Genomic DNA, 96,640 nt, shown 5'->3' with positions numbered 1-96,640 from the left:
TTGGCCGCCCCAGTTGGCCGCCCCAGTTGGCCGCCCCAGTTGGCCGCCCCAGTTGGCCGCCCCAGTTGGCCGCCCCGGTTGGCCGCCTCCAGCCGGGCTCGGTTGGGCCGCCTCCGGCCAGCTCAGTTGACTGCCTCCGGCCGCCTGAGTTGACTGCCCCGGCTCAGTTGGCGCGGATCGCCCGGATCGACTGGCGCAGCGAGGACATGGTGGCGAGCACCGCCGTCGGCTCGTACCCGCAGTGCGCCATGCAGTTGGCGCAGCGGGCGTCCCGCCCCCGGCCGTACGACGACCAGTCGGTGGTCTCGATCAACTCCCGGTACGTCTGCGCGTAGCCGTCGCCGAGCAGATAGCAGGGGCGCTGCCAGCCGAAGAGCGAGTACGACGGGATGGCCCAGGCGGTGCAGGAGAAGTCGACCTTGCCCTCCAGGAAGTCCAGGAAGAGCGGCGAGTGGTTCAGCCGCCACTTCTTCCGGCGCCCCTCGCCGAACGCCTTCTTGAACATCGCCCGGGTCTCCGCCACGCCGAGGAAGTGCTCCTGGTCCGGCGCCTTGTCGTAGGCGTACGCCGGGGAGAGCATCATCTGGTCGACGCCCAGGTCGTCGTTGAGGTAGTCGAGCACCTCGATCACGGTCTGCGGGGTGTCGGTGGAGAAGAAGGTGGTGTTGCTGGTGACCCGGAAGCCGCGCCGCTTCGCCTCCCGCACCGCCTCGACCGCCTCGTCGAAGACGCCCTCCTTGCAGACCGAGGCGTCGTGCCGCTCCCGCAACCCGTCGATGTGCACGGCGAAGGAGAAATAGCGGGACGGGGTGAACTTGTCCAGCTTCTTGCGCAGCAGCGCCGCGTTGGTGCAGAGGAAGACGTACTTGCGGCGCTTGACGAGTTCGTTGACGAGCCGGTCGATCTCCGGGTGCATCAGCGGCTCGCCACCGGCGATCGAGACCATCGGCGCCCCGCACTCCTCCATCGCGGCGAGCGCCTGCTCCACCGGCATCCGGCGCTTCAGCACGTCCGCCGGGTGCTGGATCTTGCCGCAGCCGGCGCAGGCGAGGTTGCAGGCGAAGAGCGGCTCCAACTCGACCAGTAGTGGAAAGTGGGTGCGGCGGCGGAGCTTCTGCTCCATCAGGTAGCGGCCGATCCGCATGCTCTGGCGCAGTGGCATGCCCATGGTCAGCACCCCGTTCCGGTCGGCCGGTCGATCGGCGCGCGGCGGTACCGCACGACGCTTCGCGAACTGGTCCCCGTCATGGCGTTCGGATCTCCTTGGGAAGGGTGAAATGCACGTCCTCGGTCCGGGTGGTGTGCTCCCGTACCGCGTCGGCGCCGAGCCCGGCCAGGGCCGCCACGGTCTGGTCGACCAGCCAGGGCGGCGCCGAGGCACCGGCGGTCACGCCGATCGTCCGTACCCCGGCGAGCCAGCGGAGGTCGACCTGCTCGACGTCGTCGACCAGATATGCCGGGGTGCCCCCGCGTTCGGTCACCTCGACCAGGCGCCGGGAGTTCGAGGAGTTGGCCGAGCCGAGTACCAGCACCACGTCGGCGACGGCGGCCACCTCGCGCAACGCCGCCTGCCGGTTGGTGGTGGCATAGCAGATGTCGTCCGAGGCCGGTCCGGTCAGCGCGGGAAACCGCCGCCGGAGTACGTCGAGGACCCCGGCCACCTCGTCCACGGCCAGGGTGGTCTGCACCAGGTACGACACCCGGTCCGGGTCGGCGACCTCGATCCGTTCCGCGTCCCGCACCGACTCCACCAGGGCGATCCGGCCGGGCGCCTCGCCGAGGGTACCCTCGGTCTCCTCGTGCCCGGCGTGCCCGATCAGCAGCACCGTGTTGCCCCGGCCGACGAACCGGCGGGCCTCGCTGTGCACCTTGGTCACCAGTGGGCAGGTCGCGTCGATCACCGGCAGCCCCCGGTCAGCGGCGGTCTGCCGGACGGCCGGCGCCACCCCGTGCGCGGAGAAGACCGTCGTCGCGCCGTCCGGGATCTCGGTCAGCTCGTCGACGAAGACCGCGCCCCGGCGTTGCAGGTCGGCGATGACGTGCAGGTTGTGCACGATCTGCTTGCGGACGTAGACCGGTGGGCCGTGCCGGTCCAGCGCCTGCTCCACCACGCTGATCGCCCGTTCCACCCCGGCGCAGAACGACCGGGGCGCGGCCAGCACCACCTGCCGGGCGGTGGTCGCCGCCGCCCACTCGGACAGGGCCGGGCCGAGCTGCGGCAGTACCCGCAGCGCGGCGACCACCCGGCCGAGGGTCGCCGGCCGGTACAGCGGATGCGGTGGCACGTCGGCGACTACCCGTACGCAGGCGATCGGGCGGCCGGCGGCACCGGCCAGCAGCGCCGCCGACTCGGTGTCCACCGCGATCGCGCCGGTCGCGGCGAGCCGGGTCCGGTCCGCGCCGTCGACGATCCGCCGGCTGGTCACCACCGGTCCGAGGTGGACGGTCAGGCCGCGCCGACGCAGCGCCGACGCGATCATCGGGGCGGCCGGACAGGGTACCGGGGCACCGCCGACCACGCCGGCCCGGCGTACCTCGGTGGCCACCACCACGTCCCCGGTACGCAGCGTCGGCACCAGGCCGCCGGCGATCCCGGCCACCGCCAGCGCGGCGGTGTCGCGGTAGCCGGCGGCGACCCGGGTGGCCCGGGCCGGCCCTCGACCGGTACGCCGCAGCGGTGCGCCCGGTGGCAGGCCGCGCCGCAGCGCGAGGGCCTCCGCCCGCATCGGTGCGAACAGCACCCAGTTCGCGCCGCTCAACTGGGCTCTCCGGGATCGCGCGGCAGCCGACCGGACTCCTCCGGATCGCGCAGTAGCCGACCGAGGGCGCTGACCGGGAACACCAGCCGGTAGAGGTGGTAGTTGATGTAGAAGTCCCCGGGGAAACCCGTGCCGGTGTACTGCGGCTCGTCCCAGCCCCCGTCCGGCCGCTGGGTCTTCACCAGCCAGGCCACCCCGCGCCGGATCGACGCCGAGTCGGCGGAGCGGGCGGCGTGCAGGGCCAGCAGCGCCCACGCGGTCTGCGAGGCGGTCGAGTCGCCCTGCCCGCGCCAGGCCGGATCGCGGTAGGAGCGCATGTCCTCGCCCCAGCCGCCGTCGGCGTTCTGTCGCCGGTGCAGCCAGCAGACCGCCCGGGTGAGGGCCGGATCGTCCCGGCGTACCCCGGCGGCGATCAGCGCCGGCACCACCGCGCCGGTCCCGTAGACGTGGTTGGCGCCCCACCGGCCGAACCAGGAACCGTCCGCCTCCTGGTGGCGCAGCAGCCAGGACACGCCCCGGCGGACCGGGATCGAGCCGGCCAGCCCCTCCGCGCAGAGCGCCTCCACCACATGCGCGGTGACGTCCGCGGTGGGCGGGTCGATCACCTCTCCGAAGTCGCAGAACGGCAGGTCACGGGTGATCGCCCGGGTGTTGTCGGCGTCGAATGCGGCCCAGCCGCCGTCGGCGGACTGCATCCCGCACAGCCACCGGACCCCGCGCTCCATCGCCGGGCGCAGCGCCGGAGGCGCACCGGTACGCCGCAGCGCCAGCAGCACCTCGGCGGTGTCGTCGGTGTCCGGGTAGCCGTCGTTGTCGAACTCGAACGCCCAGCCGCCCGGCGCGACCCGGGGCCGGCGGACCGACCAGTCGCCGGGGACCTTTATCTCCTCGGCCAGCAGCCAGTCGGCGGCGGTGGTCAGCGCCGGATCGTCGGCCGGCACCCCGGCATCGGCGAGCGCGACCATCGTCAGCGCGGTATCCCAGACCGGGGACTGGCACGCCTCCAGCCGGCGTACCGGGCCGTCCGGGGTCTCCTCCCGGACGGTGAACCGCTCCAGCCCGGCCAGCCCGCTGCGCAGCACCGGATGGGAGAGCGGATAGCCGAGCAGGTGCAGCGCGATCAGCGAGTAGACCCAGGGTGGCTGGATGCCGCCCCACGAGCCGTCGGCCTCCTGCCGGGCGATGATCCACTCCGCCGCCCGGCGCAGCGCGTTGCGGCGTACCGGGCCGACGGGGTGGCGCTCGTAGCCGCGCAGCGCCCCGTCGAGGCGCTGCATCCAGCGCGCCTTGCGGCTCGGCGTCGCCGACTCCGGCGCCAGCCCGGTACGCAGTTCGCCAAGCGAGAACCCGAGCGGGCGTACCGGGCGCAGCGAGCGGACGATCGACAGCGGCACGATGGTCTGCCGGGCCCAGCAGGCGAAGTCGTAGACGTTGAGCGGAAACCACGACGGCAGCAGGACCACCTCGGGCGGGATCGCCGGCAGCCGCTGCCACGGCCACTCGCCGAACAGCGCCAGCCAGAGTCGGGTGAAGACCCGGCTCCGCTCGATCCCACCGTTGGCGAGGACGAACTCCCGCGCCCGGCACATGTGCTCGGCATCCGTCGGGTCACCGGCCAGCCGCAGCGCCGCGTACGCCTCGATGGTGGTGGAGAGGTCGCCCGGCCCGCCGTGGAAGGTCGCCCAGGCGCCGTCCGCGCCCTGCTTCGACCGGATCCACCGGGCCGTCGGCGCGGTCTCCAGCTCGGTACGGATGCCCAGGAACTCCCGCAGCAGCAGGTCCTCGGCCTCCATCGTCACGTTCGTCTCCAGCTCGCCCTGCCACCAGCCGCCCGGCTGCTGCCGGGACAACAGCAGGTCCCGGGCCCGGTCCAGCGCCGCCTCGGCGCCGAGCCCCAGCCCGTCGCCACCGCTCTCGGCAGGACCCCGTCCCCCGGTGAGCGTGGCGTCGACCCTGGAGCCGGTCGGGCTGCCGTCGCTGGTGGAGAGCGTCGCGCCCATCAGTGATCCCGTCCCGTCATGAAGTGCGCGATCGCCACCAGGTCGGCGTGCACGTCGGAGCGTTCTCCGGCCGCGCCGGGCTCGCCCAACTGGTCCAGCTCGGCCAGCGCCTCGGTGAGCAGCCGGTCGGCCTGCTTCTCGGTCCAGTCCCGGGCACCGGTCTCCTCGATCAGCGTGGCGGCCAGGCTCAGGTCGGCGTCGGGGAGGTCGCCCGGCCGGGCGTACAGCTCGGCGAGTTGGGCACCGGCCGGACCGCCCGAGGTGAGGGCCCGGACCACCGGAACCGACTTCTTCCGGGCCCGCAGGTCGGACAGGACCGGCTTGCCGGTGACCGCCGGTTCGCCCCAGATGCCGAGCAGGTCGTCGACGAGTTGAAAGGCGAGGCCGAGGCGCTCGCCGTACCGGGCCAGGCCGTCGACCAGCGCCGACGGGGCGCCGCAGAGCACCGCGCCGAGCGTCGCGGAACAGCAGAGCAGCGCCGCCGTCTTGTCCCGGGCCATCGCCAGGCACTCGTCGAGGCTGACGTCGGCCCGGGACTCGAACGCCACGTCGGCCGCCTGCCCGGCGATCAGCCGGCGGATCGCGGTGTGCATCGTGGCCAGACCCCGGCGTACGTCCAGGGCGGAGTCCTCCGTCAGTACCTCGTCGGCGAGGCCGAGCAGGGCGTCCCCGGCCAGGATCGCCGGCCCGACACCGAACGCCGCCCAGGCCGTCGGCCGGTGCCGCCGCTCCAGGTCACCGTCGATCACGTCGTCGTGCAGCAGCGAGAAGTTGTGCACCAGCTCCACCGCGACGGCCGCCGGCAGACCCCGGCGTACCGGCTGGCCGGCGGCCTGGGCGGAGAGCAGTGCCAACGCCGGCCGCAGCCCCTTGCCGCCCCGGCCGGCGGGCTCGCCGGAGGTGTCCCAGTAGCCGAGCTGGTAGCCGGCGACCAGTCGGGTACGCTCGTCGATCCGTTCCAGCGCCGCCCGGATCTCGGGCTGGACGAGTTCGTCCACCTGGGCGAGGACGCTGGGCAGCATCACGGTCATGTCATCTCCTCGCTGCACTCGCCGTCGCCACGACCCTGACGACTGAGTTCTCTGGTGCCCTCGCTCCGCGCGGTCATGTCTTCCGCTCCCCGCTCGGCTCGTCGTAGCCATGACCTCGACGGCTGGGCCTGTCGGTCTCCCCCGCTCCGCCCGGTCATGCCGGCGCCTCCGTGGCGGTCGACGTCGACCCGAGGTGGGCGAGGAGCACGTCGGCGGCGCGGTGGCCGCTGCGTACCGCGCCCTCCATCGTGTCCGGCCACCCGGTGTCGGTCCACGCGCCGGCCAGGGCCAGCCCGGGGGCCCGGGTCTGGGCCGGTGGCCGGGCGCTGCGGGAACCCGGCCCCTGCCGGAACGTCGCCCGGGGTTCCCGAGTCACGAACGCGTCCCGGACCCGGGCCTGCCGAGCCGCCGGGAAGACTTCCGCCAGCGCGTCCAGGTAGGTCCGGACCAGCTCGCTCGCCCGGACGCTCAGCACCTGCTCGGCGGCGGAGATCGAGACCACCAGGTACTGGCCGGAGCCGCCGGACGGGGTCCGGTCGAAGACCCACTGCACCGGAGTGTCCAGCCCGGCGGCGAACTCCAGTTCGGTGACCCGCTGCTGGTAGTGCACGTGCACGTTGACGATCGGCGCGGCACCCAGCCTGGCCCAGCGCGCCCGGTCGGGAGCGGCCTCGACCGGTACCAGCCGGGCGGCCTGCGGATGCGGCACCGCCAACACCACCGCGTCGGCGGTCAGCTCGATCCCCTCGCCGGAGACCTGGAACCGGCCCCGGTCGGCGCGGATCCGCTGGACCCGTACGCCGGTACGGACCGTCGCACCGTGCTGCCGGAGGAGGGTGGCCGCCGGGGCACCGTGCAGTTCGGAGAGCGGCGCGGTCGGCCGGCCGATGTCGGCGGCGTCGGCCCGGTCGAGCAGTCCGGTCCGGAAGACCCGGGCGGCCAGCGCCAGCGAGGCTCGTTCCGGCGGGGCGTTCAGGGCGGCGGTGCAGATCAGCTCCCAGAGCCGTGTCACGGTCGGCGCGTCCTGCCCGTGCGCGGCCAGCCAGGCGCCGAAGCTGACCCGGTCGGCGGCCGGGTCGTCCGGCTCGACCCGGCGCAGCGCGGCTGCGGCCCGTACCGCCGCCAGCCGCTGGCCGACCCGCAGTGGGCGGTAGCCGAGCAGGGCCGGCAGCAGGTGGGCCGGGGCCGGCAGCCGACGGTTCCGGGCCAGTACGTGCGGCGGCCCACCCACCCGCAGGATCGGCACCGCGAACCCGTCCTGCACGGGTGCCCGGTCGGCGCTGCCGAGCCGCGTGAGCAGGTCGCGGTACTGCTGGTAGCAGCGGAGGAAGACGTGCTGCCCGGTGTCCACGGTAAGTTCGCCGCGCCGGAACGAGTAGGTGGCGCCGCCGAGCGCCGGACGCGCCTCCAGCAGGGTCACCCGGTGCCCGGCGTCGAGCAGCCGCACCGCCGAGGTAATGCCGGCCAGTCCACCGCCGACCACGCAGACTCCTCCGTCGGTCACGGTGCGCTCCGGGTCATCGCCCGCGCCGCGACGTACGCCTTCTCCCAGCCGGGCAGCGAGACCCGGCGCCGGGTCACCGCCAACGGGTCGGCCACGATCCGGGCCAGCAGCCGGTGGTAGATCCCGGCCATCGCCGCCACGCAGGCAGCGCTGCGCCGGTCCAGCAGCGGCAACAGTCGCAACCCGGTCTGGTAGTAGCGTTCGGCCCGGTGCGCCTGCCAGCGGACCAGCGCGGCGAGCCGGTCCGGCGGGTCGGTGAGCGCGCCGTCCGGGCCGAGTTCCAGGGTGCAGCCGAACCGCTCCAGGTCGCGGCGGGGCAGGTAGACCCGGCCGGCGGCCCGGTCCTCCACGATGTCCCGCAGGATGTTGGTCAGTTGCAGGGCGATGCCCAGGGTGTCGGCGAGTTCGGCCGCGGCCGGCCGGTCCACCGAGGGCCGGAGGACGAAGACGCCGAGCGAGAGCCGGCCGATCGACCCGGCGACGCAGCGGCAGTAGCCGACCAGCTCCTCGAACGTCTCGTAGCGGGCGCCCCGGACGTCCGCCACGCAGCCGTCGACCAGTTCGTCGAAGGCGGCCACCGGGATCGGCAGCCGGGCCGCGGCGTCGGCCAGCGCGACCAGTACCGGATCTTTGCCGGCCTCCGGCAGCCGGTGCAGCGCCGCCCGGATCTGGTCGAGCCGGGCCAGCTTCGTCGCGGTGGGCAGGTCGCCGTCGCCGATGTCGTCGATGCGCCGGGCGACGGCGTACACCGCGCAGAGCGCGTCGCGGCGGTCGGGGCGGAGCAGCCGGATCCCGTACGAGAAGTTGCGCGCCTGGCTGCGGGTCACCCGGGCGCACTCCCGGTAGGCGCGCTCCAGCCCGGCGTCGGCGGTCATCCGCGTACCCCGCTCGGGCGCAGGGCGGCCCGGGGCGGCCAGTACGACCGCAGCCAGGCGGCGGCGATCCGGGCCCGGGTCGGCTTGGGCGGCCCGGGCAGCGGGTCGTGGTCGGCCCGGGCCAGTGCGCCGAGCGCGGCCCGGCCACCGGCGACGTATCCACCGACCGCCAGCCGGGCCCAGCCGTGCAGGTCGCCGACGAGCGGCGCACCACCGTCGAGCAGGTTGGCGGCGCGCTGCGCCTGGCGCCGGACCACGGTACGCAGCCGATCGCCGGCCCGGGGCGCGTCGAGGTCCTCCTCGGCGACTCCGGCCGCCACCAACTCCTCGGTCGGCAGGTAGATCCGGCCCCGGCGCCGGTCCTCGGCAACGTCCTGGAGATGCTCGACCACCTGCAAGGCGGTGCAGATCCGGTCGGAGAGCCGGATCCGGTCCGGCGAGGCGGCGCCGAAGACGTGCAGTACCAGCTCGCCGACCGGGTCGGCGGAGAGGTGGCAGTAGTCGACCAGGGCGCCGAAGGTCGGGTAGCGGGTCACCACCTGGTCGCGCCGGTTCGCCTCGATCAGCCGGAGCAGCGGGTCGATCGGGAGCCGGCAGTCGACCACGGTGGGCGCGAGTCTGACCAGTACCGGGTGCCGGGGCAGCCGGCCGTGGTAGAGGGCGCGTACCTCGCGGTCGAACCGGTCCAGCCGGGCGAGCCGGATGGCCGGTGTCTCGTCCCGGCCGGTCTCGTCCGGCTCGTCGCCGAGGTCGTCGACGTAGCGGGCGTACCAGTAGAGGGCGAGCAGGTGCCGGCGGATCCGTGCCGGCAGGACGCGGAGCGCGACCGGGAAGTTCTCGCCGGCCAGTACGGTGTCCGGCTGCCGGCGCCCACCCGGCCGATCCGCGGACGGATGGTCGGGAGCGTCGTCGGTCAGATGAAGCACACTGCCGCCTCTCGCGAGGTCCAGCCGGCTCAGCGGGGCCGCGCCAGACCGCCGCGCCGGATTGGTTGTAACCCACCGCTCGCGCTAAGTAATCTTCACCGAGAGTACCCAAATTCCCACGCTCGGCGGTGCGGCCTGCCGAATTCCTCTCGGCGTGTTCGGCGGCCCGTCGCGGCGTACCCCCGGCGGCCGGAACGGCCCGGTGGATCGACGGTCGCGGGGCGGCGTGTCAGCTTGACCGGGTACGCCGGGCCAGCCAGATGCCGATGCTCATCGCCGCCACCGCGAGCAGGCCGAGAAAGAGCCGGGGCCCCTCCAGGGACAGTTGCTCCTCGAAGGCGAAGACCCCGATCAGCACGCTGGTGAACGGGTCGAGCAGCGCGATCGCGGTCAACGGGGCGGCGATCGGGCCGCCCTGGAAGGCGTTCTGGTTCAGCGTCAGCGCGGTACCGCCGACCAGGATGAGGACGTAGAGGTGCCAGTCCGTGAAGACCTCGGCCGGGTGGTCCGGCAGCTTCTCGGTCACGCTCTTCACCAGGGCGGCGGCCATCGCGTACAGCAGTCCGGTGGCGATGCCCAGCATCAGGCCCCGGGTCGCGTCCTGGGTCCGCCAGGCCACCAGCAGGCAGATGGTGACCAGCGCGCCGATCGCGGCTCCGACGAGGATCCAGGCCCACGCCTTCGGCTCCGCCACCCCGCCGCGCGGGTTCGCGGCGAGCAGGAAACCGGTCAGCCCGACGACCCCGACCACCACCACCAGCATGTCCCGGCGGTGCGGCCGGCGCCGCTCGATCGCCGCCTCCAGTGGAATCGCCATGAAGAGCCCGCTGACCAGGAGCGGTTCGACCAGGGCAAGCGCGCCGACGCGCAGCGCCAGCGCCTGTAGGAAGGTGCCGACCGCGTCCGGCAGCCAGCCGAGCAGCCACAGCCGGCGGTGCAGCAGCCGGATCAGCAGCCGCGGGTCGATGGTCCGGGTCGGCCGTTCCTGTTTGGCGGCGTGCTGCTCCATTACCGAACTCACCGCGAAGCAGGCGGCCGAGGCGAGTCCGAGCAGGATGGCGAGGCCGTTCACCGGGTCGTACCTCCGGATCGGGCCCGCCGGACCGCTCCGCTGCCGGGCCGTCCGGGTACCGCCCCCGCGACGGATCGGGCGGCACGATGTGTGGACCGCACCTCAGCCTTGCCGGTCCGGATGGTTCGCCGGGTGGGTGCCGTCGGTCCGTGGCTGGTCGGCACCGATCCGCAACCTCGCCACGCCGGCCCGCAGCCCCACCCAGCGGGTCAGCGTCCGGCGGGACGGCGCCGCGGCCACCCCGGCCGGGACCTCGGCCGCTACCTCCGGATCGGCCGGCGCCGCACCCTCGACCAGGCCGGGGGCGTCGAGCGGCTCGTCGACCAGGGCCGGGGCGGCGGCCGGACCCGCCGCGTCGAACGCCGGTGCCCGCCCCTCGGTCGCCGGTCCGGCCAGGGCACCGCCCCGGGCGACGTCGGCGACCACCGTGGCGGGATCGGTCTCGAAGAGGGCCAGCCCGGCGGCCCGCTGCCGCTCGCCGGCCGTACCGTCGGCGAGCCGGACCAGGGTCGGGCCCAGGTCGCCGGCCCGGCGTACCCAGGTCGCCACCCCGGCCCGGGCCATGGTGGCCGCGTTCGCCCGGCCGTGCCCCGGGATCGGCCGGTAGGTGGCCACCGGCAGGCCGCAGGCCATCGCCTCCAGCGCGGTCAGCCCACCGGCGTTCTCCACCAGCACGTCGGCGGCGCGCAGCAGCTCCGGCATGTCGTCGACCCAGCCGAAGACGTATCCGGTACGTCGCCGTTCCAGCCGGCGGAACAGCGCCTCGTTCCGACCGCAGACCACCACCGGGACCGCCGCCCCGGTACGCGCGATCTCAGCCGCCGTCCGCGCCACCGCGCCGACCCCCCAGGAGCCGGCGACCAGCAGCGCGAGCCGAGCGTCGACGGGCAGACCGAGGCGCTCCCGGACACGGCGCTTCTCCGCCGCCGAGCCCGGACGGAAACCGGCCGAGACCAGCCGCCCGGCCACCCGTACCTCGCCGGCACCGAGCGCCCGGGCCTCGGTACGGGTGGTGCGGTGCGCGGCGCAGTGCACGTCGATGCCGGGCGACACCCAGATCGGGTTCACCGCGAAGTCGGTCAGATAGGTGATCACCGGTACGGCGAGCCGCCCCTCCCGGCGCAGCGGCCCGATGATCTGGCTGACCACCGGGTACGTCGACACCACCGCCCGGGTGTCCGGGGGCAGCATCCGGAGCACCCGGGGCCACACCGGCCGGAGCAGCGCCCGGGTGATCGGCGCGGCCCGGCTGAAGTTGCCGCCGATCGCGAAGAGCAGCCCGTAGATCCACGGCAGGCGGCTCAGCATTCCGTGGTAGGTGCCGCGCAGCAGCCGGCCCAGTCCCCACGGGAAGATGTCGGCCAGGTCCACGCAGTCCGCCAGCAGGCCGCGTTCACGCAGCCGGCTGGCCAGTTCCCGGCTCGCGCCGTCGTGCCCGGCTCCCGCGCTGGCGTAGATGATCATTACGCGCGGACGCCGCTCACCGACGCCGCTGGCGGGCGGCTCGGACGCCTCCTTGCGGTTCGCGTCGTGCCGCCCGGATCTGAACGTCATCCGGCCATCTACCCGCAGGAGGTGCGAAGAATCCTCGGAACACCACACCGGCTTCCGGAGGGCGGGACCGGGCCCTTTCCGAGGCCGCTTCCCCGCGAAGGCCCCGACTTCTCCCCGAACGCCCCGGCCCGGACACCTGCGGAGGACGTAGACTCCGGGTACCCCGCGACAGCCGGCCGACGCGCGGCTCCGCGCCGCTGGCCGGAGCCCCGGCCCACCGGGAGGTCGCCATGCGGGTCCTGATCGTCACCGCCGGCTCCCTCGGTGACGTGGCGCCCTACACCGGCCTCGGTGCCCGGTTACGGGCCGCCGGCCACCGGGTGGCGGTCGCCGCCCCGGTCCCGTACGCCGACCTGGTCACCGGGGCCGGCCTGGAGTACCGGCCGATCGGCGGGGACCTGTCGGCGATCCGGGCCGCCACCGCCGGGCAGCACCGGTCCTGGACCGTGCCGGGCGCCCCCGGGCTGGTCGACTTCGTCCGGCTCGGCGGCCGGTTCGTCGGCGACCTCGGCACCGGCATCGCGACGGCGGCCGGGGCGGACACCGACGTACTGCTGCTGTCCAGCACCACCGCGCCGCTGGGGTACTCGGTAGCGCAGTACCACGGCATCCCGAGCCTCGGCGTCTTCCTCCAGCCGACCGCTCCCACCAGCGCGTTTCCGCCGATCGTGCTCGGCCTGCGCTCGCTCGGCGGCTGGGGCAACCGACTCGCCGGGCGGCTCGGCCGGCGACTCGCCCACCGGGTGTACGCCGACGCCTCCCGGCGGCTGCGCGGACAACTCGGCCTGCCGCCGGTCGGACTCGCCCGGCTGGAGCACCGGGCCGACGCCGACGGGTGGGCGGTGCTGCACGGGTTCAGCCCGGCCGTGCTGCCCCGGCCACCGGACTGGCCCGCCGGGCTGGACGTGGTCGGCTACTGGTGGCCGCTGGCCCACCCCGGCTGGCGCCCGCCGGCCGAACTGGTCGACTTCCTCGCCGCCGGCCCACCCCCGGTCTACGTCGGCTTCGGCAGCCTGGCCGACAGCGGGGACGGACTGCACAGCCTGGTCACCGGTGCGCTGCGCCGGGCCGGCGTACGCGGCGTGATCCAGGGGCTGACCGGCACCGGGCCGGGACCCGATGACGACCTGATCGCCGTCGGGGACGTACCGCACGACTGGCTCTTTCCCCGGATGGCCGCGCTGGTCCACCACGCCGGTTCCGGCACCACGGCAGCGGGACTCCGGGCCGGGGTGCCGGCGGTGCCGGTGCCGATCCTCGCCGACCAGCCGTTCTGGGCCGCCCGGCTGGCCGCGCTCGGGGTCGGCCCGGCGGTGCTGCCGTTCCGTCGGCTCGACGAGGCCGGGCTGGCCGCCGCGATCCGGGCCGCGGCGACCGAGCCGATCCTCCGGCGCCGGGCCCAGGCCCTCGCCGACCGGCTGGCCGCCGAGGACGGTGCCGGCGCGGTGGTGGCCGCGGTCGACCGGCTGGCCCGTTGACCGGTCGACCGCGGCCTGCTCAACCCCGGCCCACCCCGGATCGCCCGGGTGGCCGGTCCGCGCTGGTCAGAGCTTCTCGTAGCAGGGCCGGTCCAGGGTGTACGCCTGGGCGGTCGGGCCGGCGGTCAACGGCCGCACCTGGGTCACCCCGGTCGGGGCGGCCCGGTCCGGCCGGTACACCGCGGTGACCCGGACCGCGCCGTCGTTCGGGCCGGCGGCGTAGTTGCCGGCACCGGCCGGCAGCATGCCCTCGTAGTCGACCGAGGTCAGCGACTTGACCGCGGCCAGCAGCCCGGCCCGGGTCAGGTCGCCGTCGGCCACCGCCTTGGTCAGCGCGGCCTTCATCGGATACGACCACACCCAGCCGGCGGTGTACCCGTCGTTCGGGGTGATCTGGCCCAGCGCCGCGCGCAACGCCTGGTGCCCGGGAGTGTCGGTGCCCCACGCGCCCCATGGCGCGGTCTGCTCGTAGCGGGCCAGCAGGGCGGGGGCGGCGGCGCTCTGCAACAGCGCCGGATTCCAGGTCGGGCTGGTCCCGATGAACCGACCGGTGAAGCCCCGGGCCGCCGCCTGGCCCACGATCGCCGCCGCGTCGGCCGGTCCCATGGTCAGGATCACCAGGTCGGGTCGGCCGGAGAGGATCGCCTGGATGGCGCCGGCCTGCTTGTCCGCCCCGGTGTCCGTCTTCACCGCGTTGAAGTCCAGCCCGAGGCTCTGCGCGCCGAGCTTGGCGCCGGCCGCCGCGTCGTCGCCGTAGTCACCGGCCAGGTGTACGGCCAGCACCGACTTCACCCCGTGCGCCTCCCGGGCGTAGTCCAGCGCGTTCATCGACTCCAGGCAGTAGTTGGCGCCGGACTCGACGATCACGTCCTCGAAGGCGTACGCCGAGGTCCAGGCGGCCGGGGCCGCGACCACGCTGCCGGCCTTCATGTCGGCCAGGATGGCGGCGGTGGTCGGTGAGCCGAGGGTCTGGGCCAGGGCCAGCACGTGCGGCTTCATCTCCTGGTACACCTGGTTGTGCGTCTGCGGGTTGTATTTGTTGTCCCGGATCCAGCGGGTCACGTCGACCTCGTAGTCGCCGATCCCGCCAGCGGTGTTCACCCGCTTCCAGAACGCCTTCTGGGCGTCGGTGATCGGCACCGCCAACGCCCGGAACGGTCCCTCGGTCAGGTCCGAGATGATGCCGAGATAGATGCAGCCCTTGTTCCGGTCCACCGCCTCCGGGCACGGCTCGGCGGTGACCCCGACGTCGGTCTTCACCCCGGACGCGTCGGTCTCGGTGTCCCCGCCGCGACAGGCGGCGAGCGCGGCGCAGAGCAGCAGGGCGGCGGTCGCGGCGGCGACCCGGCGCGGTCCGGAGCCGGACGGTCTGTTCCTTCCCATGGCTACCTCACAGGTCGGTGAAAGCAGGAGCGGATCAGTAGGAGAACGGCCAGGCTTTCCAGTAGTTGCGGACCCGTACCCAGAGCCCGAACAGGCCCCGGGGCTCGAAGATGAGGAAGACGACGAGAAGTACGCCGTAGAGGATCGTCTCCACCTGGAAGACGTTCGGCACCTCGTTCGGCTGGGCGCTGAGGAACGGCACCCACGCCTGTAGTTCCCGGGTGAACCGGGGCAGCAGGGTGATGAAGAACGCCCCGGCGATCGCGCCGGAGATGGTGCCCGCACCGCCGATCAGCACCATCGCGATGTACTGCACCGAAAGCAGCAGGCTGAACGAGCCCGGGTCGAAGAACCCGGTGACGGTGTAGAGCAGCGCCCCCGCACAGCCGGCGTACGCCGACGAGACGGCGAAGGCGATCGTCTTGTAGCGGGCCAGGTTCACCCCGATCACCCCGGCCGCGATGTCCCGGTCCCGGATCGCGGTGAACGCCCGCCCCACCTTCGACCGGGCCAGGTTGGCGGCGGCCAGCGCGAAGCCGAGCAGGAGCAGCAGCATCAGCCAGTAGAGCTTCTGGTCCCGGGTGCCGAACGGGCCGGTGGCGGCGATCGGCTGACCGAAGAACTCCAGGGTGGCCGCCGGTCGGCCGACCCCGGCGCCGCCGGTCAGCGCCGACCACTCGCTGAACACGTGCTGCCCGATGAAGACCAGGCCGAGGGTGACGATCGCCAGGTAGAGCCCGCGCAGCCGGGTGGCGAGCGGGGCGACGAGCACCCCGGCCAGCCCGGCGACCAGGCCGGCGGCGGGCAGCCAGACCGCGATGTTGGTGACCCCGAACCCGATCACCCGGCCGTCCGGATCGCCGCTGATCGCCGCCGCCGTGTAGGCGCCGACGGCGAGGAAGAACGCGTGCCCCAGCGAGACCTGGCCGGCGTACCCGGTGACCAGGCCCAGCCCGATCGCCCCGATCGCCGCCACGCAGCAGAGCGCCAGCAGTTGCAGCACCTCGTCGGTGAGCAGGAAGGGCAGCGCGAGCGCGCCGACCAGCAGCCCGGCCACCGCCACCCGCTTCGCCCGGGTGTCGAAGAGGGCCAGTTCGCTGGCGTACGAGGTGTGCAGTTCCGGCCGCCCGCGCAGCCGGGTACGCCGTCCCGGGATCGTCATACCCGTTCCACCTCCCGGGTGCCGAACAGCCCGTACGGGCGGACCAGCAGGACCAGCAGCATCAGCACGTACGGGCTGATCACCGAGACGTTGCCGCCGAGCCAGGGCGCGTGCTGCTGGTAGCTGGCGGTGAGTTCCTGGATCGTCCCGACGGCCAGCCCGCCGACCACCGCACCGGGCAGCGAGTCGAGTCCACCGAGGATGATCACCGGCAGGGCGGTCAGCGCGATCAGCCAGAGCGCCGCGTCGACGCTGGCTCCGGCGGCGGCGAAGGTACCGGCCACCGCCGCCAGGCCACCGGCCAGCCACCAGGAGAGGGCGAAGACCGCGCCGACCGAGACACCCTGGGCCAGCGCCGCCTCCTGGTCGTAGGCGGCGGCCCGCATCGCCAGGCCCATCCGGGTGTAGCGGAAGAAGGCGAAGAGCCCGACGATCAGCACGGTGGTGGCGAGCAGCGCGGCGAGGTGCCGCTGTTGCAGGTCGATCCCGGTGCCGGGGACCGTGACGGTACGCAGGCCCCACGGGTCGCCGACGTGCCGGACGTCCAGCCCGATGAACCCGTTGACCACCACCCGGACGGCGACGTCGACCCCGAGGGTGATGATGGCGACCGCGAACGCCGGCCGGCCGACCATCGGCCGCACCGCCACCCGTTCCACCCCGAGCGCCAGCCCGGCGGTGAGTACGGCGGCCACCGGCACCGCGCCCCAGAAGCCGACCGGCCCGGCCAGGTAGGTGACCAGTACCGCGCCGGCAAGCATGAAGGCGGGCTGGGCGAAGCTGATCACCCGGGTCGCCTTGTAGATGATGACGAAACCGAGGGCGAGCAGGGCGTAGACGCTGCCGGTGCCCAGGCCACGCAGCAGGCTCTCGGCGAACTCGGTCATCCCGCCTCCCCCGGCCCGGTCCCGCTCCGGTCGCTCCCGTCCCGGCCGCTCCCGTCCGAGTCGGTGTTCGCGGGGCGGCGGGCGTACAGCTCGTCGATCAGGTCGGCGAAGCGTGCGGCGACGGCGGCCCGGCGTACCTTCTGGGTGGCGGTCAGCTCGCCGTCGTCGTGGTCGAGTTCCTTGGGCAGCAGCGTGAACCGCCGGATCTGCTCGACCGGGGCCCGCCCGGCGTTCACCGCCGCGACCAGCCCCTCGACCAGGGTCCGGACCTCGGGTTTGCCGGCCAGGTCCCGATAGGTGGTGTACGGCAGCCCCCGGCGCTGCGCCCACTCCCCCACGGTCTCCAGCTCGATCCCGACCAGCGCGGTCAGGTACGGCCGGCGGTCGCCGACCAGGATCGCCTCCTTGACGTACGGCGACGCCTTCAGCGCGTTCTCGATCTCGGAGGGGCCGATGTTCTTGCCACCCGCCGTGATCATGATGTCCCTGGCCCGGTCGGTGATCCGCACGTGGGTACCGTCGACCCACTCGCCGACGTCCCCGGTCCGCAACCAGCCGTCGGCGTCGAACGCCGCCGCGGTTGCCGCCGGATCCCGGTAGTAGCCGGCGAAGACACCCCCGTGCCGGGTCAGGATCTCCCCGGTCTCCTCGTCGATCCGCAGCTCGACGCCGGGGTGCGGCTCGCCGACGGTGCCGAGCCGGACCCGGCCCGGCCGGTTTCCGGTGGCCACCGCCGTGTTCTCGGTCATCCCGTACACCTCGTGCATCCGGATGCCGATGCCCATGAAGAAGCGCAGCACGTCCGGGGCGATCGGGGCGGCACCGGAGGCGGCGTACCGGACCCGACGCATCCCGATCCGCACCCGCAGCGCGCGGTAGCAGAACAGCCAGCCGGCCGCGTACGCCAGTCGGGTGCCGGCGGTGTGCCGGCCACCGCTCCGGACCAGTGTGCCGGCGATCCGGTCGGCGACCCCGAGCCACAGCCGGGCGTTCCAGCGCTTGACCGGGGAGGCGTTGGCCAGCCGGATGGTCACCCCGGCAAGGATCTTCTCCCAGATCCGGGGTACTCCGAACAGGATCGTCGGCTGCACCTCCCGCAGGTTCGCCTGCACGGTGTCGATCGACTCGGCGAACGCCACCTGCACCCCGGCACCGGCGTTGAACCAGGTGGTGAAGATCCGTTCCGCGACATGACAGAGCGGCAGGTACGACAGCAGCACGTCGTACGGCCCCGGCGGTGGATCGGTGAACCCGCCACCGTCGACCAGTACCCGGATCGCGAAGTCCACGTTGGCGACGGTCAGCATCGCGCCCTTGGCCGGGCCGGTGGTCCCGGAGGTGTAGATCAGCGTGGCGATGTCCTCGGCGGTCGCCGCCGCCATCCGCGCGGCGACCGCCCCCGGCTCGGCCGCCCGGTGCTCGGCGCCGATCGCCAGCAGTTCGTCCCAGCCGAGCAGGGCGGGGTGCCGGTAGCGGTGCCGGATGCCGCGCGGTTCGAGATAGACGATCCGCTCAAGCTCCGGGCACGTGTCGAGCACCTCCAGCGCCTTGTCGACCTGCTCCTGGTCCTCGGCGATCAGCACCCGGGCGCCGGAGTGCGACAGCAGGTAGCCGACCTCCGGCGCCGGGTTGGTCGGATAGAGCCCGACCGTCATCGCCCGCACCGCCACGGCCGCCACGTCGGTGAAGAGCCACTCCCGACGGTTCTCCGCGTGGATCGCCACCCGGTCGCCGGGCTGTACGCCGAGCGCCAGCAGCCCGTGCGCCACGGTCTGCACGGTGTCCCAGTAGCCCGCCCAGGTCACCTCCTGCCAGATGCCCCGATCCTTCTCCCGCATCGCCACCGCGTCCGGGGTGCCGAGGGCACGGTCGCGGACCCGTACCGCGATGGTGCTGGCCGGGACGGCCCTGGCCGGCGGGCCGGCAGCGGTGCTGGCGGCGGTGGACGCGGCTGCGGTGCTGGCGGTCGCGGCAGCGGCGAGGTCGGCCGGGTCGCCGGCCGGCGCGGTGTCGGCCACGGGTTCGCTCATCGCGGGTCCTCCCGTCGCGGGTCGTCGCCCGGTCGCGGCGGATCGCCCCGACCATCCGGGCCAGCCCGACCAGGCGGCTCGGAGGCGCTGCCGCCGAGGTAGGCCCGCACGACGTCCGGGTGGTGCGGGATCTCGGCCGGGCTGCCGGTCGCGACGACCTGGCCGAAGTCGACCACCAGTACCCGGTCGGCCAGGTCCATCACCAGACCCATGTCGTGCTCGACCAGTACGATCGGGATGTCCAGCTCGTCGCGGATGTCGAGGACGAACCGGGCCATGTCCTCGGTCTCCTCCAGGTTCATCCCGGCGACCGGCTCGTCCAGCAGCAGCAGTTTGGGCTCCATCGCCAGCGCCCGGCCCAGCTCGACCCGCTTCTGCACCCCGTACGGCAGCAGGCCGACCGGCATCCGCCGCCACCGTTCCAGTTCGAGGAAGTCCACGATCTCCTCGACCGCGGCCCGGTTGGCGATCTCGGCCCGTCGGGCCCGGCCCAGCCAGCCGATCGCGGCGAGCGGGCCGTAGCCGATGTGGTGGTGCCGGCCGAGCAGCAGGTTGTCCAGCACGGTGAGGTTGCCGAAGAGTTCGACGTTCTGGAAGGTCCGGGCCATGCCCAGCGCCGCGATGGTGTGCGGCCGGCGGCCGACCAGGTCCACGCCGTCGAAGACGACCCGACCGGTCTGCGGCCGGTAGACCCCGGAGAGGACGTTGAAGATCGAGGTCTTGCCCGAGCCGTTCGGCCCGATGATGGCGAAGAGTTCGTGCCGGCCGACCGTGAAGGTCACCCCGTCGATGGCCCGTACGCCCGCGAAGTGCAGCCGGACGTCCTCGAACCGCAGGATCGGGTCGTCCTCGCCCCGGCCCGCCGCCCGCTCGGCTCCCGCCACGGCCGTCACGACAACCACCGCTTGCGCCGCCGGTAGTGCTTGACCTCCCGGAACGACCGCCGACCGGCACCCGCCGCGGCACCAAGACCGAGATAGAACTCCCGGATGTCGTCGTCGGCCAACAACTGTTCGGCCGGCTTGTCCAGCACCACCTGGCCGGTCTCCAGTACGTAGCCGTGGGTGGCCAGCGAGAGCGCCATCGTGGCGTTCTGCTCGACCAGCAGTACTCCGGCACCGGTGGAGTTGATCGCCACGATCAGCTCGCGTACCTGGTCGACCAGCCGGGGGGCCAGGCCGAGGCTGGGCTCGTCGAGCAGCAGGTAGCGGGGCTGCGCCATCAGCGCCCGGCCCATCGCGAGCATCTGCTGCTCGCCGCCGGAGAGATAGCCGGCGGTGTCCCGGCGCCGCCGGGCCAGCACCGGGAAGAGTCCGAAGACGTGCGCCAGCCGGGCCGGGATCTGCCGGTACGCCGTGTGGCCGCCGAGCCGCAGGTTCTCCTCCACGGTCAACTCGGCGAAGATCCGGCGTCCCTCCATCACCTGGCAGACGCCCCGACGCACCACGGCGGCCGGGCGGAGCCGGTGGATCGGTTCCCCGTCGAGCGTGACCGTGCCCTTGGTGACCGCGCCGTCGTGTACGTCTAGCAGGCCACTGATCGCCCGCAGCAGAGTGGTCTTGCCGGCGCCGTTCGCGCCGAGCAGCGCGACGATCCCGCCGGGCGGTACGGCGAGGCTCACCCCGCGCAGCACCAGCATCACGTCGTCGTAGACGACCTCGAGATTGCGCACCTGAAGCATCCGGGAACCCCGGCTCTCGATTGTGGCGCGGCTCACAAAGTTACCGGACATTAACCACGGCGCAACGTTCCGTCAAGAGCATCGGTGCTAAGAGTGCCGATTCCGCCACATCGATGGAGGCTGGGCGTACCGGTCACCATCCCTTGTGGACTCGCGGGCCGTTGCTTCCGGGTATCTCTCGGGCTGGCGATCTCCGGACGTCGGGTCGTGTCCGAGGTGGCGCGGCGCGGCAGCTCGGCGTACATCCAAACGACCGCGCAGGAAGGGCGGGCGTGGGCCCGGATGGGTGACCAGCGGGAGACGCGACGGACGCTCGGCCGGCTGTCCCGGCTGGTGTCGCCGCTGCCGGTGCCGGACCGGCCCGAGCACCACTACCGGTACGACCCGGCGAAGGCGCTCTCGTACACCGCGACGACGCTCCCGTGCGCCGGCGACCCGGCTGCCGAGGACTACGCCCGGGCGGCGGTCGCGGACCTGAACGGGACCACTCGGCCACGGCGTACCGCGTCGGCTCAACTGGATCTCGGCCTGGCCCTGGTCGCCGCCGGGAAACCGGACGAGGCCAGCGTCACGGCCCAGGCGGCGATCATCTCCGGTCAGTGCCAGTGCCGCCCGAGCTGGGCCCGGATCTCGCCGCCGGGATAGAGCGAGCTGTGCACGTTCACGTACGCGGCACCGGCCCGTACGGCCGCGACCAGCTCGCCGAACTGCCCCGGCGCGACTCCCTGTGCGGTCGGGCCGATCACGTCGACCGGTCGGATCGTCCCGCTGACCGTGGCCGGCGCGGCCGGGCAGGACTGGGTGCCCGCCGGTCCGTTGCCGAGGTTGGTGCAGAGGAAGGTGCTGATCCCGCCGCTCTGGGCCCGGCCGCCGAGGTGGATGTGCGCCTGGGTGACGTTCCCCTCCAGCCCCTGGTAGCTGAGCCGGTAGGTCAGCTCCTGCCCCTCCTCGTTGACGGTGAGGCTGAACCCGCCGTCGCCGCTGGTCGAGATCGCCAACGGATCCTCCTGGTGGCCGGTCAGCCGTTCCCGTACGACGCCCCAGCGCTCCCGGTCGTCGTCGTTGCGGTCGGCGTTCCCGTACGCGATCCGGACCGTTCCCGCCCCGGCGGCCAGCAGGGCGACCACGGAGGCCACCGCGCCATACCATCGTCGGATCATCATCGTCGCGCCTCCCCAGTCCGCTCCGGCCAATGCCCGTCACCCGGTTCAACGGGGCGGACACCAGCCGGGGAACGACAACCAGGTGACGGATCGTGGACAGAGAGTAGTTGACGACAGAGTGGTCTGCCCGTCCGCGCCGCATGGTGTCGATCGACATCATGCGGCGCGGACGAACTGGTCAGACTCCCAGCGAGCGGAGTTGGGGTAGCCCGGACAGGGCTGCGGGTCGGCTGGTGTTGCGGGTGGCGGCGTACTCTGCCTCGGCGCGCACGGGTTCGGCCGGGGCGGTGACCCAACCGGACTGGCCCCAGTCGCCGTTGTAGGCGGTGCACTCCCACCACTTCTCGCGCGGGGAGCCCGGTTCCTTGTTGCCCTTCTTCACGCAGTTCGTCGGGGTGAGCTTGGCGACGACCGCCTCGTAGCTGCGGATCTGGTCCTGGATCACCAGGTTGATGCCGTTGGTGAGGCCGGCACGACCGCGCGCGGCGATCACGATGGCGAACAGCGCGGGCAGGACGTGGCCGATGTTGTCGACCGCCTGTGGGGTCTGGACGGCGTTGACGTACGCGGTCGCCAGCGTCGCGCAGCCCGTCGCGTTCTGCGCCCAGAGCTGCCGCACCGTGTTCGACATGTTCTCGATGTCGGTGAACTCGATGGTGTGCTGGCGGGCGCAGGCCTGCACGTCGGCTGCGGCGATCGCGTCGGTGTGCGCGATGATGTCGTTCTTCGCGGCCTCGACGGCGGCGACGATCTGCTGGACGGCCGCCTTCAGCGAGGCGTCCTCGGAGCCGCCGCCGTTCAGCAGGTGCCCGGCGACCGCGACCACGAGGCTGACCCAGTCGAACGCCATCGCCTGCACCCCTTCGGTGCGCGGCGCGGCCTGGGCCGGTGCGGTACTGGGGACCACCGTGATCGCGACGGCCAGGCCGGCGGCGATCAGGCAGTTGCGCAGTTGTTTCCTCACGTTTCCTCCTACTGTCCCTGTCCGGCGAGGATGCGTTTGGCCGCCGCCCAGCTCGAGTTCCTGGCGGCTTCGAGCTTGAGGTTCTCCAGGTTGACCGGCCCGCTGCGCCAGGTGTCGCCGACCTTGTGGTCGACGGCGACGGCCGTCTCGCCGTTGGCCGCCACGCACTCGTGTCGGACGTAGATCCGGCCCGGGATGGGTTCGGGGTCGCTGACGCGGGTGCACGTCGGTTCCAGGTCGGCCACGATCCGCTGGTTGAGTGCGCGGTACGCGGCCTCGATCTCGCCGAGCCCGCCGGTCCACTTGATGTCGACGCGCACGGCTATGGCGACCGGGTAGAGCGTCTGCGCGCCGAGGCCGATCTGGTCCTTGGCCTTCCGCCCGACCACCCGGTACTTGTAGTTCGCGTTCGCCGCGAAGCCGCCGACCCGCATGGCGAACACTTCCGCCGTGACCTCGTTGTCCCGCATGTTGTGGTAATCGAACACGTCGGCCCGGACCTGGCTGGCGTGCCCGAGCACCTCGGCCGCCTCGAGGCCGTCGGCGTGATCCTTCACCTCGTTCTCCAGGCCGGTGAGTGCGCCGGTGATGACCCGGATGAACTCGACGATCTGGTCCGGCGTCGCGCTGCCCGACCGGTAGATGTTGAAGGCGATCAGTGCCGCGTCCACGATCGGGCTGCTGAGGCCGCCGTCTGCGTTGGCCCGGGCCGGTTGTGCGGTCCCGGTCAGCAGCATCGCGAGCGCGACGGCCGACGCCGCGATGCCATGTATACGTCTCCTCCACATGGCAGAGAGTTTCTCGGCACCGGACGTTGCCCGTCTTCGTGAACCGTGCGTAAGTCCGCGGTGACGTTTGTCAGTCCGCGTAGTGCCGCACGGCGAGCGTCCGCGCTACCGTCGCGCTCAGCAGCCGGACACCGACGGTCGAGCCGGGATCGATGCCGGTGACCTCGCGTACCCGGCGCAGCCGATAGTCCAGCGTGCGCGGGTGGATGTGCAGCGCGGCGGCGGCGCCCGTCCGGTTCATGTCGCTGGCATAGTAGGCACGCAGCGTCGCCACCAGGTCCGGGCCGGTGGCCAGCGCCTTCGCGTAGCTGCGCAGCCACCCGTCGACCGCCGGCGTGCGTGCCACCGCCATCTCCACGAAGAGGTCCGCGATCTCCGGCAGCCGCTCCGGACGATCCTGTGGCGGCGCCACCCGGCTCGCCTCGCGGGCCCAGGCCAGCGTCTCGGCCAGTCCGCCCACCACACCCTCGGCCGTGCCTATCCCGCAGGGCTGCCCGATCAGCGCCGTCGCGTGGCGTACCCACTGAAGGGTCTTCGCTCTGGCGGCGTTGCCGGGCGTGAGCACGGCGACCTCGTCGGCGGCGAGCCAGGTCACCGGAATCCGGTCCGGTGCGAGCGCGGCGACCACCTCGGACTGCGTCTCCGGCGTCGCCGGCCGCGCCATTTTCAAGATCGAGATATGGTACCGCCCGGCGAGGCGCAGGTCGGCGACGAACGGCTCCACCGGCTCGTCCGCGAGCAGGGCCCGGGCCAGGATCTCCAGCCGGGTCGACAACACCCGGGCGGTACCCACGCCACGGGTGTAACCGCGCAGGTAGGCGCTTCGAGCCCGGACGCCCTGGGTGCCGAGCCAGCCGACCATCCGCAGCAGGTCGGTGACGTCCTCGGGGCGGGCCAGATCGTGCACCTCGCGCACCATCATCGCGGTGTGCAGGCCCAGCACCTGCTGCTGGGACGGCACCGACAGGCCCACCTCGGCCCGCTGGCGGCCGACCGCCGCGATGGCGGCCAGGTCCTGCTCCTTCAGCGGCAGCTCGACCGCGGCGAGATCGAGCGACCGGCGCCGGATGAGTACCGCGAAGTCGTACATCCCGATCTGGCCGTCGACGCCGGGCGCCATCGCCTGGTATTCACTGACCTCGTTGGTGTACGTCTCGACCGCGTGCCGCGCGTTGACCTCGACCCGCTCCCGCAGGGCGTTGAACAGTGCACTCATCGATGCGGTTCCTCTCCGTCGCGGATGCTTCGGAGCAGTGGCGGTTGCGGATGGGTCGCGCTACGTCATCGACCGTAACAGACCCCTCACGCTATCCGACCGTCCACGGACCGCCCTGGCGGTGTCAGTCCCGCAGCCGGGCGAGGTGCCGCATCTTGTTCATCGCGTCCAGCGCGGCGACCTTGTACGCCTCGGCCAGCGTCGGATAGTTGAAGACCGCGTCGACCAGGTAGTCGACGGTACCCTGGCAGCCCATCACGGCCTGTCCGATGTGCACGAGTTCGGTGGCCCCGGTGCCGAAGATGTGCACCCCGAGCAGCCGACCGGTGTCCGGGGCGACCAACAGCTTCAGCATGCCGTAGGAGTCGCCGCTGATCGCGCCCCGGGCGAGTTCCCGGTAGCGGGAGATGCCGACCTCGAACGGCACCTTGTCCCGGGTGAGTTCGTCCTCGGTACGGCCGATGAAGCTGATCTCCGGGATCGTGTAGATGCCGATCGGCTGCGCCTCCGACAGGGCCCGCACCGGTTCGGCGCAGGCGTGGTGCGCCGCCACCCGGCCCTGCTCCATCGAGGTGGAGGCGAGGGCGGGAAAGCCGATCACGTCACCGACCGCGTAGATGTGCGGCACCGAGGTCCGGAACTCCGCGTCGACCTCGATCCGGCCCCGGGCGTCGGCGGCCAGGCCGGCGTTCTCCAGGTCGAGTTCGCTGCCCAGCCCCTGCCGGCCGGCGGAATACATCACGGTGTCGGCGGCGATCCGCTTGCCGCTCTCCAGCACCGCGATGGCACCCCGGGCGTGCCGCTCCACCGCCGCCACCGCCTCGCTGAACCGGAAGGTCACCGCCAGGTCCCGGAGGTGGTATTTCAGCGCCTCCACGATCTCCAGGTCGCAGAATTCGAGCATCCGGTCCCGCCGCTCGACCACGGTGACCTTGGTGCCCAGCGCGGCGAACATCGAGGCGTACTCGATGCCGATCACCCCGGCACCGACCACGACCATGGAGTTCGGCACCCGTTCCAGGTTGATGATGCCGTCCGAGTCGATGATCGTACGCTCGTCGAAGTCCACACTGGCCGGTCGCGCCGGCCGGGTACCCACGGCGATGATGATCTTGTCCGCGGTCACCTTCGACTCGTGCCCGACCGGATCGGTCACGGTGACGGTGTGCGGGTCGGTGAACCGGGCGTTACCGGTGATCAGCCGTACCCGGTTGCGCGCCAACTGGCTGCGCACCACGTCGATCTCCCGGCCGATGACGTGCTGGGTCCGCGCCGTCAGGTCGGCGACGGTGATGTCGTCCTTGAGCCGGTAGCTCTGGCCGTACACCTCCCGCTGGCTCAGCCCGGTCAGATAGAGCACCGCCTCGCGCAGCGTCTTCGACGGGACCGTACCGGTGTTGATGCACACCCCGCCGACCATGTGCTGCCGTTCCACCACCGCCACCCGGCTGCCGAGCTTGGCCGCCGCGATCGCGGCCTTCTGCCCGCCCGGCCCCGAACCCACCACGAGCACGTCGAAGTCATGCACCCCTACAGTCTGGCAGGCGGGTGATCGGACCGCGCCGGGCCGATCGGCCGGTTACCGGGCGCGGTCACCGGTTCACCGCCACCCGTCCATCAACCCGCGCAGGTTCTGCCGCCACGCCTCGGCGAAACCGGGCTCGCCGCGCCCGTGCGCCCAGACCACGATGAAGACCGCGGTCAGCGCCCCGCAGGCGTGCAGCACCGCCCGGTCGGCGTCGTCGAGGGTACGACCGTAGCCGGCCAGGAACGCGTCCCCGAGGTCCGGCCGGTCCCGCCACGGGCCGAAGTAGAGCCGGTTCAGGTCGTTGACCCAGACCTCCGGCCCGGCCCACTCGAAGTCGATGACGTGCACCCGCCCCTCGACGCCGTGTCCGTCCTCCCGGTCGACCAGCCAGTTGCGCGGGCTGTAGTCGAGATGGCACGGCACCCGGGCCGGCGCCGGAACGCCGGAGAGGTTCCGCAGCTCGGCCCGGACGAAGTCGAGTTCCCGGGGTTCGAGCAGCCGGCTCGCCCGGACCGAGAGCCGGTCCAGTTCGTCGAGCTTCTCGGCGACCAGATCGGTCCAGGGCGACAGCGTCTCGGTGTCGTGCAGCCGGCGCAGCAGTATCCCCGCCTCGCGCTGCACCTCCGGATCCGTCGCGTACGACAGACCGGCCTCGCCCGGCACCGCCGACAGCACCAGCGCGAGCCGTTCGTCGTCGTACGCCCGCAGCCTCGGTGCGCGCCCGCCGAGCCCCGGCACCCAACGCCGGTACGCCGACAGCTCCCGCCGGTAGCGCTCCGGGTCGCCGTGTCCCTTCACGAACCAGACGGCCCCGTCGTCGTCCCGCAGCTCCAGCACGCCCGCGACACCGTGCCCCCAGGACCGGTCCGCGACCACCTGCCCCGAGCCGAGCACCTGCCGCGCGTACCCGGTCAGCTCGGCACGCATGGTCACTTCCTCTCGGTCGGCGAGCCGGGGTTGAGCAACCGCAGCCCGCCCGGCGCCTCGCTGTGCCACGGAAGGTGGGAGTGGCCGAAGACCAGCAGGTCGCAGTCGGCGAACCGGGCGGCGGACGGAACCACCCTATCCACGCGCCTGCCGTGGTTCTCGCCGGGCCCGACATCCTCCTTTGTTGGCACCCTAAACTATTGACAAGCACCATTCAGCGATGTGAATCTCTCTCCAGGGACACCGCCGCCGGAGCCGGGTGGATGGTGCGGGAGCGCCGGGCAAGCCTCCCGCGTACTCACTCGTGCAATCGACGTCTGGGGATCCCATGTCTTCACTCGCCCAACCCCTGCACCCGGCCCGGCGCCGCGCCCCGATGGTCCTGCGGATCCTCGCGGTCGCGGCGACCGCGGTCGTCCTCCTCGCCAGCGCCCTCGCGGTCTCCCGGGACACCGCGAGCGGGCACGGCTCGACGATCAACCCCGCCTCCCGTAACTACGGCTGCTGGAAGCGCTGGGGCAACGACTTCCAGAACCCGGCGATGGCCACCCAGGACCCGATGTGCTGGCAGGCCTGGCAGGCCGACCCGAACGCCATGTGGAACTGGAACGGCCTCTACCGGGAGGGCGTGAACGGCAACCACCAGGCCGCCGTGCCGAGCGGCCAACTGTGCAGTGCCGGCGAGACCGGCGGCGTCCGGTACGCCGCGCTGGACAACCCGGGCAACTGGCAGGCCGCCAACGTCGGCACCAACTTCAACGTCACCATCCACGACCAGGCGCTGCACGGGGCGGACTACTTCCTGATCTACGTCACCCGGCAGGGCTTCAACCCGCTCACCCAACGGCTCGGCTGGAGCAACCTCGAACTGCTCCGGGAAACCGGCCGGTACGCGCCGGGCGCGGGCACCCGGGAGCCCGGCGACCCGGTGCTGAACGGCGTCTCCAACACGATCCCGATCAGCGCGCCGGGGCGGACCGGCCGGCACATCGTCTTCGTGATCTGGAAGGCCAGCCACGCCGACCAGAACTACTACTGGTGCAGCGACGTCAACTTCGGCGGCAGCGGCAACCCGCAGCCGACCGCCACGCCGACCCGTACCCCCACCCCGACGCCGACCCGCACCACCCCGCCGCCGACGACCACGCCGACCCGTACCCCGCCGCCCGGCGGCTCGGGTAGCTGCTCGGCGACGTACACCGTCACCGGTAGCTGGTCGGGTGGCTTCCAGGCGGACGTACGGGTCACCGCCGGAAGCGCCGCGATCAGCGGCTGGACGGTGACCTGGACATTCGCCAACGGGCAACAGGTCAGCAACTCCTGGGGCGCGACGATCACCAGCAGCGGATCCAGCGTCACCGCCCGGAACACCGACTACAACGGCAGTCTCGGCGCCGGGGCCAGCACCACCTTCGGCTTCCTCGCGTCACAGACCGGCAGCAACGCCGTACCGTCGCTGAGCTGCGCCGCCGCCTGACAGCCGGACGCGGCCCCTTCCCAGCGTCACCGGGTGGCAGGAAGGGGCCGCGTCCGACCTAGAGACCGCCGGGGTGACCAATCCGTGGCAGCCGTCCGACCGGCCAGCCGCACTGTCAGATCAGTCCGGCGTCGTGGGCGAGCATCGCGACCTGGGTACGGTTGCCCAGGTCGAGCTTGGTCAGGATGTGCGTGAGGTGTGCCTTGACGGTGGCCACGCTCATCGCGAGACTCGACGCGATCTCCGCGTTGGTCCGCCCCTGCGCGACCGCCAGCGCGACCTCACGTTCCCGGGGACTCAACGTCGCCAGCGCCGACCGGGCCCGCTCGTAGGCGTCGGCGCCGGTGGTGATCCGTTCCATCAACCGCCGGGTCACCGCTGGCGACAGGATCGGTTCGCCGGCGGCCACCTTCCGGATCGCGTCGACGATGCGCTCCGGCGGGGTGTCCTTGAGCAGGAAGCCGCTCGCCCCGGCCCGCAGCGCGCGTACGACGTGGTCGTCGGTGTCGAAGGTGGTCAGCATGATGACCTCGGGCGGGTTGTGCCGGGCCCGCAACCGGCGGGTCGCCAGGATGCCGTTGACCCGGGGCATCCGGATGTCCATCAGCGCCACGTCGACCCCGTGCCGGTCGACGGCCCCGGGCACCTCGTCACCGTCGGCGAGCGTGCCGACCACGCTGATCCCGGGTGCCCCGTCGAGCATCATCGTGAGGGCGGTCCGGACCAGCGGATCGTCGTCGACGACGATCACCCGCACCACGGGTGGGTTCAGGTCCGCCACGGCAGCTCCGCCCGGAGATGGAACTCGCCGGCCACGTTCACCGCGTGGTCGAGCCGCCCGCCGGCCAGGCTCACCCGTTCGGTGAGCCCGACCAGTCCGATCCCGGCCCCGGGCAGTTCGGGCAACTGGTACGAGAGCGGGTTGCGGACGTCGACGACCAGCGTACCGCCGGGGGAGCCGGCGAGGTGTACCCGTACCGGCTGGCCCGCCGCGTGCTTCCGCGCGTTGGTGAGGGCCTCCTGCACCACCCGGTACGCCGTCCGCCCGGTCACCGGAGCCACCGCCGCCTCCGCCAGGTTCGGGTCGGTCCGGTCCTCGAACGACACGGTGAGGCCGGCCTCCCGAGCCTCCCCGACCAGGCGCGGCACGTCCCGCAGCTCGGGCCCGGGCGGGCTGTCCGGATCGGCGCCGGCCGGCTCCTGCCGGAGTACCGTGACCACCTCGCGGAGTTCGTCGAGGGCCTGGTGCACGCCGCCCCGGATGACCCCGGCCGCCGCCGCGAGCCGCTCCGGCGACGAGTCGGGGCGGTACTCCAACGCACCCGCGTAGACGGCGAGCAGGGACAGCCGGTGGGCCAGTACGTCGTGCATCTCCTGGGCGATCCGGGTCCGCTCGGCGATCCGGGCCTCGGTGACCCGGCGGCCCTGCTCGGCCTCGGCCCGCCGGGCGCGTTCGCGCAGCGACATCACCAGCGCCTGCCGGGCCCGCGCCCAGGTACCCCAGCCGAGCAGTGCCGCGTAGGCGGCGGCCATCAGCAGCAGCCACCAGCCGTACGACAGGCCGGTCAACGGTCGCCACCGGCCCTGCAGGGCGTGCCCGGCGAGCCCGGCGACCGCCACCGCGACGGCGGTGGGGAACGGGCGCTGCCGGGCCGCGTTGATGGCGGCGAAGGTGGCCGCCGGGGTCGCCACCGGGGACACCGCCGCCAGGGCGGCCAGCGCGAGCCCACCGGCGACCGGCCAGGTGACCGCCACCGGCACGAGAGTGCAGGCGACCACGGCCGCCGCGATGTCGAGCCGGAGCCAGGGCGCCGGTCCCGAAGTGACCGTGGTCCAGACCACCGACCCGACGAGCAGGCTGATGGCGATCGTGGAGCCGAGCATGACCAGCCGGGGTGGCCGCGGCACCGGCCGTCGTCCCTCGTCACCCGCCCCGCTCACCCCCATGCGGCCAGGCTAGAGCGGGGTGGGGATCTCGACCACCGACCAAAGTCGTAGGCCGGGAGACGGCCGGACCGATGTCGGCCCGGCGGCCCGTCCGCAAACTCGACGGCATGACAGAGACCCGTACGAACGTCAGGACCGAGCACACCGCGAACCCGGGCGCCAGCCGCGCCCGCCGTGCCCGTCGGCTCGGGGTGGTGGGCGCGGCCGTCGTCGTCACCGAGGCCGCCTTCTTCGTACTGCGCGACGGCGCCGGCATCGACCTCGCGGCCCGCAACGGCGGCACGGTCACCCAGGTCGGCCCGGTCGCCGTCGCGGTCACCGCAGTGCTCGCCGCGCTGGCCGCTTGGGGCCTGCTGGCCCTGCTGGAACGGTTCACCACCCGGGCGCGACTGATCTGGACCGTCGTCGCGGTCGGCGCCTTCGGGATCTCGTTGCTCGGGCCGGCCGGCGGCGTCGACCCGGCCGCGCGGCTCGGGCTCGCCGTCCTGCATCTGGTGCCGGCGGTCGTGCTGGTCGTCGGACTGCCCTGGGCGGCCCGGACGGCGGCCCGGACGGCGGCCCGATGATGCTGCGGCTCCCGCTCAGTTACTGGCCGAGGGAGTTGCCGCAGGACAGGTGCTGCCGGCGTAGCGGAAGAGGGAGTCGGAGACGTCGTTCCGGATCGACTGGCGCCGGGTCAGTGAGTACGTGCCGACCACTGGTTCCGCGGCCAGCGGATCCGGCCGGACCGGGCAGGCGTCGAGGCGGTCGAGCAGCCACACCCGTTCGCCGCTCGGGCCGGTGCCGGTACTGAACGACAGGGTCAGCGCCGTGGTTCCGACGTACCGGGGCGGCGGGGACGGCTCGAGGCCGGGCCGGGTCAGGCAGGCCGGCGTCGTGTCGACCACCCGGGCCGTGACGACGACGTGCCCGTCCGGCGCCTCGGTCGCCCGTACCGACCGGGGTTGCGGGACGACCTCGATCCGCTGCCAGTCGTCCCAGAAGTTCCCGGTCGGGCGAGGGTCCGCCGGTGGCGGAGTGCCGCTCGGCAGGAGCACCTCGCACCGCCGGGCGTTGCGGTGCAGCTCGTCGAGGCCGGTGCGGTAGGCGTCGTCGCGGTGCAGCGCGTCGAGGTACGGCGTGACGTCACTGGGAATCCGCGCGTCCAGCAACGTGAAGAGCCGGTCCAGATAGGCGTCCAGGAGTTCCGGTCCCGGATCGACCTCGTCCGCCGGTATCGACAGCAGGTGACGCAGGCCCGCCGGACAGGTGCTGGCGAGCGACGGGGTGTTCATGACGAGCGCGGCGGCCTGGACGGGGTCGTCGCAGACCTCCGCGAACAGGGTCCGCTCCCGCGCCTGCTGCTCGGCGTCCAACGACCCGGCCCGGTGGTCGATATACCAGGTCGCGACCGAGGCGAGCACGATGAACGCGGCGCCGAGAGTGGCGCCGACCGATCGGGTACGACGTCCACCGTCGCCGCCGTTCCTCGGTTCCGGCTCCGCCGGCTCGGCGGGTTCGTCGTCCCCTGTCCGCTCCGCCACGACCGACACCTCTCTTGATCGTCTCGGCTCCACGGTAGTCAATGGCGACAAGACCCCCGCCGACTGACGCACCCGCTGTCGGGACAGGGGTCGGGTGGGACAACGGAACCTAGTCGAACGAGACGTGCTCGAAGGCGTACGGGTTGAGCAGCTCGTCCCGGCGCCCGCGCACCCCGTCGAGTTCGCCGGCCAGCCGGTCCCGGCCGGTCAGCGGCAACTCGACGCTCTCGCGCAGCCGGAGCCGCTCCCCCACCGCCATCGTCGCCAGGTCCTCGGCGAGCCGGCCCGGCTCGACCCCGCAGGAGAAGCGGTGCTGCCAGATCCGGACCCGCTCGAAGAGGTACGCCCCGGGGCGCACCTGGAGCCAGGCCCAGCCCTCGGCCGGACCGTCCTTCCAGTCCAGATGCAGGCTGCGCAGGATCGGGTCGACCAACTCCCGGTTGACGTACGCGTCCACCGCGATCGACCGGGCGACCGCCCCGAGGTCGTTGACGTGCCCGCTGTTGCCGTCCGGCAGCCGACCGATGATGTCGCGGTAGCTGCGCGGGGCGTCCGGGGCGAGTTCGGCGTACTCGGCGGGGTCGCCGGTCGCCGCCAGGAAGGCGCGGGCGTCGATGACGTACTCGACGATCCGCCGGCCGTGCGTGCCCGGCTGCAACGTCGCCGACTCGACCCGGAGCAGTTCCAGGCCGACCGCGTCGCAGACGGCGTGCTTCATCCGGTCGTCCCGCTGCGTCTGCGCGGTCTGCACGCTGGCGTCGACCAACTCCACCGCGAACGGCGTCGCCTGGCCGCCCGGGTCGGAGACCACGAAGTCGAAGAGACCCCGGCTGGCCGCGTTCCACTGGTTGCCGGTGATCCCCTCGGGACGGCGCGGCACGAGTTGGCCGAGCCGCTGGTCGGGCCGGACGATCCGACCGGCCCGCTCGATGATCCCGCCGGGTGCCGCCGGCTCGGCCGGAAGCCGGGTGGATCGCGTCGACGGACGTCCGCCGCTACCGGTCTCTGCCATCTGTCCCTTGGTCCGTAACATCCGCTCGCCGCCTCCGACACCGCCCGTCCGGCGGCAGATCCCCACCATGCTAAGAACCCGCCGCCGGCCGCGCGTCGCCGGTCCGGGTCACCTCGAGGCGACGAAGGTGCGTCCGGGATCGCGCCCGCTCGTCGTGGTCAGGAACTGCGCGAACCGCACGGGATCGTGGACCAGGAACCGCACGGGATCGTGGACGTTGTCGCGCCGGGCCCGGTTCCGGCGGATCCGCGCTCGTCGCCGAGCGTGCGGACCGGGAAATACAGGCGCGGCCCGGCGGGGCGGGTCGGCAGAATGGATCACCGTGTCCACTCCCACCGAGCGGTTGCTCCGCGAACTGGATCCGTTGCCGTACCCGGAACGGCTCCGTCGGCTGGCCCCGGCCGTCCGGGCGTTGGCCGGCGACGGCACCCTCGCCGGCGTACTGGCCGAACTGCGCGACGGAGACCGCTACCAGCGCCACCTGGCGCTGACGATGGCGCTGATCAGTCGAGACAGGGCCGGCACCACCGTCGCGCTCGTCGACCCCGATCCGGCGATCCGCGCCACCGCGATCCGGGCCACACTGCGGGCCGGCTGGCTCGATGCCGACGGCCTGGCCGCGCTCGTCGCCGACGCGTCGGCCCAGACCCGCCGGCTGGTCGGCCGGACGCTCGCCCGGTCGTCCCGGACCGGCGAGGCCGAGGCGTTGCTCGACGTGGTCCGCAGCCGCTACGGCGACATCGAGGCGGCCCGGCTGCTGCCCGGCTGCGGTGCGGAGACCGTACGGCGACTGCTGCCCGAACTCGACCACGCGATCGACAACTGGTCCGGTCTGCTCCGCCGGCACCGGGAGATCGTGCTCAGCTACGCGGACCAGGTGCTGGCCGGGCTCGACCCGCCGGCCCGGGAACGGTGGTGGCGGCGTGACGGCGACCAGGTGCTCCGGTGTGCCGATCGCGCTCCACGGCGGATCCTCGACCTGCTCGACCGGTACGCCCCGGCCGGCTGGCTCCCCGGCGACCTCGCCGACTACGGCGTGCTCGCCGCCGCCGACCCGGCCCGGGTGCTCCGGCTGCTCACCGATCCCGCCCGGGCGAGATGGCTCCGGCGCGCCTCGCTGCCGGCCGCCCTGCTCGACCGGCTGGGCCGACGCGACCCGGCCGAACTGGTCGTGCTCGCCGAGCGGCTCCGGGACGACGACGGCCCGTTCGCCCAACTGTTGGCGGCACTGCCGCCGCGGCACCGGGGAACGCTCTACGACGCCGCGACGGCACAGGTGGACAGCGCCCACCTGGTCATCTCCGACCGGGTGATGACGGTCCTACCGCACCGGTGGCGGCACCGGGAGGCGCGGCGCATCCTGGCGCTGCCGAAGATCGCCGAGAACGAGGCCGAGACGCTGCGGTACACGGCGTACCTGCCCTGGCCGGAGGCCGAGCCGGCGCTGTCGGCGGCGCTGCGGCGGGCCGACGCCGACGACCGGGCCACCGGCTACGAACTACTGCTGGCCGCCGCCGCGCGCAGCGGCGACCCGAACGCCGTCGCCGACGCCGTCGACCGATTGGTCCTGCTCCGCAACGAGCAGGATCCGGTCCGGGCCCGAGCCCTGCTGGCGCTGGCCGCGATGCCTCGACTGCTCACCCCCGAATCGGCCGGGACGCTCGACCGGATCGTGCGGGACACCACCGAGGCCCGGGACGCCTCGGGGGCCAGTCACCACGCGCTCAGCCAGTTGGCGGTCGCGGTGCTGAGGCACCATTCGGACCGACCGGCGCTGGTCGAGTGGTCGTTGCGCACCCTCGAGCGGCTCTTCGGCGACCGCCGGCTGCCGTGGCTCGGGAAGCTCGACGCCGGCCTGCGCCGGGGACAGGAACATGACTTCGTCACGACGATCCGGCCCTGGCTGGACAGCGCCGTCGAGCGCGGCAACCACCAGCCGGTTGCCGCCGTCGCCCGGATGCTGGGCCGGCGCGCCCGGCACGTGCCGGAACTGCAACGGCTGCTGCGCCGCGCGATCGACCCGAAGGTGGTCTCGACCGACTTCCGGGACGCGGTGCAGCTCTGGCTCGACGATCCGGCGACCCGGTCGGACCGGGTGGCCGAGGTGCTCCGGGTCGACCTGTCCACGGTACTGATCGACGAGGTGTGGCAGGTCCTCGCCGCCAGTCGGACCGACCTGCTCGACCTGGTGCTGCCCGGCCCGGTACCCGTCGGGAAGTTCCTCAGCGCCGGCACCCGCTGGACACCTCCGTCGACCCGGTACGCCGGGCGCTGGCTGCCGCGTCAGCAACGTGCCCTGGTGGAACTGCTGAGCCGGGTCGCCGCCGACGCCGGAACTCCGGTACACAGCCGTGCACACGCGATCGCCACCGCCGCCCGGGTGCCCGAACACGGCCACCGGTTCGTCGCGGGCTGGGTCGACTCGTCGAACGTCAGGCTCGCCGAGGCGGCGCTCGGGGCGCTGCCCTGGACGGACCGGCCCGCCGAGACGCTGCCGATCCTGCTCGCCCACGCCGACGGCGACCGAGCCCGGGTCGCCACGTACGCCGCCGGTCGGGCCGTACGGTTCGTCGCGCCGTCGCTGCTGCCGGGCATACTCGGCGGGATCGCGACCGGGCGCGGCAAGGTGACCGGTCGCAAGGAGGCGCTCCGGCTGCTGGCCCGGTTCGGCGGACCGGAGTCGATGGGACCGCTGCACGACGCCTGGCGGCAGGACGGCCAGCATCGCGACGTCCGGGCCGCCGTCGTCTCCGCCGCCCGGCTGCGACTGGACCAGCCGGAGTGTTGGCAGATCGTCGAGCAGGCCGCCGACGGTAGCCGGGAGGATCTGCTCGCCGTGCTGGCCCAGCCGGCCGAGGCGACCGCCACGATGCACCGCCGCCGGTACGCCGCCCTGGTGGTGCGGGCCTGCGGCCATCCCGACCGGATCGTGGCGAGGGCGGCCTGGGCCGGGCTGCCGGACTGGGCGCCCTGGGCCGGCGACCTCGTCCCGGTGGTCGTCGCGGCCGTGTCCGACCTGGACAGCGAGCAGATCTGGCCGACCGTGGCCGGCACCGTCGGCCGGCTGCTCGACACACCGACGGCCGATCCGCTGGTCGCCGCGCTGGCGGCCCTGGTCAGGTTGGACGGCGCGGATTCCGATCCGGGTGGACCGGCCGCCGACCGGCCGGCCCGGCGGCGGGTCGAGACGCTGGTGCGGGCGGCGGTCCGCTGGGCCGCCTCGGCGGGACCGGAGCGGGATCGGGAGCACGTCCGGGCCGCCGCGCGGCTGCTCGCGGCCGAGCCGGAGTTCGTACCGGCGGCCGGCTGGCTGTTCGAGCAGCTCGTCCGGCTGGAGACCGCCGTACCCGACGAACTCGTCGCGGACCTCGCCGCGTTGGCCGGACTGCTCGCCGACCGGCCGGCGCTGGCCGATCGGCTCGCCACGCACCTCGGCGGGCGGGTGACGACCGGCGGGGGCACCTGGTCCGCGGCGGTACTGCTCGATGCGGCGGCCCGGCTCGCCGACCGGCCCGACCCGGCCGGTGCGCTCTTCGCGCTGGCGCTGGCCCGGGCCGGCGGCCGGTACGGCTGGAGCCGACCGTGGCGGGACCTGCTGCACCGGCTGCGCCGGCACCCGGTGCCGGACGTCCGGTCGGCCGCCCTCGACGTCACGATGACCTGAGCCGGTCGCGGCTGTCCGTCGCCGGGCCACAGGGGTCCCGCCGGAGCACCGTCCGGCGGGACCGGAGCAGGGTCAGGCAGGCCGGGACATGACGACGATGCCGAGGCACATCTCGTCGCTGGTGCCCTCGCCCCAGACGACGTAGCGGGGCGGCAGGTTGCGCAGTTGGGGCAGGCGCTGCCGCAGCGTCACGTCGTGGGTGCAGGTGACGCGGTAGACGTCGCCGGGCTTGACCGCGACCGGTTGCGGCAGCGGCCGGTTGGCCTGCTCGTCGAAGTTGTACGTCGGGATGTCGAGCAGCGTACGCGCCTTCGGGGTGCCGGGGTTGAGTTCGATCTTGATCGCGCTGCCCAGCAGGTGCATGTGGCCGGCGACCGCCTGCACCACACCGGCCCTTCTGACCTGGTAGTCGCAGCGCTGGGTGCTGCCGGCGGCCGGCGCACGCCCCTGGTTGCAGAGCTGGTTGAGCTGCCCCGCCTGCGCACCGGCCTCGGCGCCGAACCGGTGCTGCACGTCCCGGACCGCCGCCTCGCGCTGGCAGAGTTCGCCACGCTCGTTGGCTGCGCAGGGCAGCTCGACCGGGGCCGGCAGCAGCACGGTGGAGAGCGGCTTCACCTCCTCGGAGCCGCCGACGAGGCGCAGCCGGATGCCGGACTGGTCGGTGTCGGTGCCGGGCCGGACGTCCATCAGGTTGTAGTGCACCTGCATCACCAGTTGGGCACCCGGCGGCATCGGATAGCCGAGGCCGGGTGCGAGCAGTGTCTCGTTCACGCCGGGCGCCCAGTGCGCCACCCAGGCCGCGTCGCCGACCCCGGCGTTTCCGAAGCAGGTCCAGCCGTCGCCGGGGGTCTCCGCGTCGAGTTTGCGGGCCGGCGCCACCTCCGCCGGGTCGAGCCGGAAGAAGATGGCGTGGTGCACCATGTCGCCGTTCTGCGGCAGGAACTGGCTGCCGGTCAGGAACGCGGACTCGGTCAACCCGGGATCGACCAGGAAGCACCGGTATTCGTCGGTGCCGCCGTTCGGCGCCGACGGCCGGTACGGCTGCGCCATGTTCAGGTTGACGAACCGCTCCCCGGAGCGCAGCGGCGCGGCCGGTGGGACGTCGACCGTGCCGTGCAGTCCGCCGTGCGTGCCGGCGGAGGCGGAGGCGGAGGCCGCCGCTGGCGCCGGGTCGGCGTCCGGGTCGGCTCCACAGGAGGTGGTGAGGAGGACGGCAGCCACCGAGGCGGCCACGATGGCGAGTGGGCGTACGCGTGGATGCACGTTCTTCATAACGTCGGACCTCCAGGCAGGATCCGGGCGACCGGTAACTATCCGCGACAATCGTCGCTTTCAAGGATAACTCGCGACCGACGGGCGAAGACACGCCGAGCGGGCGGCGTAACATACCGGCCCGTTGGTTGAACCTTTTTCGCTCGACAGCCGAACTACAGGAGTATCGGCCGGACGAAAGGACTTCGCTGTGCGTCGCAGGGCAATGTGCTGGGTCGTCGCCCTGGTCACCGCCACCATCGCGGGTACCACCCTCGGTGCCGGGGCCGCGACCGCCGACGTGACCGTGACGCCGGGGCAGGCCGTACAGGGTGACGCGGCGAAGCTGACCTTCCGGGTCACCGAGGACCGGGCACCGGCGTACACCACCAAGGTGGAGCTGCTGATGCCGGAGTCGGCTCCGGTCGCGGAGACGTACCCGATGTCGGACCCGCAGTGGGCGCCCCGGATGACCATGCGGAAGGTCGACCAGACGCTCGGCGGGATCCACCACGGGCAGGTCACCGAGGTGGTCGGCAGCATCGTCTGGACCCGGGCTGGTGCGCCTCCGGCGGGCAGCGGCCCGGCCGAGTTGGTCGTCTCGCTCGGCCCGATGCCGCAGACCGACCAGATGACCTTCGCGGTGGTGCAGACGTACTCGGACGGCCACGTGACGAACTGGAACCAGCCGCCCTCGGCCGAGGTGCCGCAGCCGGACTTCCCGGCTCCGGTGCTGACCCTGGCCCCGCCGGCCGCCGCGCCCGGCCCGACCGCTCCGGCGGCGCCCGGCGCGGAGCCGCCGAACAGCGACGCGGCGGCGGACGACGCGGACCAGGGCATCGGCTCGCTGACCACCGGCCTGGTCGTCGGGCTGATCCTCGGACTGACCGTCGCCGCCTGGCTGTACCTCCGCCGCCCCCGGTCGGCGGCCACCGGCACCGACCGGGCGGACACCCCGTCGAACGGGTCGGACGGTGACGCCTCCTCGGCGGAGCCGGGGTCCGACACGCCCGCCGAACCGGCAGCGGCCTCGAACGCGGCGTCCGGCGAGCGGGCGACGAGCGGTGGACGCGCCTGGCGGCTTCGCGAGTGAGCCCTGCCGCCGGGCTGGCCGAACACGCGGGTTGACCGAGCACACGGGGCGCGGGTTGACCGAGCACGCGGGTTGACCGAGCGGGTGGGCCGGCCAAGTCACGCGGGGCCTGCCGAGTCACGCGGGCCGCACTCGGGCCTGCCGAGTCACTCGGGCCGGCCCGCAGTCGTGCGGGCCGGCGGTGGCGGCCGGCTCAGTCGGTGGTGTCGGTCTCCTCGGCCTGCTCGTCGGGGTGGGCGGTCTCGCCGCGCCGGAGTACGGCCTCGGGGGCGCAGATCACGGTCACCCTGTAGGAGACGCCGAGGTTGGAGAAGATCTGGCCGCGCAGGCCGAGGCAGAGCCCCACCCCCGGGAGCCCCTCGGGATGCTCGAAGAACTCGACCACCGGCTCGGCGACGACCCCGACCAGGCCCTGGGTCCGCAGCGCGGTGCTGGCCACCTGGAGCAGACCCGCGCTGACCTGCACCTCGACGTCGTCGAGCCCGTCCACGTCATACCAGTGGGTGTCGGGCAGGAAGAGCTGCGAGTCCACGGTCCGCTGCCGGTAGTCGGGCCCCAACTGGCCGCTCTCCGGATCCGGCCGGTCGCCGATCCAGGCCATCCCGGCGTAGTCGCTGCGCAGCCGCCGCGCGTCGGTGGAGAACTCCGTCACGACGGTGTCGAGGCGTGGCTGGGCGGCGAGGTGCACATCTGCGTCGGTCATCCGGGGCACCCTAGCACCGCCCGACCGGGCCGGTAGTCCGGCCACCCCCGCGGTCACCAGCGGCGTTTCCGGCCCCGACCGGCAGTTCGCCCCGCACGCTACCCTGGGGTCCCCGCTGGACGCACCCGTCGTCTTGGGACCAAAATGTGCATCGAGCGATGACGGTCGACGGCATGCCGGGAGGAAGGGACGTCAGCTCGGGGGGACGGGACGCCACCGGTCACCCATTGGTGGACGGTGCTGGACGCTGATCGGGGACGTACATGGGCATCATGGGGCAGATGCAGCGGGCGCACGCGCAACAGGTGCACGCACGGCAACGGGCATCGACCACCCCGTACCAACAGCACCAGCAGATGCTCTGGGAGGCCGAGCATGCCCGGCGGGCCGCCGAGCGGGCGGCGGAGGCGGACGAGCGGGAGCGCCGGCGGCTCTACGTCGAGGCCCGGACCGCCCGGGTCAGGTCCGCCAACGCCAGCCTCCAGTCCCAGTTGGACGAGCTGGACAACCTGCTCCAGACCACCCTGGCCATCGACGACCACATCGACCTGGAGCGGCTGAAGAAGGCGGCCAGTTACCCGGAGTTCAAGCCGGGTGAGCTGGGCACGCCGCTGCGGGCGCCGGACTGGCGACGGTTCGCGCCGCCCGAACCGAACGCGCTCGGCAAGATGTTCGGCGGCGAGGCCCGCTACCAGCAGTTGCTGACCGAGGCGGAGCAGGCGTTCGAGAAGGCCAAGGCCAAGCACGCGGCCGGCGAGACGGCCCGGCAGCAGCGGCTCGCCCAGGCACGGCGCAAGTACGACCAGCACTGCCAGCAGCTCGACGCCGAGGTCGCCAGCCACAACACCGAGATCGACAGGTTCGGCACCGCACTGGCCGCCGCCGAACCGAACGCCGTGGTGAAATACTTCGGCCTGGTGCTCGGCAACTCGGTCTATCCGGAGGACTTTCCGCAGCGCTACCGGCTCGCCTACGTCCCGGACTCCCGGCTGATCGTTGTGGAATACCTGCTGCCGACCGTCGCGGTGGTGCCGAAGGTCCGGGAATACCGCTACGTCAAGGCCGGCGACGAGGTGCAGACAGTGCCCCGCTCGGCGGACGAGATCCGGGAGCGGTACGCCGACCTGATCACCCAGGTGGCGCTGCGTACCGTGCACGAGCTCTTCGAGGCCGACCGTACCCGGCTGGTGGAGACGATCGTCTTCAACGGCATCGTCGAGACCACGCACCCGGGTACAGGGCAGGCGGTCCGGCCCTGCCTGGTGACCCTGCGGACCAGCCGGGACCCCTTCGTCGCGATCAACCTGGCCAAGGTCGATCCGGCGGCCTGCCTGCGGCACCTCCGGGCCACCCAGTCGCCCCGGCCCGAGGAGCTGGTCGCGGTACACCCGGTGCTGGAGTTCGACGTGGTCGACAAGCGCTTCGTCGACGAGGTGGACGTACTGGCCGACCTGGACCAGCGCCCGAACCTGCACAAGTTGAGCCGGACCGAGTTCGAGGACCTGATCCGGAACCTCTTCGGCAAGCTCGGCCTGGAGACCCGGACCACCCGGACGGCGCCGGACGGCGGCATCGACTGCGTGGCGTTCGACCCCCGCCCGATCTTCGGCGGCAAGGTGGTGATCCAGGCCCGCCGGGATCGGGGCACCATGGACGTCTCGGCGGTGCGGGACCTCTTCGGCACGGTGCTGGGCGAGGGGGCGACCAAGGGCATCCTCGTGACGACCAGCGGCTACGGCCCGGACTCGTTCGAGTTCGCCTCCGGCAAGCCGCTGGAGCTGATCGACGGCTCCAACCTGCTGCACCTGCTCGCCGAGCACGCCGAGGTACGCGCCCGGATCGACCCGAACGAGCGCTGACGACCCGCCGGCCGAACGGAATCAGTCCGTGCCGGCGCTGCGGCGGTCGTACGCCTCCCGGGCGGCGGCGATCGCCTGCCGGTGCCGTTCCGCCCAGCCGGTCAGCACGAGCAGCGAGTCGTAGAGTTCCCGGGCCATCTCGGTGGCGACGTACTCGACTCGGGGCGGGACGGTGGGATAGGTGGTCCGGACCAGTAGTCCGTCGCGTTCCAGGTTGCGCAGGGTGAGGGTGAGCATCCGTCGGCTGATCCCCTCGACCGAGCGTTCCAGTTCGGTGAAGCGGATCGGTCCCCGGCTCGCCTCGATGATGATCCCGATGCTCCACTTCCCGCCCACCCGGTCCAGGACCTCGCGAACGGTGCAGGCCCGGACGTGGTCACCGGAACAGGCCGCACGCCCCCTGTCGGCGTCCGGCTTAGGGCCGGCCTCCGCGTCCGGCTCGTGCATCAAGAGCCGCCCGAGAAGTCCCTGGCTTCAGCCATGGGGCGGAACGGGCGGTCAGGCGTGGTGTTGGTTGTCGGCATGGCGTCGACTCCTCCGGGTGGGCGGAACTGTCGGATGCGGCTGGGATGCTTCCAGGTGTGGACGAGACGGTGCGGTACACCTACCGGTTGCGTCCCGGCGCGACCGCGCGGGCCGCGCTGTTGGCCGAGTGGGGCCGGTGCCGTTGGCTGTGGAACGAGGCCGTCCACCAGTACAAGACCGGCCGTAAACCCACCTTCGGCAAGCTGTCGAAGCTGCTGACCGAGGCGCGGGCCCGCTCGTCGTGGCTCCGTGACGGGTCCCAGGTCGCCCAACAGCAGACGCTGCGTACCTACGCCCTCGCTCTCCAGCACTCCTTCAAGGTGAAGGGACGCGGCCGGCCGAGACCGAAGCGACGGAAGGATACTCTGCCCAGCCTCGAATACACGGTGCGCGGGTTCTCGATCCGCGACCGCCGGCTGCGGCTGCCCGGCGGTGTTGCCATTCCCGTTGTCTGGTCCCGCGAGCTGTCCTCCGCCCCAACCAGCGTCCGCGTCTACCAGGACACGATCGGGCACTGGTACGCCTCCTTCGTCGTCCGTCGCGAGACCCCGCCCGCGCCCGACGTTGAGGGTGCGATCGGTGTCGACTGGGGTGTCACGACGACCGCGACAACGACGGATGCGACCTACGACCTGCCGTACCTCGGCCACCGGAAACGGTGCGCCGCCGAACTGGCCAGGGCGCAGCGCCGGATGGCCCGGCGTCGCAGGGCGAAGAACGTCACGCCGTCGAACGGCTACCTGCGGGCCAAACGCCAGGCGGCGAAGGTCGCGAAGAAGGCGGCCCGGCAGAACACCCACGACGCCCGCGTCTGGGCGAAGAAGATCATCGACAACCACGCGACGATCGCCGTCGAGGACTTCCAACCCACATTCCTGACCAGATCCCGGATGGCGCGCAAGGCCGCTGATGCGGCGATCGGTGCGGCGAAGCGGGAGTTGATCGATCGTGGCATGCGGGCGGGCCGGAAGGTGGTGTTGGTACCGCCCGCCTACACCACGATGACCTGCTCGCAGTGCGGTACGAGAGCCAAGCACCGTCTCGGGCTGGGTGTCAGAGTCTTCCGGTGCGACACCTGCGGGTACACCGCGGGTCGGGACCGGAACGCCGCGAGGACGATCCTCGCCACGGCAGAACGCGGCCGTGCTGGTGCCGACGACGTGAGACATGCGATCACCTCCTTCCGCGACGGTGCTCTCGTGCGGTCCGAGCCAGAAGTTCCCCGGCTCTCAACCGTGGGGAAGCGTTAAGGTGCGCCTCCTTGGGCAATGGTCACATGGGCTGGACCGGCCGACAAACTCGTACCCCGGCTTACCCGCCCTGGTGCCGGCCGCGCGGATCGGCGGCCGGCACCAGGGGTCGGGCTGGTAGCGGCCGGCGGTCAGCCGGTGATCGCCAGGTTGACCCCGGTCTGGACCAGGGCGCTCTGCCGGACGATCGCGTTGCCGCCGACCGTGGCGCCCTCGTTGACCCAGGCCAGGTCCTCGATCCGGGCGTTGCCGTTGACGGTGGAGCGGCCGTAGACGGCGGCGCGGGGGCCGACGTAGGCGCCGGCCGCGACGGTGGCCCGGCTGTCGACCCAGCCACCGCCGTTGCTGTGCCAGCGTCCGCCGCCCGGCGCCGCCGGCCGGACGTAGCCGGGCTCGAAGCCGGACGGCGTCGCGCCGGTCAGCCGGAACTGGTACGGGTAGCGGTAGTTCTTGGGACACCCGTCCAGGAAGGCGTACTTGTGCACCACGCCCGGGGTGCCGGTCACCACCAGGTAGACCTTGCGCTCCCCCGGCTGGGTCTGGAAGGTGAGTTGGCCGTCGGTGCTGGTGAGCAGCGGGCCGTACCGGGGGCGCCGTTGCGGACCGCGACGAAGCCGAAGGTCCAGCCGGACTGGGCGGCCGAGTTGACGTGTCCGCGCAGCCGGAGCCGGATCAGCGCGCCGTCCGAGGCCGGCACCAGCTTGATCTTGTTGTACCCGTAGTCGGACGGGGTCACCGCGTCGGAGATCCGGAAGTGCCCGGCGGCAGCGTTGACCGCCTCCACCGCCACCCCGTTGTACGCGGTGACGAACGGGTACAGCCGGTTGACGAAGGGCATGAAGTCGGCCCGGTTCGAGTAGTCCCAGGTGACGTTGTGCTGGGCGTACTCGCCCACCCGGCGGTTCAGTTCGGCCTGGCTGATCCCGGTGATCCGCCGGTACACCTCCAGCGGGTGTTCGGTGTTGCGGGCCTCGTTCCAGATCCGGTTGAACATCGCCAGCCCGTCCCGGTCCTTGATGTACTGCAACTTTCCAGTGTTGGTGGGGAGCGCCCCGCCCCCGCGGGCCGTCCGGACGCCCCGGGCGAGCATCCGGACGGCCCTGTGCGGGGTCGGTTCGGGGGCGGCCGGACTCAGGGGCTGAACGCCTTCACCTCCAACAGCCCCACCGAGCCCTGGCCGCTGGTCAGCGCCACCCGCAACCGGGTGGTGCCGACGTTGGGGAAGGTCGCCCGGTTGTACTGGTTGACCGCGATCGGATAGCCGCTGGCCCCGGGCACGTCGGCGTACGCGCTGCCGGTCCAGTACTGGAGCTTCCAGGAGGCCGGTACGCGTACCCCGCCGTTGTCGTCGAAGAAGTAGACCTCGGCGGCGTTCAGCGTGCGGCTGGTCGGCCAGGTCAGCTCGGCCCACTGCGCGCCGGTGTTCGGCCAGGTGCCCCAGCGCGGGTTGACGGTGTCGTTGGAACTCGGCGGGTCGATCCCGTCGTTGATCGCCGCCACGCTCTCCCAGGCGGAGGTGTACGACGCGGACGGCGTCGCCGCCCCCGCCACGTTGCCACCCGGCTCGGGGTCGGGATCGGGATCGGGATCCGGGTTGGTGCCGCCCCGGTTGTAGACCTTGATCTCGGTCAGCCCGGTCTTCGCCGAGCCGGAGGCGTGGGTGAACTGCACCCGCAGCCGCTGGGTGCTGACCGCAGTGAAGGTGACCCGGTTGTAGTTGGACTGCGGCGTGCCCGGGGACTTCGCCTGGGAGGCCGCGTTCACCCAGGCGCTGCCGTTCCAGTACTGCACGTTGTACGAGGCCGGTGGCCGGTACCGGTTCGTCGCCCGGTCGTTGCGGAACCACAGCCGTACCTCGTCGACCGCCCGGGCCTGGCCGAAGTTCAGCTCGTAGGAGTCGGTGGCGTTCGGTGAGCCGTAGGCGCCCCAGATCGGTTCGTTGATCGGGAAGCCGTCGATCGCCGCCCCGGTGGAGGTGCCCGACGCGGTGTACGAGGCGGTCGCCGTCGACCCCGACGCCAGGTTCGGCGTGGTCGAGGTGAGGTCGGCGCCGGCCTTGGCGAAGAGGTCCACCATCCGGGTGCTGTTCTGCACCACCTGCTGCGGCAGTTGCAGCCCGGAGACGGCGGTGCTGAAGTTGGTCGTGCCGCCGGCCGGCAGGGTGACCGCGCCGGTCGCCGGGTTGTAGAGCACCCGGGTCAGCCGGTCCACGGTGAACGCCCGGGTGCCGTTGAGATAGACCGAGTAGCCCTGCGGGACGCCGGAATACCTGGTCACCCCGTCGGCCGGGTCGTCCCAGACCACGCTGAGGTCCATGTTGCGGTACCGCAGGTTGTTCACGGCGAAGTGCGACCAGTTGATGTTGATCGGGGACAGCTCGATGGTGTTGTCGGTGCGCGGCCGGAGCCCGGCGACGTCCTCGACCACCGTCCAGTTGCTGCTGCCCAGGATGTTGTGGTGGATCCAGGACCGGTAGTTGATCGTCCGGCTCGACCCGCTCCAGTCCGCCCAGAACTCGTTCGCGTCCGGCCACTGGGTGTTGCCGCCGATGTACTGCGCCCAGGCGTTCCAGTAGAGGAGCTGCTTGTAGTTCTCCGCCGTCATCCACTGGTTGGGATAGTTGCGCAACACCGAGGAGTAGAGCCGGAACTGCACGGTCGAGTTGATGGTGGAGAAGTTGTTGCTGCCCGGCTGGCCGGCGGCGGCCGCCGCGGCCTTGTCGCGCTGGTTGGCGGTGAAGAACGGGAAGATCGGGTACTCCGCCGGGTCGTCGTAGAGCCGCAACGCCTGCCGGTACTGGTCGGTGTTCGGCATCAGCCCGACCGAGTACGGGTAGTAGTTGTTGATCTCCTTCCACGGTACGTGCGTGTTCGTCGAGACGTGCTTGTGCTCCAGCAGTTGCCGGGACGGATTCCACAGCGTGTTGATGATGCCGTTCCGGATCCGGTCGGCGATCGTCTGCATCTCGTTCGCCTTGGCCGTGTTGCCGAGCAGCGTGTACGCCTGCACCGCCGCCATCGCGTTGCTCCAGACGTACGCCCCCTCGGCCCGGTCCAGGTTGCCGGCACGCCAGTGGAACGACACCGCGTCGGCGTCGTTGCCGGTCATCGCGCCCCAGTCGTACTCGATCACGCCGTTGTTGTTGGTGTCGTAGGTGGCGAGCTGCCCCTTGACGTCCTGCTCGGCATAGCGGGCCAGGTTCGCCGCGATCGCCGGCTGCCCACCGTGGATCTGGTAGCTGCGCCAGGCCGCCTCGGAGACGTACTGGGTGTAGGAGTTCGACCAGTTCTCCGGGTCACCGGGGTTGTCCATGAACCGGCCGTTCCGGGAGACCTGCCCGATCGAGGTCCACGGCCCGTACGAGTAGATCGGGTTGCGCAGGTACTTCAGGTCGTCGATGTGCATCGGCTGGGTCAGTACGATCGCGTTGTTGTAGCCGAGCGCCCCCTCGACCGAGGTCGGGAACTGGAAGTCCTGGCCGGGGATGTCCACGTCGAGATAGTTGAAGCGCATCAGCCACCAGCGGTAGTAGACGTTCTTCTTGATCGCCGCGTCCGGCACGTCGATGTACGGGATGTTCTCCGCCCACCACCGGTTGTACGCCCGCACGTGCGTGGCGAACGCCGTCGCCGGGGTGTAACCGCGATAGGCGTTGTACTCGGTCAGCGACTCCGGAATCTCGTTGGCGACGAACCCGAGCTGCACCTTCGTGCTGAGCGACTGCCCGGCGGCCAGCGTCACCGACCGGTCCAGCCCGCCGGAACTGACCGTGAACCCGTCTCCCGACAGCCGGGGATAGAGCGTGGTCAGCCCGTTCTTCACCGCCCGGGTACCGGTCAGCTCGCTGCCGCTGCCCGAGGCGGCGTACGGCGAGGTGGCCCGCAGTTGCACGGTGGCCGAGCCGGAGCCGGTGTTCACCACGTTCAGGTTGGTCACCGCGACGTTCTGCGCGGTGATGAACTTCGACACCTCGACCCGGACGGAACCGCTGGTGTAGACGCCCCGCCAGTGGCTCGGCGACTGCCACCGGCTGGAGACCTGCTCGGTGAAGGTGCCCGGGGTGACCGCGACCGTGTACGCGGCCTGGCTGCTGATGTTGTCCCAGTAGGCGGCGTTGCCGCCGAAGCCGATCACCGACGGGTTGTGGGTGTACATGAACATGCCCCGGCCCCGGGTCATCAGCCAGGTACCGGCCGGGTCGTTGCCCGGCCGGGCGAGCAGCCGGTCCATCCAGAAGTCGGTGCCGCCGCTCTCGGCGTCGTAGATCGCCTGCATCGTGTTGCCGGTGCTGTAGCCGACCGGCGGGGCCGGGACAGCCGGTCCGGAGAACGTGGGAAAGCCGATGGTCTGCGCGGCCGTGGCCGGCGTACCGGGCGCCACCAGGGCACCGGTGGCCAGCACGACCGCGAGCCCGGCGGCCCAGGCTCTCCGCTTCCTACCCGGGGCGAAACGCATCGGGTCACCTCCAAGGGGGTTCGGTGGTGGGGGATGGACCGGCCCGTCGCGGGGCGGAGGGGGTCTGCCCCGCGACAGACCGGGGTCGTCAGGGCTGGTAGGCGAGCCACTCCAGCAGGCCGGTGGAGAAGCCGGACCGGGAGGTGATGTTCAGCCGCAGCCGGGTGGTGTTCACGGAGTTGAAGGTGGTGACGTTGTAGGTGTTGCCGGCCACCCCGCAGCTCGACTGGCCGGGCACGTTGGCGTACGCGCTGCCGGTCCAGTACTGCACCTGGCAGGAGGCGGGCAGGTCGATGCCCTGGTCGTCGTCGAACCAGTAGGTCGCGATCCGGTTCAGCGTCCGGGCCGACGGCCAGGTGTACTCGACCCACTGGGTGCCCTGCTCGGGCCAGTTGCCGTACGCCAGGTTGCTCTTGTCGGCCGAGTTCGCCGGTACGCCGCCGTTGTTCAGCGCCGCGATGCTCTCCCAGGCCGAGACGTACGAGGTGGAGGCGGTCGCCGAGGTGGCCAGGTTGGTACCGGCCGGTGGACCGCCCGGACCGGGGCCGGGACCAGGGCCGGGGCCGGTGCTGGTCTGCACCACCCGCTGCATCGTGCCGTCGGCGTTGAAGTAGAGCCGGTCGACCGCCACCGAGCGGCGGAAGTTACCGCCACCGGGGGCGTTGGCGGTGTGGTAGACCATGTACCACTGCCCGTTCAGCTCCACCACTCCGGCGTGGTTGGTGGTCGAGGAGACCTGGCCGAGCACGATGCCCCGGTGCGTCCACGGCCCCATCGGGTTGGTGGCGGTGGCATACCGCTGGCAGGCGTAGCTGGACGAGGTGACGCAGCCGTTGGTGTCGTTGGCGGCGTACATCATGTAGTAGAGGCCGTTGCGCTTGAACATCCACGGGGCCTCCCAGAAGTTGCTCAGCCCGCTCGGGGTGACCACCGGGCCGTCCAGCTCGATCATGTTCGACTTCAGCCGGGCCGCCCGGGCACCCCAGTAACCGCCCCAGTAGATGTACGCCTGCCCGTCGTCGTCGACGAAGACGGTCGGGTCGATGTTCAGCCCGGAGGAGTTCGGGGTGCTGTCGCTGATCAGCGGCCCGCCCTTGGCGTCGGTGAACGGGCCGAGCGGGCTGTCCCCGACCGCGACCCCGATGTCCATCCAGCCGGCGCCCCGGCCGTTGACCGAGGTGTACCAGTAGTACTTGCCGTTGCGCGGCTCGACCTCGCTGGCCCAGGCGTCCGCACCGGCCCATGGGAAGGTGGCGATCGAGGCCCGGGCGCCATGGTGCGTCCAGGTGTTGGCGTCGGTCGAGGAGAGGACGTGCCACTCCCGCATCCGGAAGTTGTTGTCCCCGGTCGGCGCCTCGTCCCGCCCGGCGTAGATGTACATGGTGTTGCCGACCACCAGCGGCGCCGGGTCGGCGGTGTAGATGCTGGTGATGATCGGGTTCGCCGCCGAGGCCGGTCCGGCCGGGATCGCCAGGCCGACACCGGCCAGCAGTCCGGCGACCCCGCCGGCCGCGACCCGGAACCATCGCCTGCTGCGCACTGAACCTTTCTCAACCTCCCCTTGCGGTCTGTGGTGGCCGCAGGCGGAAGTCGGGGCGCACACGCCGCCCGGTTCAGGTTGAGAAAGGTCCACTGTCTGCTCTCCTGTTCGGTGTGGGAGCGGTGGTCAGGCGGAACGAAGAGTGGTCACAGACCGGTCGAGTTCAGGTCTGCGATCTCGGCCGCGCTCAGCGCCCGGGCGTAGACCCGGAAGCCGTCCACCGCGCCGGTCAGGTAGGGGTCGCCGGAGTACTGCGACCGGCCCACCCAGTTGTTGGTGGTCGAGCCGAGCGCGGAGGGCCGGGTGGTCATGGCGGTGTTCCGGGCCACCTCGACGCCGTTCACGTAGAGCACCCCGGTGTTGCCGGTCTGGGTGACCGCGACGTGCGTCCAGGTGTTGACCGGGATCGCCGCCGGCCCGTTGATCTGCTGTTCCGACCCGGCTCCCCCGCTGGTGATGGCGAACCGGATCGTCCCGGCGCTGCTCTGCGGGGTGAGGAAGAGGTACGCCCCGGTCCCGGTGCCGAAGTCGAAGACCCGCGCCCAGGCCGTGGCGGCGGTCCGGCGTACCCAGGTCGCCACGGTGAACGCGGTGGCGCCGGCGAGCAGCCCGGCCGGCAGGCTGACGTGCGCGCTGGTGCCGTTGAGGTTGACCGCGTTGCCGGTCCGGCCGCTGGTCCAGCCGGCGCCGCCGGTCAGGGTGCCGGTCTTGCCGTTGCCGGTGGCGTCGGCGGCGCTGGTGCCGGCGGTCTCGTCGAACCGGTAGTGCGCGACGAACGGGGCCGGCGGCGCCCCGGTCACCGTCCAGTAGACCGTGTAGCGCTGCCCGTGCATCTTGTAGAACGGCAGCAGGGTCACGGTGCCGGTGCTGGCCGTCGCGGTGTACTGCATCGGGGTCGAGGTCGGCGTGATGGTGGCCGGGTTCAGCGTCGGCAGCGCCGAGAGGTTGGTGCTGCCGTACGCCCCGGCGAGCACGATCGGCCCGTGCTTGACCGCCTGCACCGTGCTGTTGTCCGGGGTGGCCTCCCGGGTCAGCGCCATCGGCAGGCTGATCTCGACCACGTCGCCGGAGGCCCAGGTCCGGTTGATCCGGGCGAAGCTGCCGGATGTGACCCCGGACTGCACCGTGCCGTTCAGCCGTACCTCGGCGCCGGTGGCCCAGCCGGGGATCCGGATCCGCAGGTCGATCGCGCCGGAGCCGGTGACGGTGAGCCGGCTGGTCGACGACTCCGGGAACGTGGTGTCCTGCTGCACCGTGATCCCCCGCCCCGGCCAGACCAGCCGGGAGGCGGCGAAGAGGTTGACGTAGAGGATGTCGCCGTTGTGGAAGTAGATGCTGTCGACGAGCTTGGTGTGGGTCTCCATCCCGGTGCCGTGGCAGCAGGTGAAGTTGCTGTAGTCGTTGCTGTACGTCTTGGTCCCGCCGGCCCGCAGCGGCACGTAGTAGCAGTGGAAGCCATGCGACGAGCTGGGGTTCTGCGCACCGATCAGGTGGTTCCAGAGCGCCCGCTCGTAGTAGTCGAGATAGTCCAGCCGACTCGGGTTGGTGAAGAAGAGCTGCCGGGTCAGCTTCAGCATGTTGTAGGTGTTGCAGCACTCGCAGGTGCTGTCCGACAGCTCGCTGGCGATCCGGTTCGGCGCCTTGAAGTACTCCCCGTTGGAGTTGCCGCCGATCGCGTAGCTGTGCCGGTTGACCACGATGTCCCAGAAGTTGACTGCGATGTCGCGATATCGCGTGGTGCCGGTGGCGTGGTATTCGCGGATCGCGCCGAGGATCTTCGGGATCTGGGTGTTCGCGTGGTAGTTGTTCAGCGCGTCGGTGTTCGCGGCCAGCGGGTCGAAGATCTCCGCGTGGTCGAAGTAGCGGGCCGTGGTCAGGTGGTCCGGGTTCTCGGTGAGCTGGTAGAGGTTGGTCAATACCTCGTTCATCCCGCCGAACTCGGTGTCCAGCATGTTCTGCCGCTGGGTCTGGCTCAGCCGGTCGTTGCGGAACTTCACCCAGGCCGCCATCCGGGTCAGCACGTCGAGCGCCTGGGCGTTGCCGGCCAGCAGGTGCATGTCGAGCAGCCCGGCCATGATCTTGTGCAGCGTGTAGTACGGCGCCCAGACCTGCTGCCGGGCCTCCACCCGGTCGATGAAGCTCTCCGGGTACGCCGACAGGTAGCCGGTGTTGTAGCCGGCCGTGCTGGCCCGGTTCTGGCAGATCGCCAACTGCGCCACCAGATAGTCGCCCTTGGTCTTGAACGCCGCCTGCCCGGTGTTCGCGTACGCCTGGGCCAGCGCGGTCAGCACGTGCCCGGTGGAGTGGCCGCGCAGTTCGGTGGTCGGCGACTCCCAGCCTCCGCAGGCGGTCGCCGAGGAGGAGAGCCCGTAGTTGAGCCGGAAGGTGTGCAGCAGCCGGTCGGCGTCGATGAAGTTCAGATAGGACTGGGTACGGCCGGCGTTCGCCTGGAACGGCCCGGCCAGCAGGGTGACCGCGGTCAGCGGAAAGGCATACGCGGAGACCCCGATGTCGGTCCGGGCCGCGGCGGCCGGCGCGGCGGGCAGGGTGCCGGCGACGGCGGTGCCGACCGCGACGGCGGCGCCGGTCTGCAACAGGGATCGGCGGGACAGGGCAGGTTGGGGCATGGGTGGTCACCTCCGGGGGCGGGGGTCGCCCGGCGACGTGGCCGGGCGACCCCGGATGTGGGTTCGAGCGACCAGGTCAGTAGCCGTAGCGGTTCTTCAGGTGCCGCCACCAGTCCCGGAACATCCAGCGGTCGAACTCGGTGATCGAGCTGGCGCTGCCGGCCTTCATGATGAAGCCGCTCACGCCGGTCGGCGTCCAGTCGTAGAAGTCGTCCAACCCGTAGGTATGGCCGATCTCGTGCAGCAGGATGGTCATGTTCTCCGCGTTGATGCTGTTCATGAAGTACTCGCGGCCCATCCGTTGACCCCAGTCACCGCCGGCACCGCCGCCGAAGCCGTCGGTCAGCCAGAGCGACTGGTCGTAGTGCCGGGATGCCCCGCCGGGACAGTTCGGGTACTGGCCGTTCTGGTTGAAGAACCGGCCGCACGGCGCCGCACACTGTGGCGCGTTCTCCCGGATGTCGCCCACGTAGATGTCGACCGAGGTGTCCGACCACTGGAGCTGGGACCGGTTGCGTACCGCCCAGCCGACGACCCGGATCGGCACGTCGGTGTACGGGAACGCGTTGTGCCCGACCATCACGTCCATCCACTTCTTGTACTGCCGGGCCAGCGAGGCGTGGATCTGGTCGCGCTGGGCGGCGGTGACGTTGGCCGAGGAGTCCCAGCGGACGCAGTAGTTGATGTAGCCCCGGTTGGCGAAGAGCTGATCCCAGCCGTAGTTGCGGAAGGCGTACAGGTTGCCGTTGTTGTAGGTCTGCTCCTGGTGCCGCCAGACCTCGTCCAGCGCGGTGACCAGGTTGGACGGCGGGTTCCAGCCGGTGGACGGTGGCGTGGTCGGCGGGGTGGGGCCGGGCGGCTGGGCGTGCGCCTTGACCTCCAGCAGGCCGACCGAGGCCGTCCCGCTCTGCATCAGCACCCGCAACTGGGTGGTGCTGACCGCGTTGAAGGTGACCAGGTTGTAGCGGTTGGCCGCGATCGGGTAGCCGCTGGCTCCGGCGACGTCGACGTAGCCGCTGCCGTTCCAGCTCTGCACCCGCCAGGAGGCCGGCAGGCGTACTCCGCCGTTGTCGTCGAAGAAGTAGACCTCGGCAGCCCGGATGGTCTGCGGCGAGGTCCAGGTGAGCAGCACCCACTGCTCGCCCGTGTTGGGCCAGGTGCCCCAGCGCGGGTTCTGGGTGTCGTTCGAGGTGGTCGGGTCGATGCCGTCGCGGATCGCCGCGACGCTCTCCCAGGGTGAGGTGTAGGACGCGCTCGCGGTCGCGGTCCAGGCCAGGTTGTCCCCGGGGGCGGCCTTCGCCACTCCCATCCCGGTGAACACCAGGCCCAGCGCCAGCAACGGCGCGAGGGCCGGCCACCATCGCCTCATCGGACTCCTCCTTCGCTCAAGTGATTGATGATGATCAATTTCTTGGCGCCGGGTCCGCCGGAGGATCGGCGGGGTGGTGGGTTTCGGCGTTCAGCACACGATGGCGTACGAAAAGGTTTTCGGCAAGGTGTTGCGCATATTACGAGGACGTAACGCTGAGCCCGATCCATCGCGAAGAACAGCGGTTGATCTTCATGGTTGTTCCGAAAAGGTTCTCGAAACGCTTTCGGAACGGCCGTAGCGGCAGGTTGGCGGGCGTGGATCCCGACGGGCCGGGTAAGGCCCCCAGCGTCGCCGACGGAAGCCGGCGGACGATGGAACGCGCGGACGGGACAGGTCCGACGGGGACGGGCGGAGGAGGCGCGGATGGCGACCGGGACGAACGGGCGCGCACCCGGCCCGCCGGTCGTACTGACCGTCAACGCGGGTTCGGCCAGCCTCCGGCTCGATTACGTCCGGGCGGGCGAGGTCACCGACGCGCTGGCCCGGACCGAGCCGCCCGGGTCGGCCGAGGCGGATCGGGCGGTACGCGACTTCCTCGCCGCCCACCAGCCGCCCGACGCCGTCGGCCATCGGCTGGTGCACGGTGGCGACCTGGTCCGCGCCCCGACCCGGGTGGACGAGGCCCTCCGGTCCGCACTCGACCGGCTGGGCACGCTGGCCCCGCTGCACCTGCCGCCCGCCCTGCACCTGCTGGACCGGATCCGGGAGCAGCTTCCCGAGGTACCACAGGTGCTCTGCCCGGACACCGCGTTCCACGCCCACCTGCCGGCCGCCGCCGCCACCTACCCGCTACCCGCACAGTGGCGCCGACGCTGGGGGCTACGCCGGTACGGCTTCCACGGCCTGTCGTACGCGTACGCCCTGCGCCGTACCGCCGAGCTGCTCCGCCGGCCGGCCGGCGGACTCCAGCTCCTGCTGGCGCACCTCGGCGGCGGTGCCTCGGTCTGCGCGGTCCGGGACGGCCGCAGCGTCGACACCTCGATGGGTTTCACCCCGCTGGACGGCATCCCGATGTCGAAGCGCTCCGGTGCGGTCGACCCGGGCATGCTGCTCTGGCTGCTCGAAGACGACCGGCTCAGCCTGGCCGAGCTGTCCGAGGGACTCAACTCCCGGTCCGGGCTGCTCGGGCTCTCCGGTGGCCGCTCCGACGACACCCGTGACCTGGTCGCCGCCGCCCCGGAGGACCCGCTGGCGGCGCTGGCCCTCGACGTCTACGCCCACCGGGTACGCCGGGAACTGGCCGCCGCGGCCACCAGCCTGGACCGGCTCGACGCGCTGGTCTTCACCGGCGAGATCGGCTGGGACCAGCCCGAGGTACGGCACGACGTCTGCGCCGGGCTCGGCCTGCTCGGCGTCACGCCGCCGCAGGGCGGCAACCGGGAGACCGACGCGGTGGTCTCGGCCCCCGACGCCCGGGTGCCGGTGCTGGTCGTCGAGCCCCGGGAGGATCTCCAGGTCGCCGCCGAGACCCTCGCCGCGCTGGGCTGAGCGGCCTGGAGAGGTCGGCATCACCCCGAGCCCGTGGTGGAGATGGTGCTCGCGGTGTCGCGCCGCCCCGGCTCAGTCGTTCCCGGCGCCGTCCCGCCAGCCGTGCCGGGTCTCGAAGCCGAGCAGCCGGCGCGCGGCCGAACTGTCCAGCGGCGAGTCGAAGCCGTCCAGCGGCGCCCGGAGCCGGGTATCCGGATGGAACCGGGCCAGCAGCTCGGCGGTCGGCACCGCTGTCGAGGTGTCCGGCGCGGCGATGTTGAAGACGTGGTGGCCGGTCAGCCCCGAGGTCAGGGCGGCGTGCACGGCCCGGGCCGCGTCCCGGGTGTCGAGCCAGGCCCACAGCTCCCGCCGGTTGGCGGCCACGTCCCGGCGGATCCGGTCGAGGTGGGCCGCCAACCGGTCGCCGTCGCCGACGAACGGGAAGCGCAGCAGGATCGTCGGCATCCCCCACCGCCGGGTGGCGAACGCGCCGACCTGCTCGGTCATCGTCTTCGACAGCCCGTACGAGTCGATCGCCACCGACGGCTGTGCCTCGTCGACCGGCACGTACGGCGGGGACAGGTCCCGCCCGGCCCAGGCGTACCCGTACGCGGCGACGCTGGACGCCGCGACCGCGCACCGTACGCCGGCCCGGCCGGCACCGTCGAGTACGAGGTAGGCGCCCTGGACGTTCTGGGCGAGAGTCTCGTCCTCGGGTACCTGGCCGGGTGCGGCGATCGCGGCGAGGTGCACGACGGCGTCGACCGGCCGGCCGAACGGGCGCAGGCTCTGCGCGACGAATGCCCGGTCCCGGACGTCGCCGACCAGCACCAGTTCGGCCTTCGGGCTGCTGAACGGCGACCGGTCCACGGCGACCACCCGCAACCCCGACCCGGCCAGGTACGGCACGACGACTCCGCCGATCACCCCGGCCGCTCCGGTGACCAGCACCACGGACCCGTCTGGGGTCCGCCCACGCGGAGCGTCGGCGCCCGGCATCCGGTGCCGGATCCCCTGCTGGGACATGTTCGCTCTCCCTACTTCCCCGGTCAGCCCTTGATCGCCCCGGTGAGGCCGTTCACGAAGTACCGCTGGGCGGCGAGGAAGAGGATCACGACCGGGATGACCACGATCAGCGCACCGGCCATCAGCGAGTTGTACTGCACCACCTGCGACGACTTCAGCGCCTGGAGCGCGATCGGCAGCGTGTAGGTGGCGGGGTCGTTGAGCGACACCCGGGTCAGCAGATACTCGTTCCAGGTCGGGATCGCGGTCAGCAGGGCGATCGTGACCAGCGCGGGGCGGGCCAGTGGCAGGTAGACCCGGGTGAAGATGCGCAGTTCACCGGCACCGTCCACCCGGGCCGAGTCGCGCAGTTCGGTCGGTACCGCCCGGAACGCGTTGGTCAGCAGCAGTACGGCGAACGGGGCGGTGCCGTTGACGAACGGCAGGACCAGACCGAGGTGCGTACCGAGGATCGCCAGCCGGTTCTCCAGCAGCACGATCGGGAGCAGGGTGACCACGCCGGGCACGAAGAGCAGCGCGACGAAGAGCCGGTACAGCGCGGTACGGCCGGGAAAGTGCAGCGCGGCGAAGGCGTACGAGGCGGCCGAGTAGATCACCACGACGCCGAGGGTGGTCGCCACGGTCACCTGGAGACTGTTCACGAAGTAGTCGAAGAAGTGCAGCCGGTTCCAGGTGTCGACCAGGGTGCTCAGCGTCGGGTCTCGCGGGATCAGGTGACCGCCCGCGATGACCTCCTGCGGGGTCTTGAAGGCCGCCGAGACCATCCAGAGGAACGGGTAGAGGCTCACCATGGCGTACCCGGCAAGCAGTAGCCCGACGACCGTGCGGGCGACGACGGCCTGCGCCCGCCAGCGGCGTACCCCTCGGGTCGGCGGGGCGGGCCGGGCGGTGGCCTCGATCGCGGCCGGCGCGGCACCGACCGTCATCGCCGCTCCCGGGTGACCCGCAGGTGGACGAAGGCCACCAGCACGGCGGCGACGAAGAGCATCCAGCCCAGCGCGCTGGCCAGCCCCAGCGTCGGGGCGAGTTCGGACTGGAACGCGAGCCGGTAGGTCTGTAGGCCGAGCACGTTGGTGTGGTCGCCCGGACCGCCGTCGGTCATGATCAGGAAGATCTGGAAGCCTTGCAGCGCGTCACGCAGGTTGAGCAGCACGATCACGGCGGTGATGCCGCGCAGCAGCGGCCAGACCACGCTGAGGTTCACCCGCCACCAGCTCGCGCCGTCGATCTGGGCAGCCTCGGTCAGCGCCGGGTCGATCGTCTGCAACCCGGTCAGGTAGAGCAGCGTCGCGACCGGTACGGCGGACCAGACCATGATCACGATGAGCGTCGGCAGCGCGGTGTCGGGATTGCCGAGCCAGCCCTGCGGCTGGGAGAGCGAGCCGAGGCCGAGCGCGCCGAGCAGCGTGTTGATCGCGCCGTTCGGCTCCAGGACGTACTGCCAGGCCAGGTAGACCGCGATCCCGGTGGTGATGTAGGGGACGAAGTAGACCGAGCGGAGCAGCCCGACGAACCGGCGGGCCCGGTTGAGCGCCAGGGCCAGCGGAAAGGAGATCACGACGGTGAGCAGCGGCGCCGCGATCATCACCCAGACGGTGTTCAGCGCCGCCGCGCGGACCGGCGGGGAGAAGACCGGACTGGCCCAGAGCAGGTCGGTGTAGTTGCGCAGGCCGACCCAGAGCCAGGTCGGGGTGAGCCCGTTCCACTGTACGAAGGAGAGTTGCAGTCCCCAGAAGAGCGTGTAGACGCCCATCACGGCGAAGAGCACGATGGCCGGGGCGACGAAGGCGTACGCCCAGGCGACCTCCCGGGGCTGGTAGCGCCGCCGGCCGCGTCCCCGCCCGGTACGGCCACGGCTGACCGTGACCGCACCGGGTGACGTGGGTACGTCGGTGGTCATTTCCCTGCCCAGTAGCCGTCGATGATCTTCTGGAGCCCGGCGGCGGCGGTCGGCACGTCGGCCTTCTTCAACGGGGTGAGTTCCATCAGCGACCGGGCCACCACGGCGGCGTCGTACGAGGGCGGCTGGTGCGTCGTGTCACCCGGGTTGTACGCCTCGACACCGGAGCCGAACGACCCGATCATCGCGCCGAGCACCGGGCCGAGGGTGCCGGTCGGGTCGTCGCCGAGGTTGACCGGCGGGACGTCCAGGGCGTCCTTGGCGAACTGGCTCGCGACGTCGGTCTGGGCCAGGTGCTCCAGCCACTTGACCGCGCCGTCCTTGTTCTTCGTCGTCGCCGAGACCGAGAGTCCGGTCAGCGCGAACGGCGCGAGGCTCAGCTCGGGCACCGTACCGCCCCGGGGCGAGGGCACCGGGAACGTCACGATGTTCTCCGGGTTCATCCCGTTCTGGGACAGGAACGCCAGCGTGAACGTACCGCCGACGACGAACGAGGAGCGGCCCTGCGCGAACGCGAGATCCGCGTCGTCGATGGTCAGCGTCTGGGTGCCCGGCATCCAGTACGGCGTCACCTGGTGGTAGCTCTCCAGCACCGACCTGCCGTTGGCGGAGGTCCAGTTCCGGGCCGGGTCGTTGGAGAAGAGCCCGGCGAACCCGGCCTTGCCCAGCTTGCCGTACGCCATCGGCTGCATCAGCCACTCCATGCCGGTGGTCGGCGCCTGGAAGCCGATGCTCAGTCCACCGTCCTGGGGTCGCGCCCTGCGGACCGCCTCCAGCGCGGCGACGAAGTCCTCCCAGGTCTTCGGCGACTCGGTGACCCCGGCAGCGGTCAGCCGCTCCTTGTTGGCGTAGACGATCCCGAAGGTGCCGATCGTCAGCGGTACGCTGAACCGCTGGTTGAGCTTGATGCCCGCGCTCTTGGCGCCCTTCTCCTGCGACTGCTTGTAGTACCGCTCGGTGACGGTCCCCTCGGCCGCGACCGACGGCAGGTAGCGGTCGGTCCAGGTGGCCTCCTCGGTGAGGTCCTCCAGCAGGCCGGCGGCACCGAAGGTGAAGTCGTCGCCGTTGGTGTGCACCTCGAAGATGTCCGGCAGGCTGCGGGTCTGCGCGGCGGCCTGGACCCGGGCGATGAACGCGTCGTCCGGGGTGATCGCCTCGACGGTCACTCCGACGCCGGTCTTCTGCTTGAAGCTCTCGGCGGCCTTCTGTAGCGCCGCGACGTGCGACTGCTTGAAGGTCCACATCGTCAGGTTGTCTCCGCTCGACGAGTCACCGCCCCCGCCCGGGCCGCAGGCGGTGACCGCGCCGGTGAGCGCGAGGATCGTGGCGAGTGCGAGACAGGTGCGGGCTGATCGAGGTAGGTATCGGTTCACGCTGCGCCTCTTCCATCCCTAGGGTGGGGTTGCTGGTCCAGGGGGCTTGCTGGTCGCGCCGACGAAACAGAACGTAAATCAATTTGATATATAGTGTCAACATCGTCGTCGGGTCCGCGATGAGTCCCCGTCATGAGTCCAGAGAGGGCACCGTGATACCACCGCCCCCGCCAGCGGAATCCCCGGTCCCGGCACCCGTCGAGGCACCCGTCCTCGCCCCCGCGCCGTGGACCGCTCCGGGCGGCATCCGGGTCACCCGGGTACGCACCTTCCTCTGTGCCCCGCAGGGCTGCCCGTACGTGATCACCCGGGTCGAGACCGACCAGCCCGGACTGTACGGCCTCGGCTGCGCCAGCGACCCGCAGCGCACCCTCGCCATCCGGTCCGTCGTGGACGACTACCTCGGCCCGATGCTGCTCGGCCGGGACCCGGCGGACATCGAGGACCTGCACCGGCTGCTGCTCAACAGCGGCTACTGGCGCGGCGGCTCGATCGCCAACAACGCGCTCGCCTCGATCGACGTCGCGCTCTGGGACATCAAGGGCAAGGTGGCCGGTCTCCCCCTGCACCAGGTGCTCGGCGGGCGGGCCCGGGGACACGCGGAGGCGTACACCCACGTCGACGGTGCGGACGAGGCGCAGGTGGTGGAGCTGGTCCTCGCCGCACGGGACCGGGGCTACCGGCACGTACGGGTGCAGGTGGCCGTACCCGGGACGGACACCTACGGCACCGCCCTGGCCGACGAGCGGCAGGCCGCGGACCGGCGGATGCGTCGGGAGTCCTGGGACAGCCTGGCCTACCTGCGACACGTCCCGCCGGCACTGGTCCGGATCCGCGAGCGGGTCGGCCCCGACGTCGAACTGCTGCACGACGTGCACGAGCGGCTGACCCCGGCACAGGCCCGGCAGTTCGTCCGGGCCGTCGAGGAGGCCCGGCTCTACTTCCTGGAGGACGCACTCGCGCCCGAGGACGCGGCGCACTTCGCCGGGCTGCGCGCCGCCGGCAGCACCCCGCTGGCCGTCGGCGAACTCTACGCGGAGGTCACCCAGTACCTGCCCCTGCTGGAGCAGCGGGTGATCGACTTCGCCCGGATCCGGATCCCCACGCTCGGCGGGCTGACCCCGACCCGCAAGCTGGTGGCCGCCTGCGAGCTGTTCGGGGTGCGTACCGCGCCGCACGGGCCGGGCGACGTGAGCCCGGTCGGACAGGCCGCGAACGTCGCCCTGGACATCTCCTCCCCCGCTTTCGGGGTCCAGGAGGCGGCGACCTTCCGGGACGCGACGCTGGAGGTCTTCCCGGGTGCACCGGTGCCGGTCGACGGCCGGTTCCCGCCGTCGGACGCGCCGGGCCTGGGCGTCGACTTCGACGAGGCGGCGGCGCGTCGTCACCCGGTCACCGCACCGCTGGAGCACGACCGGTGGGCCCTGCTCCGCGCGACCGACGGCAGCGCACACCGCCCCTGACGGCGCGGCCCCGCCGACCGACACCGCGCCGGGTGTGTCCGTTGCCGGTCGGCGCGAGGTGTGTCCGGTGTCGGTCGGCCGAGGTGTGTCCGTGCCCGTCGCGGGACGTGTGTCCGGCGGTACGGCGAGGTGGTGCCCGGGGGCCGGTCGCGCCCCGAGCGCTAGGCGAGCACCGGTCGCGGGCCGAGGGCTAGGCGAGGAGCAGGGACTGGGGGCGGGCCGACAGGGTCTGGTCGAGTACCAGGCAGGCGGCGCCGACCGCGCCCACGTCGTCGCCGAGCGCCGTACCGGTGACCGCCGTCTCGTGCATCTTCCCGACGAACGGGGACGACGCGACGATCGGGTTGATCACCGGTAGGAAGAGCCGCCCGAGGTGCGGCCAGATCGGGCCGCCGAAGACGATCAGTTCCGAGTCGACCAGGGTGGCGGCGGCGCTGACGCCGAGCCCGACCCGGCGGGCCCAGCCGTCGATGATGCTCCGCGCGCTGGTGTCACCGGCATCGGCGAGCGCCACCAGGTCGAGCAGGCTGCGCTCCGCCTCGCCGGGCCCGACCGGCGCCTTCTCCCGGCCCAGTACGCCCCGCTCGATCGCCTCCTCGACCAGCGCGTACGTCGTGCAGTTGGCGTCCAGCCCGCCGATCTCACCCGCGTTTCCGGAGACTCCACGCAGCACGACGTCGTTGACCACCACGCCCATCCCGGAGCCGGTACCGAGGTAGAAGAAGAGGAAGTTCCCGGAGTGTACGGCCGCACCCGCCCACCGCTCGGCGATGGCCGCCGCGATGACGTCCTTGTCCATCACCACCGGCCACCCGGTGGCCAGGGACAACTGGTCCCGCAGCGGCACCCGCTCCCAGCCCGCCAACTGCGGCGGCTCGACCACCGCGCCGGCCACCGGGTCGATCGGCCCCGGCACGGCGACGCCCAGCCCGAGGATCCGCTCGCGGGGAATGCCGGACTCGTCGACCAGCCGTTGCACCGCGGTACTCATGTCGGCCAGCGTCTCGGCCTGGTCGACGACCTGCGGCGTCGGCTGCCGCATGCTGTGCACCACCCCGCCGACCAGGTCGAGCACCACGTAGGTGACCACGGCCGGATCGAGGTGTACGCCGATCGCGAAGCTGCCGCCCGGGCTCACCTGCAACACGGTGCGGGGCTTGCCGACCCGGCCGCCCTTCTTGCCCGCCTCGACCACCAGTCCCCGGTCGAGCAGCCGGCGGCAGATGTTGGAGACGGTCTGCGCCGACAGCCCGGTCGCGGCGGCCAGCTCGACCCGGCTCAGCCCGTCCGGCGCCCGCCGGATCGCGTCGAGCACGACCGACTCGTTGAAGTCGCCCACCCGGGGAAGGTTGGTCCCGCGCCGAACAGTCGGTTGGTCGATCGTCACGCCCGTTCTCCCGGCTCGGGTCTGGGGTGCCTTGAGCGTAACCGGACGTCGATCGTGCCGGACGGCACGCCCGGCCCGGCGGGTGCGGGCCTCACCTGACCTGCCGGACCAGTCGGAGGGCGACAGGGCCCCCGGCGGGACACCCCGACGACCGGAGCATCGCGCCCGGCAGGCACGTCAGCGGTACGCCGACCGCCGTGGCGGACTGTAGGGCACGCGCCTCCACCACGGGAAGTCCTCCAGGATCCGCTGGCTGCCGCACGCACGCTGCCTCGATCGGCACCGGCGCGGGCTGGAGGACATATCTTAAATCAAACTGATGTACTTATCACCCTCCGACTCCCCGCCGCCCGAGCGAGCGGTCAGGCCATCAGTCGGGTCAGGTCCATCAGTCGGGTCAGGCCATCAGTCGGGTCAGGAAGTCGCCGATCCCCTGGGCGATCGCCATCAGCACCGCCCCGATCGTCTCGACCAGATCGGCGGCACCGTCCGGCCGGAACGCGACGAAGAAAATCAGGAAACCCACGAACAGCCAGGTGAGGACCTTCTTGGCAAGTACGGGCATGTCTCCTCCGCTGGGGCATCCCCCGTCTCGTACGACCTCAAGAGTCTCGGTTTCACGAGAGCTGGCGCACTCCGGCGATCGAGTGCTCGCATCCCCGTCCGGACCGGCCTGCAAACGACCCCGCCGGACCGGCCCGGCGCCGCCGGTCGGCTCGGCCACCCGAGTACCGCTCATCCGGATCACGCCGGTCGCCGGATACGCAGTATTACAGCATCAAAACAGGATAAGATGGCGAATTATCCCTCATTATCCGCTTGATGGCGGTGACGACGAGCCGGACGATCCCGGGGCGGAGGCAGGTTGACCAGCCCTGGCGGCCGACCGGACGTGCTCCGTGGGCCGGACGACGCCCGGGTCACCACCCCGAGCTCTTCTTCGACGTGGTCTACGTGCTGGCGGTGACCCAGTTGACCGCCGCGCCGCCGGGAGGCCGCTGGACCGAGGAGCCAGCTCCGTAACTTTTCGGAACTCCACGTCCGACTCCGACCTGCCGTCGTCTCGGACGCCATCGTCGGCGGCGTGGAGCGTCACCACATTAGCTGGTCAGCAACGAGCTTCCGGCGACGACAGCCGAGCGGCAGCACGCCGGGAGTGTTCCGGAAACCGTTGACCCCCGGGACCGGCGATGGAACACTATCCATCCATTAAGGTCGATTGGCGCCACGCTGTCCGTCAGGGATCGAATCGCGGCGGACCAGGGTGGCCCCGGCCGTTTCCACACCGTGACGCCCGGACGGACCCACCACCATGCGCCCGTCCGGCCATCCGCCAGAAGGGGCAGAGATGATCAGGAGTTCCACCGACGGCGCCAGGGGCCCGAGACCGCGCTACCGGACCCGACTCGCGCTCGTCATCGGCGCGGTGGGCATGCTCGCCACCGCCGGCGCCATCGCGCTGCCCAACACCGCCAGTGCGGCGAGCACCCTGGGTGCCTCCGCCGCCGAGCGGGGCGGGCGCTACTTCGGTACCGCCGTGGCGGCGAACAAGCTCAACGACAGCGCGTACACGACCATTCTGAACCGCGAGTTCAACCAGGTCACGCCCGAGAACGAGATGAAGATCGACGCGACCGAGCCGCAGCGGGGACAGTTCTCGTACGGCAACGCGGACCGGATCGTGCAGCACGCCCGCAGCCGGGGCATGCAGGTACGCGGCCACACCCTGGCCTGGCACTCGCAGCAGCCCGGCTGGATGCAGAGCCTCTCCGGCAGCACGCTGCGCCAGGCCATGCTCAACCACGTCACCCAGGTCGCCACCCACTTCCGGGGCCAGGTCACCTGGTGGGACGTGGTGAACGAGGCGTACGCGGACGGCAGCAGCGGCGCCCGGCGCGACTCCAACCTCCAGCGCACCGGCAACGACTGGATCGAGGCCGCGTTCCGGGCCGCGGACGCCGCCGACCCGAACGCGCAGCTCTGCTACAACGACTACAACATCGACAACTGGAACGACGCCAAGACCCAGGCCGTCTACCGGATGGTCCAGGACTTCAAGCAGCGCGGCGTACCGATCGACTGCGTCGGTCTCCAGTCGCACTTCACCGGCGGCTCGAACTACCCGAGCAACTACCGCACCACTCTGTCCAGCTTCGCCGCCCTCGGCGTCGACGTGCACATCACCGAGCTGGACATCCGCAACGCGCCGGCCGACGCGTACCGCAACGTGACCAACGACTGCCTGGCGGTGGCCCGCTGCAAGGGCATCACGGTGTGGGGCATCCGCGACTCGGACTCGTGGCGGTCCGGCGAGAGCCCGTTGCTGTTCAACGGCAGCGGCCAGAAGAAGCCGGCGTACGACGCCGTGCTCACCGCGCTGAACAACGGCAACCCCGGCGGCAACCCGACCACCCCACCGCCTGGCGGCGGCTGCACCACGTCGACCACGGCCGGAACGGTCTGGGGCGACCGGTACAACACGTCGGTGACGGTCAGCGGCGCCAGCAACTGGACCGTGGTGGTGGCTGTCACCGCACCGCAGTCGATCAGCACCACCTGGAGCGGCAGCGCCAGTCTGAGCAGCAACAACACCGTGCTGACGATGCGTTCCAACGGAAGCGGCAACACGTTCGGCTTCACCACGATGATGAACGGCAACTCCAGCGCCCGACCGCAGGTCAGATCCTGCACCGCCGGGTAGCCGACCGTCCCCTCGCCGGCCGTGCGGTGTCCCCATCGCACGGCCGGCGACATCGGCCGGTATCGGGATCGCCGGCGGGGGCCGGTCAACCGGTCAGTCGCGCCCGCCACGGGTGGGTCGGGTGCACCAGGGCCAGCGCGTCGTCGAGCCAGCATCGTGCGGTGTCGTCCAGTAGCGGCAGCGCGGTGGCGAAGTCCGCCTCGTCCTTCGCCCGGACGGCCTTCGCCTTGAACAGCAGTACCACCTCCAGCACCAGGTACGGAATCCCGTCCGGGTCGTGCCGGACGATGTCGGCGTACGGGCGACGGATCCGGTCGTCGCGCCGACAGACCCAGACCGTCCCGTCGTGCGGCTCCCGGAACACGTCCAGCCGCCACCGGCCGCTGACCCGCTCGTACGCCCAGGTCTGGTGGCTGGTCCGCATCGACTCCGGAGTCGGCGTGAACAGCCGGCCGTCGTGTGGCACGGCGAACTCACAGTCGCCGAAGCGCTCCCGTACCTCGGCGAACCGGTCCGCCGGAACCGCGATCTCCAGGTCTTCGTGCGGCCGGGAGGGTACGCCCCGGCACAGGTCGATGGCCCAGCCGCCCGCCACGTACCAGGGCAGGTCGAGGCCGGCCAGCCGTTCGGCGACCACCGACGGCGGCCAGGGCTCCCAGGCGTCGAGATCCGGCATCACGGGTCGACGGTAACCAACCCGGGCCGGTCCGAGTCAGCCGAGGCCGGGTCGGACGGTCAGGCCGACCGTCGGCGGACCAGGTGGGTGTCCAGGAAGATGGCCGGCGAGGGAATCTCGTCGCCCCGGATCTGTGCGACCAGCAGCCGGGCCATCTCCGTGCCCATCGTGATCACCGGTTGGTGCACCGAGGTCAGCGGCGGGTTGGCGTGCAGCGCCAGCGAGGAGTCCTCGTAGCCGACCACCGCCACGTCGGCCGGGATGCGCCGGCCCGCCTCGTGCAGCGCCTGGATGACCCCCAACGCCATCAGGTCGGAGGCGGCGAAGACCGCGTCCAGGTCGCCGCGCCGGTCCAGCAGCCGGCGCATCGCGTCGAGGCCGCTGTTCGCGCTGAAGTCGCCGTACTCGATCAGGTCCTCGGAGACCGGCCGGCCGTGCGCGGCGAGCGCCTCGCGGTAGCCGGCCAACCGGGTCACCCCGGCGCCCATGTCCTGCGGCCCGGCGACCGTGGCGACCGCCCGGCGGCCGATCCCGATCAGGTACTCGACGGCCTGCCGGGCGCCGCCCGCGTTGTCCACGTCCACGAAGTACGCCGGCTGCGCGCCCGGGCCGAGCATCCGGGCCGGCCGTCCACCGAGGACAGTGGGCAGCCCACGCTCCATCAGCAGGCCCGGCAGTGGATCCGCGTCGTGCAGCGAGATCAGCATCACCCCGTCGACGTGCTGGTCGGTGAGCTGGTGCTCCATCTTCTCCCGCCCGCCCGGCGACTGGATCCAGGAGAGCCACAGTTGCAGCGGGGTGTCGGCCAGGCCGGCGCTGACGCCCCGGGCGATGCCGGCGAAGAACGGCTCACCGAACGCCCGCTCGCCGGACTCGGAGATGACCAGCGCGACCGAGTCGGTCCGCTGGGTGACCAGGGCCCGGGCGGCGCGGTTCGGCACGTACCCGAGTTCCCGGACCGCCGCCCACACCGCGGCCCGGACCGTCGGGCTGACCTGGGAGGAGTTGTTGACCACCCGGGAGGCGGTGCCGCGCCCGACGCCCGCTCGGGCTGCGACCTCGCTCAGCGTGGGCCTTCCGGGGTCGCGGCGCTGGGATCTCATGATCTGCTCCCGGAACTTGCGTTGATCAATGGTGGCTCCAGGGTAGGCGGCTGTCGAACCGACCCCTGCCCGGCCGGTGCACCGCGCCGACGCGCCGCTCACCGAGGTCGTTACATCGATGATGATATGGTTTCCCACCGGCTTTCGGCCCCGGCCGTCCGGTCCGTCCCGTCGCCGGTTCGACCATCGACGGACGGGGCCGTCGGCGCGGCAGGTCAGGCGGCGGCCAGCTCGTCGGTAGCGGCCGTCTCGGTAGCGGCGGGCCGGGGGCGGCCAGGTCGATCCGGGTACCGCAGATGCTTCGGCCGAGCACAGTGGACGATCCGGCGGCGCTGGTCCGGCGGCTTGCCCGGCAGGCCGTCGGTAGTGGTGGGCCGGCGCTGTCCGATCCGCCAGGTGGCACCACCGAGACCGAAGGAGCCCGGTGACGCGGTTCGGTTGGTTCCTCGGCCACGAGGAGTGGCAGCCGGAGCGGCTGGTGACCCAGGCCCGCCGGGCCGAGCAGGCCGGCTTCGACGCGGTGCTCGTCTCCGACCACCTGCAACCCTGGGTGGACGACGCCGGGTCGGCCGGCCACGGCTGGGCCACGCTGGGCGCGATCGCCACGGCGACCCGGAGCGCCACGCTGGTCTCCGCGGTGGCCTGCCCGCTGTTCCGCCAGCATCCGGTGCTGGTCGCGCAGGCCGCAGCCACGCTCGACCGGCTCTCCGGCGGCCGGTTCGAACTCGGGGTCGGCACCGGGGAGGGCATCAACGAGGCACCGCTGGGCCGGTTTCCGCCGTACCCCGAGCGGCTGGCCCGGATGACCGAGGCGCTCGGACTGCTCCGGCCGCTGCTGGCCGGCGAGACCGTCCAGCGGCCGGAGGCGGCGTACTATCCGGTCTCGTCGATCCGGCTGCACAGTCCACCGCTGACCGGCGTACCGGTGCACCTGGCGGCGGCCGGTCCCCGCTCGGCGGCCACCGCCGGTCGGCTCGCCGACGGGGTGGTCAGCTCGGTCAAGGACCCCGAACGGACCGGCCGGGAGGTGGTGGATGTGGCTCGGGCGGCGGCCTCGGCGGCTGGGCGTACGCCACCGAGGGTGGTGCTGAGCAGCTTCGTCGTACTCGCCGACAGCGACGACGAGGCGATCCGGGCGCTGCGGCCCTGGCGCGGGTTGCGTACGCCCGGCCGGCTGGCGGCATCGAGCCCGACCCGGCTGCGCCAGCGGGCCGACCGGCTCGGCCGGGACGCGATCCTGGCCCGGTATCGGCGGGTCGGCGAGCCCCGGGACCTCCTCGGCTTCTGCGAACTGCTGCTCGACCGGCTCCGCCCGGACGTGCTGGCCCTCCAGGTGGCCGCGACGGACGGCGTCGCCGCGCTCGAACGCTTCGCCGGACTGGTCGACCGGCTGCGCCAGCGGGGCTGACCTGCGGATCGGCGCCATCCGAGCACTGTGGACAAGGCTCGTGTCGCCGCCTCCCGGGCGCACGATTAGAACACATGTACGATAGAATATCGAGGTGTACGACAGCCGAGACCACGCCGGCGGCCACGCCCGCCTCGCCGCCCACCAGCCCACCGACCGCCGACTCGTCCTCGCCCGGGTGCACCAGATCGCCACGGACTACGCCGGCGGCTATCGCGAGGGTCTGGTCCGGGCCACCGCCCTTGCCGAGCTCGCCGATCTCGCCGCCGACCCCGACCTGCTCGCCCAGGCCGCGGCCATGCACGCCGTCGCCGACAACTGGTATGCGATCAACGCCGTCGACCTGCTGCTCGAAGCCGGCGCCCCGACCGAACTCGTCGACTCCTACCTGGACGCGGCCGTCTGCCCCGACGAGCCCGTCTCCGCCGACACGGGGCGGGCCGGCGGAGACGGATCGACCAGGAGCTGACGGCGACCCTCGCAGCCGAGCACCGGTAAATCGATCTTGAATTCGATCGGTGGCCGGGGCTACATTCACTGCACCGTGACCCCGATCTCCCACACCGTGAGCACGTTCTTTCGACGGTGACCACCCCCGCGGTCCGGGCCGGTGATGTCGGCCCGGACCGATGCAACCAGGAGGACCACATTGGAGAGTCGCCCTGAGTTCCCCACTGCCGACGCCGAAAGCCCGGAGAAGTCCGCGGTGACCCGACGCCGGGCGCTCGCGCTCGGGCTGGGCGGTGCGGCTGCCCTCGCCACCGCCAGCCCGGCCTGGGCGGTGACCGACCAGCGCCCCGGTGCCGTCCGTCCGCCGACCCTGGACGCGCACGACCGGCTGGTCGCCGGCCGGGTCTCGGCCAGGCGCGCGCTGCACCACCTGCGGCATCTCTCCGAGAAGATCGGACCGCGTATCGGCGGCACCTCCTCCGAACGGGCCGCCGCGAAATACCTCGCCGACGAACTCGACGACCTCGGCTACCGGACGACGCTTCAGCCGTTCACCGTCGCCGACAAGTTCCTCGGCCAGCTCAGCTCCCGACCCGGCCTCCCCGACGACCTGAACTGGCAGGTCGGGGCATCACCGCACGCCGCCCTCGACACCAGGGTCACCGGCCGGGTGGTGGACGTCGGCGCCGGAGCACCGGAGAACTACCCGGCGGACGCCGCCGGCAAGGTCGTACTCGTCGACTACGTCGCGGCGCAGCGCGAGACGCTGGTCGCCACCGCCGTGGCCAAGCAGGTGGCGGCGGTGGTCTTCCTGCCGGCCGACCTCGTGGAGCCGCGCCGGGCACAGGCGTTCGCACCCACCCTGCCCGGCTCGGCCACCTCTCCGGTGCCGATCCCGGTGGTCGGTGTCGCCCAGGCGCAGAAGCACCGGCTGCGGGAGCGACTCGCCACCCGCCCGCTGACCCTGACCGTCGCCACCTCGGCGCACCGGGGCCTCACCTCGCACAACGTACTGGCGGAGCGGGCACCACGGTGGGGCGGGCAGAACAGCCCGGTGGTGATGGTGAGCGCGCACTACGACACCGTGATCGGCGCACCGGGCGCCAACGACGACGGCTCGGGTACGGTGCTCTGCCTCGAACTGGCCCGGGTGCTGCGCAGCCTGCCGGTCGACGCGACCGTCCGGTTCGGACTGTGGGGCTCGGAGGAGCAGGGCCTGATCGGCTCCCGCTACTACGTCGCCCAACTGCCGCAGGCAGAACGGGACCGGATCGTCGCCGTCTACCAGAACGACATGGTGGCGACGAGCTGGGACCCGGCGACCCGATACTGGCTGCTCTCCTTCGACGGGCTGGCGAACCGGGCCACCGACGAGGTGGCCGCCGCCGCGACCCGGCTCGGCTACCAGCCCCGGATCTCGCCGGTGACGTTGCGCGGTTCCAGCGACCACCAGTCGTTCCAGGAGGTCGGCATCGCCAGCGCCAACTTCTCCTGGCGGGGCGAGGAGTCTCCGGCCCTGCTGGAGCCGCCGTACCACAGCCCGGAGGACACCATCGAGAAGAACATCAGCGTGGCCCGGCTCCAGGTGTCGCTGGAGCTGATCGGCGCCGCCGCGTACGCCACGGCTCGACGGCCCTGACCGCGACGCCGGCCCGGGCGACGACCGGGCCGGCGTCGCCGGCTGTCGGCCGCGCCGCACGGTCCAGCCATGCGATCCGCATGGTCGAACCGTGCGGCGCGCGCCTGCCGGTTGACCAGCCATGCCGACAGCCTTGAGCCATGACATCCACGATCCCGGACAACACGGTCCGGAACACCGAATCCGCCGGTACCCCGCACACCCATCTCCACAGCTCCGGGACGCCCCGGCGGCACGCCGCCCGGCACTTCCTCCGGCACTTCGCCGAGATGACGATCGCGATGGTCGTCGGAATGTTGCTGTTCGGCCCGGTGTGGGAGGTACTGGCCAGCGGGCTCGGCGCCGCCACCGGGCTCGGCCTGTCCGACGTGCTCGCCCGTCCGGACATCGGCGCGCTGGTGATGGCCACCAACATGACAGTGGGCATGACCATCTGGATGCGCCACCGGGCACACGGCTGGGCTCCGGTCGCCGAGATGGGCGCGGCGATGTACGTACCGTTCCTGCTCTTCCTGCCGCCGTACTGGGCGGGGGCGGTGAGCGGGGAGTTCGTGATGATGGCCGGTCACGTGCTGATGCTGCCGGCCATGCTGCTCGCGATGTTCCGCCGGCTGGACGAGTACACCGGCGGGCACCCGGCCGGCGGGCACCCAGACCCGCCCGACGGGCACCGGTCGTCGACGCGGTGGTCGGGATCACGATCCTCCTCGCGGCGTAACGGCTCGTGCGCCGGTTCCCAGGGGCGGAGGGGGTCGCGACCCGACGATGGTTTAGGTTAGCCTAACCTTCAACTTCGTCAAGCGGAGGAGCCCGAGCGTGCGGACCGGCAGTCCCACGGCACGTACCGTACTGACCGGCGCCATCACCGGCCAGCTCCGGCACGTGCTGGCCAGCGCGGGCCTCAGCGCGAGTCACCAGGCCGGCGAGGCACTCGTACCGGTGCTGATCGGAGTGGTCATCGACCGGGCCGTCGGCCGGGGCGGAGTGGTCGACCTGGTCGGCTGGATCGGCGTACTGGCCGTGGTGTTCGCGGTGTTGTCGACGAGCTTCCGGCTCAGCGCCCGTACCGGCGAACGCGCGGTCGAGCAGGCCGCACACCAGCTCCGGATCTCGCTCACCCGACGGATCCTGGACCATCGGGGCGGGGCGGAGACCGGTCGGCTGCCCGGTGCCCTGGTCGCCACCGCCACCGGTGACGCCGATCGGGTCGGCTCGGTGAACCGGGCCTTCGCCACCGCGATCGGGGCCTCCACCGGTCTACTGGTCGGCGGCGTCGCCCTGCTGGTCGTCTCGGTACCGCTCGGACTCCTGGTGCTGGTCGGCGCACCACTGCTGCTCTGGCTCGCCCATCGACTCGGCCGCCCGCTGGAGCGGCGCAGTCACGCCGAGCAGGAGCGGGCGGCGTACGCCTCCGGGGTGGCCGCGGACCTGGTCGCCGGACTGCGGGTACTCAAGGGTCTCGGCGCAGCCCCGGCCGCGGCCCAGCGCTACCGGCGGACCAGCCGGGAGTCGCTGGCCGCCACGGTCCGGGCGGCCCAGGCCCAGGCCTGGTACGACGGCACCCTGCTCACCATCACCGGACTCTTCGTGGCCGCCGTCGGCCTGCTCGGCGGCCGGCTGGCGGCACAGGGCGACCTCACCGTCGGGCAGCTCGTCACGGCGGTCGGCCTGGCGCTCTTCCTACTCGGACCGCTCTCCATCTTCGGCTGGGTGAACGCCGAGTTCGCCCAGGGCCGCGCCTCCGCCGACCGGATCGCCTCGGTACTCGGGGCACCTCCGGCGACGCCCACCGGAAGCGGCTCCCCCGACACCCCGGTACTCGGCCGCGTCGACCTGCGGGACGTCCGGCACGGCACGCTGCGCGGCGTCAGCCTGCACGCCGCACCGGGCGAGCTGGTCGGCATCGTGGCGACCGATCCGGCCGTCGCCGACGACCTGCTGCGCTGCCTCGCTCGCGACGTCGACCCGGAGGCCGGCACCGTCGAGCTGGACGGTGCCGGGCTGCACACCCTGGACCCCGAGCGGTTGCGCGCCGCGATCCTGGTCGCGCCGCACGACGCCGACCTGTTCGAGGGCACCCTGCGGGACAACGTCGGCGCACCGGCGAACGCCGAGACCGACGTACGCCGGGCACTGGCCGCCGCCGACGTGGCGGAGGTGGCCCGGGCCCTGCCGCAGGGGATCGACACGCTGCTCACCGAACGCGGACGCTCGCTCTCCGGCGGGCAGCGGCAGCGGGTGGCCCTGGCCCGGGCGCTCGCCGCCGAGCCGCCGGTGCTGGTCCTGCACGATCCGACCACCGCGGTCGACGCGGCCACCGAGGCCCGGATCGCGGCCGGGCTGCGGGAACTCCGACAGGGCCGGACGACCTTGCTGGTGACCACCAGCCCGGCGCTGCTCGCGGTCACCGACCGGGTGCTGCTGCTCGACGACGGCGCGGTGCGGGCCGAGGGCAGCCATCCGGACCTGGTCCGGCGGGACACCAGCTACCAGGCGTCGGTGCTGCGATGAACGCCGGCCGAGGAGCCCGGAACGCCTCCCCGGGCGTTGACGCCGAGGCGAGCGCCGGCCGAGGAGTCCAGGACACTTCCCCGGGCGTCGACACCGAGGTGAACGCCGGCCGAAGAGTCCGGAACGCTTGCCCAGGCGTCAACGCCGACATGGGCGCCGGCCGAGAGGCCCGGGACGGAGGAGTTGGCCGATGAGCGAGCCGGGCGAAGCCGAGCAGCCGGCCCGGGAACCGCTACCGGCCACGACCGGAGCCGAGCCGCCGGCCCGGGAGCTGCTGCCGACCGCGACCGGGCGGCAGGTCCGGGACACCCTGGCCGAGTTGCTGCGGCCACGCCGGCTCCTCGCCCTGCGCGCCCTCGGCCTGCTCGTCGGCTCCACGGCGGTCGGGCTGCTCACGGCCCCGCTGCTCGGCCACATCGTGGACCTGGTCGTCGACGGCCGGCCGCCGGCCGCGATCACCACCCCGACGGTGCTGCTCGGGCTGGTCGCGGTCGTCCAGGGGATCTCGCTGGCACTGGGGCTGTCCCAGGTCGCCCGGCTCGGCGAGGGCATGCTCGCGGACCTGCGTGAGCGGTTCATCGACCGGGTACTCGACCTGCCGCTGGAGCAGGTCGAGCGGGCCGGGTCCGGCGACCTGACCGCACGGGTCACCGGGGACGTGACGGTGATCGCCGAGGCGGTCCGGATGGCGCTGCCACAACTCGCCCGCTCCGGCCTGACCATCGGGCTGACCCTGGTCGGGCTCGCCGTACTCGACTGGCGGTTCCTGCTCGCCGCGCTGCTCGCGGTGCCGATCCAACTGCACACCGCCCGGTGGTACGCCCGCCGGGCCCAGCCGCTCTACGCCAGCCAGCGGGTGGCGCACGGCGCCCAGCAGCAGCAGTTGCTGGACACCGTTGGCGGTGCCCGGACGGTACGCGCGTTCCGGCTCACCGAACCGCACCTGCACCGGGTCTCCGGCAGTTCCGCCGCGGCGGTCGAGCTGACGCTGCGCGGAATCCGGCTGATGACCCGGTTCTTCGGCCGGCTCAACCTCGCCGAGTTCGTCGGGTTGACCGCCGTGCTGGTGACCGGTTTCCTGCTGGTGCGCGCCGACGCGGTCTCCGTCGGTACGGCGTCCGCCGCCGCCCTCTACTTCCACAACCTCTTCGGCCCGCTCAACGCCGCGTTGAGCCTGGTCGACGACGCCCAGTCGGCCGCCGCCAGCCTGGTCCGGCTGGTCGGCGTCACCCGGTTGCCGACGCACCGGCGGCCGGAACAGCGGCCCGTGCCGGTGGACGGCGGCGTCGAGGCGAAGGAGCTGCGGCACGCGTACGTGCCGGGGCACGACGTACTGCACGACGTCACGTTCAGCGTGGCGCCGAACGAGCGGGTCGCCCTGGTCGGGGCGAGCGGTGCCGGTAAGACCACGCTGGCCAAGTTGATCGCCGGGATCCACCGGCCCGGCGGCGGCAGCATCCGGCTCGGTGGCGTACCGATCGAGGACCTCGGCGCCGCCGTGGCCGGCCGGACCGTGGGCCTGGTCAGCCAGGAGGTGCACGTCTTCGCCGGACCACTCGCCGAGGACCTGCGGCTGGCCGGGCCGGACGCCACCGACGAGGAGCTGCTCGCCGCGCTGGACCGGGTCGGCGCGCTGGGCTGGGTACGCGCGCTGCCGGACGGGCTGGCCACGGTGGTCGGCGACGGCGGGCACCGGTTGACGGCGGCGCAGGCGCAGCAGCTCGCCCTGGCCCGGCTGGTACTGGCCGCGCCGCCGGTGGCGATCCTGGACGAGGCGACCGCCGAGGCCGGCAGTGCCGGTGCTCGACAGTTGGAGACGGCGGCGGCCCGGGCGCTGGACGGGCGTACCGGACTGGTGGTGGCGCACCGGTTGACCCAGGCGGCCACGGCGGACCGGATCATCCTGCTGGATGCCGGCCGGGTGGCGGAGACCGGTACGCACGACGAACTCGTCGCCGCCGGCGGCCGGTACGCGGCCCTCTGGGCGGCCTGGACCGGCACCCGGGACACGCCGCCCCAACCGGACCCGGTGCCGGAACAGCGACAGCCGGAACAGCGACAGCCGGAACGGACGACCGACGCCGAGGGCTGAGGCTCGGCCCCGAGAGCTGGGGCTCGGCCGCCCCGAGAGCTGAGGCTCGGCCGGAGGGCTGAGGCTCGGCCGGAGGGCACCCGCCGAGTTGGTCAGGTTGAAAAGGTTCATTGACGGGCGTCTGCACGACCGGGAACAATCTGCACCAGTGTGATCGCTAACATCGGGCTGCTCCGGTAGCGACCACCGACGCAGAGCCGCGTCGCCCCGCCGCCGGAGCCCCGGGATTGGTGCCTGAAACGGTTCATCGACAACTCCGGTCAGGAGGGAACCCATGCACGGTCCGCCACCCGCCCCCCGGCCTCCCGGGCCGGCACTGAGCCGCCGGGGCGTACTGCTCGGCGCGCTCGCCGGTGCCGGTGCCGCGACTCTCACCGGCTGCGCCACCCCGGTCGGCGCCGGACTACTGAAGACCGAGGCGGCGCCGGGGGCCGTCGAGTACTGGAACCTCTTCGGCGGCGGGGACGGCGTCCGGATGCAGCAGATCCAGGACGGCTTCCGCCGGGCGAACCCCGGCACCCCGCTCAAGGCCATCACGCTGGCCTGGGGCGACCCGTACTACACCAAGCTCTCCCTGGCCACCGTCGGCGAGGAGCCACCGGACGTGGCGGTCTCGCACCTCACCCGGATGAAGACCCTGGTCGACGCGGGACTGCTCCAGGAACTGCGCCCCGAGGACCTGGCCCGGCACGGCATGGCACCGGACAACTTCAACCAGCGGGCCTGGCAGGCCGGGCTGGTCGACGGCCGGGCGTACGCGATCCCGCTGGACACCCACCCGTTCGTACTCTTCTACAACACCGACGTCTGCCAGCAGGCCGGACTGCTCGACTCCGACGGTCAGCTCAAGCCGATCACCGGCGAGGCGGCGTTCGCCGACGCGCTCGCCCGAGCCAAGCAGGTGACCGGGCAGTACGGCGCCACCCACGGCATCAACGCCGACCCCGCCTCGCCGTGGCGGCTCTTCCAGACCTTCTACTCCCAACTGGAAGGTGAGATCCTGGCCGACAACGGCACCCGGATCGTGCTCGACGACGCCAAGGCCACCCGGGTGCTCGACTACCTGCGCGCCCTCACCGTCGAGCAACGGCTCATGCCGAGCGCCGCCGACTACCAGGGCGCGATCGCGATGTTCGCCGCCGGGCAGGCCGGCTTCCACCTCAACGGCGAATGGGAGATCAGCACCTTCCAGACCGCCGGGATGTCCTTCGGGATGACGCTGCTGCCGAACATCTTCGGCGGGCCGCACGCCGTGCAGGCCGACTCGCACACCCTGGTGCTGCCGGCCCGCCCCGACCTGGACCAGGCCCGGCTGGACCGGTCGCTGCACTTCGTCCGATCGGTCCTCGACCAGAGCCTCACCTGGGCGGAGGGCGGTCACGTCCCGACCTGGCTGCCGTTCGCCGAGAGCGACGCGTACCGCCGGCTCAGTCCACAGTCGAGCTACGCCGCCGCGGCCGACACCGCGGTCTACGACCCGCCCGGCTGGTACTCCGGCTCCGGCTCCAACTTCGAGAACGTGATCGGCTCCGCGGTCGGAGCCGTGGAGGGCGGACAACTCACCGCCCAGGCCGCGATCGCGCAGATCCGGTCGCAGTTGTCCGCGCTCGCCCGGACCCCGTCGCCGGTGTGACCTGACCTCATCGAGGAGGTTGGCCGTGGCCACCACCATCTCGGCCCCCGACCAGATCCGTACCGAACCCGGGTCGCCGCCGTCTGGCGGCGCCGACCACCGAACCCGGCAGGGCCGGCCCGCGCTGCTCTTCCTGGCCCCGTTCCTCGCGCTCTACCTGCTCTTCATCGTCGGACCCGCGCTGTACGGGCTGGTGATGAGCTTCTTCCACACCAGCCTGGTCCGCCCCGGGCTGGGCGAGTTCGCCGGGCTGGACAACTACGCCGAGGCGCTGGGCAGCTCCGACTTCTGGTGGGCGCTCTGGCACACCGTCTGGTTCACCATCCTGACCACTCCCCCGCTGGTGGTGCTGGCGCTGGTCTTCGCGCTGCTGGCCGAACGCGTCCGCCGGGGACGCTGGTTCTTCCGGCTGGCGTACTTCCTGCCGTACGTGCTGCCCTCGGCCGTGGTGGCGCTGATCTGGCAGTGGATCTACACCCCGGAGCTGGGCCTGCTCAGCCGGACGGTCGACGCGTTCGGCGCCACCGCACCGAACTGGCTCGGCGACCCGAACTGGGCGATGGTCTCGCTGGCGATCACCACGGTCTGGTGGACGCTCGGCTTCAACTTCGTGCTCTACCTCGCCGGCCTCCAGGACGTACCCCGGGATCTCTACGAGGCGTCGGCGATCGACGGCGCCGGGCCGTGGCAGCAGATCCGCCGGATCACCCTGCCGCTGCTGGCCCGCACCACGACGCTGGTGGTGGTGCTCCAGGTCATCGCCTCGCTGAAGGTCTTCGACCAGATGTACATCATGACCAGCGGCGGCCCGAACTTCAGCACCCGCTCGGCACTCCAGTACGTCTTCGACGTCGGGTTCACCGACTACCGCACCGGGTACGCCGCCGCCGCGTCGACGCTGTTCTTCCTGCTGGTACTCGCGGTGTCCGCGGTGTGGCTGGTCATGACCCGCCGCCAGGAATCGGAGGTGTGAGGGATGGCCCTCCTCGAATCGACCCCCGGCGCCGAGCGGGACCGCCGGAGCGGGACCGGCGGCACGGCGCTGGCGATCTCGGTGGACCGGCGGCTGCGGCTGTTCAACCGCTGCTGCGTCGGGGTGCTGCTCGCCTTCGCGCTGCTCTGGCTGGTACCGCTGGCCTGGGCGTTGGACACCTCGTTGAAGCCGAACGCGGAGACCACCGACCCGACCTGGCTGATCGAGAACCCGACGCTGCTCTCCTACCGCACTGTGCTGGCGCAGAGCGACATCCTCAACTGGTACCTCTCCAGCTTCGTCACCTCGGCGCTGGCCGCGCTGGGAACGGTGCTCACCGCGAGCATGGCCGCGTACGCGCTGTCCCGGCTGCGGTTCCGGTATCGCCGGGTGGTCTTCTGGTTGGTGCTCTGCGGCCTCATGATCCCGAACCAGGTGCTGATCGTGCCGCAGTTCCGGGAACTCGGCAGCGTGCACCTGCTGAACACCTGGTGGGCGGTGTTCCTGCCGCAGGTTCCCACCGCCATCGCCGTCTTCATCTTCAAGCAGTTCTTCGACGGGATCCCCCGGGATCTCGACGAGGCCGCCCGGATGGACGGCGCCGGCTTCTTCCGGACGTACCGGCAGGTTGTGATGCCGCTGTCCCGGCCGGCGGTATCCGCCGTGGCGATCTTCAGTTTCGTCTGGAGCTGGAACAACCTGCTCTGGCCGCTGCTCGCGGTCACCGACCCGGAGCTGATGACCATCCCGGTCGGCCTCGCCACCATCCAGGGCACCTACGGCATCCGCTACGCCGACACCATGGCCTCGGCGATCCTCGGCGCGCTGCCGCTGGTGCTGGTCTTCCTGCTCTTCCAGCGACGGATCGTCGAGGGCATCGCCGGCACCGGCCTGAAGGGGTGACACCAGCGGCCGGGGCGCCGGACCCAGACCCGGCACCCCGGCATCCGGCGGGAGCATCGCCGGGACCGAACAACACCAACCGACTGATGGGGGTTCTGTGCACCAGGCCACGCTGACCATCGATCCCGCGTTCCAGATCGCCGAGGTCGACCCGAGGCTCTACGGCTCGTTCGTGGAGCACCTCGGGCGCTGCGTCTACACCGGAATCTACGAGCCGGGACATCCGACCGCCGACGAGCACGGGTTCCGCCGGGACGTGGCGGAGCTGGTCCGGCAACTCGGGGTACCCGTGCTGCGCTATCCGGGCGGCAACTTCGTCTCGGGTTACAACTGGGAGGACGGCATCGGGCCGCGCGAGTCCCGGCCCCGCCGGCTCGACCTGGCCTGGCGGTCGATCGAGACCAACGAGGTCGGGGTCGACGAGTTCGTCCGCTGGACCCGCCGGGTCGGCAGCGAGCCGATGATGGCGGTCAACCTCGGTACCCGAGGGGTGGACGCCGCCCGGAGCCTGCTGGAGTACACCAACCACCCGTCCGGGACGTACTGGTCGGACCTGCGGCGGCAGCACGGCAGCGCCGACCCGTACGACGTCAAGCTGTGGTGCCTCGGCAACGAGATGGACGGTCCGTGGCAGACCGGGTTCACGACGGCCCGGGAGTACGGCCGGCTGGCGGCGCAGACCGCGCAGGCGATGCGCCGGGTCGACCCGTCGATCGAACTCGTCGCCTGCGGCAGTTCGGGCAGCGGGATGCCGACCTTCGGCAGTTGGGAGGCGACCGTACTGGAGGAGACCTACGACCTGGTCGACTACGTCTCGGTGCACAGCTACTACCAGGAGCACGACGGCGACCGGGACAGCTTCCTGGCCAGCGCGGTCGACCTGGACCGGTTCATGGAGGCGGTGGTGGCCACCTGCGACCACGTCCGGGCCGTCGGCCGGCACCGGAAGCGGATCAACCTCTCGGTCGACGAGTGGAACGTCTGGTACCAGAGCCGGTTCGCCGGGGAGGAGAAGCTCGACTGGGCCGAAGCGCCCCGGCTGATCGAGGACACCTACTCGGTGGTCGACGCGGTGGTCGTCGGCGACCTGCTGATCTCGCTGCTCCGGCACGCCGACCGGGTCAAGATCGCCTGTCTGGCACAGCTCGTCAACGTCATCGCGCCGATCCGCAGCGAGCCGGGCGGGCCGGCCTGGGTGCAGCCGACGTACCACCCGTTCGCGCTGACCTCTCAGCACGGTCGCGGCACCGTGTTGCGGGTCGAGCCGACCGGGCCGTCGCACGACACCACCCGGCACGGCGAGGTGCCGACGGTCACCGCCACCGCCGTCCGGGACGACGAGTCGGGCGCGGTCACCCTGTTCGCGGTCAACCGGGACCAGCGGGAACCGCTCGCCCTCGACGTCGACCTGCGGGCCTGTTCCGGTCTCGTCGCCGGGGAGCACGTGGTGCTGACCGACGCCGATCCGGAGGCGACGAACAGCGCGGAGGCGCCCCAGCGGGTGACGCCGAGCCGGCTCGCCGACCTCAAGGTCGAGGACGGGCGGGTCGACGCGGTCCTGCCGCCGCTCTCCTGGAACATGATCCGGCTGACTCCGGCCGGCTGACCTCCGCGCCCGATCCCTGCGGAGCGACGGTCAGCCACCGGCGGCCGTCGTCATCCAGGCTCACCCGACCGCCGACAGCCCGACCGCCGACAGCCCGACGTCGCGGGTCCGGCGGCTCAGTGCTCCGCCTGGGCGGTCGCCCCTGCCATCCGCTCCCGCAGGCTGCGCGGCCGCAGGTCGGTCCAGTTCGCCTCCACGTACTCCAGGCAGGCGTCCCGGGACTGCGGGCCGTCCGCACCGAACGCCACCGCCCAGCCGGCCGGTACGTCCACGAAGGACGGCCAGAGCGAGTGCTGTCCCTCGTCGTTGACGAGCACCAGGTACTGCCCGTCCGGGTCCTCGAACGGATTGGTGGTCATGGGCTGGTCCTCTCCTCGTGGTCGGCGGATGCGCCGTCCGACTGGGTGGGCAGGGGTGACGCGTTCGCCGGGGTGGGTAGGGGTGGCGCCTGGTCGGCAGGGTCGGGGACGAGCGCCGAGAGTCGCAGACCCGGCCGGGCGACCGCTGTGGCGAGCAGCCCGAGCAGGTCGTCGGTGAGTCGGTGCGCGGTCGCCGGGTCGAACAGCTCGACCGCGTACTCCAGTTCGCCGTGCACCGGGCCGTCGCCGAGCGGCTCGTAGAAGCTGACCGTCAGCTCCGAGCGGGTCGTGCCGGTGGGCACCGGCGCGAACCGCAGCGCCGTCGCGCCGTCCGGGCCGGTCAGCCCGGCCTCCTCGTGGTGCACCAGCATCACCTGCGGCAGCGCCCAGCCGGCCGGCAGGATGCGGCGTACCGCGTCGAACGGGACGTCCTGGCGGTCGAAGGCGCTCAGGTCCGCCTCGCGGATCCGGCCGAGCAGTTCGGTGAAGGTTGGGTCGCCAGCGGTGTCGGTGCGCAGTACCAGCGGGTTGACGAAGCAGCCGACCAGGTCACCGAGGGCCGCCTCGGTCCGGCCGGCCACCAGGGTGCCGATCGGCACGTCCGGGCCGGCGCCGACCCGGTGCAGCAGCGCCGCGAGGGCGGCCTGGAACACCATGAACATGCTGGTCCCGCTCTGCCGGGCCAGTTCGTCGACGGCCCGGTGCGACGCCGGGTCCAGCACGAACTCGACCCGGCCGCCGCGCCCGGACAGCGCCGCCGGTCGCGGCCGGTCGGTCGGCAGCGCCAGCCGATCGGGTACGCCCGCCAGCGCCCGCCGCCACCAGTCGAGCTGCCGCGCGTGCCGGCTGCCGGGGTCGGCCGGATCGCCGAGCAGGGTACCCGCCCAGCGCGCGTAGTCCGGATAGCCGACCGGCAGCGGCGACCACTCCGGTGCCCGCCCGGCGACCCGGGCCGCGTACGCGGTGCCGAGATCCCGGGCCAGTGGCACCACCGACCACTCGTCGACGCCGAGATAGTGCATCGTGAGCAGCAGTACCCGATCGTCGCCACCGGGGCCGGTCAGCAGCCGGGCCCGCAGCGGCGGCTCCCGGGTCGGATCGACGCCCGCCTCGACCAGCTCGGTGATCCGCTCGTCCAGCGATACTCCGGTCTCCGGCAGCACCTCCAGGAGTGCCCGGTCGGCCGCCGGCACCGGCACGGGTTCGCCGGCAGCACCAGCCGCCAGGGCGGTACGCAGCGGCTCGTGCCGCTCCACCAGGTCGGCCAGCGCCACCGTCAGCGCCGGTACGTCCAGCGTCGCCGCGTCTCCCGGGCCGTCAACACGTCCGCCGCCCGGTCCGCGACCGGTGCCGTCATCCGGCCCGGTGCCGTCGCCCGGCACAGTGTCCGGCCCCTCGCCTGGTCCGCTGCCGGCGCGGACCAGCAGGGCGAGATCCCAGCCGGTCCGGCCGGAGGCGTTCCGCTCGGCCGCGACGCGGTGCAGGTCCCACCAGATCTGTTGCACCGGAGCCGCGACCGGTTCGGCGCTGTCCGGTGCGGGGCGCAGTGCCGGACGCTCCGCCACCGCCCCGGCGAGCCGGTCCGCCAGCCCGGCCACCGTCGGCGCCTCGAAGATGTCCCGCACCGACAGGTCGACGCCGAGCGCCGCCCGGATCCGGCCGAGCAGCCGCATCGCCGCCATCGAGTGCCCGCCGAGGGCGAAGAAGTCGTCCGAGATCCCCACCTTCGGCAGCCTCAGCACCTCCGCAGTCAGTTCGGCGAGGGTCTGCTGTGCCGCAGTGACCGGCGCCTCGTCGCCGGCCAGCGCCGCCCAGTCCGGTGCCGGCAGGGCACGCCGGTCCAGTTTGCCGTTGGCGGTCAGCGGCAGCGGTCCGTCGACAACCAGCACGGCGGACGGGACCATGTAGTCGGGCAGCAGGTCGGCGGCGTGGGCGCGTACCTCGGCGGGGTCGAGCGGTCCGGCGGCCGGTACGACGTACCCGGCCAGGCGGGTCAGGTCGGCGTTGCGGTGCACCACCACCGCTGCCTGGCGTACCCCGGGGTGTCGGGCGAGCACTGCCTCGACCTCGCCCAGCTCGATCCGGAAGCCCCGGATCTTCACCTGGTCGTCGACCCGGCCGAGGAAGTCCAGGATGCCGTCGGCCCGCCACCGCGCCCGGTCACCGGTGCGGTACATCCGGGCCCCGGCCGGCCCGTACGGGTCGGCGACGAAGCGCTCGGCGGTCAGCCCGGGACGGCCGAGATAGCCACGGGCCAGACCGCGCCCGCCGACGTACAGCTCGCCGGCCACCCCGGGCGGTACCGGGCGGAGCCGCTCGTCCAGCACGTACGCCCGGGTGTTCGGGTCGGGCAGTCCGATCGGCACCGCAGCGGACCAGTCCGGCTCGGCCCGCCAGAGCGTGGAGTTCACCGTCGCCTCGGTCAGCCCGTACGCGGCGAAGAGCCGCAGCCGCCGCGCCCACCGCCCGATCAGGTCCGGTGGCACCGTCTCGGTACCGACCAGCACCACCAGTCCGGCCGGCAGTTGGCAGTCCGGGGGCAGCGCCGACACCAGCGACGGCGGCAGGATCGCGTGGCTGACCCGTTCCCGCTCCAGCAGGTCCACCAGGGGTCGGCCGGGCGCGCGGGCCTCGTCCGGGGCGAGCACCAGCCGACCACCGGCACCGAGCGCCATCGCCAACTCGAAGACGAAGACGTCGAAGCCGGTCGAGGCGAACTGGAGTACCCGGGAGCCGGCGTCCACGCCCATCCGGTCGGCGGCGGTCGCGACCAGGCTGCCGATCCCCTCGTGCGACACCACGACCCCCTTGGGCCGGCCGGTGCTGCCCGAGGTGTAGATGACGTACGCCGCGTGGTCCAGCCCGGCCGGCACCGCCGGACCGGACCCGGCCGACGCCGCTGGCGACGTCGGCACCGGCTCGGGTCGGATCGGCTCGGGTCGGATCGGCTCGACCAGCAGCCGGGACACTCCGGGCAGCTCCGGCAGCCGCTCGGCGGCCTCCGGTGTCGTCACCACGGTCCGGGCTCCGGAGTCGTCGACCAGGTACGCCAGCCGGTCGCCCGGGTGGCCGAGGTCCAGCGGCAGGAAGGCGGCACCGAGCCGCAGTACCCCGAGCACCACCGCCACGGTCTCCAGCGAGCGCGGCACCGCCACCCCGACCACCGTCTCCGGGCCGACGCCGTACCCGGCGAGCAGTCTGGCCATCCTGGCCGCCTCGGCGTCCAGTTGGGCGTACGACAGGATCCGTTGCCGGTCGACCACGGCGACCGCGTCCGGGGTCTGCGCGACCCGCCGGGCGAACATGGCCGGCAGGGTCTCCTCCGGCACCGCCCGGCCGGTGGCGTTGAACTCGCGCAGCACCCGGTCCCGCTCGTCGCCGACGAAGACGTCGACCTGACCCAGTGGCGCCCCGGGGTCGGCGACGACCGCCCGGGCCAGCCGGAGCAGCCGCTCACCGAGCAGCGCGACGGTCTCCCGGTCGAACAGATCGGTCCGGTACTTCAGCAGGCAGCTCAGCGCGTCGTCGGCACCGCTGTCCGGCTGGTCGACGGATCCGACGCCCGCCGGCTGGTCCACGGATGCGACGCCGGCCGGCTGGTCCACGGATGCGACGCCGGCCGGCTGGTCGACGGATCCGACGCCCTCCGGGTGGTCCGCAGATCCGACCCCCTCCGGCTGGTCGACGGACTCGGCGAAGTCGAAGACCAGGTCGAACTTGGCGGCCGGGGTGTCGACCTGCTCGTCGGTGACGGTCAGTCCGGCGAGGCCGCTCCACTCGGCGGTCCGGTTGCGGTGCACCACCATCACCTGGAACAGCGGGTTCCGGGAGACCGAGCGGGCCGGGTTGACCGCCTCGACCACGGCCTCGAACGGCACCTCCTGGGCGGAGAAGGCGTGCAGGTCGGTCTGCCGGACCCGGGCCAACAGCTCGGTGAAAGTCGGGTCGCCGGACAGGTCGGTCCGGAGTACCAGGGTGTTGACGAAGAACCCGACCAGGTCGTCGAGGGCCGCGTCGCCCCGACCCGCGATCGGCGCGCCGAGCGGGATGTCGGTGCCGGCGCCGAGCCGGTGCAGCAGCGCCGCTACCAGCGCGTGCGCCACCATGAACAGGCTGGTCCCGGTACGGGAGGCGAGCCGGCGCAGCCCCGCACCGACCTCGGCGGGCAGCAGCACGGTCAGTTCCGCCCCGGCCGGGTCCGGCCGCCCCGAGCGGGCCCGGTCGGTCGGCAGCACCAGTTCCTCGGGCGCGCCACCCAACGCGGTACGCCAGTAGTCGAGCTGCCGGGCGGCCAGGCTGCCCGGATCCGCCGGATCGCCGAGCAGCCGACGCTGCCACAGGGTGTAGTCGGCGTACTGGACCGGCAGCGGTACCCACTCGGGTGCCCGTCCCGCCCGCCGGGCCGCGTACGCGGTGCCGAGGTCGCGCAGGAACGGCCGGTCCGACCACTCGTCGGTGGCCACGTGGTGCAGCACCAGTACCAGGATGTGCTCCTCGGTGCGGTCCACTGTCGGGTCGACCGTGACGAGAGTGGCCCGCAGCGGCAGTTCGGTGGTCAGGTCGAACGGCCGGCGTACCGCGTCCCGGACGATCCCGGTCAGCTCGGCCGGAGCGGCGACGACGGTCTCCAGCATCGGCTGGACGTCGGCCGCCGGCAGTACCCGCTGGTGTGGCCGGCCGTCCCGCTCGCCGAGCAGGGTACGCAGCGTCTCGTGCCGCCCGGTCAGGTCGGCCAGCGCCGCACGCAGCGCCGCCACGTCCAGCGCCCCGCGCAGCCGTACCGCGATCGGGAAGTTGTAGGCCGCCGACTCCGGCGCGAGCTGCTGGATCATCCAGAGCCGCTGCTGTGCGAAGGAGAGCGGCAGTTCGGCGGGTCGCTCGGCCCGGACCAGCGCGATCCGGGCACCGCCGTCGCCGGTCGTGCCGTCGTGCCCCGCCCCGCCGATCCGGGCGGCCAGCTCGGCGACCGTCGGCGCCTCGAAGAGGTCGCGGATCGCCAGCTCGGCGCCGAGCGCCACCCGGGCCCGGCTGACCAGCCGGATCGCCAGCAGGGAGTGCCCGCCGAGGTCGAAGAAGTTGTCGTCGACGCCGATCTGCGGCACGCCGAGCAACTCGGCGAAGAGGGCACAGAGCGCCTCCTCGGCGGCCGTGGCCGGTGGGCGGGCGGCGGCACCGGCCCGGACCGTCGGGGCCGGCAGCGCCGCCACGTCGAGCTTGCCGTTCACGGTCAGCGGCAGACGGTCCAGCGGCACCAGCGCGGCCGGCACCATGTAGTCCGGCAGCCGCCGTTTCAGGTCCGCCCGGAGGGCGGCCAGCACGGCGTCGTCGTCCGGCTCCGTCCACTGTGGTGCGCGGACCAGGTAGCCGGCGAGTCGGCGTACCGCGGGGTCGGTGCCGGCGTCGACCAGCACGGCGGCGTGCGCCACCAGCGGGTGTTCGGCGAGCGCGCTCTCCACCTCGCCCAGCTCGATCCGGTACCCCCGGATCTTGACCTGGTCGTCGGTGCGCCCGAGGAAGTCCAGGTTCCCGTCCGGCCGGCGCCGGACCAGGTCACCGGTGCGGTACATCCGCTCTCCCGGGGCACCGTACGGGTCGGCGACGAACCGCTGCGCGGTCAGCCCGAGCCGCCGGTGGTAGCCCCGGGCCAGCCCGATCCCGCCGATGTACAGCTCACCGGGTGCACCGGGCGGGACGAGCCGCAGGTACGCGTCGAGCACGTACGCCCGGGTGTTCCAGATCGCCCGGCCCACGGTCGGGGTGGCACTGTCCAGGGTGCCGCCGCCCAGCGTGTTGATGGTGTACTCGGTCGGCCCGTAGAGGTTGTAGCCGGCCGTCTCCTCGGTGTCCCGCAACCGCGCCCAGACCGTGTCGGAGACCGCCTCGCCGCCGAGCAGCACCAGTACCGGCCGATGCCGGCCGCCAGGGTGGGCGCCGTCCTCGGTCGGCTCGGCGGCCGACTCGGACCGGTCGAGCAGGCCCTCCTCGATCAGGTGGTGCGCGTAGCTCGGGGTGACGTTGACGACGTCGATCCGGTGCCGGTCACAGTAGGCGACCAGCGCCTGCGCGTCCCGGCGCAGCTCCTCGTCGCAGACGTGCACCTCGTGCCCCTCGACCAGCCAGAGCAGTTCCTCCCAGGACATGTCGAAGGCGAACGAGACGGTGTGCGCGATCCGCAGTCGCCGGCCACCGGCCGCCGCCACGGTCGGGTCGAAGATCGCCTCCCGGTGGTTGAGCTGCATGTTCGTCAGCCCCCGGTACGGCGTCACCACCCCCTTCGGCCGCCCTGTCGAGCCGGAGGTGTAGATCAGGTACGCCGGATGTTCCAGCCGGTCCGGATCGGTCCGGGCGAACCCGGCCGGCAGTTCGGCGTCGGTGAGCGCCGCACCCGAGAGTCCGGCCAGCTCGGCGAGTACCGCCGGATCGTCGAGCGGCACGGTCGGGGTGTCGGTCCCTGGCAGTACGGGCCGAACCGGGGTCACGGTCAGCAGGCACATCGGCGCGGTGTCGGCGAGTACGAAGGCCAGCCGGTCGGCCGGGTGGTCGAGTTCCAGCGGCAGGTACGCGGCACCGGTGCGGAGTACCGCGAAGAGCGCGACCACCATCTCGATCGACCGGGGCAGCGCCAGCGCGACCACTCGCTCGGGTCCGGCTCCCCTGGCCACCAGCAGCCGGGCCAGCCGGTTGATCCGGGCGTCGAACTCGGCGTACGTCAGGGTGCGGCCGGCGAAGACCAGCGCGACCGCGTCCGGGGTCCGGGCGGCCCGCTCGGCCAGCAGGTCGGCAACGGACTCGGTGCCGAGCGGGTGCCGGGTGGCCGTCCACTCGGCGGCCAGCTCGGCCCGTTCCGCCCCGGTGAGCAGGTCGAGCCGGCCGACCGGGATCTCCGGCTCGGCGACCAGCCGGGCCAGCAGCGCGACGAACCGGTCCAGCAGAGCCCGAGCCACCTGCCCGGGTACGACGTCCGGGCGGTGGTCCAGGGCCACCCGGAGCCGCTGCGCCGGGGTGACCACCAGGGTCAGCGGATAGTGGGTGGCGTCCACCCCGTCGACGGCGGCGATGCCGTGCCGGTCCCGCAGCCGGGCCGACTCCCCCTCGTCGACGAAGTTCTGCAACACGTAGAGCGTGTCGAAGAGCCGGGCGTGTCCGCTGGCCCGCTGCACCGCGCCGAGTCCGAGGTGGTCGTGCGGCATCAGGTCGATCCGCTGCTCCCCGAGCCGGCGGAGCAGGCCGAGCACGGGTTCGGCGGGCTCGGCGGTGACGCGTACCGGCACGGTGTTGAGGAAGAGCCCGATGATGTTCTCCACGTGCGGCACGTCCGCGTGCCGGCCGGCGACGGTCATCCCGAACACGACGTCGGTGCGGCCGAGGTGGCCGCCGAGGACCAGCCCCCAGGCCGCGGTGAGCACGGTGTTGAGGGTCAGCCCATGCCGGCGGGCCAGCCCGCGCAGCCGGTCGCCGAGCGCGGTCGGCAGTTCGGCCCGGACCCGGTCCGGTACGACCGGGGTCAGGCTCGCCTCCGGGGCGACCAGGGTCGGTTCGGCGAGCCCGGCGAGGGCGTCCCGCCAGGCGCGACCGGCCCGCTCGGTGTCCTGGCTGGCCAGCCATTCCAGGTGGTCCCGATAGGAGCCGGCCGGCGGCAGGTCCCGGTCGTCGCCGTCGCGCTGGTAGAGCGTGAAGAGCTGCTCGACGAAGAGTTCCTCGGACCAGCCGTCCCAGAGCACCAGGTGGTGGCTGACGACCAGCCGGTCCCGGTCGTCGCCGAGCCGGAGCAGCAGCAGCCGGCACAGCGGCGGCCGGGTCAGGTCGAACCGGGTACGCCGGTCCTCGGCCATCAGCTCGGCCATCCGGGTTCGCTGGGCTTCCGGGTCGAGGTCGGTCAGGTCCACCTCGGTCACCGGCAGTTCGGGGGCCACCCCGACGAACTGCACCGGCTGGGGCAGCCCGACGCTGGCGAACCCGGCCCGCATGCTGGGGTTGCGGGCCAGCAGCGCGGCGCCGGCCCGGCGCAGCCGGTCCAGGTCCAGCCGGTACCCGAGGTCGAACGTGTCCTGCGCGGTGTAGACGTCCAGCGTCGAGGTGTCGTAGCTGGCGTGGAAGTAGAGCCCCTCCTGCAACGGCGAGAGCGGCCAGATCTCCGCCACCGGTACCGGACTGGTCCGCTCGATCCGGTCGACCTCGTCGCGGCTCAGCGCCATCCCGCCCGCGATCACGGGCCGCTGGGCTGCCCCGCCCCGATCGGCGGTGCCGGGCGGCCGGGTCACGGCGGCGGTGAGTTCGCGGAGCGCGTCGAGCCACTCGGCGGCCAACCCGGCCACGTCCGGCTCGTCCAGCACACCGTCCGGCCAGGTCCAGGTCGCCGTCAGCACCGGCCCGGCCGGAGTCTCGGTGGCGACCGCGTCGACCTGGACCAGGTGGGACAGGCCCAGCCCGCCGTTGACGACGGTGATCGCGTCGGACTCGGCCGCCGGTGTCCAGTCCAGCCCGCTGCCGCCGGGGAACCGGCCGTAGTAGTGGAACAGCACCTGGGCCGAGGAGAGCCCGGCCAGGATCGGCGCCGCCTGCGCGTTCAGGTACCGCAGCAGCCCGTGGCCGAGGCCGCCGTCCGGTACGGCCCGGATCCGCTCGCCGACCGTGGCCAGCAGCTCGGCGGGGTCGGTGCCGGACGGCAGGCGTACCGGCTGGACGCTGGTGAACCAGCCGACCGTGCGGGACAGGTCGAGGTCGGGTTCGATCTCCTCCCGGCCGTGCCGTTCGAGGTCGACGAGCAGGTCGGCATCGCCGTCGCGGCCGTGCCGGTGCTGCCAGCGGGTCACCGCGAGCCGGAGTGCCGCGAGCAGCACTCCGGTGACCTCGGCACCGGCCGCCGCCGGTACGGCGGTGAGCAGCGGCAGCGTCTCGGCCGGGTCGAGCCGTACGACGTGTTGCCGGGCCGGTCCCGCCGTCGGCCGGGTCTGCGCCGGCAGCAGCTCCGCTCCGGGGGCGAGCGTCTCGACCCAGTGCGGCAGTTCGGCCAGCCGCTCGGGGCGGTGTGCGTGCTCGCCGAGCACCCGGGCGTACCGCCGCAGCGAGGTGCCGACCGGGGCGAGTCGCGGGGGCTGGCCTGCCCGTACCGAGGCCCAGGCGCTGGCCAGGTCCGCCAGCAGGATCCGCCAGGAGACGCCGTCGACCGCCAGGTGATGGGCAGCCAGCAGCAGCCGGCCGGGCCGATCGCCGGAGTCGAACCAGACCGCCTGGAGCAGGCTCCCCTGGTCCGGGGCCAGCCGGTCGGTGGCGGCGGTGGACTCCTGGGCCAGTACGGCGCGCAGCCCGGCGTCGTCCAGCCCGGTCACGTCGACCCGGCGTACCAGGTCGGCCGCCCGCACCGGGCCGGCCGGCGTCGTCTCCAGCGACCAGAGCACCGAGGCGATCCGGCGCAGCCGAAGCCGCAGCCCGGCGTGCCGGTCCAGCACCGCCTGGAGTACGCCGACCAGCGACCCGAGGTCCAGGGACGCCGGTACGACCAGCAGCGTGCTCAGGGTGAACCGGTCGATCGGCAGCCCGGTCTCCCGAAGCCAGTGCACGATCGGCAGTAGCGGCACCTCACCCCGCTCGTCCGGATCCGCAGCCGGCTCGCCCACGGCGCCGCTTCCGACCGAGATAGGGGTGCCGGCCGGCGAAGGGCCAGCCGCCGATGCGGCGGTCATCGACACGGCACCGGCCACAGCGGACGGGCCACTCGGGGACAGGGCCACGTCACCACCGGCCGCAACCGGCGGGTCATTCGGGGACAGGGCGGCGTCGCCGCCGGCTGCCCCGGCCAGCGCCCGTGGGGTCCGGTGCCGGAAGACGTCGCGCGGGGCGAGCGCCAGCCCGTGCCGGCGGGCCCGGCTGGAGACCGCGATGGAGAGGATGCTGTCGCCGCCCAGGGCGAAGAAGTCCCCGTCGGCACCGACCTCGGGCAGCCCGAGCACCTCGGCGAAGACCTCCCGGAGCCGCCGCTCGGCCGCACCGCCTCCGGCGGGCCGGATCGGCCTGTCCACATCAGACGGAACGGCCGGAGCGGACGTGGCAGCCGTCGCGGACGAGCCGAACGGGCCGGCAGCCGTCGTGGTCTGCGGCGCGGGCAGGGCGGCGCGGTCGAGTTTGCCGCTGGGGGTCAGCGGCAGCGCGTCGAGCAGCACGAACCGGCCCGGCACCATCGACTCGGGCAGCCCGGCCCGGGCCGCCGCGCGGACCGCCTCGACGTCGAGCCGGAGCCCGGCGACCGGCACCAGGTAACCGACCAGACCGGTCCGGCCCCGCCCGTCGACCCGGGCGGCGGCGACCGCCTGCGCCACACCCGGCCCGGCCCGGAGCACCGCCTCCACCTCACCGAGGTCGATCCGGTGCCCCCGGATCTTGACCTGGTCGTCGCCGCGCCCGACGTATTCGAGTACGCCGTCGACACGCCACCGCACCAGGTCACCGGTGCGGTACATGCGCTGCCCCGCCGGCCCGTACGGGTCGGCGACGAAACGCTCGGCGGTCAGCCCGAACCGGGCGTGGTAGCCGTACCCGAGCTGGGTGCCGGCGACGTACAGCTCGCCGGGTACGCCGGGCGGCACCGGCCGGAGGGAGTCGTCGAGTACGTACAGCCGGGTGTTGGCCACCGGGCGGCCGATCGGCACGGTGCGTTCCGCGCCGCCGTCGTTCGCCCACCAGGTGACCTGCACCGCCGTCTCGGTCGGCCCGTAGAAGTTGTCCAGTGCGGTGCTGGTCAGCGCCTGCCAGCGCCGGGCCAGTTCCGGCGAGAGTGCCTCGCCACCGCAGGAGACCCAGCGCAGGCTGGCCGCCCAGCCGGGATCGGCGGACAGTTCCTCGGCGAGCAGGAACGCCTCGACCAGCGAGGGTACGAAGGTGACCGCGCTGACCCGGTGCCGGCGGACCAGCCCGGCGAGCCGGCTCGGGTCACCGGCCTCGTCCTCGCCGGGCAGCACCACGGCGGCACCGGTGGAGAGCGGCCAGAAGATCTCCCAGACCGAGGTGTCGAAGCTGGCCGGGGCGAGTTGCAGCATCCGGTCGTCGGTACCGAGCCCGAACCGCCGCTGCGACCAGGCGAGCTGGCTGACGATCGCCCGGTGGCCGACGAGTACCCCCTTGGGTCGGCCCGTCGATCCGGAGGTGTAGATCAGGTACGCCGGTGCTTCCGGGTCGCCGCCGTCACCGGCCGGGGTGGCGGCGCCGGACGCGCTCGACGGGCCCGCTGGTTCCGTCGTCGCGGAGACCAGCAGGTGCGGCACACCGGCCGGCCGGGGCAGCCGGGCCATGACCTCCACTGTGGAGACGACGGCCCGGGCGCCGGAGTCGGCGAGCACGCCGGAGAGCCGTTCCCGGGGGTGCGTGACGTCCAACGGCAGGTACGCGGCACCCGCCTTCATCGCGCCGAGCAGCGCCACCACCAGCTCGGCCGACCGGGGTACCGCCACCGCGACGACGTCACCGGGCCGGATGCCCCGGGCGGTCAGCCGCCGGGCCAGCGCGGCGGCGCGGCGCTCCAGTTCGGCGTAGCCGAGCTGCCGTTCGCCGTCGATCAGCGCGACCGCGTCCGGGGTCCGGGCCGCCTGCGCAGCGACCAGCCCATCCAGGGTCTGCGGCGGTACCGGGGCGACCGGGCCGGCGAGCCGGGTCAGCGCGGTGTCCCGCTCGGCCGCCGGCAGCAGGTCGATCCGCCCGACCGGTCGGTCCGGCTCGGCGACGAACACGCCCAGCACCTCGGCCAGCCCGGTACGGAGCTGGCGTACGGTCGCGGCGTCGATCCGGTCCGGGTCGTACTCCACGGTGAGGTCCAGCGACCCGCCGGCCGGCGACACCAGCAGGGTGACCGGATAGTGGGTCGCCTCCCGGAACTCGACCCCGGCCAGTTCCAGCCCGCCGGGGTGCCGCGGGATCGCGTCGGCGGGATAGTTCTCCAGCACCACCAGGCTGTCGAACAGCTCTCCGCCGCCGGCCAGCCGCTGGATCGCCGGCAGCCCGAGGTGCTGCGCGTCGAGGAGTTCCGCCTGCTCCCGCTGGAGCCGGCCAGCCAGCTCGACCAGCGGTTCGGCCGGAGTCCAGCGCAGCCGGACCGGCAGGGTGTTGATGAAGAGCCCGACCATCGCCTCGACGCCGTCCAGTTCGGCCGGCCGGCCGGAGACCGTACTGCCGAACACGACGTCGCGCCGGCCGAGGCGCCGGCCCAGCACCACCGCCCAGGCGGCATGCAGCACGCTGCCCACGGTCAGCCCGGCCGCCCGGACCCGACCGGCCAGCCCGGCGGCCACCTCGGACGGCAGCGCCACCCGGGACCGCTCGGGGTGGAACATCCCGGCGAAGCCGGGCTCGGCCTCGGCGGCGAGCCGGGTCGGACCGTCGAGCCCGGCCAGCGCCGTCCGCCAGGCGTCCTCGGCAGCCGACCGGTCCCGGCCGGCCAACCACTCGAGGTAGCGCCGGTACGGGGTGACCGGCGGCAACCGGTCCGGCTCGCCGTCCGGGGCGTACCGGGTGAGCAGGTCCCGCAGGGTCACTCCGGCTGACCAGCCGTCGGTGACGATGTGGTGGTGGGTGAGCAGCAGGCGGTGCCGCTCCGCCGCCCACCGGACCAGTACGCAGCGCAGCAGCGGCGGCCGGGTCAGGTCGAACGGGGCGGCCCGTTCCGCCTCGGCCAGCGCCTCGAACTCGGCCGCCCGCTCCGGTTCGGGGTACCCGGTCAGGTCGACCTCGCGCCACGGCAGCGTGACGCCGTCCGCGAGAAGCTGCACCGGCCGCAGGTCGGCGAGCTGCGGAAACGCGGCCCGCAGCGGGGCGTGCCGGTCGAGCATGTCCTGCCCGGCCCGGCGCAGCGCGGCGGCGTCCAGCGGCCCGCGCAGCGCGATCACCTGCTGCACCCGGTACGGGTCCCGATCCGCCCCGCCAGCGACCGCGTGGAAGTAGAACCCCTCCTGCAACGGGGTCAGCGGCAGCACGTCGGCGACCCCCGGTACGGCGGCGGCCAGCGCGTCCACGTCCTCCTGCCGCAGCGGCAGCAGCGGGAAGTCGGACGGGCTCGGCCCGCCGGCCCCCGGGCGGGCGGCGTGCCGGACCAGTGCCTCCAGCGCGGCGAACCAGCCCTGCGCCAGCTCGGCCACGTCCGCCTCGCCGAGCAGCGCCGCCGGCCAGGCCCAGGTCACGCCGAGCCCGGGCCCGTCCGGCCGATCCTCGGTGAACGCGTTCACCTCCAGCGTGTACGGCGCCACCGGCATCCCCGCGTCGAAGCCACCGGCGAGCAGGCCGAGCCCGGGCAGCGCGGTCCAGCAGCCGTCGGCCGACGACTCCACCCCGAACCGGCCGAGGTAGTTGAAGCTGATCTGCGGCTGCGGCAGCCCGGCCAGTACGGCGGCGGTCTCCGGGTTGAGGTGCCGCAGCAGCCCGTACCCGAGCCCGTGGTCGGGGATGGCCCGCAACCCCTCCTTGATCCGCTTCAGGGCCCGACCGGCGTCCTCGCCGCCGGCCAGCGCCTCGTCGAGGTCGATCGGACCGGGGTCGAGCCGGACCGGGAAGATGCTGGTGAACCAGCCGAGCGTGCGGGACAGGTCGACGCCGTCCGCGACCTGCTCCTCCCGGCCGTGCCCCTCCAGCGCCACCAGCGCGGCTCCGGGCACGCCGGTCCCCCGGCGGCGGCGCCAGTCGGCGAGAGCCAGCGCGAGCGCGGTGAGCAGCACGTCGTTGACCCCGGCGGAGAACGCCGCCGGGATGCTGGTGAGCAGCGGTGCGGTCCGCTCGGCCGGCAGCCGCAGGGTGAGCCGGCGGACGCTGTCGAGGTCGCCGACCGGGTCCAGTGGTCGGTCCGCCAGCGCCGGATCGTCGCCGCGCAGCAGCTCCGTCCAGAGTGGCAGCTCGGCGGTCCGCTCCGCCGACTCGGCGTCGGCGTGCACCAGCTCCGCCCAGCGACGCAGCGGGGTGCCGACCGGCTCCAGCCGGGGTGTCCGCCCGGCCAGCACGTCCGCCCAGGCCGCTGCCAGGTCGGGCAGCAGGATCCGCCAGGAGACGCCGTCGACCACCACGTGGTGCACCAGCACGACCAGCCGGCCGGGCCGATCCGGGCCGGCGTCCAGCCAGACCGCCTGGAGCATGACGCCGTCCTCCGGGGCCAGCCGCGCGCCCGCCTCGTCGGCGGCGACGGAGATCCGGTCCCGCAGCGCCTCGTCGGTCAGCCCGGCGACGTCGATCCGGCGCAGCCGGTCCGCCGCCGGCACCGTGCCGGGCGCCGGCACCACCAGCCGGCCCGGCCGCTCCGGGGTGGCCCGGACCAGCCGGGACCGGAGTACGTCGTGCCGGTCCAGCACCGCCTGGAGCGCGCCGGCCAGTCGCTCGGCGGTCGCCTCGGCCGGTACCCGGACCGCCAGCCACTGCGCGAACGCGTCGATCTGCCCACCGCACCCGTCCAGCCAGCGCATGATCGGGGTGAGCGGATACTCGCCGACCCCGGCCTCGGGATCGTCCTCCACACCGCGCGAGAGCGACTCGGCCACCGGAGCCAGCTCGGCGACGGTACGGCGCTGGAAGACCTGGCGCGGCGTGACCACCAGCCCGGCCTGCCGGGCCCGGATCACGAGCTGGATCGAGACGATGCTGTCCCCGCCGAGGGCGAAGAAGTCGTCCTCCACCCCGACCTCGGGCAGCCCGAGCACCTCGGCGTAGAGGGCGCAGAGCACCTCCTCGCGGGCGTCCCGGGGCCGGGCTCCGGTACTCGGTGCCGCGAAGTCCGGCGCCGGCAGGCTGGCCCGGTCCAGCTTGCCGCTGGGCAGCACCGGCAGCCTGTGCAGGGGTACGAAGGCGGCCGGCACCATGTGGTCGGGCAGCCAACTGCGGGCGTACGTGCGCAGCTCGGCGAGGAGCGCGGTGACGTCCCGGAACGGCGCCGGCCGGTTGGCGTACCGGTGCAGCGGGGCCGACTCCGGCAGGGTGGGCCGGTACGCAGGTCCGGCGGGCGTCACGTCCGGGCGGGAGAAGAGCAGGTCGAGGCGGCCGTCGTCGGCGGCACCGGACCAGGTGACGTCGACCCGGTAGCCGTGCCGCTCGGCCAGCTCGTACACCGCCTCGGGATCGACGGCCGGCGCACCGGTCGGCCCGGTGCCACCGCTCGGCCCGGTGTTGCCGGTCGGCCCGCTGGCAGCGGTCGGCCTGGGCCCGGCGGTCGACCCGGGGTCGCCGGTCGGTGTCGGGTCGGCGTCGGCGTCGGCATCGGCATCGGCATCGGCATCGGCATCGGCATCGGTGGAGAGTTCGCGGTGGGCGGCGAGGTCGGCGTCGAGCCGGGCGTTCGGTACCCCGGTCACCCGCAGGACGGCCGGGCGTGCCGAGTCGAGTCGCTCGGCCAGCCCGGCGAGCCCGGCCGGCTCGGCGCTCCAGGGCAGCTCGACGGCGTCGTCCATCGTGGACTGGGCGTGGGCGGTGGTGCGCAGCACGACGTCGTACCGGTAGCGGGTGAGTTCGTTGTGCGGGTGGCCGCGCTTGACCCAGAGGTCGACCCCGGCGATCGCCGGAAGCTCCCGGGCCAGCGCCGGGAAGAGGTCGGGGTCGAGCAGCAGCTCGCCCTCCCAGCGGAGGCCCTGCTCGACGGCGGCCAGCGCGACCTGCCGGCCGTCGGGGTCCGGCCGGCGGCGGCCCGCCTCGATCGCCCCGCGCAGCGTGCGGTGCAACCGCAGGTTGCGTACGTCGCCGACGAAGACGGTGCCGCCGGGCGCGAGCAGGGCGACCGCCCGGCGCAGCACGTCGGCCAGGTAGTCGACGCTCGGGAAGTACTGGACCACCGAGTTCAGCACGACGGTGTCGAAGAAGCCGGCCGGCAGCCCGTCGACGACGTCGGCCGGCTGGGCCCGCAGCTCGACCCGACCGGCCAGCGCCGGTACCGTCGCCACCTGGTCGCGGAGCGCCTCGATCGCCGCCGGGGAGAGGTCGGTACCCCAGTACGCCTCCACCTCCGGCGCCACCTTCGCCAGCAGCAGACCGCTGCCGACGCCGATCTCCAGCACCCGGCGCGGGCGCAGCGCGAGAATGCGCTGCACCGTCCGGTCCCGCCACTGGCGCATCTCGGCGAGCGGGATCGGCAGCCCGTCGTAGCTGCTGTTCCAGCCGGTGAAGTTCTCCCCGAACGACTCGGTACGCCCGGCCGTGTAGAGCAGTTCGTGCAGCTTCTGCCAGTCGTCCACCCGGGTCGACTCCACCTCGGCGTCCCGGTCCGCCGGCCGGTCCAGCGCCGGTACGACGTACGCGGCGAGCCGCTGTTGACCGTCCCGCCCCGGCCGGGCCAGTACGGCGACCTGGCCGACCGCCGGATGTTGGGCGAGTACGGACTCGATCTCGCCCGGCTCGATTCGGTACCCCCGGATCTTCACCTGGTCGTCGGCGCGACCGAGGAACTCCAGCCGCCCGTCCGGCAGCCAGCGCACCAGGTCACCGGTGCGGTAGAGCCGCCCGCCGGCCGGCCCGTACGGGTCGGCGACGAAGCGCTGCGCGGTCAGCCCCGGCTGGCCGAGATAGCCCCGGGCCAGCCCGGTCCCGCCGAGGTACAGCTCGCCGGTGGCGCCGACCGGCACCGGCTGGAGGGCGGCGTCCAGCACATAGCACCGGGTGCCGGGGTCGGGGCGGCCGATCGGCACCACGGCACCGGGCGGGGTCTGCGGGTCGCACTCCCCCAGCGTCGAGTTGACGGTCGCCTCGGTCGGCCCGTACGCGTTGAACATCGGTCGGCCCTGTGCCCACCGGGCGA

The 96,640-nt window shown here is 72.7% G+C and carries 63 protein-coding genes and 3 pseudogenes (1 of these 66 only partly in view); 22 read left to right on the top strand and 44 right to left on the bottom strand.

Going from position 1 to position 96,640, the window contains the following annotated elements; translation table 11 throughout:
* Nucleotides 1-163: 163 nt before the first annotated feature.
* The 9 genes from hpnH to Pma05_RS07310 form a co-directional block, all read right to left on the bottom strand.
* Nucleotides 164-1,168, bottom strand: coding sequence for an adenosyl-hopene transferase HpnH (hpnH, locus tag Pma05_RS07350; protein ID WP_203856509.1), 1,005 nt, complete (start codon nucleotides 1,166-1,168; stop codon nucleotides 164-166).
* Between the two features lie 76 nt (nucleotides 1,169-1,244).
* The gene (ispH, locus tag Pma05_RS07345; RefSeq protein WP_203856508.1) at nucleotides 1,245-2,759 is read right to left on the bottom strand and encodes a 4-hydroxy-3-methylbut-2-enyl diphosphate reductase; all 1,515 of its coding nucleotides are present in this window, start codon (nucleotides 2,757-2,759) and stop codon (nucleotides 1,245-1,247) included.
* A complete protein-coding gene (shc, locus tag Pma05_RS07340) occupies nucleotides 2,756-4,759 on the bottom strand; it encodes a squalene--hopene cyclase (protein WP_203856507.1) in 2,004 nt (667 codons plus the stop codon). Before shc ends, ispH begins: the two co-directional genes overlap by 4 nt.
* Nucleotides 4,759-5,790, bottom strand: a complete 1,032-nt coding sequence (locus Pma05_RS07335; RefSeq protein ID WP_203856506.1) for a polyprenyl synthetase family protein — start codon at nucleotides 5,788-5,790, stop codon at nucleotides 4,759-4,761. The genes shc and Pma05_RS07335 overlap by 1 nt, the downstream gene beginning before the upstream one ends.
* Nucleotides 5,791-5,944: 154 nt before the next feature.
* Complete coding sequence (hpnE, locus tag Pma05_RS07330; RefSeq protein ID WP_203856505.1) at nucleotides 5,945-7,294, bottom strand: hydroxysqualene dehydroxylase HpnE; 1,350 nt, start codon at nucleotides 7,292-7,294, stop codon at nucleotides 5,945-5,947.
* On the bottom strand, nucleotides 7,291-8,169 hold the full coding sequence (hpnD, locus tag Pma05_RS07325; RefSeq protein WP_203856504.1) for a presqualene diphosphate synthase HpnD: 879 nt from the start codon (nucleotides 8,167-8,169) through the stop codon (nucleotides 7,291-7,293). Before hpnD ends, hpnE begins: the two co-directional genes overlap by 4 nt.
* Nucleotides 8,166-9,095 carry a squalene synthase HpnC gene (gene hpnC / locus Pma05_RS07320; protein ID WP_203856503.1) on the bottom strand — a complete coding sequence of 310 codons (930 nt, stop codon included), beginning with the start codon at nucleotides 9,093-9,095 and terminating at the stop codon, nucleotides 8,166-8,168. Before hpnC ends, hpnD begins: the two co-directional genes overlap by 4 nt.
* A 229-nt stretch (nucleotides 9,096-9,324) precedes the next feature.
* Nucleotides 9,325-10,167: a DMT family transporter gene (locus Pma05_RS07315; RefSeq protein ID WP_203856502.1), complete on the bottom strand. Its 843-nt coding sequence runs from the start codon at nucleotides 10,165-10,167 to the stop codon at nucleotides 9,325-9,327.
* Between the two features lie 102 nt (nucleotides 10,168-10,269).
* Nucleotides 10,270-11,721 carry a glycosyltransferase gene (locus Pma05_RS07310; RefSeq protein WP_203856501.1) on the bottom strand — a complete coding sequence of 484 codons (1,452 nt, stop codon included), beginning with the start codon at nucleotides 11,719-11,721 and terminating at the stop codon, nucleotides 10,270-10,272.
* A gap of 230 nt (nucleotides 11,722-11,951) precedes the next feature.
* Between Pma05_RS07310 and Pma05_RS07305 the strand changes: the two genes are divergently transcribed.
* Nucleotides 11,952-13,199, top strand: a complete 1,248-nt coding sequence (locus Pma05_RS07305) for a glycosyltransferase (RefSeq protein WP_203856500.1) — start codon at nucleotides 11,952-11,954, stop codon at nucleotides 13,197-13,199.
* Nucleotides 13,200-13,265: 66 nt separating this feature from the next.
* On the opposite strand, the gene Pma05_RS07300 is transcribed toward Pma05_RS07305, so the two are convergent.
* The 6 genes from Pma05_RS07300 to Pma05_RS07275 are packed head-to-tail and all read right to left on the bottom strand — an operon-like array spanning nucleotide 13,266 to nucleotide 20,342.
* Nucleotides 13,266-14,582, bottom strand: coding sequence for an ABC transporter substrate-binding protein (locus Pma05_RS07300; protein WP_203856499.1), 1,317 nt, complete (start codon nucleotides 14,580-14,582; stop codon nucleotides 13,266-13,268).
* 34 nt (nucleotides 14,583-14,616) lie between these two features.
* Nucleotides 14,617-15,744, bottom strand: a complete 1,128-nt coding sequence (locus Pma05_RS07295) for a branched-chain amino acid ABC transporter permease (RefSeq protein ID WP_239311839.1) — start codon at nucleotides 15,742-15,744, stop codon at nucleotides 14,617-14,619.
* The gene (locus Pma05_RS07290; RefSeq protein ID WP_203856498.1) at nucleotides 15,741-16,631 is read right to left on the bottom strand and encodes a branched-chain amino acid ABC transporter permease; all 891 of its coding nucleotides are present in this window, start codon (nucleotides 16,629-16,631) and stop codon (nucleotides 15,741-15,743) included. Before Pma05_RS07290 ends, Pma05_RS07295 begins: the two co-directional genes overlap by 4 nt.
* The gene (locus Pma05_RS07285) at nucleotides 16,628-18,661 is read right to left on the bottom strand and encodes an AMP-dependent synthetase/ligase (protein WP_203856497.1); all 2,034 of its coding nucleotides are present in this window, start codon (nucleotides 18,659-18,661) and stop codon (nucleotides 16,628-16,630) included. Before Pma05_RS07285 ends, Pma05_RS07290 begins: the two co-directional genes overlap by 4 nt.
* On the bottom strand, nucleotides 18,658-19,554 hold the full coding sequence (locus Pma05_RS07280; RefSeq protein WP_239311837.1) for an ABC transporter ATP-binding protein: 897 nt from the start codon (nucleotides 19,552-19,554) through the stop codon (nucleotides 18,658-18,660). The genes Pma05_RS07285 and Pma05_RS07280 overlap by 4 nt, the downstream gene beginning before the upstream one ends.
* Nucleotides 19,551-20,342 (bottom strand): ABC transporter ATP-binding protein, encoded by a 792-nt coding sequence (locus Pma05_RS07275; protein WP_203856496.1) that lies wholly within the window; start codon nucleotides 20,340-20,342, stop codon nucleotides 19,551-19,553. Before Pma05_RS07275 ends, Pma05_RS07280 begins: the two co-directional genes overlap by 4 nt.
* A 165-nt stretch (nucleotides 20,343-20,507) precedes the next feature.
* On the opposite strand from Pma05_RS07275, the pseudogene Pma05_RS07270 reads away from it, so the two are divergent.
* A pseudogene (locus Pma05_RS07270) lies at nucleotides 20,508-20,942 on the top strand (transcriptional regulator); the annotation flags it as partial.
* Here Pma05_RS07270 and Pma05_RS07265 read toward each other — a convergent pair.
* The 7 genes and pseudogenes from Pma05_RS07265 to Pma05_RS07235 all read right to left on the bottom strand — a co-directional run.
* The gene (locus Pma05_RS07265; RefSeq protein WP_372441437.1) at nucleotides 20,939-21,502 is read right to left on the bottom strand and encodes a CHRD domain-containing protein; all 564 of its coding nucleotides are present in this window, start codon (nucleotides 21,500-21,502) and stop codon (nucleotides 20,939-20,941) included. The pseudogene Pma05_RS07270 and the gene Pma05_RS07265 overlap by 4 nt on opposite strands.
* A gap of 181 nt (nucleotides 21,503-21,683) precedes the next feature.
* Nucleotides 21,684-22,469, bottom strand: a complete 786-nt coding sequence (locus tag Pma05_RS07260) for a hypothetical protein (protein ID WP_203856494.1) — start codon at nucleotides 22,467-22,469, stop codon at nucleotides 21,684-21,686.
* 8 nt (nucleotides 22,470-22,477) lie between these two features.
* Nucleotides 22,478-23,257: a hypothetical protein gene (locus Pma05_RS07255; RefSeq protein ID WP_203856493.1), complete on the bottom strand. Its 780-nt coding sequence runs from the start codon at nucleotides 23,255-23,257 to the stop codon at nucleotides 22,478-22,480.
* Nucleotides 23,258-23,327: 70 nt separating this feature from the next.
* A complete protein-coding gene (locus Pma05_RS07250; protein WP_203856492.1) occupies nucleotides 23,328-24,473 on the bottom strand; it encodes a PucR family transcriptional regulator in 1,146 nt (381 codons plus the stop codon).
* Between the two features lie 124 nt (nucleotides 24,474-24,597).
* Entirely contained in the window at nucleotides 24,598-26,001 is a 1,404-nt protein-coding gene (gene sthA / locus Pma05_RS07245; RefSeq protein ID WP_203856491.1) for a Si-specific NAD(P)(+) transhydrogenase, read from the bottom strand.
* Nucleotides 26,002-26,073: 72 nt separating this feature from the next.
* Complete coding sequence (locus Pma05_RS07240; protein WP_203856490.1) at nucleotides 26,074-26,928, bottom strand: phosphotransferase; 855 nt, start codon at nucleotides 26,926-26,928, stop codon at nucleotides 26,074-26,076.
* Between the two features lie 5 nt (nucleotides 26,929-26,933).
* Nucleotides 26,934-27,053: pseudogene (locus Pma05_RS07235) on the bottom strand (YfcE family phosphodiesterase); the annotation flags it as partial.
* A 203-nt stretch (nucleotides 27,054-27,256) separates the two neighbouring features.
* On the opposite strand from Pma05_RS07235, the gene Pma05_RS07230 reads away from it, so the two are divergent.
* Nucleotides 27,257-28,405 carry a lytic polysaccharide monooxygenase auxiliary activity family 9 protein gene (locus tag Pma05_RS07230; protein WP_239311835.1) on the top strand — a complete coding sequence of 383 codons (1,149 nt, stop codon included), beginning with the start codon at nucleotides 27,257-27,259 and terminating at the stop codon, nucleotides 28,403-28,405.
* A 115-nt stretch (nucleotides 28,406-28,520) separates the two neighbouring features.
* On the opposite strand, the gene Pma05_RS07225 is transcribed toward Pma05_RS07230, so the two are convergent.
* Nucleotides 28,521-29,186 carry a response regulator gene (locus Pma05_RS07225; RefSeq protein ID WP_239311833.1) on the bottom strand — a complete coding sequence of 222 codons (666 nt, stop codon included), beginning with the start codon at nucleotides 29,184-29,186 and terminating at the stop codon, nucleotides 28,521-28,523.
* Nucleotides 29,174-30,352, bottom strand: a complete 1,179-nt coding sequence (locus Pma05_RS07220) for a sensor histidine kinase (protein WP_239311831.1) — start codon at nucleotides 30,350-30,352, stop codon at nucleotides 29,174-29,176. The genes Pma05_RS07225 and Pma05_RS07220 overlap by 13 nt, the downstream gene beginning before the upstream one ends.
* 107 nt (nucleotides 30,353-30,459) lie before the next feature.
* Between Pma05_RS07220 and Pma05_RS07215 the strand changes: the two genes are divergently transcribed.
* On the top strand, nucleotides 30,460-30,918 hold the full coding sequence (locus Pma05_RS07215) for a DUF6069 family protein (protein WP_203856489.1): 459 nt from the start codon (nucleotides 30,460-30,462) through the stop codon (nucleotides 30,916-30,918).
* 15 nt (nucleotides 30,919-30,933) lie between these two features.
* On the opposite strand, the gene Pma05_RS07210 is transcribed toward Pma05_RS07215, so the two are convergent.
* Nucleotides 30,934-31,875, bottom strand: a complete 942-nt coding sequence (locus Pma05_RS07210) for a hypothetical protein (protein WP_203856488.1) — start codon at nucleotides 31,873-31,875, stop codon at nucleotides 30,934-30,936.
* 109 nt (nucleotides 31,876-31,984) lie between these two features.
* Entirely contained in the window at nucleotides 31,985-32,887 is a 903-nt protein-coding gene (locus tag Pma05_RS07205) for a DUF2726 domain-containing protein (RefSeq protein ID WP_203856487.1), read from the bottom strand.
* Between the two features lie 322 nt (nucleotides 32,888-33,209).
* Between Pma05_RS07205 and Pma05_RS07200 the strand changes: the two genes are divergently transcribed.
* The gene (locus tag Pma05_RS07200; RefSeq protein ID WP_203856486.1) at nucleotides 33,210-36,551 is read left to right on the top strand and encodes a hypothetical protein; all 3,342 of its coding nucleotides are present in this window, start codon (nucleotides 33,210-33,212) and stop codon (nucleotides 36,549-36,551) included.
* 72 nt (nucleotides 36,552-36,623) lie between these two features.
* Here Pma05_RS07200 and Pma05_RS07195 read toward each other — a convergent pair whose 3' ends face one another.
* Nucleotides 36,624-37,823, bottom strand: a complete 1,200-nt coding sequence (locus tag Pma05_RS07195; protein WP_203856485.1) for a monooxygenase — start codon at nucleotides 37,821-37,823, stop codon at nucleotides 36,624-36,626.
* A 190-nt stretch (nucleotides 37,824-38,013) separates the two neighbouring features.
* Between Pma05_RS07195 and Pma05_RS07190 the strand changes: the two genes are divergently transcribed.
* Complete coding sequence (locus tag Pma05_RS07190; protein ID WP_203856484.1) at nucleotides 38,014-38,895, top strand: YcnI family copper-binding membrane protein; 882 nt, start codon at nucleotides 38,014-38,016, stop codon at nucleotides 38,893-38,895.
* A 193-nt stretch (nucleotides 38,896-39,088) separates the two neighbouring features.
* Here the strand turns inward: Pma05_RS07190 and Pma05_RS07185 are convergent, their stop codons facing one another.
* Nucleotides 39,089-39,598 (bottom strand): hypothetical protein, encoded by a 510-nt coding sequence (locus Pma05_RS07185; RefSeq protein ID WP_203856483.1) that lies wholly within the window; start codon nucleotides 39,596-39,598, stop codon nucleotides 39,089-39,091.
* Nucleotides 39,599-39,879: 281 nt separating this feature from the next.
* On the opposite strand from Pma05_RS07185, the gene Pma05_RS07180 reads away from it, so the two are divergent.
* The gene (locus Pma05_RS07180) at nucleotides 39,880-41,457 is read left to right on the top strand and encodes a restriction endonuclease (RefSeq protein ID WP_203856482.1); all 1,578 of its coding nucleotides are present in this window, start codon (nucleotides 39,880-39,882) and stop codon (nucleotides 41,455-41,457) included.
* A gap of 21 nt (nucleotides 41,458-41,478) precedes the next feature.
* On the opposite strand, the gene Pma05_RS07175 is transcribed toward Pma05_RS07180, so the two are convergent.
* Nucleotides 41,479-41,904 carry a winged helix-turn-helix transcriptional regulator gene (locus Pma05_RS07175; protein ID WP_203856481.1) on the bottom strand — a complete coding sequence of 142 codons (426 nt, stop codon included), beginning with the start codon at nucleotides 41,902-41,904 and terminating at the stop codon, nucleotides 41,479-41,481.
* Between the two features lie 134 nt (nucleotides 41,905-42,038).
* Here Pma05_RS07175 and Pma05_RS07170 point away from each other — a divergent pair, with 134 nt between their 5' ends.
* Nucleotides 42,039-43,232, top strand: coding sequence for an RNA-guided endonuclease InsQ/TnpB family protein (locus tag Pma05_RS07170; RefSeq protein ID WP_203856480.1), 1,194 nt, complete (start codon nucleotides 42,039-42,041; stop codon nucleotides 43,230-43,232).
* 131 nt (nucleotides 43,233-43,363) lie between these two features.
* On the opposite strand, the pseudogene Pma05_RS42380 reads toward Pma05_RS07170, so the two are convergent.
* From Pma05_RS42380 to Pma05_RS42375, 5 genes and pseudogenes are all read right to left on the bottom strand, one after another.
* Nucleotides 43,364-44,226, bottom strand: a pseudogene (locus Pma05_RS42380) (DUF6055 domain-containing protein).
* Between the two features lie 137 nt (nucleotides 44,227-44,363).
* The gene (locus tag Pma05_RS07155) at nucleotides 44,364-47,687 is read right to left on the bottom strand and encodes a discoidin domain-containing protein (RefSeq protein ID WP_203856477.1); all 3,324 of its coding nucleotides are present in this window, start codon (nucleotides 47,685-47,687) and stop codon (nucleotides 44,364-44,366) included.
* An 88-nt stretch (nucleotides 47,688-47,775) separates the two neighbouring features.
* Nucleotides 47,776-49,227: a glycoside hydrolase family 43 protein gene (locus tag Pma05_RS07150; RefSeq protein WP_239311829.1), complete on the bottom strand. Its 1,452-nt coding sequence runs from the start codon at nucleotides 49,225-49,227 to the stop codon at nucleotides 47,776-47,778.
* 146 nt (nucleotides 49,228-49,373) lie between these two features.
* On the bottom strand, nucleotides 49,374-51,854 hold the full coding sequence (locus tag Pma05_RS07145; RefSeq protein ID WP_203856476.1) for a glycoside hydrolase family 127 protein: 2,481 nt from the start codon (nucleotides 51,852-51,854) through the stop codon (nucleotides 49,374-49,376).
* A gap of 76 nt (nucleotides 51,855-51,930) precedes the next feature.
* Nucleotides 51,931-53,223 carry a hypothetical protein gene (locus Pma05_RS42375; protein WP_239311827.1) on the bottom strand — a complete coding sequence of 431 codons (1,293 nt, stop codon included), beginning with the start codon at nucleotides 53,221-53,223 and terminating at the stop codon, nucleotides 51,931-51,933.
* Nucleotides 53,224-53,589: 366 nt separating this feature from the next.
* On the opposite strand from Pma05_RS42375, the gene Pma05_RS07135 reads away from it, so the two are divergent.
* Nucleotides 53,590-54,714 carry an acetate/propionate family kinase gene (locus Pma05_RS07135; protein WP_203856475.1) on the top strand — a complete coding sequence of 375 codons (1,125 nt, stop codon included), beginning with the start codon at nucleotides 53,590-53,592 and terminating at the stop codon, nucleotides 54,712-54,714.
* 72 nt (nucleotides 54,715-54,786) lie between these two features.
* Here the strand turns inward: Pma05_RS07135 and Pma05_RS07130 are convergent, their stop codons facing one another.
* The 4 genes from Pma05_RS07130 to Pma05_RS07115 are packed head-to-tail and all read right to left on the bottom strand — an operon-like array spanning nucleotide 54,787 to nucleotide 58,992.
* On the bottom strand, nucleotides 54,787-55,719 hold the full coding sequence (locus Pma05_RS07130) for an NAD-dependent epimerase/dehydratase family protein (protein WP_203856474.1): 933 nt from the start codon (nucleotides 55,717-55,719) through the stop codon (nucleotides 54,787-54,789).
* 23 nt (nucleotides 55,720-55,742) lie between these two features.
* Complete coding sequence (locus Pma05_RS07125) at nucleotides 55,743-56,645, bottom strand: carbohydrate ABC transporter permease (protein ID WP_203856473.1); 903 nt, start codon at nucleotides 56,643-56,645, stop codon at nucleotides 55,743-55,745.
* Complete coding sequence (locus Pma05_RS07120) at nucleotides 56,642-57,619, bottom strand: carbohydrate ABC transporter permease (protein ID WP_203856472.1); 978 nt, start codon at nucleotides 57,617-57,619, stop codon at nucleotides 56,642-56,644. Before Pma05_RS07120 ends, Pma05_RS07125 begins: the two co-directional genes overlap by 4 nt.
* On the bottom strand, nucleotides 57,616-58,992 hold the full coding sequence (locus Pma05_RS07115) for an ABC transporter substrate-binding protein (protein WP_203856471.1): 1,377 nt from the start codon (nucleotides 58,990-58,992) through the stop codon (nucleotides 57,616-57,618). Before Pma05_RS07115 ends, Pma05_RS07120 begins: the two co-directional genes overlap by 4 nt.
* Nucleotides 58,993-59,144: 152 nt before the next feature.
* Between Pma05_RS07115 and Pma05_RS07110 the strand changes: the two genes are divergently transcribed.
* The gene (locus tag Pma05_RS07110) at nucleotides 59,145-60,455 is read left to right on the top strand and encodes an enolase C-terminal domain-like protein (RefSeq protein ID WP_203856470.1); all 1,311 of its coding nucleotides are present in this window, start codon (nucleotides 59,145-59,147) and stop codon (nucleotides 60,453-60,455) included.
* A gap of 190 nt (nucleotides 60,456-60,645) precedes the next feature.
* On the opposite strand, the gene Pma05_RS07105 is transcribed toward Pma05_RS07110, so the two are convergent.
* Nucleotides 60,646-61,842, bottom strand: coding sequence for an ROK family transcriptional regulator (locus Pma05_RS07105; RefSeq protein WP_203856469.1), 1,197 nt, complete (start codon nucleotides 61,840-61,842; stop codon nucleotides 60,646-60,648).
* 397 nt (nucleotides 61,843-62,239) lie between these two features.
* Entirely contained in the window at nucleotides 62,240-62,407 is a 168-nt protein-coding gene (locus Pma05_RS07100; protein WP_203856468.1) for a hypothetical protein, read from the bottom strand.
* Nucleotides 62,408-62,664: 257 nt separating this feature from the next.
* Between Pma05_RS07100 and Pma05_RS07095 the strand changes: the two genes are divergently transcribed.
* Both Pma05_RS07095 and Pma05_RS07090 read left to right on the top strand, forming a co-directional pair.
* Nucleotides 62,665-62,865 carry a hypothetical protein gene (locus tag Pma05_RS07095; RefSeq protein ID WP_203856467.1) on the top strand — a complete coding sequence of 67 codons (201 nt, stop codon included), beginning with the start codon at nucleotides 62,665-62,667 and terminating at the stop codon, nucleotides 62,863-62,865.
* A gap of 325 nt (nucleotides 62,866-63,190) precedes the next feature.
* Nucleotides 63,191-64,543, top strand: a complete 1,353-nt coding sequence (locus Pma05_RS07090) for a glycoside hydrolase family 10 protein (RefSeq protein ID WP_203856466.1) — start codon at nucleotides 63,191-63,193, stop codon at nucleotides 64,541-64,543.
* An 85-nt stretch (nucleotides 64,544-64,628) separates the two neighbouring features.
* On the opposite strand, the gene Pma05_RS07085 is transcribed toward Pma05_RS07090, so the two are convergent.
* Both Pma05_RS07085 and Pma05_RS07080 read right to left on the bottom strand, forming a co-directional pair.
* Nucleotides 64,629-65,219 (bottom strand): nucleotidyltransferase domain-containing protein, encoded by a 591-nt coding sequence (locus Pma05_RS07085; RefSeq protein ID WP_203856551.1) that lies wholly within the window; start codon nucleotides 65,217-65,219, stop codon nucleotides 64,629-64,631.
* 59 nt (nucleotides 65,220-65,278) lie between these two features.
* Nucleotides 65,279-66,322, bottom strand: coding sequence for a LacI family DNA-binding transcriptional regulator (locus tag Pma05_RS07080; protein ID WP_203856465.1), 1,044 nt, complete (start codon nucleotides 66,320-66,322; stop codon nucleotides 65,279-65,281).
* Nucleotides 66,323-66,746: 424 nt separating this feature from the next.
* On the opposite strand from Pma05_RS07080, the gene Pma05_RS07075 reads away from it, so the two are divergent.
* From Pma05_RS07075 to arfA, 10 genes are all read left to right on the top strand, one after another.
* Nucleotides 66,747-67,730, top strand: coding sequence for an LLM class flavin-dependent oxidoreductase (locus Pma05_RS07075; RefSeq protein WP_203856464.1), 984 nt, complete (start codon nucleotides 66,747-66,749; stop codon nucleotides 67,728-67,730).
* Nucleotides 67,731-67,824: 94 nt separating this feature from the next.
* On the top strand, nucleotides 67,825-68,199 hold the full coding sequence (locus Pma05_RS07070; RefSeq protein ID WP_203856463.1) for a hypothetical protein: 375 nt from the start codon (nucleotides 67,825-67,827) through the stop codon (nucleotides 68,197-68,199).
* 180 nt (nucleotides 68,200-68,379) lie between these two features.
* Nucleotides 68,380-69,819 carry a M28 family peptidase gene (locus Pma05_RS07065; protein WP_239311825.1) on the top strand — a complete coding sequence of 480 codons (1,440 nt, stop codon included), beginning with the start codon at nucleotides 68,380-68,382 and terminating at the stop codon, nucleotides 69,817-69,819.
* Nucleotides 69,820-69,959: 140 nt separating this feature from the next.
* The gene (locus Pma05_RS07060) at nucleotides 69,960-70,598 is read left to right on the top strand and encodes a hypothetical protein (protein WP_203856461.1); all 639 of its coding nucleotides are present in this window, start codon (nucleotides 69,960-69,962) and stop codon (nucleotides 70,596-70,598) included.
* Between the two features lie 37 nt (nucleotides 70,599-70,635).
* Nucleotides 70,636-72,330: an ABC transporter ATP-binding protein gene (locus Pma05_RS07055; RefSeq protein WP_203856460.1), complete on the top strand. Its 1,695-nt coding sequence runs from the start codon at nucleotides 70,636-70,638 to the stop codon at nucleotides 72,328-72,330.
* Between the two features lie 190 nt (nucleotides 72,331-72,520).
* Nucleotides 72,521-74,422 (top strand): ABC transporter ATP-binding protein, encoded by a 1,902-nt coding sequence (locus Pma05_RS07050; RefSeq protein WP_203856459.1) that lies wholly within the window; start codon nucleotides 72,521-72,523, stop codon nucleotides 74,420-74,422.
* A gap of 274 nt (nucleotides 74,423-74,696) precedes the next feature.
* Nucleotides 74,697-76,055 carry an extracellular solute-binding protein gene (locus tag Pma05_RS07045; RefSeq protein WP_203856458.1) on the top strand — a complete coding sequence of 453 codons (1,359 nt, stop codon included), beginning with the start codon at nucleotides 74,697-74,699 and terminating at the stop codon, nucleotides 76,053-76,055.
* A 25-nt stretch (nucleotides 76,056-76,080) separates the two neighbouring features.
* Nucleotides 76,081-77,028, top strand: a complete 948-nt coding sequence (locus Pma05_RS07040; protein ID WP_239311823.1) for a carbohydrate ABC transporter permease — start codon at nucleotides 76,081-76,083, stop codon at nucleotides 77,026-77,028.
* Nucleotides 77,029-77,031: 3 nt separating this feature from the next.
* Entirely contained in the window at nucleotides 77,032-77,931 is a 900-nt protein-coding gene (locus Pma05_RS07035) for a carbohydrate ABC transporter permease (protein ID WP_239311821.1), read from the top strand.
* A 97-nt stretch (nucleotides 77,932-78,028) separates the two neighbouring features.
* Nucleotides 78,029-79,537 (top strand): arabinosylfuranosidase ArfA, encoded by a 1,509-nt coding sequence (arfA, locus tag Pma05_RS07030; RefSeq protein WP_203856457.1) that lies wholly within the window; start codon nucleotides 78,029-78,031, stop codon nucleotides 79,535-79,537.
* 116 nt (nucleotides 79,538-79,653) lie between these two features.
* Here the strand turns inward: arfA and Pma05_RS07025 are convergent, their stop codons facing one another.
* Together Pma05_RS07025 and Pma05_RS42370 are read right to left on the bottom strand one after the other, a co-directional pair.
* The gene (locus tag Pma05_RS07025; RefSeq protein WP_203856456.1) at nucleotides 79,654-79,896 is read right to left on the bottom strand and encodes an MbtH family protein; all 243 of its coding nucleotides are present in this window, start codon (nucleotides 79,894-79,896) and stop codon (nucleotides 79,654-79,656) included.
* A protein-coding gene (locus Pma05_RS42370) for a non-ribosomal peptide synthetase (protein WP_239311819.1) crosses the window boundary here: on the bottom strand, nucleotides 79,893-96,640 show its 3' portion. The gene runs 934 nt beyond the window's last position; only the last 16,748 of its 17,682 coding nucleotides appear in the window; its start codon lies off the right edge, out of view; it ends in the stop codon at nucleotides 79,893-79,895. The genes Pma05_RS07025 and Pma05_RS42370 overlap by 4 nt, the downstream gene beginning before the upstream one ends.

Origin of the sequence: Plantactinospora mayteni (genome assembly GCF_016862935.1) — a bacterium.
Lineage (GTDB): Bacteria > Actinomycetota > Actinomycetes > Mycobacteriales > Micromonosporaceae > Plantactinospora > Plantactinospora mayteni.
This window is presented reverse-complemented; position numbering and strand designations above follow the sequence as displayed.

Excerpts from the sequence above, each read along its gene's own strand:
- hpnH (WP_203856509.1), bottom strand. The coding sequence starts at position 1,168 with ATGGGCATGCCACTGCGCCAGAGCATGCGGATCGGCCGCTACCTGATG.
- shc (WP_203856507.1), bottom strand. The coding sequence starts at position 4,759 with ATGGGCGCGACGCTCTCCACCAGCGACGGCAGCCCGACCGGCTCCAGG.
- Pma05_RS07335 (WP_203856506.1), bottom strand. The coding sequence starts at position 5,790 with ATGACCGTGATGCTGCCCAGCGTCCTCGCCCAGGTGGACGAACTCGTC.
- hpnD (WP_203856504.1), bottom strand. The coding sequence starts at position 8,169 with ATGACCGCCGACGCCGGGCTGGAGCGCGCCTACCGGGAGTGCGCCCGG.
- Pma05_RS07310 (WP_203856501.1), bottom strand. The coding sequence starts at position 11,721 with ATGACGTTCAGATCCGGGCGGCACGACGCGAACCGCAAGGAGGCGTCC.
- Pma05_RS07305 (WP_203856500.1), top strand. The coding sequence starts at position 11,952 with ATGCGGGTCCTGATCGTCACCGCCGGCTCCCTCGGTGACGTGGCGCCC.
- Pma05_RS07300 (WP_203856499.1), bottom strand. The coding sequence starts at position 14,582 with ATGGGAAGGAACAGACCGTCCGGCTCCGGACCGCGCCGGGTCGCCGCC.
- Pma05_RS07295 (WP_239311839.1), bottom strand. The coding sequence starts at position 15,744 with ATGACGATCCCGGGACGGCGTACCCGGCTGCGCGGGCGGCCGGAACTG.
- Pma05_RS07290 (WP_203856498.1), bottom strand. The coding sequence starts at position 16,631 with ATGACCGAGTTCGCCGAGAGCCTGCTGCGTGGCCTGGGCACCGGCAGC.
- Pma05_RS07285 (WP_203856497.1), bottom strand. The coding sequence starts at position 18,661 with ATGAGCGAACCCGTGGCCGACACCGCGCCGGCCGGCGACCCGGCCGAC.
- Pma05_RS07275 (WP_203856496.1), bottom strand. The coding sequence starts at position 20,342 with ATGCTTCAGGTGCGCAATCTCGAGGTCGTCTACGACGACGTGATGCTG.
- Pma05_RS07265 (WP_372441437.1), bottom strand. The coding sequence starts at position 21,502 with ATGATCCGACGATGGTATGGCGCGGTGGCCTCCGTGGTCGCCCTGCTG.
- Pma05_RS07255 (WP_203856493.1), bottom strand. The coding sequence starts at position 23,257 with ATGTGGAGGAGACGTATACATGGCATCGCGGCGTCGGCCGTCGCGCTC.
- Pma05_RS07250 (WP_203856492.1), bottom strand. The coding sequence starts at position 24,473 with ATGAGTGCACTGTTCAACGCCCTGCGGGAGCGGGTCGAGGTCAACGCG.
- Pma05_RS07240 (WP_203856490.1), bottom strand. The coding sequence starts at position 26,928 with ATGCGTGCCGAGCTGACCGGGTACGCGCGGCAGGTGCTCGGCTCGGGG.
- Pma05_RS07230 (WP_239311835.1), top strand. The coding sequence starts at position 27,257 with ATGTCTTCACTCGCCCAACCCCTGCACCCGGCCCGGCGCCGCGCCCCG.
- Pma05_RS07220 (WP_239311831.1), bottom strand. The coding sequence starts at position 30,352 with ATGGGGGTGAGCGGGGCGGGTGACGAGGGACGACGGCCGGTGCCGCGG.
- Pma05_RS07215 (WP_203856489.1), top strand. The coding sequence starts at position 30,460 with ATGACAGAGACCCGTACGAACGTCAGGACCGAGCACACCGCGAACCCG.
- Pma05_RS07205 (WP_203856487.1), bottom strand. The coding sequence starts at position 32,887 with ATGGCAGAGACCGGTAGCGGCGGACGTCCGTCGACGCGATCCACCCGG.
- Pma05_RS07195 (WP_203856485.1), bottom strand. The coding sequence starts at position 37,823 with ATGAAGAACGTGCATCCACGCGTACGCCCACTCGCCATCGTGGCCGCC.
- Pma05_RS07185 (WP_203856483.1), bottom strand. The coding sequence starts at position 39,598 with ATGACCGACGCAGATGTGCACCTCGCCGCCCAGCCACGCCTCGACACC.
- Pma05_RS07180 (WP_203856482.1), top strand. The coding sequence starts at position 39,880 with ATGCAGCGGGCGCACGCGCAACAGGTGCACGCACGGCAACGGGCATCG.
- Pma05_RS07175 (WP_203856481.1), bottom strand. The coding sequence starts at position 41,904 with ATGCACGAGCCGGACGCGGAGGCCGGCCCTAAGCCGGACGCCGACAGG.
- Pma05_RS07155 (WP_203856477.1), bottom strand. The coding sequence starts at position 47,687 with ATGCGTTTCGCCCCGGGTAGGAAGCGGAGAGCCTGGGCCGCCGGGCTC.
- Pma05_RS07145 (WP_203856476.1), bottom strand. The coding sequence starts at position 51,854 with ATGCCCCAACCTGCCCTGTCCCGCCGATCCCTGTTGCAGACCGGCGCC.
- Pma05_RS42375 (WP_239311827.1), bottom strand. The coding sequence starts at position 53,223 with ATGAGGCGATGGTGGCCGGCCCTCGCGCCGTTGCTGGCGCTGGGCCTG.
- Pma05_RS07135 (WP_203856475.1), top strand. The coding sequence starts at position 53,590 with ATGGCGACCGGGACGAACGGGCGCGCACCCGGCCCGCCGGTCGTACTG.
- Pma05_RS07130 (WP_203856474.1), bottom strand. The coding sequence starts at position 55,719 with ATGTCCCAGCAGGGGATCCGGCACCGGATGCCGGGCGCCGACGCTCCG.
- Pma05_RS07125 (WP_203856473.1), bottom strand. The coding sequence starts at position 56,645 with ATGACGGTCGGTGCCGCGCCGGCCGCGATCGAGGCCACCGCCCGGCCC.
- Pma05_RS07120 (WP_203856472.1), bottom strand. The coding sequence starts at position 57,619 with ATGACCACCGACGTACCCACGTCACCCGGTGCGGTCACGGTCAGCCGT.
- Pma05_RS07100 (WP_203856468.1), bottom strand. The coding sequence starts at position 62,407 with ATGCCCGTACTTGCCAAGAAGGTCCTCACCTGGCTGTTCGTGGGTTTC.
- Pma05_RS07095 (WP_203856467.1), top strand. The coding sequence starts at position 62,665 with ATGGCGGTGACGACGAGCCGGACGATCCCGGGGCGGAGGCAGGTTGAC.
- Pma05_RS07090 (WP_203856466.1), top strand. The coding sequence starts at position 63,191 with ATGATCAGGAGTTCCACCGACGGCGCCAGGGGCCCGAGACCGCGCTAC.
- Pma05_RS07085 (WP_203856551.1), bottom strand. The coding sequence starts at position 65,219 with ATGCCGGATCTCGACGCCTGGGAGCCCTGGCCGCCGTCGGTGGTCGCC.
- Pma05_RS07080 (WP_203856465.1), bottom strand. The coding sequence starts at position 66,322 with ATGAGATCCCAGCGCCGCGACCCCGGAAGGCCCACGCTGAGCGAGGTC.
- Pma05_RS07060 (WP_203856461.1), top strand. The coding sequence starts at position 69,960 with ATGACATCCACGATCCCGGACAACACGGTCCGGAACACCGAATCCGCC.
- Pma05_RS07050 (WP_203856459.1), top strand. The coding sequence starts at position 72,521 with ATGAGCGAGCCGGGCGAAGCCGAGCAGCCGGCCCGGGAACCGCTACCG.
- Pma05_RS07045 (WP_203856458.1), top strand. The coding sequence starts at position 74,697 with ATGCACGGTCCGCCACCCGCCCCCCGGCCTCCCGGGCCGGCACTGAGC.
- Pma05_RS07035 (WP_239311821.1), top strand. The coding sequence starts at position 77,032 with ATGGCCCTCCTCGAATCGACCCCCGGCGCCGAGCGGGACCGCCGGAGC.
- Pma05_RS07025 (WP_203856456.1), bottom strand. The coding sequence starts at position 79,896 with ATGACCACCAATCCGTTCGAGGACCCGGACGGGCAGTACCTGGTGCTC.